Raw genomic sequence first — 96667 nt, 5'->3', positions numbered from 1 at the left:
CCGAAAGATCCCACGGTCGGGACGAAGAGCTGGCCTGCAATCGAACAAAGAGCTGATCATAAATCTTGACACACCAAACCCCCATGTGAGCAATCCAGAATCGTTCCGCGGAGGCAGACTGGATTTGCTTCGCTGCGCTCGCAATGACGAGGTTATGGGACGGGCTCGCCACTTTCTCGCTGTGATCGCCCGGCTTGACCAGGCGATCCAGTACGCCGAGCGGTCGTGATGAATGGCGACGACGCGGCGTACTGGATGCCCCGCTTTCGCGGAGCGTGACACCCGTGATGGGGGAACGCTTTGCGCAAACGCGAAACAGCATAATGATCGCGCGTCCCGTATTGATACATGTGCGCAAGAGTTCCTTCACCATTCGCGTTGACCGGTTGTTTACCGCTCGATGTGACGACGCATTTACCACCGTGCGCGATCGCCCCCTGAAAACACCCGTGTTTGCTTGAGTGTGCCGGGCGCGCAACGTCGATTAACGCCCCGGCAACCTAAATTGGATACTTACAATCAAGATCGAATTGCACGGATGTACTGACGTTCGATCGAACTGGCGTAAGCGTAGCGTGAGCGTATCGATGTCAGTGTTGCGTAACCATCCGAAGGGCGCGCGGTTCGCGTCCTTCGGCATCGGTCTCTGCATCTTCGCATTGATGCCGAGAGAGACCGGCTATCAGGACATTGCCTCGCTGCTGGCGCGCCAACCCGGCGTCGCCGAGCGTTGGCAGAAGCAGGTGTATTCCGCGGCGTCCTCGATCCAGCTCGCCACCTACAGTTTTTCCCGACCGATCGGCACTTCGGTTCCGCAGAGCGCGATGGTTCGCCTCGCCAGCATCGATGGCCGCGACGTCACGGGTGCGATCAGCCGCAATCCGGCGGCGCAGACGCCGCCGCGCTACCAGGCCGCCGATTTTCCAAAGGTCGATCGCTCGATGAAGGGTGATCGCCTCGCGATCATGACCCCGACGACACCTCCCGAGGCGGCTGCGCCGCCGGCAGCGCCCGCGCAGGAAAATCCCGCGACCTCGAACAGCTCGGTGTTCGGTGCCAAGACCGCCGCCTTACCGCCGCCGATGTCGCCGGAGTCCGCGGCCGCGCTCGATCCCGAGCTCCAGGAAGCGCTCCGTGCGCCGCCGCTGCCGCAATATACCAATGCGCCGCAGGCCAGCGATGCCGCGCGCGCGTTGGCGGTGCAGCCGCTGGAAGCGCTGAAGCGGGCCACGACGCCGGCCGCCCCGGCGCGCGATCCCTTCAGCGTCAAGACGTCGAACCTGTTCTTCGGCAGCTCCTCGCTCGGCGGTAGTCTCGAGAGCATCGAGAGCTGGCAGCCCGGGGCCGAGCCGCTGATCGTGATGCCTGATCCCGATATGAAGGTGACGGCCTCGCTGTCGCCGCCGGCAGCCGAGATCGCCAAGGACATCGAGAGCGGCGAGAGCGTCGCGCCGAAGGGCGAGGTCAACGCCGACAACCAGCGCGCCAGATCGCCCGCGGAGCGGCTCGCGCTCGACGACAAGTCGCGCGCCAAGTCCGAGAAGTGTCTCGCCGAAGCGGTCTATTTCGAATCGCGCGGCGAGGCCGTGCGCGGCCAGATGGCGGTCGCGCAGGTCGTGATGAACCGCGTGTTCTCGGGAAAATATCCCGACACCGTGTGCGGCGTGGTCTATCAGAACAAATACCGCCACCTGGCCTGCCAGTTCACCTTCGCCTGCGACAACAACGCCGACGTGATCCGCGAGCCCGAGATGTGGGAGCGCGCCAAGAAGATTTCGAAGGCGATGCTCGATGGCCAGATCTGGCTGCCCGAGGTCGGCAAGTCCACGCACTACCATGCCTATTGGGTGCGCCCGTCCTGGGTCGCCGAGATGAAGAAGATGTACAAGACCGGCGTGCACACCTTCTACCGTCCGCGCGCCTGGGGCGATGGCAGCGAGGAGCCAAGCTGGGGCACGCCGGCGCAGACCGCAGCGCTTTCCGCCGCGCTCGCGCAGGAAGCCAAGAGTTCCGCGGAGATGGGCGAGCGGCGGTAGTTTTCTTCCCTCGCCCCGCTTGCAGGGAGAAGCAAGGACCATCACGCCTCGATATCCAGCGCACAGTCGAAATTCGGCGCCGAATGCGTCAGCGCGCCGGCCGAGGCGTAGTCGACGCCGGTGGCGGCGATCGCCGCGATCGAGTCCAGTGCGACGCCGCCGGACGCTTCCAGCTTGAGGCGGCCCTCGTTGATCCGCGCCGCCTCGCGCAACGTCGCGATATCCATGTTGTCGAGCAGCACCGCGTCGGCCATTCCGGTGGCCAGCACCTCGCGCAGTTGCGCAAGCGTGTCCACCTCGATCTCGATCTTGACGAGATGGCCGGCATGAGCGCGGGCGCGCTCCAGCACGGGGCGGATGCCGCCGGCGACCGCGATGTGATTGTCCTTGATCAGGATCGCATCGTCGAGGCCGAAGCGGTGATTGAAACCGCCGCCGCAGCGCACGGCATACTTTTCCAGCGCCCGCAATCCCGGCGTGGTCTTTCGCGTGCAGCAGATGCGCATCCGCGTGCCTTCGGTGCGCGCGACGTAGGCGGCCGTCAGCGTCGCGATACCCGACAGGCGGCCGACGAAGTTCAGTGCGGTCCGCTCCGACGTGAGAATGGCGCGCGCGGGCCCTGAGATCGTCAACACCTGCTGCCCGCGGGCAACCCGTGCGGCGTCGCGGACATGCGCACGCACGTCGATGTCGGGCGAGAGCTTTTGCAGCGTCGCCAGCGCCAGCGGCAATCCGGCGATCACGCCGGACTGGCGCGCGACCAGAATCGCCTGCGCCGTCGTTGCTTCCGGAATCGTTGCCAGCGAGGTGACGTCGCCGGCGCGACCGAGATCTTCGTCGAGTGCACGCTGCACGGCCTCGTCAATTGCGAGGGGCGAGAGAAAGGCGTCGGGATAGAGCAGCGAGGTTGCGGTGATCATGAGAGCTCCGTCAGGCCATGATGGGTTGCGCGGTGGGTGGCATTGGGCGATCGGCGAGGCCGTCGGCCACTTCGCGCACAGCGTCGAGCGTGGTCATCGTTCGTTGCGCCAGGGCAGGGACATCCGCCGGGTGGTCGGCGCGGAAATGCGCGCCGCGGCTCTCGCGCCGGCTCCAGGCAGCAGCGGCTACCAGCAGCGCGGAGGTCGCCATGTTGCGCAGCGTGATGTTGCCGGCCTCGCGTTCAAGCGCGGCGAAGCTGCGGACGGCCTCCGCCAATCCGTCGGCGTCGCGGATGACGCCGACGCGTGTGTTCATCATCGCTCGCAGCCGCTTCACGGCCGTAGCCTCCGGCGCGCCGCCGCGCGGCGTCACCAATGCGTCCGGAAGCCGGGCAGGCGCGGGGAGGGCGCAGCCGGCGATGTCCTCAGCGATGCGCGCGGCGTAGACCACGGCCTCCAGCAACGAATTGGAAGCGAGCCGGTTGGCGCCATGGGCGCCAGTGGAGGCCACTTCGCCGCCGGCCCAGAGCCCGTCGATCGAGCTGCGGCCGCGCGCGTCCACCGCGATGCCGCCCATGTGATAGTGCGCGGCCGGCGCGATCGGGATGGCCTCTGCCGCGGGGTCGATTCCGGCGGCGAGGCAGCTTGCATGCACGGTCGGAAATTTGTCGGCGAAGCGCGCACCCAGCGCCTGGCGCGCATCGAGGAAGGCACCGCGTCCGGCCGCGATTTCGGCAAAGACGCCGCGGGCGACGATGTCGCGCGGTGCGAGCTCGGCGAGCGGATGGCGCGCCGCCATAAAACGCTCGCCATTGCCGTTGATGAGCGTCGCGCCTTCGCCGCGCAGCGCCTCGGTCGCAAGCGGTGCCGGATCGCGCCCGACCCTGATGGCGGTCGGATGGAATTGCACGAATTCCGGATCGGCGATTACCGCACCGGCGCGTGCGGCGATCGCAAGGCCCGAGCCGCTGGCCTCGAGCGGATTGGTGGTGACGGCATAGAGATGCCCAAGGCCGCCGGTGGCCAGCACGATCGCGCGCGAGGCGAGGGTGATCGGCCGTGCAGAGGGACGGCCGGCCTCGCGCAGTTGAATGCCCGTGACGGCACCGTGCTCGGTCAACAATGCTTCGGCGACCAGACCTTCGATGACACGGATCGACGGCGTGTGGCGCACCGCTTCGCTCAAGGCCGCGATGATCGCGGCACCGGCTCCGTCGCCGCGCACATGTACGATGCGCCGGGCCGAGTGCGCGGCTTCGCGTCCGACAGCGAGCTTTCCTTCTAGGTCGCGATCGAATGGGACGCCAAAGGCGAGAAGATCATGGATTCGCGGCGCCGCTTCCCGCGCCATCCCCAGTGCAACGGCTTCATCGACGAGACCGCCCCCGACGGCAATCGTATCCTCGGTATGCGCTTCCGGAGTATCGCCTTCGGCCACCGCCGCCGCGATGCCGCCTTGTGCCCATGCGGAGGACGCGCCCTGTCCGAGCGGTGCAGCCGAGATCAGCGTCACGGGCCGCGGCGCGAGCTTCAGCGCGCAGAATAATCCGGCAAGGCCGCCGCCGACGATGACCACGTCGTCGGTGGTGCGGGTGAGATTTTCGATTTTGTCTTGCATGGTTTCTCCATTGTCGTCCTGGCGAGAGCCAGAACGATTGCCCCGACTGTTTGTTGTTGCAGCAGGCCGGGACCACCAGCGTGCCAATACTCGCGTCCTTTCGGTCCCGGATCTGCGCGCGCTTGAAGGCGCGCTTGTCTGAGACGACGGGTGTGTTGCTGCTTCTCGCTCTCAATTCTTCAAATTGATCATCCGCTCGACCGAGCGCCGTGCGCGCTCCGCGAGCGCGGGATCGATCGTCACTTCCTCGCGGAGCGTCAGCAGACTCTCCAGGATATTGGCAAGCGTGATGCGCTTCATGTGCGGGCAGAGATTGCAGGGGCGCAGCATCTCCACGTCGGGCAGCTCGGCCCGCACATTGTCGGCCATCGAGCATTCCGTGATCATCACCAGCCGCCGCGGCCGCTTGTTGCGCACCCAGCTGATCATGTGCGCGGTCGAGCCGGTGAAGTCGGCCTCCGCCAACACGTCCGGCGGGCATTCGGGATGCGCGATGATCTGCACCGAGGGATCGTCATCGCGAAGGCTGCGCAGCTCTTCACCCGTGAAGCGCTCGTGCACTTCGCAGGCGCCCTTCCAGGCAATAATCTTCACGTCGGTCTTCGAGGCCACGTAGGTGGCGAGATAGCGGTCGGGCAGGAAGATCACGCTAGGCGCATTCAAGCTCTCGACCACCTGCACCGCGTTCGACGAGGTGCAGCAGATGTCGACCTCAGCCTTCACCTCGGCCGAGGTGTTGACGTAGGCAACGACCGGCACGCCAGGGAATTTCTCGCGCAGCAGGCGAACGTCTGCGCCGGTGATGCTGGCGGCCAGTGAGCAGCCTGCGCGGGAGTCCGGAATCAGCACCGTCTTATCCGGGTTGAGCAGCTTTGACGTCTCCGCCATGAAGTGCACGCCGCACTGGACGATGATGCCGGCCTTCACCTTGGTGGCTTCGACCGCGAGCTGGAGCGAGTCGCCGCCGATGTCGGCGACGCAGTGAAAGATTTCCGGGGCCTGGTAGTTGTGCGCGAGGATCACCGCGCCCCGCGCGGCCTTCAGCTCGTTGATCGCCTTGATCGTCGGCGCCATCAGCGGCCATTCGATCGGCGGGATCACCTGCTTCACGCGCTCATACAGGGATGCCGTGGCGCGCTCGACCTCCGGCGTCCAGTCCAGCGAGGGCATCGGCAACGCAAGCCCCGGCCGGCTCGGCGCGGCGGGAGGGGAGCTGACGACGTGGTCATTGACTTGATGGCCATTGATTTCGCCGGACGGCCGGTTGGCAAAATCATCGGGGCCGTAAATTCCAGTGATCGGCATCGAAGCCTCCCTCGCATCGTTTATACTCAGTTTGAGTATATAAAGGTCCTGAATAGTCCGGCCGAGAAGGCCGGAGCGGGATGTCAGGCAGGTTTAATATGCTCAATCTGAGTAAATCAAGGATAGCATGCTTTTGCAGGGACGGCTAGGCGCTGCCGCACACATTCCCGTCAAGTGCCCGTCAGGCGAGGCCGCGTGAAATGCAATGCTCCGGTGGCAGCTCCCCGTGGAATGCAATCGTTTTTGACTTGGGATTTTCATGCAGGTGCATTAAACCGGGCTCATTCGCGGCTGCCGATTTGCAGAACCGCCAACGACAGACGAGGACCACCATGTCGACACAGATCGGCGAGCTCGCTCCGGCCTCACGTTCCTCGAACTGGCGCACCCCGGCTGTGATCATTCTCTGCGGCTGCGCCATCGGCATGCTCGGCTTCGGTCCGCGCTCGGCGCTCGGCTTCTTCGTGCAGCCGATGAGCCATGAGTTCACCTGGGGCCGCGACGTGTTCGGCCTCGCGATCGCCGTGCAGAACCTGCTGTGGGGCTTGGGTCAGCCTCTCGCCGGGGCGGTGGCGGATCGCTTTGGCCTGTTCCGGGTGATGTGTGTCGGCTCTCTGCTCTATGCCGGCGGCCTGCTCCTGATGCGCTACTCCTCGACGCCGCTGTCGCTCAACATCGGCGCCGGCGTGATGGTCGGCTTCGGTCTTGCCGGCTGCTCGTTCAACCTGGTGCTGTCGGCCTTCAGCAAGCTGCTGCCGGCCGAGAAGCGCGGCCTTGCGCTCGGCGCCGGCACCGCGGCGGGATCGTTCGGGCAATTCCTGTTCGCGCCGATCGGCGTCGCGCTGATCGACAATTTCGGCTGGCAGCAGGCGCTCTCCGTGTTCGGCTTCCTGATGCTGCTGATCATCCCGCTGTCGCTGGCGCTCTCGACGCCGCCGGTCGCAAGCACGGCAACCGCGGCGCCTGCGGATGAGCAGAGCTTCACCAAGGCGCTGGCGGAAGCCTTCGGTCACCGCTCCTACGTGCTCTTGGTGCTCGGCTTCTTCACCTGCGGTTTCCAGCTCGCCTTCATCACCGTGCATCTGCCGGCCTTCCTGGTCGATCGTGGCATCTCGGCGCAAACCGGCGGCTGGGTCATCGCGGCGATCGGCCTGTTCAACATCGTGGGCTCGCTCAGCGTCGGCTACCTCCAGAACTATCTGCCCAAACGCTACATCCTCTCGACCATCTACTTCACTCGCGCGCTCGCGACCCTTGCCTTCATCTCGTTCCCGATCACGCCGTTCTCGGCGATCGCGTTCGGTGCGATCTCCGGCCTGACCTGGCTGTCGACGGTGCCGCCGACCTCGGCGCTGGTGGCGCTGATGTTCGGCACGCGCTGGCTCGCAACGCTCTATGGCTTTGCCTTCGTCAGCCATCAGGTCGGCGGCTTCCTCGGCGTCTGGCTCGGCGGCATTGTATTCGAGCGCTTCGGTTCCTATACGCCGATCTGGTGGCTCTCGATCGTATTCGGCGTGCTTTCTGCACTGATCAATCTTCCGATCGTGGAGAAACCGGTGACACGGGCGGTTGCGCAGCCGGCCTGATCGGCTAAACATCCCCGACAAACAAGTCAGGGAGTTTAGTCGTGGCCACGTTCAAGGCGATCCGGATCGACAAGGCGGACAAGGGCACCACCGCACAGCTGACGCAGTTCGATGAAGCCGAGCTGATGGACGGCGACGTCACCGTGCGTGTGGAATGGTCGACGCTGAACTACAAGGACGGCCTCGCACTCACCGGCAAGGCGCCGGTGGTGCGCCGCTTCCCAATGATCGCCGGCATCGATTTCGCCGGCACGGTCGAAGCGTCCTCGCATCCGCAGTGGAAGGCGGGCGACAAGGTGGTCTGCACCGGCTGGGGCATGGGCGAAACCCATCTCGGCGCCTATGCCGAGAAGGCGCGGGTGAAGGGCGACTGGCTGGTGGCGCTGCCGCAGGGCCTGTCGGCGCGCGACGCCATGGCGATCGGCACCGCCGGCTTCACCGCGATGCTCGCGGTCATGGCGCTGGAGAAACACGGCCTCTCGCCGAAGAGTGGCCCGGTGGTGGTGACGGGCGCCGCCGGCGGCGTCGGCTCGGTTGCGACCGCCGTCCTGTCGAAGCTCGGCTACCACGTCATCGCCTCGACCGGTCGCGCCGCGGAGGCAGATTATCTGAAGCATCTGGGCGCAGCCGAGGTGATCGACCGCAACGAATTGTCGGCGCCGGCGAAGCCTCTGGCCAAGGAGCGCTGGGCGGGTGGCGTCGACAGCGTCGGCTCGACCACGCTCGCCAACCTGCTGTCGATGACGAAATACGGTGGAGCGATCGCGGCGTGCGGCCTGGCGGCCGGCATGGACCTGCCATCTTCTGTCGCGCCGTTCATTTTGCGCGGAGTGTGCCTTCTCGGCATCGATTCGGTGATGTGCCCGATCGAGCCGCGGAAAGCCGCCTGGCAGCGCCTGGCATCCGATCTGGACCGGACAAAACTGTCTGAAATCACTCAGGAAATTCCTCTCGCCGAGGTGCCCGACTGGGGCGCGAAAATTCTGGCGGGCGCGGTCCGCGGCCGCATCGTGGTAAAAATTGTCTGACGGCGTTCAGACTTTACCAACCAAGCTGCTCCAATGTTGCCATGGTTGGTATGGTAAGCAGCGGGTAAAGAGAGATAAGGCATCGCCCGCTGCGGGGGTTGGTTCGGAGTTGAGCATGCTTGCGCGTATTGTGTTGGGGGCTGTCACGGCGGCAGCGACGTTTGCGCCGGCCATTGCCGGGAGCATGAATGCTGACGAGGCGCGCCGTTTCGTCGCCGGCAAGGTGTTCGCCTTCACCTGTTTCGACGGCACCCGCGGTGCGGGCCGCATCCTCGACGACCTCGGTGCCGCCGGGGCGGTGCAGTTCTCGGGCGCGGGCCCGGTGAAGCATCTTCGCCTGCCCGGCAATACGCTCCAGATCCGCGGTCAGAACGTCTGCGCCTCGATCAAGGGGATTCCGTTCGAGCCCTGCTTCAACCTGGAAAAGACCGATGATCGCAGCTTCCGCGGCTCGGTGTCGGGCATGGGCTTCGCCTATTGCGACTTCCACCATCAGGGCGGCAATCAGATGCTGATGGCGCGCGCCGCCGCGCGTCCGCGCTCGTTGCGCGGCTCGGACCGCACCGGTTCGGTCGCTGCACCCAACACCGAAGTCGCCGCACGCGTCGAGACGCCGCGTGTCGAGAGCGGTCGCCTCGAGCCGGTGAAGGCGGAAGCCAAGCCGGAACCCGCGAAGGCCGAGGCTCCGCTGGAGCTGCGCCGCTCGACGCAGTGAGTTGGCTGCATAGGACAGCCGCACCGTTTTTCGTTGAAAGAGTCGATCGAGCACGAAGCCGCCGCGCCGTAGTCATACGGACGGCGGCTTTCATGCCTTGGTAGCTGTTCGCGTCCCAGTTTGCGTACGGCCGGGGGACGCGGCCCGAGGCAAGAGTTCAACGATGTCGCTGTACTTCTTCCGCATCAGCACCGGTCGCTATTCCGGCGCCGCCGATCAGCCGTACGAGTTCGAGGACCGCGCAGCGGCCTGGACCGAGATGACTGAGGTTTGTGCCAATCTGCTCGGCGGCATCGCCCGCGGCCTGAAGCCGAATGCCGAGTGGCGCATGGAGCTGCTCGACGAGAACAAGCAGCCGGTCTTTCGCGTCAGCCTTGTTGGAGAGACCGTCGGATGCAAAGCTTCCTAGGTCCGACTTGAGGCTGCAATTTACAACTATGACGAGACCTTCTTCTTTCAATTTCAATTATTTAGCGCGTAAAGTCAGTACTTCTGCGAGGGCGCTCGTTAACCAAAGGTGGAACTCTGACCGATAGCTTTCACAGCTAAGGGCGATCAACGTCCAGGCGGCCAGCAATGACTTGGCAGCTCGTTTGCTGGGAACGTACCATGTTGAGCCTGTTTCGGGACATGCAGATCGGAACCAAGCTGGCGATCGCTTCGGCTCTCGGAGCGCTCCTGGTTGGAGCAATGATTGCGAGCCAGATGCTCGGCAATGCGAGCATCCGCGACACCAGCCAAAGCGCACTTGCACAGCAGGAGATCGCGCGCGACGCAGTCAGGGCCGAGGTCGCAGTTCGCGATATGCAACTCGCCGTGCGAGATCTTCGCCTGGCCAATAGTGCGGCCGATCTTCAGAAGGCCACCCAGACTCTGAGCGATCAACAGAAATCGACGGGCGCGCTGGTCGAGGCGATGCTGAGGCTTTCTCACGCGGCCGAGAACCGTGTCCATATAGAGAAACTGGGATCGCTCGCGGCGGACTATGGCAAAGCTGCACAGCAGATTGCGAGCGTGCGCGGCGAAGCCGTCGCACTTGCCGCGTCTGGCTCGGACGGCGCGACGCGCGCCGCGAAGCTCAATGAAGAAGGCATTCGCATCGCGCGGGAGGTTACGCTGCCGATCGCAGCCCAACTCGACGCACTGATCAGAGAGATCGCCGACCATGCGAAACACAAATCCGACGAGGACAACGCCGCGGCTGCCGCTCAGATGAGATCGAGCGAGCAGATCGGAACGGCGGTCGGCGCCTTCGCGGCGCTCGTTCTGATCGGCTCCTGGCTCATCTCGTTCCTCACCATCGCGCGGCCGATCCGCGCGCTCACTGTCGCCATGGACAAGCTCGCCGGCGGCGACTTCTCCGTGGTGCTGCCCGGTCTCGGCCGCAAGGACGAGGTGGGCGGTGTTGCCGCTGCAGTCGAAAAGTTCAAGATCGTGTCCGAGCAGAAGGCGCGCGAGGAGGCCGAAACAAAGATCAGGCAGGACCAGATCGGGGCCGCGCGACGCAAGGCCGAGATGCACAAACTGGCCGACCGTTTCGAATCCGCCATCGGCGAGATCGTCGAGACTGTCTCTTCGGCCTCCACCGAGCTCGAGGCATCGGCTTCGACGCTCACTTCGACTGCCGAGCGCGCGCAGGGCTTGAGCACGGTGGTCGCTGCTGCCTCCGAAGAGGCCTCGACCAACGTGCAGTCGGTGGCATCTGCGACCGAGGAACTGTCCTCGTCGATCAACGAGATCAGTCGCCAGGTTCAGCAGTCCGCGCGGGTGGCCAACGAGGCGGTCGGCCAGGCCCGTGCCACGACCGAGCGGGTCAGCGTGTTGTCCAAGGCCGCGACGCGCATCGGCGACGTGGTCGAGCTGATCAATACGATTGCGGGCCAGACCAATCTGCTCGCACTCAACGCCACGATCGAGGCGGCCCGCGCTGGCGAAGCCGGCAAGGGGTTTGCGGTGGTTGCCTCCGAGGTCAAGGCGCTTGCCGAGCAGACTGCGAAGGCGACTGGCGAGATCGGGCAGCAGATAGCCAGCATCCAGTCCGCGACCGAACATTCGGTCGGTGCCATCAAGGCCATCAGCGATACCATCGAGAAGCTGTCGGAAATCTCCTCGACGATTGCGGCCGCCGTGGAAGAGCAGGGCGCCGCAACGCAGGAAATTTCCCGCAACGTGCAGCAGGCGGCGGCGGGCACTCATCAGGTATCGTCCAACATCACCGACGTGCAGCGCGCCGCAAGCGAGACCGGCTCGGCGTCTTCTCAGATCCTGTCTGCTGCGCAAGTGCTGTCCGGCGACAGCAACCGTCTCAAGCTCGAGGTCGGCAAGTTTCTCGGCTCTGTGCGCGCCGGCTGACGACGTTCAACAAGCGTCGCTTGCAGCCGCCGCGCGCGAACCTGCGGCGGTCGCGCGCGTTCGTATTTCGCCCCGCGAGCGTTAGCATTGGAGATGTTGCTCCATCGAGCGCGGCGCAGCGCGAGATCCGTGCAGGTGCAGCGGATGATTGCAGACAACAACGAATGTCGGCCCGCCCGGTAGTTTTACGTAGGACGATGTTAACGCCTGCTTGCGAGGATAGAGCGCAATCTTACGGGATAAGAACCAGCCAGCATTGTTGAACTGACCTCCGCCCGGTCGTCCGTCGTGACGCTTGTGGCGCAGGTGATGTGCGCGTTGCCAGGCATCGTTGGGATTTGTTGTGATGTCGAAATTGTCGATCGTCTTCAAGCTGCTGACCGTGTTGTCAGTCCTCGTGCTCTCGCTCGCCGGTGTCGGCGTGACGGCGATCGGCACGATGCAGAACATCAACGCCCACACCGTCGAGATTGCGCAGAGCTGGCTGCCGAGCGTGCGTGCGCTCGGCTCGATGCGCGCCGACATCAACGAGCTGCGCGTCGCACTTCGTTTGCACCTGATGCAGGATAGTGCTGAAGGCAAGGATGCCGCCGAGAAGCGCCTCGCCTCGCTCCGCGAACGCATCGAGAAGACCCGCAAGGTCTACGAGCCGCTGATCACTGCCGCCGAGGAGCGCGCGCTCTACGAACAATGGGCGAAGGCGTGGGCCGAGTATCTGAGTGGCGTTCAGGAGGTGATGGCGCTGTCGCGCAAGAGCGTCGGCCGCTTCCCGACCGATGCCAACGAGCTGTTGCAGACCAAGGTCGCGAAAATGGCCCAGGCCGCCGATCCGCTGCTCCAGAAGGGCATCGAGTTGAACAATCAGGGCGCCGAGCTGGAGACCAAGCAGGCGTCCGACAGTTACGCCACGATCTTCCGCGTCCTGGTCGGCATCATCGTGTTTTCGGTCGTGATCGCGATCGGCGCCGCGTATTATCTCGTGCGCGACGTCTCTCGTGGCATTGCTTCGATCATCCGTCCGATGCAGTCGCTCGGCCAGGGCGACCTCTCGGCCGACGTGCCGCATCGCGGCGACAAGACCGAGATCGGCGCCATGGCCGATGCGCTCCAGATCTTCAAGGAGGCGCTGATCGCCAAGAAAGCCGCCGACGAGGCAGCGGCGCGCGATGCCGAAGCCAAGATCGAGCGCGGCCGCCGCGTCGATGCCATCACGCGCAATTTCGAGGCCATGATCGGCGAGGTGGTCGAGACCGTGTCATCAGCCTCGACCGAGCTCGAAGCATCGGCAGCGACGCTGACCGGCACCGCCCAGCGCGGCCAGGAGCTCGCGACCGTCGTCGCCGCCGCCTCGGAGGAAGCCTCCACCAACGTCCAGGCGGTGGCTTCCGCCTCGGAGGAGCTGTCCTCCTCCATCACCGAGATCAGCCGCCGCGTGCAGGACTCGGCGCGGATGGCCGCAGAAGCCGTCGAGCAGGCGGCGCGGACCAACGAGCGCGTCAACGCGCTGTCGCAGGCAGCCTCGCGCATCGGCGACGTCGTCGAGCTCATCAATACCATCGCGGGCCAGACCAACCTGTTGGCGCTGAACGCCACCATAGAGGCCGCACGCGCCGGCGAGGCCGGCCGCGGCTTCGCCGTCGTTGCCTCGGAAGTGAAGGCGCTCGCCGAGCAGACCGCGAAAGCCACCGGCGAGATCGGTGCGCAGGTCGCAGGGATTCAGGCCGCCACGCAGGAATCCGTCAGCGCCATCCAGGAGATCGGCGGCACCATCGAGCGCCTGTCCGAAGTCTCCGCTGCGATCGCCGCTGCGGTCGAAGAACAGGGCGCGGCCACGCAGGAGATATCGCGCAACGTCCAGCAGGCCTCGCTCGGCACCCAGGAAGTATCGTCGAACATCACCAACGTGCAGCGCGGGGCGATCGAAACCGGCTCGGCCTCGACCGAAGTGCTGTCGGCGGCGAAATCACTGGCGACCGACAGCACCCGTCTGAGGGTCGAAGTCGCGCAGTTCCTGGAGTCGGTCCGCGCGGCCTAACAGCGGCGCAGGCTCTTGGCTTACCTCTCCCGAACGGAGAGGTCGGATCGCATCGAAGATGCGATCCAGGTGAGGAGAGCTCCACCGATCCCTACGCGCTCGTCTGCGGAGCCGACGGGGTTTGCCGCCGGAACAGGATGCGCTGGTAGAGCCAGCCGATCGCGACCAGCACGACGCCGAGGCACATGAACGACAGCGCGCGGTAGACGCCTGTCAGCGTCGACATGTCGATGACGAAGGCCTTCAGGATCGTCAGCGCGATGACGGCGGCAGAGGCGAGTCGCGCCCGCTCCGAATTGACCAGGATGCCGATGCCGAGCAGCACCACGCCGAAGGCAAGCCAGCCGGTCGAATAGGTGTATTGCTCCGCGCCCGTGGTGCCGCCGTAGAGCAGGACCGGGCCGTGATAGAAGCGGCGGATCTCCAGCGTCACGTAGGTGAGCGCGAACACAAGTGCCCCGCCCGCAATCGTATTGGCATAGGCGACGGGGCGATGGCCCGCCATTGCATAGGACAACAGCAGCATCAGCACCGCGGGGAGCGCATAGCCGAGCAGCAGCAGGTTGAACACAAGGCCGCCGACATTGACGCTGGAGAGCAGCAGCGGGTTCTCCAGGATCAGCAGGCCGAACACGCTGATGAGCCCGGCGATCGCGGTGAGCGCGACCGCGCCGACATTGTGCACGATGCTGTGGCTACGCAGCCGCAGGCGCTCCAGCCCGATCGCCATCGCCAGCGTGACGCAGACTTGCAGCGCGAATTCCAGCAGCGAAGGCGGCGAGGTCATGCGGCCGCCGGTCGCAAGGTGCCGGATTTCCATGAAGGCGAGCAGCGCGGTGAACAGGACGGCCGCAGTCTCGACCATGCGCAGCGGCGCATCGTCGGCGCGGCGGCGCAGGAACATGCTCGCGCCCCAGAACGACAGCGCCGGCAGGCCATAGCCCCACAACAGCCAGTTCAGAATCGGCGTGGTGCCGACGGCATCGCCGACGATGCAGGGATCATAGACGATGCGTGCCGTGACGATGCCGGCGAAGATGGCGGCGAGCCAGCGCAGGAACGGGATCGGCCGCTGCATCGAGATCCAGGCGGTGCCGAGCGACATCAGCGCGAGCGCGATGGTGAGCCAGCCCTTCTCCAGCGCGAAGGTCAGCGCCAGCGCCAGCGCGCCGAGCGTGCCGGTCGCGAACAGCGCCGTCGAGATCATGGCGCCCGGCCGGGTCTCGCGCCGTGTCAGCGATTCGGTCGCAGCGCCAAAGGCGGCGGCGAGCAGCACGGCGAGAATCGCAAACGGGATCGAGCGATCGAGATGGGCGATGCGGGCGTGGAGCGCAACCAGGATCGCGATCGGCGTCGCGACCGCACTTGCCGACCACACCACCGGGATGATCGCCGAATTGGACCGGCCCTGCGCGAGGAAGCCTGCCGTGCCGAAGCCCGCGGCGAAGATCGCGGCCGTGACCAGATGCAGTGTCACCGAACTATCGGTGGGGACAGGACCGATGCCGGCCATGGGGCCGCCCGGCAGCACCAGCATGTCGGGATTGGCCCGCACCGCCCATTCGGCGAACACGATGAAGACGGTCGCCGCAGCCGCGCCCAGTGCACCCGTTGCCGCCGGCGCGCGCCAGGCGACAAACAGCGTCCCTGCGACCAGTAGGGTGAAGGCAGTGAGCGCCAGATCGGCATGCGCGCTCGACAGCACGATGATCATTGCCGCGAACAGATAGGCGCCGAGCGAGCTCGACGACACCGGCTCGATCTCGCCGTCCTCGATGGTCGGGCCGAACATGAAACCGCAGACGACGAGAAGCGCAGCGAGCGTGAAGCCCGCAATGACGTGGAAGGCGTGCGGGGCCACCTGCAGCTCGAGCTCGAGCCCCATGAACGTCCAGAGCACCGCGAAGACGATCGTAGTCACCGCGAGCCAGCGCCATAGCCGGATGCGGGCAAGGCCGAAGCTCGCTGCGGTGACGATGGCAAGATAGATGTAGAGCGCCCAATAGTCCGGCTTGCCGCTGGAGACGAGGACCGGCGTCACGAACGCGCCGACGACGCCGAGGCCGGCGAGCGCGGGCCCGTGCAGCAGCGCGGCGGCCAGCGTGCCGAGCGCGACGAGGCCGAGCAGCACGAAGGCGGTGGCGGGCAACAGGAAACTGTAGAGCGCGTAGGCTGCATAGATGGTCGCGAACGCCACCGCCGTGCCGGCCGCGGTGAGGATCGCGGGGATGTTGGCGATCGGCAGCGCCGCGATGCTGGAGATGCTCTCCTTGCGCCGTGTCCATTCGCCGGCACCGAGCAGCGCCAGCGCGAACAGGCCGCCGAGGAACACGCGCACGCCGGGCCCGACGAGGCCGGCCTCGATCGAATAGCGCACCATGAAGAAGCCGCCGAGCGCGAGCGCAAGCCCGCCGATCCACACCACCCAGCGCGTGCCGAGTCGCTCCTCGAAGCCGGGTGCGGGTGCAGGCAGGGGTGGCGGTGCATCGGCCTCGGTGCTCGTTTCGAGCGGCGGCGGCGAAACGGGTTCGGTGAGGGCCGGGGGCGCCTGCTCGGCTTCCGGCGCAAGCGGCGGCGGCTCCGCGGCGGCCGTCGCGGTTGCGGGCGCCTGCTCCCAAGTCGGCGTAAGTGGCGGCGGCTTAACTTGCCGCTGCGCGTCAAACATCTCTTCGAGCGAGCTCAGCCGGCGGCGCAACTCAGCCGCCTGACTGGAGGCCTTGATCGCGATCAGGAAGGCGGCGATCGCAAGGATCAACGCAAAGACGTCAAACGGGCCGTCGAACATGAAGCCTCCAGGCAACCGGCGGGCAGGGCCGATCGCAAATTCTTAATCTAGCGCCGGGAGCGTACGCGCAAGCCCGGCGCGGGCCGCTCCTGGAGTACTTCGCGGCGGAAGCGATAGAGTGCCGCCGGGCGTCCGCCGGTCTGTGTCGACATCGCCCCGGTCGGTTCGACCAGGGCTTCCATTTCGACGAGGCGGCGGAAATTCTGTTTGTGCAGGTGCCGGCCGGAGATGGCCTCCACCGTATGCTGCAATTCCGTGAGTGTGAATTCGGCCGGCAAAAGTTCAAAAACAACAGGACGATACTTCAGTTTTGCGCGCAGCCGTGCGATGGCTGTGGCGAGGATGCGCCGATGATCGAACCGCATCGAGGTCCCGAGCGCAGGAAGCGTCTTGCGCGCTAATGCCGCAGGCCTGCCGTCGCGCCGCGCCTCCTCGATCATCCCGGCCTCGTACAGGAGCTCATAGCGATCGAGCACGCGCTCCTCGTCCCAGGGCGCACCGTCGAGACCGAAATAGAACCGCACGCGATCCTTTCGTGGCAGCGCCCGCGTCGTCTGCGGCGTCTCCTCCTCGGCCCATTTCGTCAGGGCCGGTATGATGTCGCGGGCGATGATCTCTGGCGGCTGCTCGCGCCAGTCTTCCCAGGGGAAGAAGCGATACCATGGCTCGAAGCTCGCACCGGTCGCGGCGAGCTCGCCGCTGGCGGCGCGCGTCAGCGCGAGATAGCCGATCGACACCATATGCGGGCCGGTGTCGCCGGCATCGGCATGACGGCCGCGGTCGCCGAAGGTGTAGAGCTGCTCGACATAGCCGAGCCGCAGGCCCGTCTGTTGCTCGACCCAGGCGCGCAGGCCGATCTCGAAGGTGCGATGGGCGAGCGCATCGAACGGCCCGAACGGCAGGCCGGCAAGCCCGTCACCGCCGCGCGCAGTGAGGATCAGCGGCTCGTGGTCCTCGATCGCGACGATGGCCGCGGTCAGGCCAATCTCGATCGGCGTCAGGAGCGTCTCGCTCATGCGGCAAATGTCGCGGGAGTCGTGAGAAAGATATGTCGGCTCATTGAACAAATCTCGCCGCGAGCTCGCTGCACCTCTCCCGCTCGCGAGAGAGGTCGCGCCAAAGACGCAGGTGAGGGCTTTCTCCACGCCGGGAGAACCCCGATGCGGAAGCACCCTCTCCGCAACCCTCTCCCGCAAGCAGGAGAGGGGGCGCAGTCCCATAGCCGCTGCTATTCGGCTCTCGCCTCATTCGAGCTCGATCACGAACGGACGGCCCTCGACCATCATCGCGCCCGGGCCCATCTCGTCGAGCGCGCGCAGCATGCGGCCGTCGCGTCCCAATGCACGGTCGGCGAGGCCGACGATGCGCCGGTTGGGCGAGGCGATCGGCGAGGCTGCGCGGATCTTCCTGGCGATCTCTATCTCGTCGCGGTTCGGATTGAGTGCGCATACCGCGGCAAACGCGCTCGCCGTGGAGCGGCTGATGCCGGCGTAGCAATGCACCACCAGCGGCGCGCTGCGGTCCCAGCCGCGCACGAAGGTCAACACCTGCTCGATATGCGTCTCTGACGGTGCGACGAAGCCGTCCATCTGCTCGGTGATGTCGTCCATCGACACCTTGAGATGATTGGCCGGCAGCACGGACACGGGCCGCGCCACCTGCTCGACATTGGCCATCACCGTCAGCACGTGGCTGGCGCCGGTCAGGCGGACGGTTTCGGGAAGCGCGGCGAGGGAACAGACGTGGATCATGGCGGACCTTTTTGGCGTCGATTATAGCGAGCGGCCGTAGGGTGGGCAAAGGCGCATCGCGCCATGCCCACCGTTGTTTCGCGCTGCGTACAATCTCGCCTTGTTGGTCGGCACGCTCCCGCCTTCGCTCTGCGGGTTACGGCGGACAAGTCGCTTTGCCTACCCCACGAAGGGATGATGTTACGCAAAGACCGCGTTGAACCGCTCCAAAAACTGCTTCTCGGCCCGCGCCGCGGTCCAGGGCGTGAGATAGTCGCGCCGGACGTTGTCGGGCAGGCCCGGATCGCGGCCGAACAGGCGCCTTGCCTCGCTTTCGCTGAAGCCGGCGAGCTCGGTTGCCTCCAGATAGGCCGCACCGCGATCGGCGGCCTTGATGGCTTGCGTGATTTCCTCTGGCAGCACCGGCGGCAAGCCGAAGCGGATGTGGATGGCGCCGAGCAGGCGCTTTTCGACCGCCTTGTAATGGCCGTCGAGCACGGCCTTGAACGGCGAGATCATGTCGCCGATCACATATTCGGGCGCGTCATGCAGCAGGGCCGCCAGCCGTATGCGTGGATCCACGCGCGGCATCTCGTGCCGCATCACCGTCTCCACCAGCAGCGTGTGCTGCGCGACCGAGAAGATATGCGCGCCAACGGTCTGCCCGTTCCAGCGCGCCACCCGCGCCAGTCCATGCGCGATGTCGGCGATCTCGACATCGAGCGGGGAGGGATCGAGCAGGTCGAGCCGCCGTCCCGACAGCATGCGCTGCCAGGCGCGGGACTGCGCATCGCGCGCGGTCTTCTTCGCCGTCATTTGACCTTGAGGCGCGGCTTGCGCTGCGTCTTGCCGCAGGTTGCATGACAATGGCAGTCGACCAGATGGTCGTTGACCATGCCGGTCGCCTGCATGAAGGCATAGACGATGGTCGGGCCGACGAACTTGAAGCCGCGCGCGGACAGCTCCTTGGAGATCTGCACCGACAGCGGCGTCGAGGCCGGTACGCTCGCCGTGGTCTTGAAATGGTTGACCTTAGGCTCTCCGTCCATGAAGTCCCAGAGGAGCTTCGAGAAGCCCGGCCCCTTCTCCATGATATCGAGATAGGACTTTGCGCTCAGGATCGCGCCGTCGATCTTGGCCTTGTTGCGCACGATTCCGGCGTCGTTCATCAGCGCGTGCACCTTCTTGGGCGTGTAGCGCGCGATCTTCTCCGGCTGGAAATCATCGAAGGCTTTGCGGAAATTGTCGCGCTTGCGCAGGATCGTGATCCAGGAAAGGCCGGCCTGGAAGCCGTCGAGCATCAGCTTTTCGTACAGTGCGCGGTCGTCATATTCCGGCACGCCCCATTCGGTGTCGTGATAGGCGACATAGAGCGGATCTTCGCCGGGCCAGGGGCAGCGTGTCAGGCCGTCGGGATGCAGGCGAGGGGCGCGGCTCATGCGATGGGTTGCTTCGTTGGAGTGCGCACGATGTCGGGTTCGGCGAGTGTCAGCGCGAGGCCGCCCGCGGTGAGGGGCTGGCCCGCATCGAGCGCATCGGCGACGCGGTCGACGCGCACCAGCGCGATGCCTTTGCCGCCGGCGGTCGAGCCGATGGTGCCGACCGGCTTGTCGCCGGCGAGAATGGTGGCGCCAATCTCGGGCGAGGGGCCATCGAGCAACACCTTGACGCTGCGGGTTCGCGCGGTGCCGCGATGCTGCATGCGCGAGACGACCTCCTGGCCGACATAGCAGCCCTTGTCGAAATCAACGCCGGCAAGCCGGTCCATGTTGGTCTCGTGTGGGAACGCGTCGCTGTACATGAAATCCAGCCCGCCGCGCGGCACGCCGAGCGCGATACGGTGGGCGTCGTATTCGCTGGCATCGACGAGCTCGGCGCCGATGAGATCGGACAGCTTCTGCCTGAGATCCTCGGGGATTAGGATGCGGTAGCCGAGCTCGCTATGGCGCGGATCGGCGAAGCCGAGATCGGGCTGAGCGGCAGGCTGGCCGTCCCAGGCCGCGAGCACGCCCAGCGCATCGGAGAGGTTTTCCACCGTGACCTTGGCGCGCAGCTTGTAGAATTTCAGCTTGGTGGCGAGGCCTTCGGCCAGCGCTTTAGGGCAATCGATCAGGAACCCGCCGCCATGGCCGGCGGGCACCTCCGTGATCAGGAAATCGACGATGATCTTGCCCTGCGGCGTCAGCAGCGCACCGAATCGCCCCAGGCCCGGCTTGAGCCTGTCGAGATCGGTGGTGACGAGGCCGTTGAGGAAGTTGCGCGCATCCTCGCCCGCGACCTTGACCACGCCCCGGTCGGGAAGAAACGCTGATTTCATACGAAAATCTCTTGCGACATGTTGCTGCGGAACGTAAGCCCGCAAGCCATAAACGACAAGACCTCGAGCCCTGCGCTTGGGGATGAGAGAGGCCCTTAGCCATGACCCAGCGTTTCGACGTGATCCTCAAAGGCGGCACCGTCGTCAACCAGGACGGCGAGGGCTTGCGCGACATCGGCATCACGGGCGGCCGCATCGCCGAGATCGGCGCGCTGTCGCAATCCAGCGCAGCGGAGGTGATCGACTGCCAGGGCTTGCACATCCTGCCCGGCGTGATGGACACGCAGGTGCATTTCCGCGAGCCCGGGCTGACCCACAAGGAAGACCTCGAGACGGGTTCGCGCAGTGCCGTGATGGGCGGCATCACCGCCGTGTTCGAGATGCCGAACACCTCTCCGTTAACGGTAACGGAAGCCGAATTCACCGACAAGGTGAAGCGGGCCCATCACCGCATGCATTGCGATTTCGCCTTCTTCATCGGCGGCACCCGCGAGAACGTACAGGACCTGCCGGTGCTGGAGCGCGCGCCCGGTTGCGCGGGCGTCAAGGTGTTCATCGGCTCCTCAACCGGCGCGCTGCTGGTGGAGGACGACGAGAGCCTCCGCCGCATCTTTCAGGTCATCCGTCGCCGCGCCGCGTTCCACGCCGAGGACGAGTATCGCCTCAACGACCGCAAGTCGCTGCGCATCGAGGGCGACGCGCGCTCGCATCCGATCTGGCGCGACGAGACCGCGGCGCTGATGGCGACGCAGCGCCTCGTCAAGCTCGCGCACGAGACCGGCAAGCGCATCCACGTGCTGCACATCTCGACCAAGGAAGAGATTGAGTTCCTGCGCGATCACAAGGACGTCGCCTCCTGCGAGGCGACGCCGCATCATCTCACGCTGGTCGCGCCGGAATGCTACGAGCGGCTCGGCACGCTGGCGCAGATGAATCCTCCGGTGCGCGGGGCAGATCACCGCGCCGGCATCTGGCGCGGCATCGAGCAGGGCATCATCGATGTGCTCGGCTCCGACCACGCCCCGCATACGCTGGAAGAGAAGCAGAAGACTTATCCGGCTTCGCCCTCCGGCATGACCGGCGTGCAGACGCTGGTGCCGATTATGCTCGATCACGTCAATGCCGGCCGGCTGTCGCTGGCGAGGTTCGTCGATCTCACCAGCGCCGGTCCCGCGCGGCTCTACAACATAGCCTGCAAGGGCCGCATCGCGGCCGGCTACGATGCCGACTTCACCATCGTCGACTTAAAGCGCAGCGAGACCATCACCAACAAATGGGTGGCTTCCAAAGCCGGGTGGACCCCCTACGACGGGTTGCGCGTCACCGGCTGGCCCGTCGGCACCTTCATCCGCGGCCGCCGCGTGATGTGGCAAGGCGAGCTGGTGACGGCCTCGCAAGGCGAGCCGGTGCGGTTTCTGGAGACCTTGAGGGCGTAGAGAGTTCGGTCAAACCTTTCCTTCCGTTGTCATGCCACGCGAAGGCGTGGCATCCAGTAATCCGCCGCGATAATTGGCTGATACGATTGCCGCCTCTGGAATACTGGATTGCCCGCTTCGCAGGCGACGACAGCGTGCCCGGAAGCGCAAGTTCAATTGGGAGAGAGTAATGTCCCCACGGACACCCCTCATCACCACCGAGCAACTCGCAGCCATCCTCGACAATCCCAACCTTCGCCTCTACGACTGTACGACCTACAACGAGCCGGTGCCGCCGGGCAGCGACCTGCCTTATCGCGCGGTGCCAGGCGACAAGACGTTTGCGGCCGGCCACATTCCGGGCGCCGATTTCCTCGATCTGCAAGGCGAGTTCTCCGACGCCTCGGCGCAGCAGTTTTTCATGATGCCGGATCTGGCCCAGCTGGAGGCCGCCTTCGGCCGCCACGGCCTCGACGCGAACAAAACCATCGTGCTCTACAGTATCGGCACGATGATGTGGTCGACGCGGTTCTGGTGGATGCTGCGCTCGCTCGGCGTCGATGCGCTTGTGCTCGACGGCGGTTTCGACAAATGGAAGGACGAGGGGCGGCCGGTCGTATCAGGCGTACCGAAGGGCTATCCGACCACCACGTTCCAGGCTGCACCTCGCCCAGGCTACTTCGTCGACAAGAACATCGTGAAGGCGCGGATCGGCGATCCCGCGACGGTGATCGTCAACGCGCTCGGTCCGCAGTTTCACCGCGGTCTCGAGCCGAGCCGCTACGGCCGGCCAGGCCGCGTTCCCGGCAGCGTCAACGTTCCCGCCGCGACGCTCACCAATGCCGACAAAACGCTGACGACACTGGCCGATGCCGAGCACAAATTCACCGCCCAAGGCGTTACGCGCGATAAGAATGTGATCCTGTATTGCGGCGGCGGCATCTCGGCGACGATCGACCTGTTCCTGCTGACCCAGCTCGGCTATGACAAGCTCACGCTCTATGACGCCTCGATGGGCGAATGGGCGAGGGATCCCGCCTTGCCGATCGAGACGGATTAAGAAAGGCGCTTCTTATCTTCTCGGCTCCAGTGGAGCCTAAGAAACTCGGGAACCTTTCCTCAGAGCCTGCATCCAATAGCCAGATCGAACGGAGATGGGTAACCGCAATGCAACCGACCGCAGCCGGCCTGTCCGCCGGCGTTAGAACCGCGGAAGCAGAGCTGATCGACCGAGCGCGGGGCCGTGACGAGGCCGCCTTGCGCGAGATCATGCAGGCCAACAACCGCAGGCTCTACCGCCTCGCGCGCGGCATCCTGCGCAGTGACAGCGAGGCCGAGGATGTGGTGCAGGAGACGTATGTCCGGGCCTTCACCCACCTCGACGGTTTTCGGGGCGAGGCCGGGTTGTCGACCTGGCTGTCGCGCATCGCCATCAACGAGGCGCTCGGCCGGATGCGCAGCCGAAAGCCCGATGTCGAGCTCGGCGCGATACCTAATGCCGCGCTCGATGCGCAGATCATCAAGTTTCCCGTTTCTCCCGCAGGCGATCCGGAAAGGACCATGGCCCAACGTGAAATCCAGCGCGTGGTCGAACGCGCAATTGACGAGTTGCCGGATGTCTTCCGCATGGTCTTCGTTGCCCGGGTCATGGAGGGGATGACCATCGAGGAGACCGCCGATTTGCTCGGCGTAAAGCCCGAGACCGTGAAGACGCGGCTGCACCGCGCCCGCACCATGCTGCGCGAGAATGTCGAGAAGGAGATCGGGCCGGTGGTGATGAATGCGTTCCCGTTCGCCGGATGGCGATGTGAGCGCTTGACCGTATCAGTGCTGAAGCGGCTCGGCTTCAGCGGCTAAAGTTTTCGGGAACGTTTGCGCGAAATACCCATCCAATTCCTGTGAAGCAACGCGCCGGCCAAACGTCCGGCACCACAGGAGTATCAAACCATGTTCATTCGATGGAGCGCGGCCGCCGCAGCCCTTTTGTTGTCGAGTTTTGGGCTGCTGCAAGGCGCGAGTGCAGCCGACAAGCCCACCGATCCGCAGATCGCCCATATTGCCTACACCGCGGGCGTGATCGACATCAACGCAGCGAAGCAGGCGATGAAGAAGGCCAAGAACAAGGACGTCAAGGCCTTCGCCGAGGACATGGTGCGCGACCATGAGGCCGTCAACAAGCAGGCGCTCGCGCTGGTCAAGAAGCTGAACGTCACGCCTGAAGACAACGACACCAGCCGCGCGCTGTCCAAGCAGGCAACCGACAAGCTGGCTGAGCTCGACAAGCTGAGCGGCGCCGCCTTCGACAAGGCCTATGTCCAGAACGAGGTCGCCTACCACAAGGCGGTCAACGCCGCGCTGGAGACCCAGCTCATTCCGTCCGCGAGCAATAACGAGCTGAAGAGCCTGTTGCAGACCGGCCTGAAGATCTTCCAGGGTCATCAGCAGCACGCCGAGCACGTCGCGGCCGAGCTAAAATAGGAGAGTGCGATGAAGCCGGGACGCCTCGCTTCGATCGCGCTTGCGGTCATGTTGCTGGTCGTCCCGGCGCGTGCGGCGACCATTCAAATCACGATGGACAATCTCGTGATCTCACCGGCCGAAATGTCGGCAAAAGTCGGTGACACCGTTGAGTGGATCAACAAGGACATCTTCGCTCACACAGCCACCGCGACCAACGGCGATTTTGACGTCCCTCTGCCGCCGAAGAAGTCCGCGACGTTCGTGGTGAAGAAAGCGGGAACGGTCGATTACTATTGTCGCTACCATCCCAATATGAAGGCGACTCTGAATGTCGAGCCCTGACGCCGGGGGCGCATTCCCGATCGCATCGGGAATGTCTCCCGGTCATCGCCAGACTAAGCTTGTCCGCGCTCAATCGCTTCCGTGCGATAAAACGCGGCAGACTTCGCGAGCACGTCGCAGAGTCATTCATCCGTCAACCGGCCCCGTGCCGTGGCGGGGTTATTTTTCGAACAGGTTATTGTCTGGAGATTCCGACCGAGAACTCGCCATTGCGAATGCGGCCAGGAAAGCTCTCGACGAACTTCGCCACCGCGTCCTCGCCATAGGTGCCGACGAGCTCGGCAAAGGCCGCGAACAGGCTCGCCTGCGCCAGGCAATCGCCGTCGACGCCGTCGTGGCGCGCCTCGGCCCAGGCCTCATTGAGATAGCTCAGCGCAGCCTGCTTCTGCTCGTGATCGGGCAGCGGCGCGCGGGCGGGGGCGTAGGAAATCGGCTGGCTCATGAAACTCGGTCAGGGCTGGGGCGCGATCCACGGCGATGCGCTGTGCGAGAGGTGTAGCACGGGCGTTAACGACCGCTAGGCCACATCTTTAAGAACGGTTAACGCCTGTGAACAAAGTCGATGACGGAGTTCCATCCGCGTCATTTCCGGGCCGCGCGCAGTGCGAACCGGACGGAGAGCTCAGTTCGCGTAACGCGCCGTGAGATCGCGCGAGATCTTGGAGCCTTCCTCGATATAGCGGCGGATCGCCACCGTCGCTGCCGGCGTGCAGCTCCGGTAGGTCTGCTGAAAGCCGTTATAGCCGCGGTTGAAGGCGGCGATCATGCGGGTGCGGCGATCGCCGGAGGGGGTTTCGGCATCGATCAGCGCCTGCATCTCGCTGCGCCATTTGTTGCCCTCGTTGGACCCGCAGATGCCGCGCAGATAATGCAGCCCGCCGAGGATCTCCGCCAGCCGCTGCAAATCGCCGTCAAACGGCGCCGCCACGTCCTGAGCCCGGCCGGGCGCAGAGGCGCAAGCGAGAATCAGGGCGAAAATGGCCAGAAGTCGCATGGACATTGGCGGGGTGTATGCCTCCTCGGGGCGTTGCACGCAAGGCGGAGCGTCAGTCTCCGATCAGGCGTGCGGCGGATTGGATGACCTCCTCCAGTCCGCCGGTCAGCTTGAGCTCGCCCAGGCCTGCGATGGCATCCGGGGCGATCCAGCGGTAGTCGTCGAGCTCGTCGTTCAGAACCGGTTCTTTGGCCACCCAGCGGGCGGCAAAGGACATGATCAGGTAATGACCGGCTCCGGCTGCGGCCGGCAGCACCTCGCGCCAGCCGGCGAGGCCAATGATGTCGATGGCAAGCCCGGTCTCCTCGTCGACTTCGCGCAGCAGGGCCTGGTGCAGCGATTCGCCGAACTCGACCCGACCCCCGGGCAGCGAATAGAACCCCTTTGCGGGCGAACGGGCGCGGCGGGTCAGAAGCACCTTGCCGTCGCGAAAAATCGCGGCACTGACCGCGATCTGGGGATGGGACGGCTGGACCGCGGAAGCCACGGCTCAGTTCGCCATGATGGTGTCGATGTCGGCTTCCGCGCCGCCATTGATGATGCCGCCGCAGGCCGCGATCAGCGGCTTGACCCATGCCGTGGCCTGCTCGGCGAGCCGAACGCGCGTCGTGTCCTTGTCGACCTCGCGCATGGCCGAGCCGACCGCGGTCAGGATCGAGGTCATGGTGTCCGTGATGTGGTCGAACTGGGCCCGCACCTTGGGATCGGCCTTCTCATAAGCCTCGATGGCGAGGTCGCGCGCCTTAAAATTCGACGCCGTGAAATGCTCGGCATAGGATAGCGGCGTCCAGGTCAGAAAATCTTCCGCGCATTCCGGCATGTCAGGGACCATTTCCAGCAGCATCACCGCTTCATTGAAATGGTTGAGATAGTCGGTGGCAAGCCCCGTCCGCGGGTTGATGTTGGCGACGCGCAGCCGCTCGGCCCAGGCGGCGGCCTCGGGGCCCGTCTGTACATGCGTCCGCGCGGGCTGGGAGGCCGTTGAGCTCATTCGCCGCAGTGTTAACGTTCGGGGTTAAAAGGACCTGAACGGACCCTATATAGACCCCCTGGGATGTGTGGACGCTTTGTCATAACTTCGGCCCCCGCGGCTTTGCGGCAATTGTTCGGCTATATCGAGCAGCCGAATTTTCCGCCCCGATACAACGTGGCTCCGACGCAGCCGATTCCGGTCGTATGGATCGAGAACGGCGCGCGCCATTTCCGCCTGATGCGTTGGGGGTTTTTGCCGGGCTGGGTCAAGGATCCTCGCGGGTTTACGCTCCTGATCAACGCCCGCTGCGAGACGGTGCTGGAGAAGCCCGCCTTCAGACACGCGATTCGCCGCCGGCGCGGCCTCATCCCGGCGGACGGCTATTTCGAGTGGAAGGTGGAGGGCGGCCGCAAGCAGCCCTTCTTCATCCATCGCGCCGATGGCGCGCCGCTCGGCTTTGCCGCTTTGTTCGAAACCTGGATTGGGCCGAACGGCGAGGAGCTCGACACGGTCGCCATCGTCACGGCAGCGGCCGGCGAAGATCTCGCGGCGCTGCATGACCGCGTGCCCGTCACCATCAGCCCGCGCGATTTCGAGCGCTGGCTCGATTGCCGCAGCGACGAGATCGACGCGATCCTGCCGCTGATGACCGCTCCGCGCATTGGCGAATTCGCCTGGCACCCGGTCTCCACCCGCGTCAACCGCGTCGCCAATGACGACGAGCAGTTGCTGTTGCCGATCAGCGCCGAGGAGATGGAGGCGGACGTCGTGAAGCCGAAGAAGGGAGTGCGGAAGGCGGCGGTTGGGTCGGTGGATGACGGGCAGGGGTCGTTATTCTGATCGCCGATGCCGTAGGGTGGGCGAAGCGAAGCATGCCCACCGTCGTGCGCCAAGAAATCGACAGGTGGTGGGCACGGCGCGTTGCGCCTTTGCCCACTCCCTACGGCAGCGGCATATGTCGCGGCTTACACGATCTCCTTCGCCCTCAGCGCCGCGATCTCCGCCGCATCGAACCCCAACTCGCCCAGCACCGCATCCGTATCCGCCCCAAGCTCCGGCGCCATGCGGTCCAGCTTGCCGCCGCCATGGGCGAGCTTGAATCCGCTGCCGGCAAAGCGCAGGCGGCCATAAGGCGTGTCCAGCTCCTGGATCGCGCCGCGCGCCTTGATTTGCGGGTGGTCGATCACCTCCTCGACCTTCCAGATGCTGGCGCAGGGTGCGCCGGCATCTTCCAGGATCGTCTCCCATTCGCGCGCCGGCCGTGCCGCCAGCGCTGCCTCGATGATGGCGCGAAGCGCGCCCTCGTTCTCGTTGCGGGAGAACCAGTCGGCGAAGCGCGGATCGCTCAGCGCGTCCTCGCGGCCGAGCGCAACCATGAGCGCGCGGTACTGCTTCTCGTTGTTGACGGCGAGCAGGATGTGACCATCGCCGCATTTGAACAGGTTGGCCGTGGTCCTGCGGCTCACCGCCTGGTTGCCCGAGAGTGTTTGACGATGGCCTGCAACGGACCAATCCGCGATCTGGCCCGAGAGGAAGGCCAGCGTCGCCTCCAGCATGGAGACGTCGATGAGCTGGCCCTTGCCGGTGCGGTCGCGCTGATACAGTGCGCTCGACACGCCGAACGCCGCGGTCGCGCCCGACAGCACGTCGCACACCGCAAAGCCCGCGCGCGTCGGTCCGGTCTCGGGATGGCCGGTGATCGCCATGATGCCCGACAACGCCTGCATCTTGCCGTCATAGCCGGGCCGCAGGCGGTCCGGCCCGGTCTGGCCGAAGCCTGACACCGCGCAATAGATCAGCTTCGGATTGATGGCGGATAGCGCCTCGTAGCCGATGCCGAGCTTGTCCATCACGCCGGGACGGAAATTTTCCATGACGACGTCGACCTGGCTCGCGAGCTTCTTCACGATCGCGATCGCCTCGGGCTTTTGCAGGTCCAGCGTCAGGCTGCGTTTGTTGCCGTTGATGGCCTGGAACGCCGGCGCCAGCCCGCGCTCGGCCCATTCGCGGCTGAGCGGCGTGCGGCGCATGTCCTCGCCCTCGCGCCGCTCGACCTTGATGACGTCGGCGCCCAGCAGCGCGAGCTGATAGCTCGCATAGGGGCCGGCCAGCACTTGCGTGAAGTCCAGGATCTTCACGCCCTCGAACGGTCGCGTCACGTCGCTCTCCCTTTTTTCTTTCTTTGGTGGAGGACGTCAGGCGGCGCGGTTGCCGCGCGCGATCTCCTTCTGCTTGTCGAATTCGGCGCGCCGGCGCGCCAGCTCTTCCGGCGAAAGCTGCGCCACGTTGTTGTAGTCGAGCTTCCAGGAGGCATCCTCGCTCCAGCGCAGCGGCGATTGCATCGTCGTCTGCGGGCCGCTTGCGGTCTCCAGCAGCCGCAGTGCCAGCTCCAGCGTCTGCGCCTGCGAGGCGATGTCATGCGGCTTGCCGGCGGAATTGCCGAGTGGGAAATCCGAGAAGAGGAAGCGCGGCACGGCGGCGTGCTCGATGATGTCCTTGGCGCAGCCCATGATCACGGTGGCAATGCCGTTCCGCTCCAGGTGCCGCGCCACCAGCGCCGTGGTCTGGTGGCAGACCGGGCAGTTCGGCACTAGCACCGCGACATCAACCGCATCCGCGAGGCAGCGCGCCAGGATTTCGGGCGCGTCGGTGTCGAGCGTGACGCGATGGCTGCGGTTGGTCGGCGCGCCGAAGAAGCGCGGGGCGACCTCGCCGATGCGGCCTGCGGCGCTGGCCTTCAGCAGCTGCGGCAGCGGAAACCAGGTGCCGCTGTCGGTCGCGCTGGTGTGCTTGCGGTCGTAGCCGATGTGCGAGATGCGCAGATCGTGCTGCTTCGACGTATCACCGTCATAGACCTGGTAAAACTTCGCGCCGCCATTATACGCCGCGCCCGGCCCCTGGTCGCCCTTGCTCGGGTCGAACGGTGCGGCCGTGGTGATGATCGTGACGCGCGACTGCGCCACTTTCTTCTTCAGCGGCTGGAACGGTGCCTCCGTGTAATGCGCCCAGCGATACGGCGTGGTGTAGCCGATCGCCGCGTAATAGTCGCGCGTGCGCTGCATGTAAGGGACGGGAGAATCGTAGTCGGGCGCAAAGCCGAATTCGTCGTCGCGCGGAGCGGACATGGGCGCGTCTCCTGGTTCTTGGTTAGGGGCCAGACTAGAGATAGATTTGGGGGCGCTCAATGGGGGCGAGGAGGACGCGGGACAGGATTGCAGGCTTGATAGAGCGAGCCGCGCTCTTCCCCTCTCTCCTTGTGGGAGTGGGTGGCTCGCCGCGTCGCGGCGAGACGGGTGAGGGGTATCTCTCCGCGAGCCCAACTCCCTCAGGAGTTCGGGGAAGCATACCCCTCATCCGGCGCTTCGCGCCACCTTCTCCCAAGGGGAGAAGGGAAGAAGCCAGCCGCAAGCTCACCTGAACACGTGCAACGCCACATATTGCAGCAGCATGATCGCCTTGGCGTCGATGATGCGGCCGTCGCCGATCATCGCCAGCGCTTCGTCGATGGCAAGCTCGAGCACCTCGATGTCCTCGCCCTCGTGCGCGAGGCCGCCACCGTCGCTGACCCGCATCTCCGGCTCGTATTCGGCGATGAAGAAATGCAGCTTCTCGGTGATGGCGCCCGGGCTCATGAAGGCCTCGAACACCTTGTGGACGTCGTGCAGGCGATAGCCGGTTTCCTCCTCGGCCTCGGCGCGGATGCGGACCTCGGGGGCGGCGTCATCCAGCACGCCGGCGGCGGCTTCGATCAGCAGATCGTCATAGCCGCGAATGAACGCCGGCAAGCGGAACTGGCGCACCAGGATCACCGTGCGCCGCACGCGATTATACGGCAGCACGGCTGCGGCGTTGTCGCGCTCATAGGTTTCCCGGTGCTGCGTCTGCCACTCGCCATTGGCGCGCCGGTACTCGAACGTGGTGTTCTTCAGCGGCGCCCAGTTGTCCGAGAGCACGCGGACGTCCTTGATGCGGACACGGTCGGAAATGGTCATGGCTCGATCTCAGTTGCTTGGAGTCGTCTCGCGGCCGTCGAGCCACTTCTGGAACATCACCGAGGTGGATTCCGTAAAGCCCAGTGACTGGTAGAAGGCATTGGCCTGCGCGTTCTCGCGCCGGATCAGGAGCTGGAGCTTGAGAATTCCGGCCGCGCGCAGCCAGTCCTCGGCTGCTGCCATGATGATGCGGCCGTAGCCGTGCTTGCGGCGATCAGGATCGACGGCGACGTAATAGACCCAGCCGCGATGGCCGTCATGGCCGACCATGATTGTGGCGACGATCGCGCCGCCCTCGCGGCCGACCAGCACCGTGGAATTGTCACGGCGGCGCGCCAGTGCGATGTCGGCACGCGGGTCGTTCCACGGCCGGGTCAGGCCGCAGCGCTGCCACAGCGCCACCACCGGCTCGACATCGGCGTCCTCGATGGCGTCGATCGCAAGAGCGCTCACAGCACCTTCCCCGGATTCATGATTCCCAGCGGATCGAGCATCGCCTTGATCGATCGCATCAGCTCGATCGCGGTCTTGTCCTTCACCTCGGGCAGTTCGTCGCGCTTGAGCACGCCGATGCCGTGCTCGGCCGAGATCGAGCCGCCCATGCGCAGCACGATCTCGAACACCACCGCGTTCATCTCGTGCCAGCGGGCCAGAAAGTCCGCACTGTTGGCGCCGACCGGCTGGCTGACGTTGTAGTGCAGATTGCCGTCGCCGAGGTGACCGAACGGCACCGGCCGCGCGCCGGGGATCAGCTTCACCACCGCGGCATCCGCCTCGGCGATGAAGGCGGGCACGGCCGCGACGGGGACGGAGATGTCGTGCTTGATCGAGCCGCCTTCCGGCTTCTGCGCCGCCGACATCTCGTCGCGCAGCTTCCAGAAGCCGGCACGCTGGGTGAGATTGGCCGCGATCACGGCGTCGTCGACGATCTCCTCTTCCATGGCGCGGGTCAGGATCGTCTCCAGCGGCGTGCGGGCATCCTCGCCCGGCGAAGACAATTCCATCAGCACGTACCAGGGATGCTTTTCTGCGAGCGGATCGCGCACGTCGACGCCGTGGCGGATGGAGAAGTCGACCGCCATCTGCGACAGCAGCTCGAAGCTGGTCAGCGCATTCGCGGCCTCACCTTGCGCGATCGTCAGCAGTTTGAGCGCCGCGGCCGGCGACTTCAGCCCGACGAAGGCGGTCTCGACCGCCCGCGGCTTCGGAAACAGTTTTAAAGTCGCCGCCGTGATGATGCCGAGCGTGCCTTCCGCGCCGATGAAGAGGTTGTGCAGATTGTAGCCGGTGTTGTCCTTTTTCAGCTTCGACAGCACGTTCAGCACGCGTCCGTCGGCCAGCACCACTTCGAGCCCCAGCGCCATCTCGCGCGCGACGCCATAGGCGAGCGCGGCGGTGCCGCCGGCATTGGTCGAGAGATTGCCGCCAATAGTGCAGCTGCCTTCGGCACCTAACGAGAGCGGAAACAGCCGGTTGACCTCCGCCGCCTTCTGCTGCGCGATTTGCAGCACGACGCCGGCCTCGCAGGTCATGGTGTTGGAGGCGGTGTCGACCTCGCGGATCTTGTCGAGCCGCCGCAGCGACACCACCACTTCGCCATTGTGCGGCGTCTGCCCGCCGACGAGGCCGGTATTGCCGCCCTGCGGCACCAGCGCGATCCTGTGCGCGGAGGCGAGCTTGCAGATCTCCGAGACTTCCGCCGTCGAGCCCGGACGCAGCACCAGTGGCGAGCGGCCGTGAAACAAATTGCGTTCCTCGGTGACGTAAGCCTCGATGTCGGCGGCATCGGTGATCGCGTGGCGCTCGCCGACGATCTTGCGGAATTGTTCGATCAAATCAGGCGCAAGCGGCGGGGTGGCGGATGTGTTGATGTTCATGTGGTCGTCTTTCATTCCGCTACTTATACCTTGCGCATGATCTGATCGGAAAACCGCCGCACACTTTTCGCTAACGCGTCCCTTAGAGTCCGGATCATCCGCTATCGGGCAACCGCCGCCCGGCGCAGCCGGTCGTTGATCGCTTCGCCAAGTCCTTCTTCGGGGATCGCCATCACGGCGATCGCGCGTGGCCCCCTGGCATCGAGGCTGCGAAGATAGCCGAACAGATTGGCGGCGGCTTCATCGAGATCGCCGGCGGGCGACAAGTTCATGACAGCGGCGGCGGCTTCAAAGCCGGGCAGGCGCCCCGGGCCGAATGCCAGCAGCGCTTCGTCCGGCTTCACCTCGTGCGCATTGAGCCGTACATGGGCGCGCGGCGCGTAATGCGAAGCCAGCATGCCCGGCGCCAGCGGCTGGCTGTCCCCGCTCTCGGTCTCCGCGGGTGGCCGCGCCAGGGATGCGCCGAGCACGGCCTCGATACGCTCGCGCGACAGCCCGCCCGGGCGGAGCAGCATCAAGGTCTCGAAGCAGCCGACGATCGTCGATTCGACGCCGACCTCGACCGGCCCGCCGTCGACGATCAGGTCGATCCGTCCGGCAAGGTCGCTTTCGACATGGTCGGCCAGCGTCGGCGAGACATGGCCGGAGATGTTTGCGGACGGCGCCACCACCGCCCCGCCAAAGGCGTGCAGGATCGCCTGCGCCACCGGATGGGCGGGGATGCGGATCGCGACCGTATCGAGACCGGCGGTCGCGAGCTCTGCTACCGGGCAGTTCTCCGTCTTCGGCACCACCAGCGTCAGCGGCCCCGGCCAGAACGCCTCTGCAAGCTTAAGGGCGCGCGCATCGAGCCGCCCGATCCGCCGCGCGGCGGCAACGTCCGCGACATGGGCGATCAGCGGATTGAAGGCAGGACGGCCCTTGGCGGCGTAGAGATGGGCGATTGCAGCGGCATTGGCGGCATCGGCCCCGAGCCCATAGACCGTCTCGGTCGGAAACGCGACCAGCCCGCCGGCCGCGAGCGCTCGGGCCGCGGCCGCGGCCGCAGCCTCTCCGGCCGGCAAAATCAGCGTTTCGAGACCCATTTTCACAGGGATAAAATTCCTCAACTCGGCCGCTTGCGGTGCGCCAAACCCGACGCTATAAGCCGCCTTCTTGTCGGAGTGTGGCTCAGCCCGGTAGAGCACTGCGTTCGGGACGCAGGGGTCGCAGGTTCGAATCCTGCCACTCCGACCATTCTTCCAAAAGTCGACGTATTCCTAAAGGCTTGGCAGACCGGCCGCCGGCGCTTCGGGAGCGCCTTTTTGCAACGATTTTCGGGGCGGGTCCACGGTCGATTTGGCCTAGCAGGGACGTCTGTCGGGGTGGCATGGCTCACGCCGATCAACGCGCCTTTCGGTCGCGCCGGTTGCGGTCGACCCTGTACAGGCCAGAAGTTGTGCAGGTCGGCGTATTAGACCGGCCTGCAGCCTTGGCATTCCGTTTGCTCAGTCAGGACCATCGGCAGTCCCCAGCGGAGGGACTGTTTCAGGGTGAGGCAAACAATGAAAGAAGTGTCCCGTTTTGGCTCCACTGGAGAGCTTCGGCTCAGCGCGCTGATTGCGGATTTGTGGTGGCGCGTTCAGCTCATGAATTCCGACATCCTCGAAGAAGAGGCCAAGGCCGGAGCGTTTGACGTGAAGGACCCGTCCTATCCGCTGCTCGCGACAAACCTTCGCGCGCGACGTGAGAATCTCGTGTTGACGATCAATGCGCTGGAGCAACGCGCGAAATCGGTCCGCGCCGCCGCGTGAGGATCAACGCCGCGCCACAAGCACGCCGACCAAGAACGCCACCATCAGCGAGGGCAGCGGCGCCTCGCGCACCATGCCGCGGACGATGTCCTGCCAGTGCTGCTCCGGGACGAGTCTTGGAGACCTGACGTCGGCGAGCGGCGCCATGCCCAATTCCGATGCGAGGTCGGTGATCTCGCGCCTGGCAAGGCGCGAGCCGTCGCGGATGCGGAAGATGGCAGCGTCGGATCGCTCGCGCGGCGCCAGCGCCATCAGCGTCGCGATCGCGGTGCGCAACGTCATCTCGCCATAGCCTTGCAGCCTCACCGACTCTTCGGGATCGGACGTCATGCGAAATCCCTCACGGTGCGAGGCGCGCGATGCCGTCATGGTCTTGCTCCATGCTCAGCATGGAAATGGTGGTGCGCGAGGTTGGTTCCTTGGCCGGCGAGCGAATTGCGATAGGCCTGATTACTTGCGCAGCAACTCGCTCAGCGCGGCCGTCGCCTCGGCGCAGCGGATATCGTCGATTTCGCGCGACAGCCTGAGCGCGCTCGATCTCAGCTCTTCGATCTTCCAGCTCTCGGGATGCTGGCCTTCGAGCTGGCCAAGCCGCTTGTTCAGGTCATCCAGTCTCGATTGGAGCTGCCCGATGCTGGCGGCCCCATTCACTTTCCAAACGCGCTGTGCACGCATCGTAGTTCCCCTGCTAGTCTCACGACGTTGTGAGAGCGGTTCGTGGCCGTAATGGGAGTTTCTTTTGACCGGCTTCAGACCGTGGGGAACCGTTGCATATTCGCAACGATCGCAGCGGCGAGGTCGCCCGCACTCACTTGCACGTAGCTCCTCTCGTAACCCGATGGAACGCAGTGTAACCCGGGCCTCTGGTTGCGCGCACGGCGCTGAATTGCGCTTCCACTCCAGCCGGGCGACGCTGCCGCGCCTGTGTCGCGGCTCTGTCAATCCCGTCGCGCAAAAATATTCCGCTTTACCGAAATTCGGAAATGGCGCATGTGTCGCCCATCCCGGCTCATCCGAGAGGGGCGATCATGTGTCGTGATGATCGCGGAGCCGGGCTTGCAGTGGACGCGGCAGCGTCGGGCGCGATAAGTCAGGGGCAGGGCGGATTGCTCTCCGTGAGCCCTCGAGGCTTCGCGCAGACGGACGGCGCTGTCAGGTTCGTCGCGCCAGCATGTCGATGGCAAGGTGCACAACGCCGTGGAACCCTGCGGCGCAGGCGAGCCGCGCGTACGGCAAAACCGTGTGGTCCTGGCCGTCGTTGCTACGGTCAAGCTCTTGCGGATGCGGGCATTGGCGTCAACCGGCGCGGTGTCCGTGACTTCCACGAGGGCGAGGGAGGCCAGAACGAACTCGGCTCCCGGGAGAGCGCGGCATAAGCCGTCAAACCACTGCGCAGGGAAGGCCGTGTGTTGGGCTTCACCTGTATGCCGCTGTGCAGTTCTTCTGCGTGTGCCTTTCGCACAGCGGACCGTGGGTGCCAGCCGGCACCCGGCCTTCCCTGCGCCCTCTTGGCTTGAGAGGGTGGAGCGACGAAGCAAAGCTCGGGCGAAATCCGCCACGAGAATGCGAAGGCGTGTCTGCGTAAAGTGCGCGTTTGAAAATGAGTCCGTGCACCTTGCTCCGTCATTGCGAGCGCAGCGAAGCAAATCCAGAGTCTTTCCGCGGCGGGATTCTGGATTGCTTCGCTGCGCTCGCAATGACGTGTGGAGAGATCATGCCTCACTCTCCTCTCGTGCCCCGGACGCAGCGCAGCGCCCTTTAGCGATGCGCTGCAGAGCCGCGGCCCATCTCTCCGCATTTTGCCGTGTCGCTTTCTGGCCCCCGGCTCTGCGCCGCAACGCTTGGGCGTTGCAGCTTATCTGGGACGCGATCTCCGAGGTTTCCGCTCTCCATCAGCCAGCCTTTATCCACTCCCATTCACAACCAAGTGTCTTTATTCGGAAACAATCATTCCCTATTATCCCGCCATGCAAAAGGCCGCCCGCCGATCTCAGCCCGCCCGTTCTCCCGGCCGTCCCCGGGAGTTCGACATGAACACCGCGCTCGACAGGGCCGTGCGCGTGTTTCGCGAGCGCGGTTATCATGCCACCTCGATCGGCGATCTCACCGCGGCGATGCGGCTGGCTACGGGGAGCGTCTACAAGGCGTTTCGCGACAAGCATGCCGTGTTTCTCGCCGCCTTCGAACGCTACACCACGCTGCGCCAGGAGCAGACGCGCAGCGCAGCGGCGCGCGGTGTAAACGGCCGCGAGCAAATCCGCAACGTGCTCTTGTCCTATGTCGAGCATTCCCAGGGCACCGAGGGGCGGCGCGGCTGCCTGGTCGTCGGCAGTGCGGTCGAACTGTCCGCGCTCGATCCCGTGGTCGGCGCCCGCGTGAATGCGCAGCTCAAAACGAACGAGAGCTTCATCGCCGGCCTCATTCGCCAGGGGCAGGCCGATGGGTCGATTCCCCGTCACGTCGATGCCGACGACACCGCGCGGCTGATGATCTGCATCACGCAAGGCATGCGCGTCGCCGGCAAGGCACGCCTGCCGCTCGACGGGACGCGCCTCGTCGCCGTCGCTATGAAGCTGCTCGCCTGAATTTTTGTCATAATAGGGAATGGTCATTCCCTATTCCTGGAGTCTAAGCGAATGACGATGAATGCCACGATCGAGACCGCGCCCGGACCGGATGCGGTGTCGCAGCGCCTGACCTTCGTGCTTGCCGCGGCCTGTGGCATGGTCGCCGCCAACATCTATTACGCCCAGCCGCTGATCGCGCCGATCAGCGCTGCGCTCGGCCTGTCGCATGCAGCTAGCGGGCTGATCGTCACCATGACGCAGATCGGCTACGGTGTCGGGCTTCTCTTCATCGTACCGCTCGGCGACCTCGTCGAAAACCGCACGCTGATCTGCTCGGTCATTGCGCTTGGGGCGGCGGCCCTGCTCGCCGCGGCGTTCGCCACTCACGCGCTGCCGTTCCTGATCGCCGCGCTGTTCATCGGGCTCGGCTCGGTCGCGGTGCAGATCATCATTCCCTATGCCGCGCATTTGGCGCCCGAGGCCATCCGCGGCCGCGTCGTCGGCAATGTCTCGACCGGCCTGATGCTCGGCATCATGCTGGCGCGCCCGGTGTCGAGCTTCGTCACGGCGGCGCTGTCGTGGCACGCGGTGTTCTTCGGCTCGGCCGGGCTGATGATCGTGCTCGCAGCCGTGCTCTGGATGACGCTGCCGCAGCGCAATCCGGTCGCGCGCATGCATTATGGCGCGTTGCTGCTGTCGATGCCGCAGCTGGTGCGCACCACGCCGCTGCTGCGCCGCCGCGCGCTCTACCAGGCGAGCCTGTTCGGCTGCTTTACGCTGTTCTGGACGGTGGCGCCGCTCCAGCTCGCGAGCGCGTTCGGCTTCTCCCAGCGCGGCATCGCGCTGTTCGCGCTCGCCGGCGTTGCCGGCGTGTTCGCGGCCCCGATCGCAGGACGGCTCGCCGATCGCGGCCATAGTCGCCTCGCGACGCTGGTGGCGATGCTGCTCGCAGCCGCCGGATTCCTGATCACGCAGATCGGCGCGGCCGGATCGGTGCTGAACCTCGCCTGCCTGGTGGTGGCCGCGATTGCCATCGATATCGGGGTGCAGGGCAATGTCGTGCTCGGCTTCCGTGCCATTTTCGCGCTCGGGCACGAGCACCGCAGCCGCCTCAACGGGCTCTACATGGCGACGTTCTTCGCCGCAGGTGCTGCCGGCTCCGCGCTCGGCGCCTTCGCCTTCGCACAGGGCGGCTGGACCCTGGCATCGGCCATTGGCCTTGCCCTGCCCGTCGCTGGCCTGCTCTATGCGGCGAGCGAGTAGCCGCCGGCATGGCCGCAATTATGCGGTGCGGCCCATTTACCAACCGCGCGAGGACGCAATTTCCGCCTCGCGGTCCGCTCGCCGCTGTAGTACTTTGGTCGCAAGCGGACCTGGTTAACAGGCGGCAGGGGGAGGCTGATGAGGCGTACGGGACTGTTTGGCGTACCGCGGGTACGGCCATGGTCGTGGCAGGCGTTTCTGCTGGGGCTTGTCATCGTGGCGATGTCGGCGGTGCTTCAGGGAATTTGTGTCGCGCTCGGCGCAAAACTGTATTTCGCCGCATTCCTGCCCGGCGTCTTCCTGCTCGGGCTTGTCGCGGGCGTGCCGGCGGCGGCGCTCGCCGCACTGCTGACCATTCCGCTGGTATGGTGGGCGTTCATGCCGCCCTTTTTCGAGTTCAATTCGCTGACCAGCGCGAATGCCGATTCCATCAACCTGTTCTGCCTGCTGGCCGTGCTGGTGATCGGCCTCGCCGATCTCTGCCGCGAGACGATGGCGATCGTCAGCCGCGGCGGGCTGAAGCGCCCGGGCGAGAGCACGGCAACGAACCCGCAATAGATCGACTGTGCACGCGCATGCGCGTTGCGCGCGCGCAACAGTTCGGCAACCATCCGCGAGCTTGCCGTGCGCCGCTAACTTTTCGAAAAAGATTTGGCCGCAATTTCTCCCGCGGGAATGACGAGGGAGTTTTCGGACATGAATGGCCAAATAACCGGTCACGCCATCTTGGAGAACGTGCGCCGCTACCGCGGCATCGCATCGCTCTACCGCCAGACCGCTGCATTCCGCCCGGGCCAGAGCTGGTCGTTGTTGGAGCAGGCGAGGGATTGGGAAGCGCGGGCGCTACTGGAGCTGGAAGCCTATTTCGCGGCGCGCGCAGACTACGCCGCCCCGCTCGCGGCCTGATCGTCAACCATCGGCACGGCCTCGGTCCAGCTTGCCGAAGGTGCGATCGTCGGATCGTGCACGGGACATCACGGTGCAATTACGGAGTTGCCTCGGCAAGCGCCTGTGCTAGCAACGGCTCAACGAGATTCTTCACGTCGGCCGGGGCACGCGATGACCACCTTCAACCGCATCTTCACGACGGAGCGTCTACTCCAGATCATCGTGATCCTGGCCGCGACGATCGCGATGAAGCTGATGGGCTGAACTTCGGCGACTTATCGCCCGCCGAGCTCGGGCACGTCGGGCAGATAGTTCGATCCCTCCGAACCCAGAAAATCGAACATCGCCTGCGCCGGCGGCAGCAGCACCTTGTCGCTGCGGCGGATCACGTACCATTGCCGCACGATCGGCAGGCCGGCGACATCGAGCACGATCAGCCGGCCCTCGGCGAGCTCATGCGCCACGGTGTGCGCCGAGATGAAGGTGATGCCGAGCCCGGCGATCACCGCCTGTTTGATGGTCTCGTTGCTGCTCATCTCCATGCCGATGATCGGCTCGAGATCCGACTTCTGGAACATGCCTTCCATCAGCGTCCGCGTGCCCGAGCCCCGTTCGCGGGTGAGGAAGGTCTCGTGCACGAGATCGGTCAGGTTAAGGCCCGAATCCTTCTCCAGCCAGTGCCCCTTGCGCGCCACGATGATGTGCGGATTGCGCCCGAGCTGACGGACGTCGACAGTGACGTCCGCGGGTGGCCGACCCATCACGGCGAAATCGAGGTCGTAGCCGTGCATGGCCTCGCGGATCTCCTCGCGATTGCCGATGGTGAGCTTGATCTCGATCTTGGGATAGCGCTTGGAGAACGCCGCGATCGCGTGCGGCACGAAGTACTTTGCGGTCGAGACCGCACCGAGCTGCACCGTGCCGCCGGTCCGCCCCGCCAGCAGGTCGAGCGCGCCCTGGCAGTCCATGATCGCGGCCTCGACCCGTTCGGCCAGCGCCAGCACCTCCTTGCCGGCCTCCGTCAGCAGCATGCCGTCACCGGTCCGCTGCACCAGCGGCAGGCCGGCGAGGTCCTGAAGCTGCCGAAGCTGCTGGGTCACGGCGGGCTGCGTCAGCCCGAGATGGCCGGACGCCGCCGTCACGCTGCCCTTGGCCGAAAGCGCCGCAAGCGAGCGCAGCTGCCGGATCGTCAGATGCCGGAGCTGGGTCGCCCCGTGGCCGGGGCCATTATAAGAAAATTCTTTGGAGCTCATTATGAATAGAAATTTTCCTTATTAAGCCGTCCCTGTCAATCTCATCGTGCTGGGACTGACCGCACCGACCTCCACGGGGAGGGAAATAGATGCGGCGCCAGCAATGGGATGGACGCAGATGACCGGGCAACTCAGGTTGGACGACCACCTTCAGCGGTACTCTGAGACCGCGCCGCATGCGCTCGCCGTGGCGGCCGCAGTCGACGCCATCGCGGCAGCGGCGATCCAGATCGCCGATGTCATCGCCTCCGGCGATCTCGCCGACGCCTCGGGCCTGACCACGGGCCGCAACAGCGACGGCGACCTCCAGCGCGATCTCGACGTTCAGGCCGATGCGATCCTGCGCCGCTGCCTTAGCAGGCTGCCGCTTGCTGCCCTGGCGTCGGAGGAGATGCGCGAGGCCCAGATTGTCGACCGTGACGGCCGCATCTGCGTCGCGATCGATCCGCTCGACGGCTCCTCCAACATCGACATCAACATGACCGTCGGCACGATCTTCTCGATCCTGCCGGCACCCGTTGATCTCTCACTCGCCTTCCATCAGCGCGGCTCGGCCCAGCTTGCGGCGGGCTTCGTCACCTACGGTCCACAGACCTCGCTGGTGCTGACGCTCGGCGACGGCGTCGACATCTTCACCCTCGACCGCAAGTCCGGCTGCTTCCGCCTCGCGCGCAGCGGCGTGCAGATCTCCGAGGCTTGCGACGAGTTCGCGATCAACGCGTCCAATCGCCGGCACTGGGATCCGCCAGTGCGCGCTTTCATTGACGAATGCCTCGCCGGTGTCGAAGGCCCCGCCAACCACGATTTCAACATGCGCTGGATCGGCTCGCTGGTCGCGGAAGCCTATCGCATCCTCACCCGCGGCGGTGTGTTCCTCTATCCCTCGGACGCCCGCCCCGGCTATGGCGACGGCCGCCTGCGCCTGACCTACGAAGCGCATCCGATGGCCATGATCATCGAGCAGGCCGGCGGCTCGGCCTCGACCGGGCGCGAGCGCATCCTCGAGCTGTCTGCGCAAAGCCTGCACCAGCGCGTGCCGCTGATGATGGGCTCGAGCAACGAGGTGCGGCGGGTCGAGGAATTGCATTGCGATCCGCTGCTGGTCGCCAGCGTCTCCGCGCCGCTGTTCGCGCGGCGCGGATTCTTCCGGCTCTGAGCGAGGCGTCCCATGTCCAGGAAGCATCCCATTATCTCCATCACCGGCTCCTCCGGCGCCGGCACCACCTCGGTCAAGAAGACCTTCGAGCAGATATTCTTCCGCGAGAAGGTCAACGCCGTCTACATCGAGGGCGACGCGTTCCATCGTTACGACCGCGCCGAGATGCGCGCGCAGATGGCGAACGAGGCCGAGCGCGGCAACAAGCATTTCAGCCATTTCAGCCCCGAGACCAACCTGTTCGAGGAGCTGGAGCGCGCGTTCCGCGACTATGGCGAGACCGGCACGGCGGTGACGCGTCACTATGTCCACGATGCCGAGGAATCCGCGTTGCACGGCGCGCCTCCCGGCACCTTCACCGATTGGGAGCGGCTACCCGAGAATTCGGACCTGCTGTTCTACGAGGGCCTGCACGGCGCCGTCGTTACTGACAAGGTGAATGTCGCGCGCTATGCCGACCTCAAGATCGGCGTCGTGCCCGTGATCAATCTCGAATGGATCCAGAAGCTGCACCGCGATCGCAGCGCGCGCGGCTATTCGACCGAGGCCGTCACCGACACCATCCTGCGGCGGATGCCCGATTACATCCATTACATCTGCCCGCAATTCACCGAGACCGACATCAACTTCCAGCGCGTGCCGACGGTGGACACCTCTAATCCGTTCATCGCGCGCTGGATCCCGACGCCAGACGAATCGATGGTCGTGATCCGCTTCAAGAATCCGCGGGGCATCGACTTCCCCTACCTGCTGTCGATGTTGCCGCAAAGCTGGATGTCGCGCGCGAATTCGATCGTCTGCCCCGGCGCGAAGCTCGATCTCGCGATGCAGCTGATCCTGACGCCGCTGATCATGCAGCTGATCGAACGCAAGCGAAACCTGAAGTGAAGCAACGACGATAACGGGAGGGCCCGATGAACGTCTCGGTTCATGCCGAAGCCGACCTTACGGCAGTCACGCACAACGATCTCGCCAACGCCGTCCGCTTCCTCGCGGTCGACGCCATCGAGACCGCGCAGTCCGGCCATCCCGGCCTGCCCATGGGTATGGCCGACGTCGCGACCGTGCTGTTCTCACGCTTTCTCAAATTCGACTCGGCGCACCCGAACTGGCCCGACCGCGACCGCTTCGTGCTGTCGGCCGGGCACGGCTCGATGCTGCTCTACGCGCTGCTGCATTTGACCGGCGGTGATGTCAGCCTCGATGACATCAAGGCGTTCCGGCAATGGGGCTCGAAGACACCGGGTCACCCCGAATACGGCCACACGCCGGGGGTCGAGACCACGACTGGACCGCTCGGGCAGGGGATCGCGACGGCTGTCGGCATGGCGCTCGCCGAGCGCATGGCCAATGCGCGGCATGGCGATGGCCTCGTCGATCACTTCACCTATGTGATCGCCGGCGACGGCTGCCTGATGGAGGGTATCAGCCAGGAGGCGATTTCGCTGGCCGGCCATCTCCAGCTCGGCCGCCTGATCGTGCTGTTTGACGACAATGGAATCTCCATCGACGGGCCGACCTCGCTGGCAATCTCCGACGACCAGCTTGCGCGCTTCGCCGCCTCCGGCTGGTCGGTGCGCCGCGTTGACGGCCACGATCCCGAGGCCGTTGCGCAGGCGATTGCGCAAGAGCGTGAGACGACAAAACCATCGCTGATCGCCTGCCGCACCATCATCGGCTATGGCGCGCCGGACCGCCAGGGCACTGAGAAGGCGCATGGTGCGCCGCTCGGAGCCGAGCAGACGGCCGCTGCGCGCCGGATGCTGGGCTGGGATTATCAGCCCTTCGTGGTGCCACTTCCGATCCTGAAGGCGTGGCGGATGATCGGACAGCGCGGGCAGGTGGATCGTCTCGCCTGGCTCGATCGTTATGAACGTGCGACGCCAGAGCAGCGCGACCTGTTCATCGAGGGCAAGGCCGTCGCCTTGCCGGGCGCCTATGCGCTGGCGGCGGCGAAGTTGCGCGAGCGCTTCGCCAGCGAGCGCCCGAAGATCGCGACGCGACAGGCCTCGCAACAGGTGCTCGACGGTGTCGCCGGGACGATTCCCGGTTTCGTCGGCGGCTCGGCCGACCTGACGCATTCGAACCTGACGCACGCCAAGGTGCAGGCTCCCGTCACGCGTGGGACGTTCGCCGGCGATTACATCCATTACGGCATTCGCGAGCACGGCATGGCCGCCGCGATGAATGGCCTCGCGCTGCATGGCCGCTTCATCCCCTATGGCGGTACCTTCCTCGCCTTCTCCGACTACAGCCGGCCGGCGATTCGTCTTGCGGCCATGATGCGGCTGCGCGTCATCCATGTGATGACCCACGACTCCATCGGCCTCGGCGAGGACGGCCCGACGCACCAGCCGGTCGAGCATCTCGCCGCGCTGCGGGTGATTCCGAACCTTCTGGTGTTCCGTCCCGCCGACGCGGTGGAGACGCTGGAGGCCTGGGACTGCGCACTCAATTCCGAGAGCCGTCCGTCCGTGTTGTGCCTGTCGCGTCAGGCCTTGCCGACCTTCCGCAGCGATGCTCGCGGCAGAAACCGCGTCGCGCGCGGCGCCTATCTCGTCGTCTCGCCTGACGGCGGCCGCGATGTGACGTTGATCGCAACCGGCTCGGAAGTGTCGATCGCGCTGGAGGCGGCGCGCCTGCTCGCGACCGAGCACATCCGTGCCGCCGTCGTGTCCGCACCCTGCTTCGCGCTGTTCGAGCAACAACCGGACGATTACCGAGCCACCGTGCTCGGCACTGCGCCGCGCGTCGGGATCGAGGCGGCCGTAGCGGGCGACTGGCCGCGCTGGATCGGCACCGAGGGCGAGTTCGTCGGCATGCGCGGCTTCGGCGCCTCGGCGCCGGCGCCCGTACTGTACAGCGAGTTCGGCATCACACCGCAAAGCATTGCGGAAGCCGCCCGACGGGCGATCGCTCGCAAGCGACAATAAGGAGGATTAATCGTGGCTCGTATCACCCTTCGACAACTGCTCGATCACGCCGCCAGCCACGGCTACGCGGTGCCGGCGTTCAACATCAACAACATGGAGCAGGGCATCGCGATCATGCAGGCGGCGGCAGAGGTCGACGCACCGGTCATCATCCAGGCCTCGCGCGGTGCGCGCAGCTATGCCGGCGATTTCATGCTCTCGCACATGATCGACGCGCTGGAGCGGACCTATCCGGACATCCCGCTCTGCATGCACCAGGACCACGGCAATGACGAAGCGACCTGCGCCTCCGCGATCGCCCACGGCTTCACTTCGGTGATGATGGACGGCTCGCTGAAAGCCGACGCAAAGACTGCGGCCGAGTACGAATACAACGTCGCGATCACCCGCCGCGTCGTCGATCTCGCCCACTGGGTCGGCGCCTCCGTCGAAGGTGAGCTCGGCGTGCTCGGCTCGCTCGAGCATGGCGGCGGCGAGCAGGAGGACGGCCACGGCGTCGAGGGCAAGGTCGGCCACGACCAGTTGCTGACCGATCCGGACCAAGCCGTCGACTTTGTCCGCGCGACGAAGGTCGATGCCCTGGCGATCGCGATGGGCACCTCGCACGGCGCCTACAAGTTCAGCCGCAAGCCAGATGGTGACATCCTGGCGATGCGGGTAGTCGAGGAGATCCATCGCCGGTTGCCGAACACGCATCTCGTCATGCACGGCTCATCGTCGGTGCCGCAGCCGCTGCAGGACATGTTCAATCAGTTCGGCGGCGAGATGCCGCAGACCTGGGGCGTGCCGGTCGAGGAGATCGTACGCGGCATCGGAAGCGGCGTGCGCAAGGTCAATATCGATACCGACTGCCGTCTCGCAATGACCGCGGTGTTCCGCAAGGTCGCCGCGCAGGCGCGCTCCGAATTCGACCCACGAAAGTTTCTCAAGCCGGCGATGGATGCGATGCGCGAGCTTTGCCGCGAGCGCTTCGAGCAGTTCGGCACGGCTGGCCACGCGAGCAAGATCAAGGTGGTTCCGATGAGCGAGATGGCGCGGCGCTATCGCGCCGGCGAACTTGATCCGCGCATCGACGCCCGCGAACCGGTCGCAGCCTAGTCGTTCAGAGAGAGAAGAGCAGGAGAGAGTCATGAATGCACACGCAGGAACCGTCCGCGGCAAGGAAAGATATCGCTCGGGCGTGATGGAATATAAGCGCATGGGCTATTGGGAGCCCGACTACACGCCAAAGGACACCGACGTCATCGCGCTGTTTCGCGTGACGCCGCAGGAGGGCGTCGACCCGATCGAGGCGTCGGCTGCGGTCGCCGGTGAATCCTCGACCGCGACCTGGACCGTGGTGTGGACCGATCGGTTGACAGCCGCGGAGAAATATCGCGCGAAATGCTATCGCGTCGATCCGGTCCCGGGCTCGCCCGGCTCCTACTTCGCCTACATCGCCTATGACCTCGATCTGTTCGAGCCGGGCTCGATCGCCAACCTCTCGGCCTCGATCATCGGCAACGTGTTCGGCTTCAAGCCGCTGAAGGCGCTGCGGCTGGAGGACATGCGCTTCCCGGTCGCTTATGTGAAGACGTTCCAGGGACCGGCGACCGGCATCGTGGTCGAGCGCGAGCGGCTCGACAAGTTCGGCCGGCCGCTGCTGGGCGCGACCGTGAAGCCGAAGCTCGGGCTTTCGGGCCGCAATTACGGCCGCGTGGTCTACGAGGCGCTGAAGGGCGGGCTCGACTTCACCAAGGACGACGAGAACATCAACTCGCAGCCTTTCATGCACTGGCGCGACCGTTTCCTCTACTGCATGGAGGCGGTGAACCGTGCGCAGGCGGCCTCCGGCGAGGTCAAGGGCACCTACCTGAACGTCACCGCAGGCACGATGGAGGACATGTACGAGCGCGCCGAGTTCGCCAAAGAGCTCGGGTCGTGCATCGTCATGATCGACCTCGTGATCGGCTACACCGCGATTCAGTCGATGGCCAAGTGGGCGCGGCGCAACGACATGATCCTGCATCTGCATCGCGCCGGCCACTCGACCTATACGCGGCAGAAGAGCCACGGCGTGTCGTTCCGCGTCATCGCCAAATGGATGCGGCTTGCCGGCGTCGACCACATTCATGCCGGTACGGTGGTTGGCAAGCTCGAAGGCGACCCCCACACAACGCGCGGCTACTACGACGTCTGCCGCGAGGACTTCAATCCAACCAAGCTCGAGCACGGGCTGTTCTTCGACCAATCCTGGGCGAGCCTGAACAAGATGATGCCGGTGGCCTCCGGCGGCATCCATGCCGGGCAGATGCACCAGTTGCTCGACCTCTTGGGCGAGGACGTCGTGCTGCAATTCGGCGGCGGCACCATCGGCCATCCCATGGGCATTGCAGCCGGCGCGACCGCCAATCGCGTGGCGCTGGAAGCGATGATCCTCGCCCGCAACGAGGGCCGCGACTATATCCACGAAGGGCCGGAGATCCTCGCCAAGGCGGCCGAGACCTGCACGCCACTGAAGGCCGCGCTCGAAGTCTGGAAGGACGTCACCTTCAACTATCAATCCACCGACACGCCGGACTTCGTGCCGACGGCGCTGGAAACCGTTTGAGGAGATTCACATGAAACTGACCCAGGGCTGCTTCTCATACCTGCCCGATCTGACCGACGACCAGATCTACAGCCAGGTGCAGTACTGCCTCGCCAATGGCTGGGCGGTGAACATCGAGTTCACCGACGATCCGCATCCCCGCAACACCTATTGGGAGATGTGGGGCCTGCCGATGTTCGATCTCCAGGACGCCGCGGGCGTGATGATGGAGCTCGCCGAGTGCCGCAGGGTGTACGGCGACCGCTACATCCGCATCAGCGGTTTCGATTCCAGCCATGGCTGGGAATCGGTACGCATCTCCTTCCTCGTCAACCGGCCACCGCAGGAGGCGGAGTTCGAGCTGGTGCGGCACGAGGTCGGCGGCCGCGCGATCCGCTACACCACGGTACGAAAGCCGGCCGCTCAGGCGTCCGTGTAAGCAATTCCTCTCCGCGCGGAGCACTCCCTGCTCCGTTTCCTTGGCGGACCACTGCTTCGCCGCTTCCTTGCGGCGAAGCTCTTTTCTTCGAGGTGCCGATGCTGGATATTCCCCACGCAACAACCGGACAGAGCGAGACCAACTTCGATCTCCGGAAGGAAGCTGAAGCGGCCGGGATCACCGACACGCTGCAACAGCTCGAGCAGGAGCTGGTCGGATTGAAGCCTGTGAAGAACCGCGTGCGCCAGATCGCCTCGCTGCTGTTGATCGAACGTATCAGGCAGCGGGCGGGATTGGCCTCCGCGCCGCCGACGCTGCACATGTCGTTTACAGGCAATCCCGGCACCGGCAAGACCACGGTAGCGCTGCGCATGGCCAAGATCCTGCATGGCCTCGGCTTCGTGCGGCGCGGGCAGGTGATCTCGGTCACGCGCGACGATCTCGTCGGCCAGTATATCGGCCACACCGCTCCGAAGACCAAGGAAATATTGAAGAAGGCGATGGGCGGCGTGCTGTTCATCGACGAGGCCTATTATCTGCACCGGCCCGACAACGAGCGCGACTACGGCCAGGAGGCGATCGAGATCCTGCTCCAGGTGATGGAGAACCAGCGCGAAGACCTGGTCGTGATCCTCGCCGGCTATGGCGAGCGGATGACGAGCTTCTTCGCCTCCAATCCCGGCTTCCGCTCGCGCATCGCGCACCATATCGAATTTCCAGACTATGCTGAAGCCGAGCTGCTCGTCATCGCCGAGCTGATGCTGAAGGAACGCGGTTATCGCTTCTCGGCGGCCGCGCGCGAGGCGTTCGAAAAATACATCGCGCTGCGCCGGACCCAGCCGTTCTTCTCCAACGCGCGGTCGATCCGCAACGCCGTTGACCGTATCCGCCTGCGGCAGGCCGATCGTCTGGTGTCCGATCTCGACCGCATGCTCGACATCGCCGACCTCGAAACCATCGATCCCATCGACGTCCTGGCGAGCCGCGTCTTCAGCGGCGGCGCCGACGCGCGGAGTGCAAGGTCATGACGAGAGAGGTGATCATTGCTCCTTCAATTCTGGCGGCGGATTTCGCGCGTCTCGGCGAGGAGATCGCGGCGATCGATGCGGCCGGGGCCGACTGGATCCATTGCGACGTTATGGACGGACACTTCGTGCCCAACATCAGCTTTGGCCCCGACGTCATCAAGGCGATCCGGCCGCTGACGAAGAAGGTCTTCGACGTGCATCTCATGATCGCGCCTGTTGATCCTTATCTCGAGGCGTTCGCGAAGGCCGGTGCGGACGTCATTACGGTGCACGCAGAAGCCGGCCCGCATCTGGATCGTTCGCTTCAGGCGATCCGCGCGCTCGGCAGGAAAGCCGGCGTGAGTCTGTGTCCGGCGACGGCGGAGAGTGTCATCGAATATGTGCTCGATCATCTCGACCTCGTGCTGGTGATGACGGTCAATCCCGGCTTCGGCGGCCAGTCCTTCCTCGACTCCCAGTTGGCGAAGATCGCACGGATCAAGACCATGATTGGCAACCGGCCGATCCGGCTCGAGGTCGACGGCGGTATCACGCGCGACAATGCTGCTGCCGTGGCTGCCGCGGGCGCCGATACGCTCGTGGCGGGTTCCGCGGTGTTTCGCGGCAAAGGCGCCGCGGAATACGCGGCCAATATTGCGGCCATTCGCGCCGCCGCCGACGCCAGCTTGCTTCCAAAGCCGCAAGACAGGTCTGCGCAGCGGATGCGCGTAAGCGATGGAGGCCCTGTCCGGTAGACTACGTCATCGATCGCCGCCTCTACGCCTGCCTTGGCGGGCGGCGAGAATTCAGCGTGCGAATCCGCGCCGACTGGAACTTTGGCTCCCCTCCGCATTTGCTAGAACTAACCGAGGCTGGCGCGCGGCGGGCGCAGCAAAACTTTTGCATGACCGCCATCGGCCTGACGCAAATCGGGGCAATAAGCCCTGGGAATGCGAGGGAGGGTCTCATGGAGAACGTACGTCGCTACCGGGCGCTCGCGTCCCTCTGTCGTCAGCAGGCAGCCTATAGGCCGCTCCAGAACTGGGAGCTTCTCGGCCAAGCCGAACATTTCGAATATCTCGCGGAAGTCGAGCTCAAGGCGCATTTCGACGCGTGCAATGCACAAGGCGGCGAGGACGCCCCGGAAGCCGTGGCCTGGAAGTCACCTGCCGCGGCGTGACGGTGGCGGGCCGGCTCGGCTCAATGTCGGCGCGGGCGACCGACAGGCCGACCGTGCGGATCGAGAGCCCGGCCGACATGTCTTGCCAGATCGGGCGCTGAAGCTTCGCGCAGACCGCATCGTCTTCGTTGATCGTCTCGCCGCGCTGGCCGGTCCCCAAATCTTTGCCAAGATTTAATCGCGTGGACGGGACGCCGTAAGGTGGCAACGACCATGTTGGGCGCAAGGCGACAGCTGCTCAACATGGACATCTCGACATGAACGATCGCGTCAATTCCGACATCACCACCTCCCGCAAGATCCTGAGAACGCGCAGGCTCGCGCTGCTCGGCACCGTGGCCGCGCTTGGCGCGGCCGTGCTGGCGGCTGCTCCCGGCGCTTTGCCGTTCGGGATAACCTCCTTCGCCGCGCCGGCGCAGGCCGCCGAAACGGCTGCGACCCCGCCGGGCTTCGGCGATCTCGTGGCCAAGGTCAAACCCGCCGTCATCTCGGTGCGGGTCAGAATTGACCAGAGCAACGACAAGAGCGCGATGCTGCAACAAAACCGGATGGATTCGGACGAAGACTCGCCGCTCGACCAGTTCTCGCGGCAGTTCGGTTTCCGCTTTCCGGGTGGCATGAACGGCATGCCGCGTCAGCGCCGCCAAATGATCACGGGCGAAGGCTCCGGCTTCTTCATCTCCGCCGACGGTTATGCCGTAACTAACAACCATGTCGTCGATCACGCCGAGTCCGTGCAGGTGACCATGGACGACGGCACGACCTATACCGCGAAGGTCGTCGGCACAGATCCGAAGACCGATCTCGCGCTGATCAAGGTCGAGGGCAAGAAAGATTTTCCGTTCGTCAAATTCTCCGACCAGAAGCCGCGCATCGGCGATTGGGTCGTTGCGGTCGGCAATCCATTCGGCCTCGGCGGCACCGTCACCGCGGGTATCGTCTCGGCCAGCGGCCGCGACATCGGCAATGGTCCCTATGACGACTTCATCCAGATCGACGCGCCGATCAACAAGGGCAATTCGGGTGGTCCGGCTTTCGATATGAGCGGCAACGTGATCGGCGTGAACACCGCGATCTTCTCGCCCTCAGGCGGCTCGGTCGGTATCGGCTTCGATATTCCGGCCACGACCGCAAAGCTCGTGGTGGCGCAATTGAAGGACAAGGGCGCAGTCACCCGCGGCTGGCTCGGCGTGCAGGTGCAGCCGGTGACGCCGGATATTGCCGACAGCCTTGGCCTCAAGGAGGCGCGCGGGGCGATCGTCGACAATCCGCAACCCGCCAGCCCGGCGGCGAAGGCCGGCATTGAGGCGGGCGACGTTATCACCGCGGTCAACGGCACGGCGGTCAAGGATTCCCGCGATCTCGCCCGCACCATCGCCACCCTGGCGCCCGGCAGCTCAGTCAAGCTCGACGTCTTCCACAAGGGCGAAAGCAAGACTGTGACGCTGGCGCTCGGCGAGCTGCCGAACGAACGGCAGGCGCAGGGCAAGGCCTATGACGGCAAGGTGCCGCCGGGCGCCGGCACGCCGCGCCTTGGGCTTGGTCTGGCTCCCGCCGGCGATGTGCAGGGCGCCGGCCGGGAGGGTGTCGTCGTCACGGAGGTTGATCCGGAAGGACCGGCGGCGCAGCGCGGCATCCAGACCGGAGACGTCATCCTCAATGTCGGTGGCAAGGCTGTCAGCAATGTCGCCGAAGTCCGTTCGGAGCTGGCGCAGGCCAAATCGTCCGGCAAGCGCAGCGTGCTGTTGCAGGTCAGAAGCGCGGATGCCACCCGATTCGTCGCGGTGCCACTGGCGTAAGGCGAGCTTGGATCGCTTCAATCCAAAAAGGCGGCCTTCCGGCCGCCTTTCGCATTCGTATCCAAGACCCCCCACGGGCCACCGATAACATTCTCGTTAACGGCAGGGTGGGTGACCCGGTTCGTCCGAAAAAGCCGTGTTCGGCCATCAGACTTTCTGGCCGCGCATCTGCTCGGCGGCAATGAAGCCGTGAATCGGGTTTGCGAGCGTGGAACTTCGAACCCCCCGACCGCTTTGTGGAACTGGCCGGTGGTTCGCATTTGATCGGTGCCGACATGGATCGATTGAAGCTCTCGCTGATAAGTACGCTGCTCGTCGCGTGGTTCATCCTGCCGGCAGGAAACGCGCTCGGGCGCGACGATGGCCGCTATGCGAACTCGCCCCTGAAGCCATGGTTCGACAGCCTGCGCAGCCACCTCGGTCCGTGCTGCTCGGATGCGGACGGCTTTGCCGTCTCCGATCCCGATTGGGAATCGCACAACGGGCATTACCGTGTTCGGCTGGACGGGCAATGGGTCGAGGTGCCGGATGAAGCCGTCATCACCGAGCCGAACCGCGCCGGCCGCACCATGGTGTGGCCGGTGAAGACTGCGTTCGGGATTTCGATCCGCTGCTTCATGCCGGGCAGCATGATCTGACCGAGGTCAGCGCGACCGCTTGGTGGATTTGCGCTTTGACGATGCCCGGGAAGATTTCTTGGAAGATTTCTTGGAAGATTTCTTGGCAGATTTCTTGGACGTCTTCTTCTTGGACGTCTTCCGCTTGGAGGCCTTCTTCGGGACTTTCTTGCCCTTCTTGCGTGCCTTCGACAGTCCGATCGCAATCGCTTGCTTGCGGCTCTTCACGCGTCCGCCGCGACCGCCACGTCCGCTCTTCGCGGTACCTTTCTTGTAACGCCGCATCTCGCTTTCGACATCGCTGCCGGAGCTGCGCGAGTAGCGGCGCTTCTTTGCCTTACGTGCCATGCCTTTTCTCCCTTGGCCGAGGAAGAACCGTCGGACACCGGCATGGTTCCGAACAGCACGCCTGCAATGTTCCCGGCGGTGAAGCCAGCCTTAGAACGAATTCGCCAGTTCGATCTCCGCCTCCAGCACCTGGATGCGCCGCGCAGCCTCGGCGAAGGAGAGATCCCGCGCATATTGTGTCGGCTGATACGCTTCTTCGCTCAGCCGCTTCAATCTCAGTCCCTGCGCCCGTGTCATCTGCTCACTAAGAAAAACCCTGGCGTCGTATTTGGCCTGAACCTGCATGTAGCTCCTCCGGTTTGAAAACATGATTTGACTATATGTTCTTATTTTGTTCTAACAAGCCATGGACAACAGAATTAACGAAATTCGGCGTAAAATCAGCGCCTTGAGGTTGGAAATGGCCGAGGTCGAGGCGTCTGTGCGCGATCTCGTCAACGGCGATTGCGACTGCACCGAACGAACTCTGGCGCAGATCGATCTGCGCCGGAAAATCAACCTGCTGATCGATGAATGGAAGGCGGCTGGGGGCGGTGACGTCCTGCCTGACGTCCGCGGCCAGATGCGTCTTCGCTCCGTGAAGAATGTCGACAAGGCGGCGCGCGTGTTGGCCGGTCACTAAGCGTGCGCGCAAGCGACATGCTGCCGATTGTCGATGCCCTCGGACACCTAACGGGCCGCGCTGTGCGGGCCGTGCCGGACGAAATCTGCGGCAACGTTCCTTCGTCCGACGTGATGACGCGCCGGCGCGTGACCGCGATGTTGCGCGAGGCTTTATGCGGCGATCGCTATGCCTGGAAGAGGTGAAGCGGGCCGGCGGCGATACGCTGGTCAGCGCGCCGACCTGTGGCGCTAAAGTAGTAGCGGTTTTCCGAGAAGATGATGCTCAAACAACAATCTGAAGCGCAATGACGGTTCATCCAATCTCATTGCGCTTTATGGCGCGAGGGACTGGATGAATCGTCATCGTGCTTTGGTGAAGGCCCCGCGCTGAACGCGGGACTCTCACGTTACCGCGCAGAGCTCACTTGGTGTTGCTCATGCCACCCTTGTTCGTCATCGTGCCGCCCTGGTCGGAGCCGGGGCCAGAGCCGCCTTGACCGGAGGGATCGGCACCCTTGGAGGACTTGGTGTTCGCGCCCGTGGTCTGCGACGATGACATTGAGGATCCATGTTTGGCCTTGTGCGACTTCGCCTGCGCGGCGAACGGCGCGGCAGCGAGGCCGGTTGCCAACATTGCGGCGAAGGCGAGCTTGACTGTTTTCATATGGAGGAACTCCCTGAGTTAAATTGACGCAGGCGGCCAACTGCCGTTCCTCGCAGGAGTTCCCGACAAAGCTTCCCCTAGGGTCACGCGCGCTTCAAGATTGCTTGTTCTCTTCCAGGATGAACACGATGCCCGTGAGCGTCGCGCCGATCGCGAAGGTCGTCCCCAGTGTGAGAGCGAACCCAAGAGCGGCTTGGCTTCCGCCATGACTCAGCAGATTGGCGACGGCTGGATTGGACAGAATGAGTGTGAGGCTGAAGGCGAGGCCGAGGGCTGCACCCATCATCGCATGTGTCATCAGCTTGATGAGGCCGGTGGGAGAGACCAGGCCCGACGACTTCTTCGCGCGCATGGAACTATGTCCCGATTTGGCCCGCAAACGCGCGCAATAGTCATTGGTTCCATCTGGATGAAGGAATTTTCATCGCCAGCTTCATCCGACGTTCATGCCCGGCTTGCGAACATGAGCGCCATCAACACGGGACATTGGATATGGGCAAGGTAGTCTTTCTGTACCGCTCGCTGGCCTATCGCAACGCGGCCGCAGACATCTTGCGCAAGGCGCGCAAGCTCCCGCGCGGCGCGGAGCGAAGCGCGGCCCGGCGCTACGCGAAGGCGTTGCGTGATCTCGCTCGAACGGAAGCTTGGCTCGAAGGACGCATCGCGCGCGACCCAAGGACGGAGCAGCGCATGACGAACACGGCGTCCGGCTAAAGCTCTCCGTTCCGATTGAGGGAAGCTCTCGATTCTTGGCTTGACGCGTTTTCTTGACGCGAACCGGTCACCACTTCGCTGGAAAACGCTCTAACCGGATGCGCGCTGCAACTCGGCCGCCGCGGCGGCATCAAATTTGCTCGGTGCCGTCGCCGCCGGCTTGCGTGTCAAGGGTACCTCGAGGCGGCACAACAGTCCCTCAGCGCGCCAATCGAATTTCGCCTGTCCGCCGAGCTGGGACTCGACGCTCGCGAGCAGGCTCCGCGTTCCGAAGCCTCGGGATTTCGGCGTCCTGACGAGCGGGCCGCCAGTTTCCTCCCAGGTCAGCGTGAGGAGCTCGTCATCGACCTGCCACCCGATCATGAGCCGCCCGGATCGCGTCGAAAGCGCGCCATATTTTGCCGAGTTGGTGAAAAGCTCGTGCAGAGCGAGCGCGAGTGTCTGGGCAGTCGTCGGCAGCAATTGAACCTCGGGGCCCGCCAACCTGATCTGGCCACTCGGCGAGTAGGGTGCCAGCTCCTCGTCGATCAGCTTGGAGAGCTCGGCTCCCTGCCAGCTCGACAGCGACAGGATGGTGTGCACGCGCGCGAGCGCATTGATGCGTCCCTCGACGGCATTGACATAGGCCTTGACCTCGTCGGCACGGGTGAGGCGCACGATCGATTGCGCCAATGCCAGCGCGTTCTTGGCGCGATGATCGACTTCCCGCGCGAGAAGGTTCTGCTGCTCTTCGGCGCGCTTGCGTTCGGTAATGTCCACCGTAACGCCGCTCACCCGCACCACGCGGCTGCTATGGTCGACCGTTGCGGCCGCTGTGCCGACGCACCAGCGTACCTCACCATCGGGCCGCACAATGCGGAACTCCGTTTCATAGGAGCGCGTGCCGCTGTTGAACTCGGCGATCGCCTTGCGCAACTGATCGACGTCATCGGGATGCAACAGCGCCTGAACGTTGGCCGGGTTGACCTCGAAGCTCTCCGGGCTAACCCCAAAGATGCGATATTGTCCCTCGTCCCACATCCAGTCGCCGGTGATCCAGTCCCAATCCCAAGACCCCATCTTGCCGGCGGCGATTGCCATGCTGCGCCGCTGCTCGCTCTCGCGAAGCTTGGCGGTGGAATTCTCCAGCTCGGCGGTGCGTGCGCGGACGCGGTCCTCGAGCTCCTGATTCAGTCGTTCGAGCTCGCGGGTCTTACGATAGAGTTCGGCGAACACCTTGATCTTGGCGCGCAGCACCTCCGGCACGACAGGCACCGGAACGTAGTCGACGGCGCCCATCTCGTAGCCCCGCAACCGGTCGATGTCGCTCACCTGAATGGCAGAGATGAAGATCATTGCGGTCTTCTGGAAGCGCGGATGCTCGCGGATCATCGCGGCGAGCTCGAAGCCGTCGAGTTCGGGCATGCAGACGTCGACCAGGATGACCGCGATCTCGGTCTTGAGCAGAACCTCCAGCGCCTCGCGGCCGGACGAGGCGATCACGAGATTCTCGCCGAGATCTTTCAGGATCACCTCATAGGCGAGCAGCTTGGCCGGCTGGTCGTCGACGAGCAGGATGTTGACCTTTTCGTGGTCCATTCGCGGATCCAACTCAGCGGTGCAGCCACATGCGGATCGCAAGCAGCAATTGATCGGTGTTGACGGGTTTGGCGAGATAGTCGGACGCGCCGGCCTCCAGGCATTTCTCCCGATCACCCTTCATCGCCTTGGCGGTCAGCGCGATGATCGGCAATCGCGCGAAGGCCGGGTTCTCGCGGATCACACCCATGGTCTGATAGCCATCCATCTGCGGCATCATGATGTCCATCAGCACGATGGCGATTTCCGGATTGGATTCGACCAGCGCGACCGCCTCGCTGCCGGTCGTGGCCGTCAACACCTTCATGCCGCGCCGTTCCAACACGCTCGACAGCGCGAAGATGTTACGGGCGTCGTCGTCGACGAGCAGGGCCGTCTTGCCGATCAGGTCCTCGTCGGAACTGTTCAGCTTCTCCAGCATGCGCTGCTTCTCGACCGGCAGTTCCGTGATGACACGGTGCAGGAACAGTGCGGTCTCGTCGAGCAGGCGCTCCGGCGATTCCACGCCCTTGACCACGATGCTGCGCGCCATGGTGTGGAGTTCTGCATCCTCCTCCGCCGAGAGCTCGCGGCCGGTGAACACCACGACCGGGATGTTCGACAGCGCCTCGTCATTGCGGATCTCGTCGAGCACCTCGAAGCCGCTCATGTCGGGCAGCCGCAGGTCGAGCACCACGCAATCGCAAGGCTGCTCGCGCAGCGTCGAGAGAGCGCCGGCGCCGGTGTCGGTAACCACGATCTCGATGTCGTCGTGGTGCAGCAGCTCGCGGATCGAGAGTTGTTCGGCCTCGTTGTCCTCGACTATCAGGAGTCGTTTGCGCCGCGGCCGCGCATATTCCTTGATCTGCGTCAGCGCGGCGGAGACGCCTTCCGTCGTCGTCGGCTTGTTGACGAAGGAGAAGGCCCCCCGCGCCAGCGCGTGCTGGCGGTCCTCGTCGAGCGTGATGATCTGGACGGGAATGTGGCGGGTGAGCGGATTGTGCTTGAGCTGGCTCAGCACCGTCCAGCCCAGCATGTCGGGCAGGAACACGTCCAGGGAGACCGCCGTCGGCTGGTACTGTTTGGCGAGCTCCAGCGCTTCGGCGCCGCGGGCCGCAACCAGGACCTTGAAGCCCTTGTCGCGGGCGAGATCGACCAGCACGCGCGCATAGTGCGGATCGTCCTCCACAATCAGGAGGATGGTGTCGCCCGGCTCGATGTTGAGTCGGTCGTCGGGAAGCTGCTCGATGACGCGCTGCTGGTCAGGTGCGGCCGGCTGTAGCGCTGGCGGCTGGGCGTGTTGCTGTGGCGCGGGCGCAGCACGCGGTGCGAGCGTCGGGCCGGAATATTTCAGCGGCAGATAAATCGTGAAGGACGAGCCCTTGCCCGGCGAGCTGCGCAGGTGGATTTCGCCGCCGAGCAGGCTTGCAAGCTCGCGGCTGATCGCAAGCCCGAGGCCCGTACCGCCATATTTGCGGCTGGTGCCGGCGTCAGCTTGTTGGAACGCTTCGAAGATCAGCTTCTGCTTCTCCAGGGGAATGCCGATCCCGGTATCGGACACCTCGAAGGCGATCACGGCTGGTGCCGAGTTCAGTACCGGATGATCCGTCCCCCAGCCGCCGACCGCGCTGGCGACCTTCAGGCGCACCTCGCCTTCGGCGGTGAACTTGAAGGCATTGGAGAGCAGGTTCTTCAGCACCTGTTGCAGGCGCTTGGAATCGGTGACGATGCTGCGGGGCAGGTTCGGATCGATGTCGATCTTGAACGACAGATTGCGGTTTTCCGCCTCGTGCCGGAACGGCCGGCCCACGGTCTCGAGCAGATTCGCGGTCAGGATTTCCTCAGCGTCGACCGTCACCGTGCCGGACTCGATCTTGGACAGATCGAGAATGTCGCTGATGAGATTGAGCAGGTCGGTGCCGGCGCCGTGGATGGTGCGGGCGAATTCGACCTGCTTGGCCGAGAGGTTGCCGTCCGGATTGTCGGTGAGCTGCTGTCCGAGGATCAGGATCGAGTTCAGCGGCGTGCGCAGCTCGTGGCTCATATTGGCGAGGAATTCGGACTTGTACTTCGAAGTCAGTGCGAGCTCGGTCGCCTTTTCCTCCAGCGCGCGGCGGGCCTGCTCGATCTCCTGGTTCTTGCGCTCGACCTCGACGTTGCGCTCGGCGAGCTGCTGCGCCTTCTGTTCGAGCTGGTCGTTGGTCTGCTGCAATTCGCGCTGCTGCGTCTGCAGCTCGCCGGCGAGCTGCTGCGACTGCTTGAGCAGGCCTTCGGTCTGCATCGTCGCCTCGATCGAGTTGAGCACGATGCCGATGGAGTCGGTGAGCTGCTCCAGGAACGTCATCTGCGATGTCGTGAACGATGTCAGCGAAGCAAGTTCGATCACGGCCTTGACCTGGCTCTCGAACAGCACCGGCAGCACCACCAGGTTCTTCGGCGCGACACGAAGCAGCGCCGAGTTGATCGGCACCACGTCGGGCGGAATGTCGGCGATCACGCGCGGCCGCTTGTCGAGGGCGCACTGGCCGATCAGGCCTTCGCCGAACTGAAGCACGCGCTGATAGGGATAGACGCCGTCGCTGGCGTAAGAAGCGAGCAGCAGGAGCTGCGGATCGTTCTCGTTCTCGACCTGGTAGATCACGCCGGTATGGGCGTTCACCAGTGGCGACAATTCGGTGAGCAGCAGCCGGCCGACGGTGGTGAGGTCACGCTGGCCCTGGAGCATGTTGGTGAATTTCGCGAGGTTGGTCTTCAGCCAGTCCTGCTCGGTGTTCACGTCCGTCGTCAGACGGAGATTCGTGATCATCGTGTTGATGTTGTCTTTCAGCTCAGCGACTTCGCCGCGGGCGTCGACCTGGATCGAGCGCGTCAGGTCGCCTTTGGTCACGGCAGTCGCGACTTCCGCGATCGCGCGCACCTGTGAGGTCAGGTTGGCCGCGAGCAGGTTGACGTTGCCGGTCAGGTCCTTCCAAGTGCCGGCGGCGCCGGGCACGTTGGCCTGGCCGCCGAGGCGCCCCTCGACGCCGACCTCGCGCGCCACCGACGTCACCTGATCGGCGAAGGTTGCGAGCGTCTCGGTCATGTTGTTGATGGTGTCGGCGAGCGCCGCGACCTCGCCCTTCGATTTCACGGTGAGGTTCTGCTTCAGATCGCCGTTCGCGACGGCCGTGACGACCTTGACGATGCCGCGGACCTGCTCGGTCAGGTTTGCCGCCATGAAGTTTACGGTGTCGGTGAGATCCTTCCAGGTGCCGGCGACGCCGGGCACCTGCGCCTGTCCGCCGAGCTTGCCTTCGGTGCCGACCTCGCGCGCCACGCGCGTGACTTCGCCGGCGAAGGCGTTGAGCTGGTCCACCATGGTGTTGATGGTGTTCTTCAGCTCGAGGATTTCGCCCTTCACGTCGACCGTGATCTTGCGCGAGAGGTCGCCGCGCGCGACCGCCGTGGTGACTTCGGCGATGTTGCGGACTTGCGTGGTGAGGTTCGCGGCGAGCAGGTTGACGTTGTCGGTGAGGTCCTTCCAGGTGCCCCCGACGCCGGGCACGACGGCCTGACCGCCGAGCCGGCCCTCGGTGCCGACCTCGCGCGCCACGCGCGTGACTTCGGCGGCGAAGGAGCGGAGCTGCTCGACCATGGTATTCAGCGTGTCCTTCAAGAGAAGGATTTCGCCGCGCACATCCACCGTGATCTTCTTCGAGAGGTCGCCGCCGGCGATCGCGGTCGCGACCTCGGCGATGTTGCGGACCTGGGCCGTCAGGTTGGAGGCCATGAAGTTGACGTTGTCGGTCAGGTCCTTCCAGGTGCCGGCGACGCCGGGCACCTCGGCCTGACCGCCGAGCTTGCCTTCGGTGCCGACCTCGCGAGCCACGCGCGTGACTTCGCCCGCAAAGCCATTGAGCTGGTCCACCATGGTATTGATGGTATTCTTCAGCTCGAGGATCTCGCCCTTCACGTCCACCGTGATCTTGCGCGACAGGTCGCCTCGCGCCACGGCGGTGGTGACTTCGGCGATGTTGCGGACCTGGGCCGTGAGGTTGCCCGCCATCGAGTTCACGCTGTCGGTGAGGTCCTTCCAGGTGCCGGCGACGCCGGGCACGTTGGCCTGACCACCTAGGCGGCCTTCGGTGCCGACCTCGCGCGCCACGCGCGTCACCTCGCCCGCGAAGCGGTTGAGCTGGTCGACCATCGTGTTCAGGGTGTCCTTGAGCTGTAGGATCTCGCCACGCACGTCGACGGTGATCTTGCGCGAGAGGTCGCCGCCGGCGATCGCGGTCGCGACTTCGGCGATGTTGCGCACCTGGGCGGTCAAATTGCCCGCCATCGAGTTCACGGAATCGGTCAGATCCTTCCAGGTGCCGGCGACGCCGGGCACGCCGGCCTGGCCGCCGAGCTTGCCGTCGGTGCCGACCTCGCGGGCGACGCGCGTCACTTCGCCGGCGAAGGCGTTGAGCTGGTCGACCATGGTGTTGAGCGTTTCCTTCAGCTGAAGGATTTCGCCCGATACGTTCACGGTGATCTTCTTCGACAAATCCCCCTTCGCCACCGCGGTCGCGACTTCGGCGATGTTGCGGACCTGTCCGGTCAGGTTCGAGGCCATCGAATTGACGCTATCGGTGAGGTCTTTCCAGGTGCCGCCGACGCCGCGCACGACGGCCTGGCCGCCGAGCTTGCCTTCGGTTCCAACCTCGCGCGCCACGCGCGTCACCTCACCGGCGAAGGCGTTGAGCTGGTCCACCATGGTGTTGATGGTGTCCTTCAGCTCCAGGATCTCGCCGCGCACGTCCACGGTGATCTTCTTCGACAGGTCGCCGCCGGCGACCGCCGTCGTCACCTCCGCGATGTTGCGGACCTGCGCGGTCAGGTTCGAGGCCATCGAGTTGACGCTCTCGGTCAGGTCCTTCCAGGTGCCGGCGACGCCGAGCACGTTGGCCTGACCGCCGAGCCGCCCCTCGGTGCCGACCTCGCGGGCGACGCGCGTCACTTCGCCGGCGAAGGCGTTGAGCTGATCCACCATGGTGTTGAGCGTCTCCTTCAGCTGAAGGATCTCGCCCGAGACGTTGACGGTGATCTTCTTCGACAGGTCGCCGCTGGCGATCGCGGTGGCGACATCGGCGATGTTGCGGACCTGCGCGGTCAGGTTCGACGCCATGAAGTTGACGTTGTCGGTGAGGTCCTTCCAGGTGCCGGCGACGCCGGGCACCTGGGCCTGGCCGCCGAGCTTGCCTTCGGTGCCGACCTCGCGTGCGACGCGCGTCACTTCGGAGGCAAACGAATTGAGCTGGTCCACCATGGTGTTGATGGTGTCCTTTAGCTCCAGGATCTCGCCGCGCACATCCACGGTAATCTTGCGCGACAGGTCGCCGCGCGCCACGGCAGTCGTCACATTGGCGATGTTGCGCACCTGTGCGGTCAGATTACCGCACATCGCGTTGACGCTATCGGTGAGGTCCTTCCAGGTGCCGGCGACGCCGGGCACGATCGCCTGGCCGCCGAGCTTGCCGTCGGTGCCGACCTCGCGCGCCACGCGCGTCACTTCGGAGGCGAAGGAGCGGAGCTGATCCACCATCGTGTTGATGGCTTCCTTGAGCTGGAGGATCTCGCCGCGGACGTCGACGGTGATCTTCTTCGACAGGTCGCCATTGGCGACCGCGATCGTCACCTCGGCGATGTTGCGAACCTGGTTAGTCAGGTTGTTCGCCATCGAGTTGACGCTCTCGGTGAGGTCCTTCCAGACGCCGGTCACCTCAGGCACCTGGGCCTGGCCGCCGAGCTTGCCTTCGGTGCCGACCTCGCGCGCCACGCGCGTCACCTCGGAGGTGAACACGCCGAGCTGCTTGATCATGGTGTTGACGATGGTCGCCGACTGCAAGAACTCGCCGCGCAGGGGGCGGCCGTCGACGTCGAGCTTGACGGTCTGGAGCAGGTCACCTTGCGCCACCGCCGCGACTGCACGCGTCACCTCACGGGTGGGCCACAACAGGTCGTCGATCAGCGTGTTGACGGACCCTTCCATGTCGGCCCAAGAGCCAGATGCGAGGCCGAATTTCACGCGCTGGCGGGTCTTGCCCTCGCGGCCGACCACCTGGCCGACCAGCTCGAGCTGCTGCGCCATGCGCTGATTGGCGGCGATGATTTCGTTAAAAGTGTCGGCGATCTTGCCGTCGATGCCGAGATAATCGCCGCTCATCCGCACGGAGAAATCGCCACTGCGCATCGCCTGCAAAGCGAGCAGCAATTCCGCCCGGGAATCCGGATCCGACGTACCGTTGGTCTTTGGCTTTGGGACGCGACGACCGGAGCGTGATGCAGTTCCGGGATCGAGGTCGCTCATACTGATTCCCCCGCAGGCGCCGGCCGAATCTATGGCAAGAGGCGTTTGGTCAAAATAGAGCGTCAGCCAAATTCGAAATCAAGCGCCAAGGTTGCGGCGCACCGAAAATGGAACCTGCTTTGCTCAGCCCAACAGCATTAACTGCGAACAATCGGATCGGTTCCACGGAAAGTCGAGAATTCGGCCCTCGGCGGACACCCTGGATGAGCGCCCCCGCGCACCACGCCTTTCGGAACGGAGCGGCAGCCCTGCGGTTAGCCCGCAAAGACAGGGAGAGCGCAGATGAAAGCTGGATTGGCCGCGGTCGTCGTCATGTTGCTTGCCGGATCGGCCTTCGCCCAGGGCGGGGCGCCCAGCGGCCGAGGGGCCGTGACCGGCGATCCCGCCGCAAGCTCGGCCACGCCTCAGGCGGATACGTCGACCACGGGGACGGCGACCCGATCCAACCCGAGCGGGAGCGGCACCTCCACGTCGGGCGGCAGGGATGACAACGGCGATGCGGGCCGGGACAGGATGCCGGAGAGCAACCGCAACGTGCGGCCGGAGAGTCAGCAACATCATCTGAACGACAAATAAAGACGGCTACTTGTCCGCCATGGTGCGCTCGGCCGCCTTGACCTGCGCACGCAGCGTCGGGAGCTGCTCGCGCGCCAACGCTGCAAGCGCAATGTTGTCGGGCGCCTTCAGATAGCATTCGAGCAGGTTGATGGCCGCTTCATATTCGGGAATCTGCGAGGCATAAAAGCTTCTGACGTAAGTTGGTCCGTCCGAAGTTTCGGGTTCGACGAGACTCGCGCTTGCCGAGGCGGCTTTGCTGACGCGCGGCTCCGCACCAATAGTCTCCTGGATCTGTTTCAGCGCCTTGTCGCGCTTGGCCGCTTCTTCGGCGCGTAGCGCGGCAAGGTTCTTGACCTCCGTGTTGCCCTTCAGGTCGGTGCTCTCAAGCAGACCCTGCTGGAATCGGCTGAAGGCGTAGAGGCCGCTGATGACGTCGGTTGCGCTCGGCGTGCGGTCACCAAGCTGTCGCTCGCCAGTGCTATCGGCAGGCGCTGCGGTGCTGATGAACACCAGGACTATCGCGGCGAGAACTCGCATCGATTATCAATGACGGATGACATGCGAAGTTCCCCGGACGTTACGATCCGGTAAGGGCATTGCGACCCGAGAGTTCCGCCCCCACGTCTTCGGTATGAAACAGTCTGACATTTTCAGGGACAACGCCGACAATTGTCTTCAGCTCGCCGAGCGCGCGGAAGGGCAACCCGCTCACAAGCGCTATTCGCGCATGGCGGACGCCTGGATTGCGCTTGCGAGGGAGCAGGATTGGCTCGATGGAGAAATCCCGCCCGTGGCGGTCCATATCCCTCAAAAGCTGGATAGGTAGACGCTCTCGTCCCGGTGAAGCCGCGTGTGAGACCGCGCACGGAATGCAGGAGACCAATCCAGGATCATCCGTGAGCAGCCGATCGCGTTGCTTTTCGATTCCAGAAGGAGGTTTTCGCAATGGCTCCACGTCTGGTTCTTCTTTCACTGATTCTCGCTTTTGGCGTTTCGGTCGCCTTCGCGACGGTCACGACGGTGCGGCAGGTGCATCTGGAAAACGCATCGGCTGCGATCCACGCGGCACGCAGTTAGCGTCGGGGGCTCCCGCCCGGAACAATCGACGTGCCCGCGCGTAACCGCTGCGAAACATCAAGAGAGGCGAGAGCAGATCATGGCCCATTCCGACCACGGAATCGTCAAGGACAAGCGGGCGGAGGAGCAGCCGCGTGACAAGCAGCGTGCGCAATCCGTGCACAAGAGCGATCCCAAAGGCTCACCGTCGCGGGAAGCGACACGCGATCCCAAGCTGAACGACGATGGCAAAACACCGGGCGCCGGCGCGATTCCTGACGATTCAGGAGATGCAACAGGCTAGTTCTCGGGAGGAACGAATCTCCACGGGAAGAGTCGACGGATTGCTTCCGGTTGTCATGCCCCCGGTGCGCCGGAAGCAATCTCCAAGGACGGCCCTGGCACCCCCGTGCCGGGGTCGTTTGTTTTTGGACCGTCCTATGGGTTAGTCTCGCCGTCCGGCTCGCCCTGAACATGTCCGCCGGGTCCGCGGCCGAATACGCCGAAATTGCTCGACTTCACGCCGGCTGCCGCATCGACATCCGCTGCGGCCAGCCCGAACTTGAGGAGTTCGCGGACGGCTGCCGCTCGCGTCGGCATGCGATGTTTGAACCGGAAATCGTCAACAGCGGCCAACTCTTCCGGGGAGAGCATGACCTGAAGGCGTTCGGCGCGAAGGTCGTTCATGGTCGATCATGCAAATTGAGCAAGTTGAGTAGATTACTCAATGGACGAACGAAGTGGGAGTTCCACAAGAGTCAGAAAAAATCATTCATTCGGCAATATAAATCAGTAAAACAATAATTTGATGGAAGTCAGCTGCGCGCTGGATCAGCGCCTGACGAAGCTTTCTGTAGAAAGCACAGAAGCCGGTCGTCCGAGCCCCAGAGGTCATTAAGGACGTGAGTGCTCGGTTGCCTGCTGCTACGGCAGGAAACTCCAGCCTCTCGCTGATCGTGCCCCGCGCTCGGGCTGCGGGCGGCTTGAGGTGGTGCGCAGCTTCCGCCTCAACCACCATGCCGACACCGCCACCATGGCCCAGGCCAGGATGGCGGCGGCGAATGCCCCGGTGATGCTTGCCGACACCACGGCGTAGAAAGCCGCTGCGAACGCGGCGAGGCCGATACTTCCGAGGCCCGCGCCCGCAGCGTCCAACGCTGCGGCCTGCTGCCCGCGTCTTCGCCCGCTGAATCCGGCTTTTTCCTTGGCGCGGCGCTCATGACGTTCGATCAGCGTCGCGCTGGCACAGAAGATGGCGGGAAGCGCGAGAAATAGTCCGCCGATCGCGAGGCCAAAATGGCTGCCGATGAGGCCTGCCGCTACCGTCGCGAGGCCGCCCAGCACGAAGCGCACCACGTATTCGTACCAATGCGCCTGCTTCAGCGTGGAGGATGACAGCTTGACCAGCATCAGGCGGCGCCTCCGAAACCTGCGAGCAGACCGAAGGCGACCACGAGCCAAACCACAAATGCGAGGATGGTAGCCGGCAGCGCCGCGAGACGAAATCTCATCAGCAGGTGACAGACGACGAGGCTGTAGCAGCCGAGGGCAACAGCGCCGTAGATCATGGTCCAGCTCTCGGCCGCGGCATATTGAGCGCCGTGCTGAACGACCGCGATGCCAAGCGTGGCGAGTGCGACCGACGGCGCCGCGCCGAGAAGCCCGGCAAAGCTCTTCGGCTTGAGCATGTCTCCGAAGATCGCGAAGGCGGAGACGATGATGCCGCCCGCGACGAAGCGCAGGAGATATTCCGTCATGATCCTACTCGCGAGGCTTGATGCCGCTGCCGCTGCGATTTTCCGAACGTAAATGGCCTGAACAGTCGCTCGACGACGATCCCGAGGGTGAACCCCGCCACCACGTCGCTGGCCCAATGTGCAAGCACCGCGACGCGCGTCAACGACAGCGCCACGGCAAGGGAGCGCACCAGCCGGCGGGGAGCAGGGGCCAGCAGCCCAGCCGCCGAGGCGAGCGCGCCCATGTGCAGAGCATGGCCGGACGGAAACGCATCACGTGGTTTTCCGGAGATAGGGATACCGTGCAAATGGCCGCGCAGCGTCAGGCGATCGGGTCTTGTCTGATCGAACACGGACTTTAGCAGGTGCGGGAGCACTGCAGTGGCCACGGAAACTGCCAATACGTGATTTGCAGCAGGTCGCGCCTCGGGCCGTCGAAGCTGCGCGTAGAGCCATCCAGCCGCGGCGAGCGCAAGCATCACGTGCTCGTCCGCAGCCCACGTCAAAGTCTGCGCGGTTTGCTCGATCCCCGAATTGGTGTGGTCCGCAATCTCGTGTGCGAGCGCCTGATCGATCCGAGTGGGTTTTACTTCTACGAGGGCCATCGGTCTGGCGAGCTATCCTTCATGACTGTTTTGTAAATTCTGTATGACAATGAAGGTTCCAGCGGGCGTCGTTGCCAGGGTTGTCCAGAGCCCTTCGCGGCGCCGTAGACATGGCCTGTCGCATAGCTGCGTCTGCCGCGGCAAGCTGCACGTAGATCGAGGCTAGCTCGACAGGCTACCGGGACGACCGGGCGATGTCATGCCGCCGAACTTTTCCAGCTTCTCCATGGTGGCGCCGCCGGCAACCTGGAGCGGCATTCAGATCGCTCCGGGCGCGACCTGTGGCGGGCTGAGCCGGCCGGAGCCTTAGGAGCTGGTCTCGCCATGATCCGGCCGCATCCGGCCGCGGCTCCATCTCGCCGGCAGGGCCCGGCCAGGGCTGCGAGTGCTTCTTGAACGGCGGCTTCGGATACCGGCTGACGGGATGGATCGAGTCGTGCTCGGCTGTGGGGCATCTCCTTGCGCCGTTGGGGATGCCAGCGAAGCCGCCGCGAGCGTTGCGCTCGCGGCGTGGCATTGTGCCGGCAGGATATCGAGGTGTTGTCTTGCTGCGCTCCGCGATTCTGCGATCCAACGTGCGGAGAATGGCGTCGAGGCTCAGACGAGGAGGACGCCGGCGGAGCCGCCGTCCTCGGCCGCTGCCTACTTGGACTGACCGACGCTCGGCGCCTTACCGAGCTCCTTGGCCATGTCGAGATGGTGCTTGAGCGCCGGCAGCGTCTTGCCGGCCCAATCCTTCAACGCGGCATTATCGCCGCCCTTCGCATACCGCTCGAACAGGGAGACGGCGTCCTCATGGGCGCTGACCTGGTAGGAATTGTAGTCGGAACTGAAGTCCTTGCCGGTCGCGCTCTTGAGCTTGTCGAGCTTGCTTTGGTGCGAACTGTCGAGCGCCGTCGGCAGCGTCGCCTGGACCTTGCCGTTGCCGACCAGTCCCTTCAGTTCGCTGCTGGTCTTGGTGTGATCGGTCACCATCTGCTGGGCGAACGATTTCTCCTGCGCATTGCCCTTCTGCTCGGCGAGCTTGCCCGACTCGATCTCGAACATGTCGCTGATGGCGACCTCCTTGACGAAGTCGGCGGTTGCCGGCGCGACGCCGAGTGCCGAATTGACGCCGGTCTTCTCGCCCAGCGATTGGGCCAATGCGGGACCTGCGAGAAGCACGCAAGCAATGGCGACGATGGTTCGTTTCATGGTCCGTCTCTCCAATTGGTCGCGCGGCCACCTGCCGCGCCGTGTTGCGCCGATCAACACGCCGCGAGGGCCGAGGTTCCTAACGACTAGTCCGTGGGATTACGCCCAGTGCGCGGATTGATGGGGTCGGTCGGCTTGCGCCGAAGCCGCTCGGGCAGAAACGGCTCGGCCGGCGCGGCGGTGGCGTCGGCGCGCACGTCGGCATGCCGCTGCGCCCGCTCATGCGGTGTCCGGTTGTCGTTGAAATGCCACTTCACGTCGACGCCGTCGACCGGGTCATTGACGCCGTGCTGAACATCGCGGAAGTCACTCATGGTTCACCTCATTGCTTGCCGGGCAGAATCGATTCCAACACCTGCCGCGCAGCTCCCTTGATCATCCCGCTTTCGTTCGGATCGCCCTTCATCAGGGCGAGCGAAAAATTCTTCGCCTGCTGCAAGGTGATGTGCGGCGGCAGCGGCGGCACCTCGGGATCGGTTTTCACTTCCAGAACGACAGGCATATCGCTCGCCAGCGCCTGCTCCCAGGCCGAGCCGAGCAGCTGGGGACTGTCGACGAAGATGCCGCGCAGGCCGATCAGCTCAGCGAAGCGTGAATAGGAGACGTCAGGAATGCGCTGCGAGGCTTCGAACTTGGGATCGCCGTTGATGATGCGCTGCTCCCAAGTGACTTGGTTGAGGTCTTCGTTGTTGAAGACGCAGACGATGAAGTGCGGATCTCGCCAAGAGCGCCAGTATTTCGCGGCCGTGATCAACTCGGCCATGTTGTTCATTTGCATGGCGCCGTCGCCGACCAATGCGATCACCGGCCGGTCCGGATTGGCATATTTGGCGGCGAGCGCGTAAGGCACCGCAGCGCCCATCGAGGCGAGGCCGCCAGAAAGCGAGGCCGTCATGCCGCGGCGCATCTTCAGATCGCGCGCAAACCAGTTGGCACAGGAGCCGGAATCGCTGGTGATGATGGCGCGGTCGGGCAGGCGCGGAGACAATTCCCAGGCGACGAGCTGGGGATTGACGGGCGCGGCGGGCTGATGCGCGCGGTCGTCCAGCGTTTTCCACCAGGTCGCGACGTCCTGCTCGATGGCCTTGCGCCAGGCGCCGTCGCTCTTTGGCGCGAGCCGCGGCAGCAGCGCGCGCAATGTTTCGGCGGCGTCGCCGACGAGGCCGACCTCCATCGGAAAACGGATCGACATCATGCTGGCATCGATATCGATCTGCACGCCGCGCGCCGCACCTTCCTTGGGCAGGAATTCGGCGTAAGGAAAGGCGGAGCCTATCATCAGCAGCGTATCGCATTCCATCATCATGTTGTAGCTGGGCTCGGTGCCGAGCAGGCCGATCGAGCCGGTGACCCATGGCAGGTCGTCCGGGAGTGCGGCCTTGCCGAGCAGCGCCTTGGCGCAGCCGGCCGACAGCCGGTCGGCGACCGCGATGACTTCGTCGGTGGCGCCAAGCGCGCCGGCCCCGACGAGCATCGCAACCTTATTGCCGGCATTGAGGATGTCCGCCGCGCGGTCGAGATCGGCGTCACGCGGCGTGATGCTGGGCGCGCTGTAGCCGATGCCAGAATGCAACGTGCCGTGCGCACGGGGCGGGTCCTCGTAAGGCTCTTCCTGGATGTCGTTGGGCAGGATGATCGCTGTCGGGACTCGTCTCGCCAGGGCGATCCGCACGGCGCGATCGATCAAGTGCCGGACCTGCGCGGGCGAAGAGGCTTGTGCGACATAGGCGCCGGCGACGTCCTTGAACATCGACACCAGGTCAAGTTCCTGCTGGTAGCTCCCACCCAGCGCATTGCGCGCCTGCTGGCCGACGATGGCGAGCACCGGCTGGTGATCCAGCAGTGCATCGTAGAGACCGGTGACGAGGTGCGAAGCGCCGGGCCCCGAGGTCGCGATACAGACGCCGAGCTGGCCCGCGAATTTCGCGTAGGCGGTCGCCATGAATGCCGCCATCTCCTCGTGCCGCGCCTGCACGAAGCCGATCTGGCCTTCAGCCCGGTTCATGGCGCCGAACACGCCGTTAATGCCGTCTCCGGGGTAACCGAAGATGTGACGCACGCCCCATTGATGCAGGCGCTGAACGATGAAGTCTGAGACGGTCTGAGACATTACGGGCGGCTCTCTCGGTTCGGACCTGGTTAGACTCAGAGAACCTGTTGTTTCCGGCGATGTTCCTTGGCTCTTGCGGAACCGCGTCGGAACGATCGCTGACCTCGCGCCGTTGATTCACAAATGGCTGAGTGGAGAATGACGATGCTGGATCAGGGTGAACTGGACCAAAACGAGATGGGCCGGCTGATCGGAAGTGACAAGGTCGAAGGAACATCGGTCTATGGGGCCGATCGAAACCGGATCGGTTCAATCGAACGCGTCATGATCGACAAGATCAGCGGCAAGGTCTCTTACGCAGTGCTTGGCTTCGGCGGATTTCTCGGCCTCGGCAATGATCATTACCCGTTGCCCTGGCAGTCCCTGAAATACGACACCGAGCTCGGCGACTATGTTACCGCGATTACCGCGAAGGATCTGGAAGGCGCTCCGAAATATGGTGAGAAGGCTGAGTGGAACTGGGGTGATGATGCTGCCGTACGCGGTATCAATGCCTATTACGGCGTTCCCTTCGCGTAGCAAAGGACGATACGATGAGTAAGGAACGGCCTACCGATGATCCCCGGACTGAGAGCGACTGGGGTTCGCACAGGCAGACGGACAAGCCTTGGAAGGGCAATCCGGAAAAAGAGCAGGGATCGGACAAAGTAAAGCCCGACCTCGAGAAATGGCACGAGACCAAGACGCACTAACGTCCACTTTCCGTAAGAGCGATCGAGAAGCGCAGCGCGGCGGTGCCGCGCTTTCTGAGCACCGCATTCACGAATGACAGCGGTGCTCCAGCAAGTCGGAACCATGCTTCGGCGCTGCGGTTGGGCTGCCGGCGCGCAAGCTTGGCTCAATTGGCTTGCGACCGGTAGTCCCGATAAAAGGTGGTCAGCGTGGATGCTCAAACCCGGGAGCGTGGGCCGTCCGCGGAGCAGCCGCAGTGGACGAAGGAAGCTCCGAGAACGAATCCTGATCAATCCCGCGACGTCAAGGAGCAGTCGGGCGAACCGGCGCCGCCGTTGCGCGCGAGGCTTCGCCAGCATTGGCTGTTGGCAACTGTCGGCGCCATCGTGCTGATCGCGGCGCTCGTCGGCGGTCTGCTCTATTGGCTTGAGGTCCGCCATTACGAATCCACCGACGACGCTTTCGTCGCCGCGCGCAGTTTTTCGGTGGCTTCGAAGGTCGGTGGTTACGTGACCGACATCCCGGTCACGGACAACCAGCACGTCAATGCCGGCGACCTTCTCGCCAAGCTCGACGAGCGCGACTATCGCATCGCCATCGATCAAGCCGATGCGCAGGTCGCGGCGGCCAAAGCGAACATCGCCAATGTCGGGGCGCAAATCGACTCCCAGCAGGAGCAGATCAAGCAGGCCCAGGCGCAGCTCGAACAGGCTGAGGCCCAACTCCAGTTCTCGCAGGAAGAATTCGCGCGCGCCCAGGATCTGGTCGAAAAGGGAGCCGGAACCGTGCAGCGCCAGCAACAGACCCGTTCCGACCTTCAGGCGCAGCAGGCCAACACCGAGCGCGCCAAGACCGCGGTGACGGCCGCGCAACTGAGCATCAAATCGCTACAAGCGCAGCTCGAAGGCGCCAAGGCGCAGCTCGGGCAATCGCAGGCGCAGCTCGATCAGGCCAAGCTGAACCTGCAATATACCAGCGTCGTTGCGGCGCAGTCCGGTCGCGTCGTCAAGCTCTCCGCCGCCAAGGGCACATTCGTCACCGCCGGCCAGAGCCTGATGATGTTCGTGCCCGACGAGGTCTGGATCGTCGCCAACTATAAAGAAACACAGCTCAACGACATGCGGCCAGGCCAGCCGGTAGAGATGCGCATCGATGCCTATCCCGGCCGCAAGCTGACCGGCCACGTCGATTCGGTGCAGCCGGGCTCAGGCACCGCGTTCAGCCTGCTGCCGGCGGAGAATGCCACCGGCAACTACGTCAAGGTGGTGCAGCGTGTGCCGGTGAAGATCGTGGTCGACAACTGGCCGCCCGATCTGCCGGTCGGACCGGGCATGTCGGTCGTGCCCTGGACCAGGGTGCGATGACGGACGTCACGCAAGGCGGCGCGTCCGCCGGGGGTTGGTCGCCGGAGCGGTCGGCGGCGGGCGGGCACAATCCCTATCTGATCGCCTTCGTGGTCTCGATCGCGACCTTCATGGAGGTGCTCGACACCACCATCGCCAACGTCGCCTTGCGCCACATTGCCGGCGGGCTCGCGGTCGGCATCGACGAGAGCACCTACGTCATCACCAGCTATCTCGTCGCCAACGCCGTCGTGCTGTCGATCTCGGGCTGGCTGTCGACCGTGATCGGCCGCAAGCGCTTCTACATGATGTGCGTCGCGACGTTCTCGATCGCGTCGCTCCTGTGCGGCTTCGCCTGGAATTTGCAATCGCTGGTACTGTTCCGGATCTTGCAAGGCCTTGGTGGCGGCGGCATGGCGACCAGCGAGCAGGCGATCCTCGCCGATTCCTTCCCACCGCATAAGCGTGGCCAGGCCTTTGCCATCTACGGCGTCGCCGTCGTGGTCGCGCCAGTGATCGGGCCGACGCTCGGCGGCTGGATTACCGATACGTATACTTGGCACTGGGTGTTCCTGATCAACGTTCCCATGGGATTGCTGTCGTTGTTCCTGGTCGGCACGCTGGTCAAAGAGCCGTCGGGCGCAGAGGAGGAGAGGGAGAAGCTGCTCAGCAAGGGTCTGCGCGTCGACTATGTCGGTTTCGCCCTCGTTGCGATCGGGCTCGGCTCGCTCGAATTCGTGCTCGACGAAGGCCAGCGCAATGACTGGTTCGGATCGAACATGATCGTCGTCTTCGCGGTGCTCGCGGCCGTCTCGCTGCTCTCGCTCATTCCCTGGGAGCTGACGCGGGAGCAGCCCATCGTCGACCTTCGCCTGCTTGGCCGCCGTCAGTTCGCCGCCTGCTTCCTCGTCATGCTCGGCACCGGCGCGGTGCTGATCTCGACGACGCAGCTCCTGCCGCAACTGCTCCAGACCGAGCTGAACTACACCGCGATGCTGGCCGGTCTCGCGTTGTCGCCCGGCGGCGTCGCGACGCTGGTGCTGATGCCGGTGGTTGGCCGCCTCGTCGGCATCGTGCAGCCGAAATATCTCATCATGTGTGGTGCCGCCATCGTCGCGTTCTCGATGTGGCATCTCACCGGGCTGACCGGCGACATCACCTACGGCTACGCTGCGCTGTCGCGCATCTTCCTTGCGCTCGGTCTCCCCTTCCTGTTCCTGCCGGTGACGACCGCGTCCTATGACGGCATCCCGCCGGACAGGACCAACCAGGCCTCGGCGCTGATCAATGTCGCCCGCAATATCGGCGGCTCCATGGGTGTCGCGCTGGCGCAGACCATTCTGGCGCAGCGCCAGCAATTCCACCAGAGCCGCCTGATCGAGCACGCAGCGCCGTCCGATCTCGGCTACCAGCAGACCATCGACGCCATGACACGTTACTTCCAAGCGCAGGGCTCCAATGCAAGCGATGCCGCGTCGCAGGCGGTCGCATGGGTTGGCAAGACCTTGCAGCAGCAGGTCGACCTCCTCGCCTATATCGACGTGTTCTGGACGCTTGCGATTATCGCCCTGCTGATGATCCCCACCGCAGCCGTGCTCCGCAGGATCGATTTGAGCGCGCCGGCGCGGGGGCACTGACGGGCTCTCCCGTTCAGAGAGAAGGGGTGACCGCGGCACGAGACTGCGGCTAGACTGAACCTGACATCAAGCAAAGCCCTGGGAGGAAACTGACGTGAAGACCGCGATCACCGAACTGTTCGGCATCGAGCACCCGATCATCCAGGGCGGCATGCATTTCGTCGGCTTTGCCGAGCTGGCCGCCGCCGTCTCCAATGCCGGCGGGCTCGGCATCATCACCGGGCTTACGCAGAAGACGCCCGAGCTGCTGGCCAAGGAGATCGCGCGCTGCCGCGACATGACGGACAAGCCGTTCGGCGTGAATCTCACCTTCCTGCCGACCTTCTCGGCGCCGCCTTATCCGGAATACATCGCGGCCATCGTCGAAGGTGGCATCAAAGCGGTGGAGACAGCGGGCCGCAGCCCGGAAGCATACATGCCGGCGCTGAAGGCGGCCGGCATCAAGGTCATCCACAAATGCACCTCGGTGCGCCACTCCCTGAAGGCGGAGCGGATCGGCTGCGACGCCGTCAGCGTCGACGGCTTTGAATGCGGCGGCCATCCCGGCGAGGACGACGTTCCCAACATGATCCTGCTGCCGCGCGCGGCGGAAGAGTTGAAGATTCCCTTCGTCGCCTCCGGGGGCATGGCCGACGGGCGCAGCCTGGTCGCGGCGTTGTCACTCGGCGCAGCCGGCATGAACATGGGCACTCGCTTCATCGCCACCAAGGAAGCGCCGGTGCATCAGAACGTCAAGAACGCGCTGGTCGCCGCCACCGAACTCGACACCCGCCTGATCATGCGGGCGCTGCGCAATACCGAGCGCGTCCTGAAGAACGCCAATGTCGACCGCCTGCTCGAGATCGAGCGCGAGAAGGGCACCAAGCTCACCATCGACGACATTCACGACCAGGTCGCGGGTGTCTATCCCAGGATCATGCTGGACGGTCAGATGGACGCGGGCGCCTGGAGCTGCGGCATGGTCGCAGGCCTCATCCACGACATTCCCTCCTGCAAGGAGCTCGTCGACCGCATCATGAGTGAGGCGGAAACCATCATCCGCAGCCGCCTGATCGGGTTCCTGGATGGGACGGAGACGACGCGAAAAGTCGCCTGACTCCGCCAAACTTCTTAACCACGGCGGCAATTGGCCGCTGGAATTGCGCGTGGCGCCTCCTAAATAGGGGTAAATTACCCCTTCATCAATTTCAGGAGGTGCTCGTGGTCCTGAAAAGCGTTCCCTTTGCAATTGCGATGGCGCTCGTGCTCGCAGCGGCGGGCCTCGCGAGTGCTGACGACTACAAGCCTGACGAATATCTGGGTCTCGATCTGTCCAAGGCCGTGCTGTCGCCGAAGCGGCTTGGTCCTGAGACGCAGTTCGCGCCGGTCGCTTTGGAGGCACGCGGCGGCAACGAGGCGCAGGCGCGCGCCGAGCCGATCCACGTGCCGAAGAAGGTTGCCGCCGAACGCGTGCACGTGGCCGAGCCCAAGGTCGGGCATGGCCGGAGCGTTCAGCCGCGCGGTACGGCCCGCACCAAACTCTCGCATCGCCACGGCAATCCGCTCGACGCACAGGCGCTGGACACGCGTATCCAGACTTGGCCATGCCGCTCCGGCGGCATCTGCAATTGGAAGCGTTAGTCGCAGCGCTGCTGCCTCTTCACCTCGCCGCCGCAAGCGGGCGAGGAAGCGCACCTGCACCGTGGTTACGCTTGCCAGTCGAAACCGTCATCCGCGCGTCGTAAAATCGTAGGCGCGAAGTCAAGAAACCGTAAGGATAGAGTCAAGGAGCGCAGGCACCTTCCGTTGCGATTCGACGAAGGTTTCCTGAATGGCAACGCTCCGCGCCGCGCGGGCATGGACCCGGCGGCAATTTTTGGTCCATTCAACCTCCAGTCTCGCCGTCGCCTCGCTTGGGACGCTCGCAAAGCCGCATCTCAGTCGCGCTGCCGACCGTCCGCAGATCACGAGCGGCATCCAGTCCGGCGATGTCTCTGGAGCCTCCGCCGTGATCTGGGCGCGTGCCGACCGAGCGGCGCGGATGCGGGTGGAGTGCTCGACCCTCGAGAGCTTCAAGGCGATCGTCGCGTCGGCCTCCGGCGATGCGCTGCCCGAGGCCGATTTCACCTCAAAACTACTGCTGAACGATCTGCCTCCCGGGCAGGACATCTTCTACCGCGTCCGCTTAGACGACGCCGCGACCGGGATTGCCGGCGAAAGCCGCGTCGGCCATTTCCGCACCGCGCCGGCTGCGGGCCAGTCGATCTCGTTCCTGTGGTCCGGCGACACCGCGGGGCAGGGCTGGGGCATCGACGTCTCGCGCGGCGGATATCGCAGCTATCGCACCATGCTCGACAACCGCCCGGATTTCTTCATCCATTCCGGCGACCACATCTATGCAGACTGCACGATTCCTGCCGAACAAAACCTGCCGAACGGCGGAATTTGGCGCAACATCGTCACTGAGGAAAAATCCGAGGTCGCGCACACGCTGGCGCAGTTCCGCGGCAATTACAAATACAACCACCTCGACGAACACTTTCGCGCCTTCCATGCCGAGGTGCCGATGTTGGCGCAGTGGGATGATCACGAGGTCACCAACGACTGGTCGCCGACCGGCAGCTACGACGCCGCCGGTTACGAGGACGACGGCACGCCGCTCTTGGTCGCGCGCGCCCGCCGCGCCTTCTTCGATTTCGTGCCGATCCGCGACGTTGGCGCGCGGCAGGGTCGGGTCTATCGCAAGATCGCTTACGGCCCGCTGCTCGACGTTTTCATGATCGACATGCGTAGCTATCGCGATGGCACCTGGAACAAGGGATGCGACCATCGCGGCTGGATCCTCGGCACCGAGCAGCTCGCCTGGTTGAAGCGCGAGCTCGCTGCCTCACGCGCGACCTGGAAGGTGATTGCGGCCGATTTGCCGATCGGCCTGATCAGCCTGGACGCCGTTGCGCTCGGCAATGGGCCGCCCGACCGGCGTGAGCACGAGATCGCCGATCTGCTGGCGTTCATCAAGCGCGCCGGAATCCGCAACATCGTCTGGCTCACTGCCGACATGCACTACACCGCCGCGCACTATTACGATCCCAACAAGGCGCAATTCCAGGACTTCGATCCGTTCTGGGAGTTCGTCTCCGGCCCGCTGCATGCCGGCACCTGGAGCCCGGGCGAACTCGATGACACGTTTGGTCCGGTCGCAATGTACCAGCACGGCTGTAGCGCTGCGCAGGGCGAGAATCTGGCGCCGTGCTTCGGCTTGCAGTTCTTCGGCCGGGTCGACATCGACGGCCGCAGCGGTGTGATGAGAGTGACCTTGAAGGACGTCGATAACCGCGATCTCTGGTCAGTCGATATCCAGCCGCAGCAGCAGGCACGACCGGCCGTCGTGGCTCAGCATTCGTAGGCCATTAACTTGATCTTGATTGGCCGCCCGGCGTCTCCCGCGCTATGGTCGCTGCTCCTGCAACTTCCTTTCCATCACCGAAGAGTCTGTCACCGCGCGTCTGGCGCGATGAACTACGTCAGGAGCCTGTTTCATGCACCATCTGCAGACACAGGGCATTAGCATGCCCAAGCTCGGCCTCGGCACCTTCCGCATGCAGGGCGATGCCTGCCGGGCCGCGGTCGAGAGCGCCCTGTCGATTGGCTATCGCCACATCGACACCGCCGAGATGTACGCCAATGAGGAGTCGATCGGCTCGGCCATCGCCGCTTCCCGCCTGCCGCGCGGCGAACTGCACATCACCACAAAGGTCTGGCACGAGAATCTGGCGCCGGAGGCGATCCGTCGCGCTTTCGATGCCAGCCTAAAGAAGCTCAGGCTCGACCATGTCGACCTCTATCTCGTGCACTGGCCGTCGAAAATCGCCAATTGGGGCGCGGTGTTCGAGACCCTGATGAAGCTCAAGGAGGAGGGGCGGACGCGGGCGATCGGCGTTGCGAACTTTACCACCGCGCTGCTCAAGATTGCCGTCGAGGACATCAAGGCGCCAATCGCCTGCAACCAGGTCGAATATCACGCCATGCTCGATCAATCGAAGGTGTTGGCCTATCTCAGTGCCAGGAGGATTCCGCTGGTCGCCTATTGTCCGCTGGCGCAGGGGCGCTTCGCAACAGATCCGGTGCTGAGCGAGATCGGCGTTAAGCACAACGCGACCGCGGCTCAAGTGGCGCTGAAATGGTTGCTCGATCAAGACGGCGTCGTGGCGATCCCGAAGGCGTCGCGGCGCGAGAGCCAGCAGGCCAATCTCGATGCCCTGAAGATCACGCTCGACGATGCCGACCGCAACAAGATCGCCGCACTGCCGAAGGACAGGCGCTGCGTCAATCCCGGCTTTGCGCCGGCGTGGGATTAGCCCCGAGTGCTTTCGAACGCGCAGAAAATGGCCCCGCGAGGGGCCATCTCCATGCTGCGTTGCGCTTTAGTCCCAGTGATGGTGGCGATGACTGCGCTTGATTACGACGACCTTGTCGCCGCGATGGTGCCAGCCGCGATGCCAGCCGTGGTCACGATGCATGCCGTATTCGGCGCGGGCAGCGTACGGGCCGTGATGATGATGACCGCGCTTGATCACCACCGTCTCGGCGCTCGCCAGAGTCGGCCCTGCGATCACGAGCGCGCCGAGAGCTGCAACCACATAACCACGCTTCTTCATGATGTCCTCCTCCAATCGAATGCACATCTAAACCGTACATGCACGCGAACGTTCCGGAGGAACGGCGGGAGAATTCTGAACGGCTGTTAATCACAGCGTTGCTGCGCCGGTGTTGGCGCGCCGGTCGCGACGTATTTGCCGTCTCTGATCGTGTACTCGCCGCGCTCGCTGCGATTGTAGATCGCGCGCAGGCTGCCATCCTCCTGCAAGAGGAGTCCGAATTCGCGCGTCTGATGGAGCGAGGGGAAGAACACCATCACATTGAGCAGGCCTTCGGCATCGACCGTGGCGGAGACCACCTCGTTCTCGTCCCTGGCGTCGCCGAAATTGCGCCGGTACATCACCCGGCCGTCCTTCGTGATCTCGTAAGTCAACCGTGCGCCCTTGTCGCGGTCGGGCCGAGCCGCGCAGTCGACCGCCCAAGAGCCGAGCAGGCCCCATTGTTCGACCCTTACCGCAAGCGTCTCGGCATGCGCCGCGGACACGAGTGCGACCCACGGCAGCGCAGCCGCGATCCAGCGGCTCAAGCAACGCGTCATGTCCTGGCAAGCCCCGCCTCGAAGAATTTCAAAGTACAGCATCCCGCTCACGGCCGCCCACGCTGGCTGCCGATCGCGCGCGAATCGGATCCGCGTCAATGAGGCCGGCCGCTTCCGGGTAGGATGCACTTTCCGGAGGCGAACGTGGATAGACCACTGCTGAATCAAGTCGTCAATTTTGCGGGCGAAGGGATTTTTGAGCGTTACGTCGTCCAGATCGAGGCCGGTAAGAGCAACATCTCGGTGGTCCTCTTGCTGCGGCTAGCCTCCGCATCCGCGGCAGCCAGCCCCAGCTGGCTTGGTATCAGGCCCTCTTCTCGATATTGGCACTGCGGGCCGGCACGCCAAATTCCTTGCGGCAAACCTCGGCCAGTACGGCGACGCCCTCACGGATCTGCTGATGCGTAGGGCTCGCAAAGCAGAGCCTCAGTCGTGAGCTGGAATGGTTCTTGTTGGTCGACCATTCCGGCCCCGGATTGATCGAGACACCGGCGGCAAGCGCGGCTTGATACAGTTTGAGCGTATCGACCTGGTCGGGCAGTTTCACCCAGAGGAAGATGCCGCCCTTGGGCTCATCGAACTCGGCCGCCGTCCCGAACTGCTCGTTGAGGGCCTCCATCAACGTATCGAGCTTGGTGCGCAACGCTTTCGTCAGTGCCGGCACATGGCTCGCGAAGTGCGGCTTGCAATAGGTCGCGAGCACCATCTGCTCCAGCGCGCCCGAGCCGGCATCCGTCTTCAGCGCCAGCATCCGCGACATCACATCCCAGGGTGCTACGACGAAGCCGACGCGCAGCGCCGGCGCGATCGATTTCGAGAACGAGCCGATATGGATCACGCCGCCGTTTCGGCTCATCGCATGGATCGCCGGCGGCCGCTGCCCGGACCAGACGAGGTCCGCATAGCAATCGTCTTCGAAGATCGGCACGCCGTATTCGGATGACAGGCGCAGCAGCTCGGCGCGTCGGCTCTCTGGCATGATGCTGCCGGTCGGGTTCTGCACGGTCGGAATCGTGTAGATGTATTTCGGCCGGATGCCGCGGCTCTTCAGATCGGCGAGAGTGGAGGCCAGCACGTCCATGCGCATGCCGTCCTTGTCGAGGGGGATGCCCACCACGTTGACGCCGAGCCGCGCCAGGCGGGTCAGCGAGCCCTGATAGCTCTCCTGCTCGAAAATGACGGTGTCGCCGCGCGCTAGCAGCGTGGCGTTGACGAGATCGAGCGCCTGAAGCGAGCCGGAGACGATCAGGAGGTCGTCGACCGTGCAGGTGATGCCGGCATCGCGCTTGAGCTTGGTCACCAGGAATTCGCGCAAGGGCAAATACCCCTGAGGTCCATGCGCCAGCCCATAGGTGGCGAGCGAGCGGCCCTCGCGCTGTAGTGCCAGGTTTGTCGCCTCGATCAGGCCCTCGAGCGGCACCTGTTCGGAGTCGTTGTTGCCGCCGACGAAGCTGTATTTGGCAAGGCCCGTCCAGCGCGCGGAGGGGGCCGGCAGCCCCGCGGGAAACAGGGGTGCGAAATCGAAGCTGGACGTCATGGGCGTTCCTCGTCTTGTTCTTGTTGGGGCGGTCGGCGTGCACCGGCCTCTCTTACTTCTTGCCGGCCGTCCGGGTCGGACGTCCCTGGCTGATGAAAGCGTAATGCGCATTGGCGACGCCGCCAACCATCAAGGCTTCGACCACGGGCTCGGCGATCTCGCTTGGCGCGGCCCAGTCGACGAGAAAATTGGCTCCAGTCCCGCCCCGTACGTCGTCGGTCGGAATGAAGATCGAGACGGTGGCGAGCGGTCTCAAGGCGACCGGCGCCTTCAGATAGCTCTCGACCTGCTTGCCTGCGGTGTCGAAATAGGCGATGCGTTTGACCACCAGCGGCTGGGTCTCGGAGGCGTTGTGCACGCTCAGCGTCACCGAGAAGTCGACACGCAGCTTGCCCTGGCTCATCGCGACGCTGGAATAGGCGGGCACGTAGAACCCGCCGGATACGGCGAGTTCGTCCTTCGGCAGCGCGGTGAGCGAATCGGCAAAGCTTTGTTCGATACTGATTTTCGATTGCGCGGCGGTGGGCACGGCATAGGCGAGGGGGCATAGCAGCATTGCTGCGAAGAGCCCTTCGCGCATGTGACGAATTGCTCGCTTGCCGCACCGCGACCCATCTCTAGGGTGCGGCAAAACGGACCAATTTGGCATGCACGAGCTCATTCGCGACATCACTCTCTGTATTCTGTTTGCCTGGATGCTGGGCCTGCTCGCCCATTTCTCCCGGCAGCCCCTGATCCTGGCCTACCTTATCGCCGGTTTCTGCATAGGTCCATTCGGCGCCGGCTGGGTCAAATCGCAGGAATCGATCAGCGTCATCTCCGAGCTCGGCCTGATCTTCATGCTGTTCATGATCGGGCTGGAGATCGACCTGAAGAAGATCGTGCGGGCGGGAAAGGTGATCCTGTTCGCGGCAGCCGGCCAGCTGCTCGGGGGCTGCCTGCTCGGGGTCCTGTTCTTCGTCGGCATTGGCTTGTCCCTCGGCAGCGGGCATTTCGATGCTGTCTATCTCTGTGTCGCCTGCGCGTTGTCGAGCACCGTCATCATCGTCAAGGTGCTCTACGAGAAGCGCGAGCTCGACACGCTGCCAGGGCGTATCACCCTCGGCGTGCTGGTGCTCCAGGATATCTTCGCCATCCTGTTCCTGGCGGTGCAGCCGAGCCTGGCTAATCTGCAAGTCAGCGTCATCCTGCTCTCGATCGGCCGCGTCGCAGTGCTGGTCGCCGCCGCGCTGTTGGTCAGCCGCTACGTGCTGCCGCGCCTGTTTCACCAGATCGCCCGGCGGCCCGAGCTGATCCTGCTCGGCGCGCTGGCCTGGTGCTTTCTCGTCGCCGAGATGGCGGAGCGGCTGTCGCTGTCGCGCGAGATGGGCGCCCTGATCGCCGGCGTCTCGCTTTCGACCTTTCCCTATGCGCTCGATGTCACGGCCAAGGTCACCACGCTCCGCGACTTCTTCATCACCCTGTTCTTCGTCGCACTCGGCATGACCATCCCCGTGCCCGGCCTCTCCGTGATCGGGCTCGCTTTGATGATCGCGGCGTTTACCGTGGTGAGCCGGCTCGTGACCACCTTTACTCCGCTTTATCTGATGAAACAGGGGCTGCGCGCCAGCCTGTTGCCGGCCCTCAACCTCGCCCAGATCTCCGAGTTCTCGCTGGTGGTGATCCAGACCGGCATCGCCGACCATCACATCGCAGCCGAGACGGCGAACGCGGCCTCCTTTGCCTTCGTGGTTCTGGCCGTGCTCTCGACCTTCGTGATGACGCGCAGTGACGAGATCACCCGCTGGATGATTGGGCCCCTGAAGCGGATTGGCCTGCGCGACCTCGATCATGGCAGTGGCCATGCCGAGGAGGCCCATGAGGGCGGCCACGGCGAGGCCCGCCGCATCGTCATCCTCGGCTTTTTCCGTGCGGCGAGCGCGTTGCTAGCCGAGATCGAGCGGCAGGCTCCGGTGCTGCTGGAGCAGATCACGGTGGTCGATTTCAACCCGAATGTGTACCAGACCCTGCTCTCGCGGGGACTGCACGTGATCTATGGCGACATCAGCAATGTCGACACGCTACTCCATGCCGGCATCGGCAAGTCCGAGATCATCATCCTCAGTGTGCCGGATTCGCTGCTGAAAGGCGCCACCAACGAGAAGCTGGTCCGCCACGTCCGCGCGCTCAACCCCACCGCCCTGATCGTGGCCACGGCCGACCTCCTGGCCGACGTCGGCGAACTCTACGAGGCCGGCGCCAGCTATGTCACGGTGACCCGGCTCAGCGACGCCCACGAGCTGTTCACGGTGATCGAAGCCGCCCAGGCTGGCCTTCTGGCCGACAAGCGCGCCGAGCTCGATCAACGGCTCGGCGAGCGGCGCGAAGTGCTACCCTGACCGGCCGGCCTTCCTCTCCGGCGCGCGCCGCCTATATCCTTGATATCTTCGCTGCAAGCCTGAATGACCCTGGCAGGCCTGCCGCCTGGCATATGTGGTTGCGCTGGGGAGACTAGCGCCCCGGCCCAAGTCCGGCTAAGCCTCCCGGCTATAACCGATAGAGATTGGGAAATGCCCGATAGCGTCCAGGAAGTCTTGCAGGCCTTTGCCCGAGGCGAGCTCGTCGTCGTCACCGATGATGAGGATCGCGAGGGCGAGGGCGATCTGATCGTCGCCGCCTCGCTCTGCACCGCCGAGAAGATGGCGTTCATCATCCGCCATACCTCCGGCATCGTCTGCGCGCCCGTGACCACCGAGGACGCGCGCCGTCTGCGGCTCGATCCGATGGTCGCCCACAACGATTCGGCGCACACCACCGCGTTCACGGTCTCAATCGACTACAAGCCCGATGGCGGCACCGGCATCTCGGCCGAGGAACGTGCCTCGTGCTGTCGCGCGCTGGCCAATCCCAATGTCGGCGCTAACGACTTCGCCCGGCCTGGCCACATCTTCCCGCTGATTGCCAAGGACGGCGGCGTGCTGCTGCGCTCCGGCCACACTGAAGCCGCGGTTGACCTCTGCAAGCTCTCCGGCCTGCCGCCGGTGGGTGTCATCAGCGAGCTCATGAACGACGACGGCAGCGTGATGAAGGGTGAGCAAGTCGCCCGCTTCGCCGCCGAGCACAAGCTCAAGCACGTCACCATCGCGGATATGATCGCCTACCGCCAGGCGCGCGAGAAGCTGATCGAGCGGGTCTCGACCTTCATCACCGAGAGCCCGATCGGACCCTTGCAGGGCTATGCCTACCGCTCGCCGTTCGATTCCATCGCCCACGTCGCCTTCGTCTACAATGGCGTTGGCGACGGCAAGAACGTGCTGACGCGCTTCCACAAGCCGAACATCGTCAAGGACACTTTCACGGGCCATAAGCGCATGGCGGCGGTGCTCGAGCATTTCAAGAAATCCGGCCGTGGCGTGCTGGTTTACCTGCGCGACGGCGCAGCCGGTGTGCCCGTGGCGCCGCTGCCGGACGAGTCGTCCACGGAAGCTGACCGCAACCGCCAATGGCGTGAGGTCGGCGTCGGCGCGCAGATCCTGCGCGATCTCGGCGTCACTTCGATCCGGCACCTCACGTCCTCGGTGCACGACTACAAAGGCCTGTCGGGCTTCGGCATCGAGATCGTCGCCAACGAGCAGCTCGAAAGCTGACACGCAGTGTCATTCCGGGATTGCGCTGAAAGCGCCAGACGCCGAATCTCGATGTCGTAGAAGCGAGGAGATTCCGGGTTCGATGCTTCGCCTCGCATCGATCGAAACCAGGATGCAATTGCACTTGTTGCCGCGGCGCTCTAATTTGTCCGGCAATTTATGACGGAACCAGACGCGAAAGGACGTTTCATGAGCGTGCGCCCTCAGGCCAAGGACAAGCCGGCTGCGGCTTCATTCCAGTGGGACGATCCGTTCCTGCTCGACGAGCAACTCACCGAAGACGAGCGCATGGTGCGCGACACCGCTCGCGCCTATGCCCAGGACAAGCTGCTGCCACGCGTCTCCCAGGCCTATCTCGAAGAGAAGACGGACCGCGAGATCTTCAACGAAATGGGTGAACTCGGCCTGATCGGCATCACCTTGCCGGAGGAATATGGCTGCGCCAATGCGAGCTACGTCGCCTATGGCCTCGTCGCGCGCGAGATCGAGCGGGTCGATTCCGGCTATCGCTCGATGAACTCGGTGCAGTCCTCGCTGGTGATGTATCCGATCTACGCCTATGGCGACGAGAACCAGCGCAAGAAATACCTGCCGAAGCTCGCCAGCGGCGAGTGGGTCGGCTGCTTCGGCCTGACCGAGCCCGACGCCGGCTCCGACCCCGCCGGCATGAAGACCCGTGCCGAGAAGGTTTCGGACGGCTATCGCCTCACTGGCAGCAAGATGTGGATCTCGAACGCGCCGATCGCCGATGTGTTCGTGGTGTGGGCCAAGTCGGCGGCGCACGACAACCAGATCCGCGGCTTCGTGCTGGAGAAGGGCATGAAGGGTCTCTCCGCGCCGAAGATCGGGGGCAAGCTGTCGCTTCGCGCCTCAATTACCGGCGAGATCGTGATGGACGGCGTCGTGGTTCCCGAGGACGCCCTGCTGCCCAACGTCTCCGGCCTGAAGGGCCCGTTCGGCTGTCTCAACCGCGCCCGTTACGGTATCTCCTGGGGTGCGCTAGGGGCCGCTGAAGACTGCATGCACCGCGCCCGCCAGTACACGCTCGACCGCAAGCAGTTCGGCAAGCCGCTTGCCGCGACCCAGCTGGTGCAGAAGAAGCTCGCCGACATGGAGACCGAGATCGCGCTCGGCCTTCAGGGCTCGCTTCGCGTCGGCCGCCTGATGGACGAGGGCAAGTTCGCGCCCGAGATGATCTCGCTCATGAAGCGCAACAATTGCGGCAAGGCGCTCGACATCGCCCGCACCGCCCGCGACATGCACGGCGGCAACGGCATCTCGATCGAGTACCACGTGATGCGCCACGTCCAGAATCTCGAGACGGTCAACACCTACGAGGGCACCCACGACGTCCACGCCCTGATCCTGGGCCGCGCGATCACGGGCATTCAGGCTTTTTTCTAACCACGTCTTCGGTGGCCATTATCTTGCTCAGCTGTCATCGCCCGCCTTGTGCGCAGTTGCGCACTGGGGCGGGCGATCCAGTATTCCAGAGATCGCGCCTTTCGCCACAGACGCCGCGGCGTACTGGATACCCCCTTCGCGGGGTATGACGGCGAGGGTCGGCAGTGCACAGGAAGTCCCATGTCCGACAATGACGACGTCCCGTTCAACCGCAACTTTCCGCTAACGCCCGGAATCGTCGAGGAGGTCCGCCCCGGCGTGCGGCGCGTGCTCTGCAACAATCCGAGCCCGTTCACCTTCACCGGCACGGTCAGCTACATCGTGGGCAAGGGCAACGTCGCCATCATCGACCCCGGCCCGGACGACGAGGCGCATGCGGCGGCGCTGCTGGAGGCCGTGCGCGGCGAGACGGTGAGCCACATCTTCGTCACCCACACCCACCGCGATCACTCGCCGAACACCGCGCGGATCAAGCAGGTAACAAGCGCGCCCGTTTATGCCGAAGGCCCGCACCGTGCCTCGCGCCCACGCTTCGAGAGTGAGAAGCACAATCCGGAATCCGGCGCCGATCGCGATTTCACGCCCGATGTCAGGATCGCCCATGGCGACGTCATCGAAGGCGCCGGTTGGCGGCTCGAGGCGGTGGCGACGCCCGGCCACACCGCAAACCATCTCGCCTTTGCCTGGCCCGAGCGGAAATTCAACTTCGTCGGCGATCACGTCATGGGATGGTCGACATCGATCGTGGCGCCGCCCGACGGCTCGATGATCGACTATATGGACTCGCTGGACCGTCTCGCGTCCCGCGAGGAGGATCTCTACTTCTCCGGCCACGGCCCGGAGATTCCGGACGGCCCGCGCTTCGTGCGCTTCCTGATCCGTCATCGCAAGGCGCGCGAGGCCTCGATCCTGCATCGCCTCGCCAAGGGCGAGACTGACATCCCGACCATGGTGCGTGCGATCTATATCGGGATCGACCCCAGGCTGACGACCGCCGCCGGCTACTCCGTGCTGGCGCACCTGGAGGACCTGGTCGCGCGGGGCGTGGTTGCGACGGACGGCGATCCCGTGATCGGCGGCACGTACCGGATGGCCTGAGGGCGAATAGCGAATGGGGAATGGCGAATGGACGGCTCCATTCGCTATTCGCTATTCCCCATTCGCCAATTTCACTTCTTCACCGTCTTCGCCGGCGTCTTTGGCGGCGCGACCGGGGCCTTCTTCACCGGCTTGAGCGCATCGGCATCGGCGGCGGTGTTGAGATCATCAATGAATTTCTTGACGCGGGCAGCGTTACTGCCGAGGTCGCTCTCGAAATAACGCGAGGCAGAGCGGATATCGACACGCGAATCATCGCCATCAGGCACGATCCGTATCGAGACGTCCTCGCGGAACCCCATGATCGGCGTGCGCGCGACTGCCTCGATGCGGCCGATACGGCGCGGCGGCTGCGGCGCGCGCTCGTCGATGACGAGCCATTTGCGCTTATTGACGAGCTGACGCGCGATCGCATAGGCGCGGTCCACCGGGATCTCCAGCTCGATCGGCTCGATGTCGGGATAAAACTGGCGTTGCTGCTCAGCCGAATAGAGGCCGGCATAGACCGCGGTGTTGGTGCCATCGCCGGTGCGTACGGGCGCCAGCGCGTCGAAGCGCGGCGGGTCGATTGGGTTGGTGGTGATGTCGTGGATCGCCGGCAGCTTGCGGTATTGCAGGCCAAGATAGGCCGGATAGGCGAGGATCGCGCCGTCGATCAGGAAAGCGAGCAGGATGCGCCCCATGCCGCGCGAGCCGTTCTGCCAGATCGCGGCAAAGCCGGCGAGCCCGAACAGGATCGAGAGGACGGCGATCGCGAGCCCGCCGAAGAAGGCCATCAGCGCGGGCTTCATCTCCAGGAAGTCGAAGCGGACGATGATGATCGAGACCACCACCGCCACCACCGCGAACACGGCCAGATTACGCGCCCAGCTTGCGAGGCTGGACACGGGCTCCGACTGATAGGGAGCGGAAAACCTGCGGGCCATCGGGTGAGCTCTGCCGGGGTTCTGAAGGCGGTGCCGGCCAGATCTGGCGCGACGATGCGCCGTTGAGACCATGGCCCGGGGGCAAATTCAAGGGAGACCGGACTGTTACGGCCCGCCATTCCGGGGCGATGCGGAGCATCGAACCCGGAATCTCCAGATTCCGGATCGGCTCTTTGAGCCGCCCGGAATGACGCGCGTAATGTCCTACGCCGCCGCGTTCGGGAAGCGGTAATCCTTGAACTGGTCGCGCAACGCCGTCTTGAGGATCTTGCCCGTCGCGGTATGCGGGATGCCGTCGACGAAGGCGACGTCGTCGGGCATCCACCATTTGGCGATCTTGCCGTCCATGAACTTCAGGATGTCCTCGCGCGTGGCCTGCTGGCCCTGCTTGAGCTGCACGATCAGGAGCGGCCGCTCGTCCCATTTCGGGTGGAACACGCCGATCACTGCGGCTTCGGCCACGGCCGGATGGCCGACCGCGAGGTTTTCGAGCTCGATCGAGGAGATCCACTCGCCGCCGGACTTGATCACGTCCTTAGAGCGGTCGGTAATGCGCATGTAGCCGTCCTCGTCGATGGTCGAGACGTCGCCGGTGTCGAAGAAGCCGTCCTCGTCGAGGATGTTGGCGTCGACCCGGTAATAGGCCTTGGCAACGGCCGGGCCGGCGACCTTGAGGCGGCCGAAGGTCTTGCCGTCCCAGGGCAGTTCCTTGCCGGCATCGTCGGTGATCTTCATCTGCACCCCAAATGGCGCGTAGCCCTGCATCTGGAGCACGTCGAGCCGCGCCTCGCCGGTCGCGTTCTGGAACGGCGGCTTCAGCGCCGCGACGCTGCCGATCGGGCTCATCTCGGTCATGCCCCAGGCGTGGCGGACGTTCGAGCCCATGTCGAGGAAGGCCTTGATCATCGAGCGCGGCATCGCCGAGCCGCCGCAGATCACCATCTTCAGGTCCGGCAGCTTCAGGTTGTTGGCGCTCATGTGCTGGAGCAGCATCAGCCACACAGTAGGCACGCCGGCCGTGTGCGTCACCTTCTCGGTCGAGAGCAACTCGTAGACGGAGGCACCGTCGAGCTTGGCGCCGGGCATCACCAGCTTGGTGCCCTGCGAGGGCGCGGAGAAGGCGATGCCCCAGCTGTTGGCGTGGAACAGCGGCACGACCGGCAGCATCGTCTCGGAGGCGCTGGTGCCGAGCGCGTCGACATTGTTGGCCATCAGCGCGTGCAACACGTTGGAGCGATGCGAATACAGCACACCCTTTGGGTCGCCCGTCGTGCCCGACGTGTAGCACATCGCGGCTGCCGTGTTCTCGTCAAAGTCCTTCCATTTGAATTTGCCGTCGGCCTGCGCAATCCAGTCCTCGTAGGCGACCACATTCTTCAGCGTGGTTTCCGGCATATGCGCTTTGTCGGTGAGTACGACGTAGCGTTCCACGCTCGGAAGTTTGTCGGCGATCTTCTCCAGGATCGGAACGAAGGTGATGTCGGTCACCACGATGCGGTCCTGCGCATGGTTGATGATCCAGGCGATCTGCTCGGGGAAAAGGCGAGGATTGACGGTATGGCAGATGGCGCCGATTCCCATGATGCCGTACCACACCTCGAGATGGCGCCAGGTGTTCCAGGCGATCGTGGCGACGCGGGCACCGAGCTTGATGCCGTCGCGCTCCAGCATCTGCGAGACCTTGAGCGCGCGCTGATGGATTTGGGCGTAGTTGGTGCGATGGATCGGTCCTTCGACCGAGCGCGTCACCACCTCTTGCTTGCCATGAATCCTGGCAGCGTGTTCGATGATCCGGTGGCAGAGCAGGGGCCAATCTTGCATCAAACCGAGCATTCTGACGTTCCTCCGAGAAGTCGCTGGGCGCGTTATCGCTCTCAGCGTTGGGCCAAAGAATTGTCATGAGTTTTAGCCTGCCGGACTTTCGCCGCAAATGGTCTTGTCGCGGCTATATGTCCGCCGGCGCAGCAATGCTTACCGCTGCGATCGGGCTGTCGCTTGTGCTCGCCGAGGGGGCGGAGGCGCGGAAATCTCCTGCGCCGCTGGATATCTTCGGCCTTGGTACACCACGGCCGCGCGCAGCCGTTCGTCCCGCCAAGATTCCATTGCCGCGACCCCGCCCTGAGGAGGCCCCCAAGGCAGCGGACGAGGGGGCGTCGGACGCGGAAGACAAGGCCTCTGCCGACAAGCCAAGCGCTGACAAGCCCGCCGAAGCTGCGCCGTCGCCCGAGAAGCAGGTCTCGGCCTGCCGGCTAGCGCTGACCGAGGAGATCGCGATCGCGCCCTCCATTCCGGATATCCGCGGCCCCGGCGCCTGCCGCGGCGAGGATCTGGTGCGGTTGGAGGCCATCGTGCTGCCGGACAAGCGCAAGGTGGCGGTCAAACCGGCGGCGATCCTCCGTTGCACCATGGCATCGGCGGTCGCCGATTGGGTGCGCAAGGACATGGCGCCACTGGCCGCGAGCCTCGGCTCTGCCATCAGCGACCTCGACAATTTCGACAGCTTCGAGTGCCGCGGCCGTAACCGCGTCGTCGGCGCGATGCTGTCCGAGCACGGCAAGGCCAATGCGCTCGACGTCCGCGCGATCAAGCTCGCCAACGGGCAGTCGATCGGCCTCACCGACCGGACCATGTCGCGCGAGGTGCGCGAGCGCGTGCTGCAGTCCGTATGCGCGCGCTTTTCTACCGTGCTCGGTCCGGGCTCGGACTGGTACCACGAGGACCACATCCATCTCGATTTGGCGCAGCGGCGCAATGACTATCGGATCTGCCAGTGGAACGTCTGGGATCCCTTGCCGCAGGTCGCCCCGCTGCTGCCGGCGGAACGTCCCGAGGAGGCGCCGCCGCGCGAGGTCGCGGCCAAGCCCGAAGCGAACGAGGACGCGGGCGACGGGGCGGAGAAACCGCCCGCGGACAAACCGACCGCTACTGGCAGCAAAGCCCGGTCGCACAAGCCGGCAACAAAAAAACGCCGGTGAAACCGGCGCTTTTGAATGTCAGAGATCGAAGCCGATCAGTAGCTGCCAGCCTGGCCAGTTTGGCTGCTGCCGAGCGCCAGCCGCGAATTATACGGCGAGTCGCCATGCTTCGGCTCGAGGACCACGACGATGGTGCCGACCTTGACGCGGTTGTAGAGATCGATCGCGTCCTCATTGGTCAGGCGGATGCAGCCCGACGAGATCGAGGCGCCGATATATTCCGGCTGGTTGGTGCCGTGGATGCGGAACAGCGTGTCCTTGCCGCCCGAATAGAGATACATGGCGCGGGAGCCCATCGGATTGTCCGGTCCCGGCGCGACATAGGTCGGCACGCCCAGGCGCGAAATCTCGCCGGGGGTCGGATGCCAGGCCGGCCACTCGGTCATGCTGCCGACCTTGGCGATGCCCGACCAAGCCATGGCTTCTTCACCGACGGTGATGCCGTAGCGGATCGCCTTGCCGCCCTCCAGCACGTAGTAGAGGTAGTGATTGTCGGAATCGACCACGATCGAGCCCGGCGATTCCTTACGGTGATACTCGACGATGGCGCGGCGGAACGGCTCTGCGACCGGAGTGTTCTCGTATTTGACCTTGGCCAGGAGTTCCTTGTCCTTCGGCTTGAAGGCCTTGGTGTCCGTCGCCTCGAAATGCGTAGCCTGCATGCAGCCCGACAGCATCAGGCCAGCGGCCAAAATCCCAAATTTAACTTTCAGCGACGACATGGTTTGGTTCCAATCAAAACAATACCGTGCGGAAGGCCTGAGCTTGGCGCCCAAATTCCTCGATTCCGCTAATCCCATTATGGTTGAAATCTGCCACAATTCCAGCACAGAAGCCCTTATCCCGCGCTGCAAGAGCCAAGCTGTGGCTTTTCTGCCGCAAGTTTTACGGTGCTGTGTGAGTTTTGCGGCAAAGGCGCCCGGGACTGTCGATTCCGTGCCACAGTTGAGCCGCGGCCCCGCCCCACATACCAACGCTCCGTTAATCCGACTGTCATCGTGAACTTGTCAGAATCGCGCTAAGGGCGTGGCTGTCATTCCGTCGCAGGTTCTCTGGAGTTGTCATGTTTTCGGTGTTTATTCCCTCCGAGGCCTCCCTCAAGAAGGCCGTCATCGAGGATCTCACTGCGCTGCCTGAGAGCGCGGTCTGGATCGACCTCGTCAACCCGAGTGCGGCCGAGGACAAGGCGGTGGAGCGGCTGGCGGGAATCGCGATCCCGACCCGCGAAGACATGCAGGAGATCGAGATCTCCAGCCGGCTCTATATCGAGAACGGCGCGCGCTACATGACCGCGACGCTGATGTGCCACTCCGATACCGATATGCCCCGGACCACGGCAGTGACCTTCATCCTCGGCGACCACCGCCTGGTGACGGTGCGGTATGACTTGCCAAAGCCGTTCGCCCTGGTCGAGGCCAAGCTCGCCCGCTCCTGCACGCCGGCGATCACCGGCGAGATGGTGCTGATGGAACTCCTGGACGCGGTGATCGACCGCTGCGCCGACATTCTGGAGCGCTGCGGCGCCGAGATCGACCAGGTCTCGCACGACATCTTCGAGCCCGAGAGCGAGCGCCACGGACAGGCCAAGCGATATTCACAGATCCTGATCTCGATCGGCCGCAAGGGCGATCTGACCTCGAAGGTTCGCGAGAGCCTGGTGTCGATCGGCCGCGTCGTGACCTTCTTGTCCGCAGTGGTCGAAGGCGTGAAATGGTCGAAGGATATGCGCGAGCAGCTCAAGACCATGCAGCGCGACGTGGCCTCGCTGACCGATCACGCATCCTATCTCTCCAACAAGATCACTTTCGTGCTCGACGCCATGCTCGGCGTCGTCAATCTCGAGCAGAACAACATCATCAAGCTGTTCTCGGTCATGGCCGTCGTCCTGATGCCGCCGACGCTGATCGCCTCGATCTACGGCATGAATTTCAAGATCATGCCGGAACTCGAATGGGTCCACGGCTATCCGATGGCGCTGGTGATGATGTTGATCGCGGCGATCGTCCCGTACTGGATCTTCAAGTGGAAGAAGTGGCTGTAGGAGCATGATCCGACCCGGAGGGCCGCGTTAGCGCAAAATGTGCGGCGGTTTTCCCTCGCGACAAACGCGAACGCGTTTGCGCCGAGATCATGCTCAAGCAAAGATCCCTACCGAGACCTTACGCCAGTCGCACAGACATAGTCGATCGTGTCGCAGAATAGAGCGGGATTGAGGCGGTGCGGTGACCTGTGCTCTGTGCCCCAATTCCTCCGGTAAAATTTGAGCGGTGGGCTGAACGTTTGCGCGAAACTTGTCTGCGATAAGCAGCGTGTTAGCCGCGAGGAACAGCCATGGTTGAAAAACACATAACGACGCCCCGCAACGTTATCGATCTGGCGAACTATCGACAGGTCGTGACGAGCGGCAAGGCGCCGTCATTGTCGGCACGCATGTGCCGGCACTGTGGTGCTCCGCTGCTCGACGGCGAGAACGACGACGACTGCTCGACAGCATTCAACGCGGCCGCTCCACGGCCGCGCGAGAGGTCGCGTCGGATTCGACTCGATTGAGGAACGGAAGGAAGGGCGATCCAGGTCTTGCGGCGGCGTTGTCTGGATCGCCTTGCTTGCCTAAGCAGCTAACAGCCCAATCATCGGCAAAAGCAATCACACGTGCTGGCCGCCGTTGATGTGGATCTCGGCGCCGTTGACGTAGGAACTGGTGTCCGTGCACAGCACGTAGATGATCTTGGCAACCTCGTCAGGCGTGCCGAGCCGGTGCATCGGGATCTGCTGCTCGACGATCTTCTCGGTGCCGGGTGACAGGATCGAGGTGTCGATCTCGCCCGGCGCGATCGCGTTGACGCGCACGCCGATGCGGCCGAAGTCGGAAGCCATCTCGCGCGTCAGCGAGGCGAGCGCAGCCTTGGACGTCGCGTAGGCGGCGCCGGCGAAGGGATGGACGCGCGAGCCCGCGATCGAGGTGACGTTGACGACTGATCCTTTTGCCGCCTTCAGCTCTTCGATGAGTCCGCGCGCCATCCTGATCGGCGCGAAAAAGTTGACGTTGAAGACGTGCGTCCAGGTATCGAGGTCGGTGTCGACCGAACCGAGCCGCGCGCCGTCCGGGCCCTTCGGCGAGATCGCGGCGTTGTTCACCAGCGCATGCAGCGTGCCGCCCTCGAGCCGGCGCCGGATCTCGGTGATCGCGCGCGCGGTATCCTGGGGATCGCCGAGGTCGACCTGGATGTGGTCCTCGGGGCCTGCGTCCCACGGGCAGTCTTCCGGGAAAGGATGCCGTGAGCAGGTGATGACGCGCCAGCCGGCCGAGGAGAACCGGATCACGGTGGCGTGGCCGATGCCGCGGCTGGCTCCGGTCAGGAGCAGCGTACGACGCGGCACATTGGATGAATGCGGCATGGACATCTTTCAGGTCGGAAAGCTGGAGACAAGGCTCAAGGATACATCCGCGTCTTGGACCACGGTCGACCGGCCGCGTCACGGCGAAATTCGATGCGGTCGTGTAGGCGGAATGGGCGGTCGTGCCAAAACTCGATCCGCATCGGCGCGATGCGCCAGCCGCTCCAGCCCGGCGGCCGCGGCACCTCGCCGATGACGTATTTGGCCGCGACTTTTGCGATGGCCTGTTCGAACGCGAAGCGGCTCTCCAGCGGCTCGGACTGCTTGCTCGCCCAGGCGCCGATCTGCGCCTGCTTGGGGCGGGTGGCGAAATAGGCATCGGCCTCGGCGTCGGTCACCGGCGTCACGTTGCCGCGGATGCGGACCTGACGGCGCAGTGACTTCCAGTGGAAAAGTAATGCTGCCTTAGGATTTGCGGCGAGTTCGCGGCCCTTCTGGCTTGCGATGTGGCTGTAGAAGACGAAACCCTCGGTATCGAAGCCCTTCATCAGCACCATGCGCACGTCCGGAAGCCCGTCCGCGTCCACGGTCGCGAGCGCCATCGCGTTCGGATCGTTCGGCTCGCTCTTGATCGCCTCGTTCAGCCAGGCCTCGAACAGCCCAAATGGCTCGTCGGCGGTGGTGAAATCACCGGATGTTAAGGGTGTCTGGTGTTTCATCGAGGTCGTGTCGGTCATGTCTGGAGTCCGAATTGCGTCCCGCGGCCCAAAACGCGCTGTTGTCCGCTACCGCCCTATATAGGGCATGGCGACGCGTTGGCCTATCGACGATCCGACCGTCCGGCTTCGTCATGACGCTGATTCTGATCGGGCTTGGTGCCGGCGGCTGCAGCTTTTCGCGCAACGACAGCAGCGCCTATGCCAGGGCCGACGACAGCGACCTGACTGGATCGATCGCGCGGCCGGCGAAGGACGCCCCGCCGACCGAGACTGATCTCGCCTTCGCCCGCAACGCTGCCTCGGACGTCCTCAGCAAGGGCGACAAGGATTCGAGCCAGCACTGGGAGAACCCGGAGACCGGCGCGCGCGGCTCGGTCACCCCGATCGCGCAATCCTATGCCGCCGAAGACGGCCGCAAGTGCCGCGACTTTCTGGCAAGCTATGTCAACGGCAATACCGAAAGCTGGCTCCAGGGCGCCGGCTGCCAAAGCAGCCATGGCCGTTGGGAGATTCATACGCTAAAGCCGTGGCGGAGCTGAGCATGATCCGGACGCGAAGGGCCACCCTCGCGAATGTGGGAACCGGTCTTCCGCTAAGATCATGCTCGAACCATCTAGAGTCAGCACGCGCCCCTAGTTGCAAAAATGCCACTCTCTCCCCACATGACTGGCAGGTGGGGCAGGGAGCCCTTTGAACAATTCGATTTCTTGAAGGAGACGTGACGGATGCGCGACCCCTATGAGGTCTTGGGGGTGCCGCGGAGCGCCAGCGCTGCCGCCATCAAGAGCGCCTATCGCAAGCTTGCCAAGAGGCATCATCCCGACAACAACAAGGGTGACCCGAAGGCCGCCGAGCGCTTCGCCGAGATCAATTCGGCCAACGAGATTCTGGGCGACGAGGACAAGCGCAAGCAGTTCGACCGCGGCGAGATCGACGCCGAGGGCAAGCCGCGCTTCCAGGGCTTTCCGGGTGGCGGCGGGCCGCGCGGCCGCGCAGGGCCCGGCGGTTTCGAGAGCTATACATTCCGGAGCGGCGGTGCGGGTGGCGCCCCTGGCGGCGGTGCGTTCGAGGATATCCTCAACAGCATGTTCGGGGGTGGGATGCGTGGCGCGCGCCCTGGGGCTGGGGCGGCCCAGTTCGACTTCGACACCGGCGGGATCGGACTCGATCTCGACGTGAACGTTGCCATGTCCGTCTCGCTGGAAGAGGCGGTCAAGGGCGGCGAGAAGCGCGTCCGGCTGCCGACGGGCAAGGAGCTTAATGTCAAGATTCCGGCTGGCGTCACCGAAGGCCAGCAGATCCGGCTGCGGGGGCAGGGCGAAAGTGCGCAAGGCCATCCGCCCGGCGATCTCCTGATCACCATCAACATCGCGCCCCACCCCTACTTTAAGGTCGAAGGCGCCGACTTGCGCATCGATCTGCCGGTCACTCTGTACGAGGCCGTGCTCGGCGCCAAGGTCCGCGTGCCTACGCTCGGCAACGCCGTGGAGCTCTCGGTGCCGAAAAACACCTCCAGCGGTCGGACCTTCCGCCTCAAGGGCAAAGGGCTGCCGAAGGCGGGTGGAACCGGGGATCTCTTCGTGACAATCAGGATTATGCTACCGGACGGGAACGACGCTGAGCTTGAAGCATTGATGGAAAAGTGGCGGGACCAACACCGCTACAATCCACGGAGCGGACTCGGCTAACGCACGATCCGGAAAACGGCGCAGCGGTTTTTTGAAAAGGTTATGCGCGAACGACAGGGCGCTATCCGAGCCCGCCTCGACGATCGGAGCATTCTCTTCCCGAAAGGATGATGCTCAACCCACGCCTGAAGCGTAGTCGCGCTTCGACGCAGATGTTTGAGACTGTCAGCTGTCCGGCGGGGCAGCCGACAAAAAGGTGCGGCCTCGAGAGGGGGACCAGCGCGGTACCAAAAACCCCAATCGAGGCCGCCCGCGTCGATCGGCGGATCGAACGCTGCGCATTTTCGCGTGATCATCCGGTGCGATAATGAGACGCGCCGATGTCGTGATTCCAAATTTTCAATGACGGAATCGAGGCACGCGTTTGCTCGGGTTGTCTACCTCCCGTTCTTCTCGGCTTGGTCGTACACGGCCTGGGCCACCTTGGTCAGCCGGTCACGATCGGTACCGCCGCTGACGACGTAGCCAACTCCACGTTCGGCCCAGAACAGCGCACCGTCCTTATCCGTCTTGGCATAGCGCATCTGTGTCGCGCCGTTCTCGGTCTTGGCGGCGTAGATCGTGTACCGCTCGCCGGAGGCGCCTTCATACATCAGGAACGACGCCGGACCGTTCGGGCCCGGCAAGAGCCGGCCGCCGACGAGCTTCAGCCCGCTCGCCTCCAGGTTCGGAGCGAACACAGTCCAGCCGCAGCGCCGTGTCAGCCAAGCCTGCAGGTGGTCACGCTCGTTGCCGCCGACCTCGACAGGGTGGCGGACCTCGACGACGTAGAGGCGGTGGGCGTCGAGCGCGTCGGCCGTGAAGCTCTGGAAGGTCGAGGGCGCGTTGGCGGCGCCATGCGCCACCCACCCGGCTGTGCCGCCGGCAACGAAGGCAACCAGCACAGCCGCGGCGGCGCCATAGAGCCATTGCCGCGGGCGGCGCTCCAGCCGCTCAAGCTCCAGCCGTGCCGGCACCGGCTCGTGGGCGATGGAATCGTAGCGGGCGTGCAGCATCTCGGCCATGGCGCGCCACGACTGCACACGCTCGGCCTCGCCAGGGTTGGCGGCAAGCCAGGCCTCGACATCGGCGCGACGTTCGGCCGGCAGCTCGCCGTCGACATAGGCG

101 protein-coding genes, 1 tRNA gene and 1 pseudogene (1 of these 103 cut by a window edge) are annotated in these 96667 nt (G+C 64.5%); 54 read left to right on the top strand and 49 right to left on the bottom strand.

The annotated features are described in order from the left end of the window. Positions 1 to 373: hypothetical protein (locus IVB12_RS26190; RefSeq protein ID WP_247303390.1), on the bottom strand; the 373-nt coding region annotated here is incomplete at its 3' end. A 214-nt stretch (positions 374 to 587) separates the two neighbouring features. Here IVB12_RS26190 and IVB12_RS26185 point away from each other — a divergent pair. Beyond that, positions 588 to 2036: a cell wall hydrolase gene (locus tag IVB12_RS26185; RefSeq protein WP_247303388.1), complete on the top strand. Its 1449-nt coding sequence runs from the start codon at positions 588 to 590 to the stop codon at positions 2034 to 2036. A gap of 41 nt (positions 2037 to 2077) precedes the next feature. Here IVB12_RS26185 and nadC read toward each other — a convergent pair whose 3' ends face one another. From nadC to nadA, 3 genes are all read right to left on the bottom strand, one after another. Further along, a complete protein-coding gene (nadC, locus tag IVB12_RS26180) occupies positions 2078 to 2956 on the bottom strand; it encodes a carboxylating nicotinate-nucleotide diphosphorylase (RefSeq protein ID WP_247303386.1) in 879 nt (292 codons plus the stop codon). A gap of 10 nt (positions 2957 to 2966) precedes the next feature. Continuing rightward, positions 2967 to 4574 carry an L-aspartate oxidase gene (locus IVB12_RS26175; protein ID WP_247303384.1) on the bottom strand — a complete coding sequence of 536 codons (1608 nt, stop codon included), beginning with the start codon at positions 4572 to 4574 and terminating at the stop codon, positions 2967 to 2969. A gap of 171 nt (positions 4575 to 4745) precedes the next feature. Then, positions 4746 to 5879, bottom strand: coding sequence for a quinolinate synthase NadA (gene nadA, locus IVB12_RS26170; RefSeq protein WP_247303382.1), 1134 nt, complete (start codon positions 5877 to 5879; stop codon positions 4746 to 4748). A gap of 332 nt (positions 5880 to 6211) precedes the next feature. Between nadA and IVB12_RS26165 the strand changes: the two genes are divergently transcribed. The 5 genes from IVB12_RS26165 (at position 6212) to IVB12_RS26145 (ending at position 11560) form a co-directional block, all read left to right on the top strand. After that, positions 6212 to 7465, top strand: a complete 1254-nt coding sequence (locus IVB12_RS26165) for an MFS transporter (protein ID WP_247303380.1) — start codon at positions 6212 to 6214, stop codon at positions 7463 to 7465. A gap of 41 nt (positions 7466 to 7506) precedes the next feature. After that, positions 7507 to 8493 (top strand): MDR family oxidoreductase, encoded by a 987-nt coding sequence (locus IVB12_RS26160; protein WP_247303379.1) that lies wholly within the window; start codon positions 7507 to 7509, stop codon positions 8491 to 8493. A 115-nt stretch (positions 8494 to 8608) separates the two neighbouring features. Beyond that, positions 8609 to 9208 carry a hypothetical protein gene (locus tag IVB12_RS26155; RefSeq protein WP_247303377.1) on the top strand — a complete coding sequence of 200 codons (600 nt, stop codon included), beginning with the start codon at positions 8609 to 8611 and terminating at the stop codon, positions 9206 to 9208. 163 nt (positions 9209 to 9371) lie between these two features. Further along, positions 9372 to 9617 (top strand): hypothetical protein, encoded by a 246-nt coding sequence (locus tag IVB12_RS26150; protein ID WP_247280305.1) that lies wholly within the window; start codon positions 9372 to 9374, stop codon positions 9615 to 9617. A gap of 200 nt (positions 9618 to 9817) precedes the next feature. After that, complete coding sequence (locus IVB12_RS26145; protein ID WP_247303375.1) at positions 9818 to 11560, top strand: methyl-accepting chemotaxis protein; 1743 nt, start codon at positions 9818 to 9820, stop codon at positions 11558 to 11560. Positions 11561 to 11641: 81 nt separating this feature from the next. Here the strand turns inward: IVB12_RS26145 and IVB12_RS26140 are convergent, their stop codons facing one another. Continuing rightward, positions 11642 to 11932, bottom strand: coding sequence for a hypothetical protein (locus IVB12_RS26140; RefSeq protein WP_247303373.1), 291 nt, complete (start codon positions 11930 to 11932; stop codon positions 11642 to 11644). Here IVB12_RS26140 and IVB12_RS26135 point away from each other — a divergent pair. After that, the gene (locus IVB12_RS26135) at positions 11907 to 13595 is read left to right on the top strand and encodes a methyl-accepting chemotaxis protein (protein ID WP_247303371.1); all 1689 of its coding nucleotides are present in this window, start codon (positions 11907 to 11909) and stop codon (positions 13593 to 13595) included. The genes IVB12_RS26140 and IVB12_RS26135 overlap by 26 nt on opposite strands. Before the next feature lie 91 nt (positions 13596 to 13686). On the opposite strand, the gene IVB12_RS26130 is transcribed toward IVB12_RS26135, so the two are convergent. From IVB12_RS26130 to IVB12_RS26105, 6 genes are all read right to left on the bottom strand, one after another. Then, the gene (locus IVB12_RS26130) at positions 13687 to 16380 is read right to left on the bottom strand and encodes a DUF2339 domain-containing protein (RefSeq protein ID WP_247303368.1); all 2694 of its coding nucleotides are present in this window, start codon (positions 16378 to 16380) and stop codon (positions 13687 to 13689) included. Between the two features lie 47 nt (positions 16381 to 16427). Beyond that, the gene (locus IVB12_RS26125; protein WP_247303366.1) at positions 16428 to 17396 is read right to left on the bottom strand and encodes an NAD regulator; all 969 of its coding nucleotides are present in this window, start codon (positions 17394 to 17396) and stop codon (positions 16428 to 16430) included. A 228-nt stretch (positions 17397 to 17624) separates the two neighbouring features. After that, positions 17625 to 18131, bottom strand: a complete 507-nt coding sequence (locus tag IVB12_RS26120) for a protein-tyrosine phosphatase family protein (RefSeq protein WP_247303364.1) — start codon at positions 18129 to 18131, stop codon at positions 17625 to 17627. 180 nt (positions 18132 to 18311) lie between these two features. After that, complete coding sequence (locus tag IVB12_RS26115) at positions 18312 to 18926, bottom strand: HD family hydrolase (protein ID WP_247303362.1); 615 nt, start codon at positions 18924 to 18926, stop codon at positions 18312 to 18314. Continuing rightward, positions 18923 to 19549: a DNA-3-methyladenine glycosylase I gene (locus tag IVB12_RS26110; RefSeq protein WP_247303361.1), complete on the bottom strand. Its 627-nt coding sequence runs from the start codon at positions 19547 to 19549 to the stop codon at positions 18923 to 18925. The genes IVB12_RS26115 and IVB12_RS26110 overlap by 4 nt, the downstream gene beginning before the upstream one ends. Then, entirely contained in the window at positions 19546 to 20427 is an 882-nt protein-coding gene (locus tag IVB12_RS26105) for a folate-binding protein (protein ID WP_247303360.1), read from the bottom strand. Before IVB12_RS26105 ends, IVB12_RS26110 begins: the two co-directional genes overlap by 4 nt. Before the next feature lie 101 nt (positions 20428 to 20528). On the opposite strand from IVB12_RS26105, the gene IVB12_RS26100 reads away from it, so the two are divergent. The 5 genes from IVB12_RS26100 to IVB12_RS26080 all read left to right on the top strand — a co-directional run bounded on the left by IVB12_RS26100 (position 20529) and on the right by IVB12_RS26080 (position 24644). Further along, a complete protein-coding gene (locus IVB12_RS26100; RefSeq protein WP_247303359.1) occupies positions 20529 to 21863 on the top strand; it encodes a dihydroorotase in 1335 nt (444 codons plus the stop codon). A gap of 169 nt (positions 21864 to 22032) precedes the next feature. After that, entirely contained in the window at positions 22033 to 22902 is an 870-nt protein-coding gene (locus IVB12_RS26095; protein WP_247303358.1) for a sulfurtransferase, read from the top strand. 107 nt (positions 22903 to 23009) lie between these two features. Further along, positions 23010 to 23699, top strand: coding sequence for an RNA polymerase sigma factor (locus tag IVB12_RS26090; RefSeq protein ID WP_247303357.1), 690 nt, complete (start codon positions 23010 to 23012; stop codon positions 23697 to 23699). Positions 23700 to 23789: 90 nt separating this feature from the next. Next, positions 23790 to 24320 (top strand): DUF4142 domain-containing protein, encoded by a 531-nt coding sequence (locus IVB12_RS26085; RefSeq protein ID WP_247303356.1) that lies wholly within the window; start codon positions 23790 to 23792, stop codon positions 24318 to 24320. 9 nt (positions 24321 to 24329) lie between these two features. Further along, the gene (locus IVB12_RS26080) at positions 24330 to 24644 is read left to right on the top strand and encodes a cupredoxin family copper-binding protein (RefSeq protein WP_247303355.1); all 315 of its coding nucleotides are present in this window, start codon (positions 24330 to 24332) and stop codon (positions 24642 to 24644) included. Positions 24645 to 24819: 175 nt separating this feature from the next. On the opposite strand, the gene IVB12_RS26075 is transcribed toward IVB12_RS26080, so the two are convergent. The 4 genes from IVB12_RS26075 to IVB12_RS26060 form a co-directional block, all read right to left on the bottom strand. Further along, the gene (locus tag IVB12_RS26075) at positions 24820 to 25086 is read right to left on the bottom strand and encodes a hypothetical protein (protein WP_247303353.1); all 267 of its coding nucleotides are present in this window, start codon (positions 25084 to 25086) and stop codon (positions 24820 to 24822) included. A gap of 180 nt (positions 25087 to 25266) precedes the next feature. Then, entirely contained in the window at positions 25267 to 25644 is a 378-nt protein-coding gene (locus IVB12_RS26070; RefSeq protein WP_247303351.1) for a TIGR02301 family protein, read from the bottom strand. Between the two features lie 46 nt (positions 25645 to 25690). Beyond that, positions 25691 to 26125 (bottom strand): NUDIX hydrolase, encoded by a 435-nt coding sequence (locus IVB12_RS26065; protein ID WP_247303348.1) that lies wholly within the window; start codon positions 26123 to 26125, stop codon positions 25691 to 25693. Positions 26126 to 26128: 3 nt separating this feature from the next. Further along, a complete protein-coding gene (locus tag IVB12_RS26060; protein WP_247303346.1) occupies positions 26129 to 26629 on the bottom strand; it encodes a hypothetical protein in 501 nt (166 codons plus the stop codon). A 63-nt stretch (positions 26630 to 26692) separates the two neighbouring features. Here IVB12_RS26060 and IVB12_RS26055 point away from each other — a divergent pair, with 63 nt between their 5' ends. Beyond that, positions 26693 to 27451, top strand: a complete 759-nt coding sequence (locus IVB12_RS26055; RefSeq protein ID WP_247303344.1) for an SOS response-associated peptidase — start codon at positions 26693 to 26695, stop codon at positions 27449 to 27451. 125 nt (positions 27452 to 27576) lie between these two features. Here the strand turns inward: IVB12_RS26055 and IVB12_RS26050 are convergent, their stop codons facing one another. The 6 genes from IVB12_RS26050 to IVB12_RS26025 form a co-directional block, all read right to left on the bottom strand. Continuing rightward, entirely contained in the window at positions 27577 to 28770 is a 1194-nt protein-coding gene (locus IVB12_RS26050; protein ID WP_247303342.1) for a CoA transferase, read from the bottom strand. Between the two features lie 36 nt (positions 28771 to 28806). Further along, positions 28807 to 29736, bottom strand: a complete 930-nt coding sequence (locus IVB12_RS26045) for a glycine reductase (protein ID WP_247303340.1) — start codon at positions 29734 to 29736, stop codon at positions 28807 to 28809. Positions 29737 to 30021: 285 nt separating this feature from the next. After that, on the bottom strand, positions 30022 to 30603 hold the full coding sequence (locus IVB12_RS26040; RefSeq protein WP_247303338.1) for a GDP-mannose pyrophosphatase: 582 nt from the start codon (positions 30601 to 30603) through the stop codon (positions 30022 to 30024). Between the two features lie 9 nt (positions 30604 to 30612). Next, positions 30613 to 31056, bottom strand: a complete 444-nt coding sequence (locus IVB12_RS26035; protein ID WP_247303336.1) for a GNAT family acetyltransferase — start codon at positions 31054 to 31056, stop codon at positions 30613 to 30615. Further along, complete coding sequence (locus tag IVB12_RS26030) at positions 31053 to 32480, bottom strand: FAD-binding oxidoreductase (protein WP_247303334.1); 1428 nt, start codon at positions 32478 to 32480, stop codon at positions 31053 to 31055. The genes IVB12_RS26035 and IVB12_RS26030 overlap by 4 nt, the downstream gene beginning before the upstream one ends. Before the next feature lie 101 nt (positions 32481 to 32581). After that, positions 32582 to 33565 carry an L-threonylcarbamoyladenylate synthase gene (locus IVB12_RS26025; RefSeq protein ID WP_247303398.1) on the bottom strand — a complete coding sequence of 328 codons (984 nt, stop codon included), beginning with the start codon at positions 33563 to 33565 and terminating at the stop codon, positions 32582 to 32584. 74 nt (positions 33566 to 33639) lie between these two features. On the opposite strand from IVB12_RS26025, the gene IVB12_RS26020 reads away from it, so the two are divergent. Both IVB12_RS26020 and IVB12_RS26015 read left to right on the top strand, forming a co-directional pair. Next, positions 33640 to 33716 (top strand) — tRNA-Pro (locus IVB12_RS26020). A 308-nt stretch (positions 33717 to 34024) separates the two neighbouring features. After that, positions 34025 to 34273 carry a hypothetical protein gene (locus IVB12_RS26015; protein WP_247303332.1) on the top strand — a complete coding sequence of 83 codons (249 nt, stop codon included), beginning with the start codon at positions 34025 to 34027 and terminating at the stop codon, positions 34271 to 34273. Positions 34274 to 34276: 3 nt separating this feature from the next. Here the strand turns inward: IVB12_RS26015 and IVB12_RS26010 are convergent, their stop codons facing one another. Together IVB12_RS26010 and IVB12_RS26005 are read right to left on the bottom strand one after the other, a co-directional pair. Next, positions 34277 to 34642 carry a hypothetical protein gene (locus tag IVB12_RS26010; RefSeq protein ID WP_247303331.1) on the bottom strand — a complete coding sequence of 122 codons (366 nt, stop codon included), beginning with the start codon at positions 34640 to 34642 and terminating at the stop codon, positions 34277 to 34279. Positions 34643 to 34723: 81 nt separating this feature from the next. Beyond that, the gene (locus IVB12_RS26005) at positions 34724 to 34948 is read right to left on the bottom strand and encodes a hypothetical protein (RefSeq protein ID WP_247303329.1); all 225 of its coding nucleotides are present in this window, start codon (positions 34946 to 34948) and stop codon (positions 34724 to 34726) included. A 1292-nt stretch (positions 34949 to 36240) separates the two neighbouring features. Here IVB12_RS26005 and IVB12_RS26000 point away from each other — a divergent pair. The 4 genes from IVB12_RS26000 to IVB12_RS25985 all read left to right on the top strand — a co-directional run bounded on the left by IVB12_RS26000 (position 36241) and on the right by IVB12_RS25985 (position 39009). Then, complete coding sequence (locus IVB12_RS26000) at positions 36241 to 36858, top strand: TetR/AcrR family transcriptional regulator (RefSeq protein ID WP_346657738.1); 618 nt, start codon at positions 36241 to 36243, stop codon at positions 36856 to 36858. Between the two features lie 51 nt (positions 36859 to 36909). Next, positions 36910 to 38103 carry an MFS transporter gene (locus IVB12_RS25995; RefSeq protein WP_247303325.1) on the top strand — a complete coding sequence of 398 codons (1194 nt, stop codon included), beginning with the start codon at positions 36910 to 36912 and terminating at the stop codon, positions 38101 to 38103. Positions 38104 to 38241: 138 nt separating this feature from the next. Further along, positions 38242 to 38661, top strand: a complete 420-nt coding sequence (locus IVB12_RS25990; protein ID WP_247303323.1) for a DUF4118 domain-containing protein — start codon at positions 38242 to 38244, stop codon at positions 38659 to 38661. Between the two features lie 138 nt (positions 38662 to 38799). Further along, positions 38800 to 39009: a hypothetical protein gene (locus tag IVB12_RS25985; protein WP_247303322.1), complete on the top strand. Its 210-nt coding sequence runs from the start codon at positions 38800 to 38802 to the stop codon at positions 39007 to 39009. Positions 39010 to 39266: 257 nt separating this feature from the next. Here the strand turns inward: IVB12_RS25985 and IVB12_RS25980 are convergent, their stop codons facing one another. Beyond that, entirely contained in the window at positions 39267 to 40244 is a 978-nt protein-coding gene (locus IVB12_RS25980; RefSeq protein WP_247303320.1) for a LysR family transcriptional regulator, read from the bottom strand. A 118-nt stretch (positions 40245 to 40362) separates the two neighbouring features. Between IVB12_RS25980 and IVB12_RS25975 the strand changes: the two genes are divergently transcribed. The 11 genes from IVB12_RS25975 (at position 40363) to IVB12_RS25925 (ending at position 51965) form a co-directional block, all read left to right on the top strand. Next, entirely contained in the window at positions 40363 to 41400 is a 1038-nt protein-coding gene (locus IVB12_RS25975) for a class 1 fructose-bisphosphatase (RefSeq protein WP_247303318.1), read from the top strand. Between the two features lie 12 nt (positions 41401 to 41412). Beyond that, on the top strand, positions 41413 to 42288 hold the full coding sequence (locus tag IVB12_RS25970) for a phosphoribulokinase (protein ID WP_247303316.1): 876 nt from the start codon (positions 41413 to 41415) through the stop codon (positions 42286 to 42288). 26 nt (positions 42289 to 42314) lie between these two features. Next, positions 42315 to 44333, top strand: a complete 2019-nt coding sequence (tkt, locus tag IVB12_RS25965) for a transketolase (protein WP_247303314.1) — start codon at positions 42315 to 42317, stop codon at positions 44331 to 44333. Positions 44334 to 44345: 12 nt separating this feature from the next. Next, positions 44346 to 45431 carry a class II fructose-bisphosphate aldolase gene (gene fba, locus IVB12_RS25960; protein ID WP_247303312.1) on the top strand — a complete coding sequence of 362 codons (1086 nt, stop codon included), beginning with the start codon at positions 44346 to 44348 and terminating at the stop codon, positions 45429 to 45431. 31 nt (positions 45432 to 45462) lie between these two features. Then, positions 45463 to 46923: a form I ribulose bisphosphate carboxylase large subunit gene (locus IVB12_RS25955; protein WP_247303309.1), complete on the top strand. Its 1461-nt coding sequence runs from the start codon at positions 45463 to 45465 to the stop codon at positions 46921 to 46923. A 10-nt stretch (positions 46924 to 46933) separates the two neighbouring features. Next, complete coding sequence (locus IVB12_RS25950) at positions 46934 to 47341, top strand: ribulose bisphosphate carboxylase small subunit (protein WP_247303307.1); 408 nt, start codon at positions 46934 to 46936, stop codon at positions 47339 to 47341. Between the two features lie 98 nt (positions 47342 to 47439). Beyond that, the gene (gene cbbX, locus IVB12_RS25945; protein WP_247303305.1) at positions 47440 to 48369 is read left to right on the top strand and encodes a CbbX protein; all 930 of its coding nucleotides are present in this window, start codon (positions 47440 to 47442) and stop codon (positions 48367 to 48369) included. Continuing rightward, the gene (gene rpe, locus IVB12_RS25940; RefSeq protein WP_247303303.1) at positions 48366 to 49103 is read left to right on the top strand and encodes a ribulose-phosphate 3-epimerase; all 738 of its coding nucleotides are present in this window, start codon (positions 48366 to 48368) and stop codon (positions 49101 to 49103) included. The genes cbbX and rpe overlap by 4 nt, the downstream gene beginning before the upstream one ends. 212 nt (positions 49104 to 49315) lie before the next feature. Continuing rightward, the gene (locus tag IVB12_RS25935; RefSeq protein WP_247303301.1) at positions 49316 to 49528 is read left to right on the top strand and encodes a hypothetical protein; all 213 of its coding nucleotides are present in this window, start codon (positions 49316 to 49318) and stop codon (positions 49526 to 49528) included. A gap of 257 nt (positions 49529 to 49785) precedes the next feature. Then, the gene (locus tag IVB12_RS25930) at positions 49786 to 51327 is read left to right on the top strand and encodes a Do family serine endopeptidase (protein ID WP_247303299.1); all 1542 of its coding nucleotides are present in this window, start codon (positions 49786 to 49788) and stop codon (positions 51325 to 51327) included. A 275-nt stretch (positions 51328 to 51602) separates the two neighbouring features. Further along, positions 51603 to 51965, top strand: a complete 363-nt coding sequence (locus tag IVB12_RS25925; RefSeq protein WP_247303298.1) for a hypothetical protein — start codon at positions 51603 to 51605, stop codon at positions 51963 to 51965. 6 nt (positions 51966 to 51971) lie between these two features. On the opposite strand, the gene IVB12_RS25920 is transcribed toward IVB12_RS25925, so the two are convergent. Both IVB12_RS25920 and IVB12_RS25915 read right to left on the bottom strand, forming a co-directional pair. Continuing rightward, the gene (locus IVB12_RS25920; protein WP_247303296.1) at positions 51972 to 52292 is read right to left on the bottom strand and encodes a DUF6496 domain-containing protein; all 321 of its coding nucleotides are present in this window, start codon (positions 52290 to 52292) and stop codon (positions 51972 to 51974) included. A 90-nt stretch (positions 52293 to 52382) separates the two neighbouring features. Then, a complete protein-coding gene (locus IVB12_RS25915) occupies positions 52383 to 52577 on the bottom strand; it encodes a DUF3072 domain-containing protein (RefSeq protein WP_247303294.1) in 195 nt (64 codons plus the stop codon). A 115-nt stretch (positions 52578 to 52692) separates the two neighbouring features. Here IVB12_RS25915 and IVB12_RS25910 point away from each other — a divergent pair, with 115 nt between their 5' ends. After that, positions 52693 to 52914, top strand: coding sequence for a hypothetical protein (locus IVB12_RS25910; RefSeq protein ID WP_247303292.1), 222 nt, complete (start codon positions 52693 to 52695; stop codon positions 52912 to 52914). A 17-nt stretch (positions 52915 to 52931) separates the two neighbouring features. Further along, positions 52932 to 53099 carry a hypothetical protein gene (locus tag IVB12_RS25905; RefSeq protein WP_247303290.1) on the top strand — a complete coding sequence of 56 codons (168 nt, stop codon included), beginning with the start codon at positions 52932 to 52934 and terminating at the stop codon, positions 53097 to 53099. 217 nt (positions 53100 to 53316) lie between these two features. Here the strand turns inward: IVB12_RS25905 and IVB12_RS25900 are convergent, their stop codons facing one another. Together IVB12_RS25900 and IVB12_RS25895 are read right to left on the bottom strand one after the other, a co-directional pair. Then, on the bottom strand, positions 53317 to 53559 hold the full coding sequence (locus IVB12_RS25900) for a hypothetical protein (protein WP_247303288.1): 243 nt from the start codon (positions 53557 to 53559) through the stop codon (positions 53317 to 53319). 94 nt (positions 53560 to 53653) lie between these two features. Continuing rightward, positions 53654 to 53911 carry a hypothetical protein gene (locus IVB12_RS25895; RefSeq protein WP_247303286.1) on the bottom strand — a complete coding sequence of 86 codons (258 nt, stop codon included), beginning with the start codon at positions 53909 to 53911 and terminating at the stop codon, positions 53654 to 53656. Between the two features lie 140 nt (positions 53912 to 54051). Here IVB12_RS25895 and IVB12_RS25890 point away from each other — a divergent pair, with 140 nt between their 5' ends. Continuing rightward, positions 54052 to 54273, top strand: a complete 222-nt coding sequence (locus IVB12_RS25890; RefSeq protein ID WP_247279142.1) for a hypothetical protein — start codon at positions 54052 to 54054, stop codon at positions 54271 to 54273. Between the two features lie 90 nt (positions 54274 to 54363). Here the strand turns inward: IVB12_RS25890 and IVB12_RS25885 are convergent, their stop codons facing one another. Beyond that, a complete protein-coding gene (locus IVB12_RS25885; RefSeq protein ID WP_247303284.1) occupies positions 54364 to 55851 on the bottom strand; it encodes an HWE histidine kinase domain-containing protein in 1488 nt (495 codons plus the stop codon). 13 nt (positions 55852 to 55864) lie between these two features. Beyond that, entirely contained in the window at positions 55865 to 62161 is a 6297-nt protein-coding gene (locus IVB12_RS25880; protein WP_247303283.1) for a HAMP domain-containing protein, read from the bottom strand. Positions 62162 to 62443: 282 nt separating this feature from the next. Between IVB12_RS25880 and IVB12_RS25875 the strand changes: the two genes are divergently transcribed. Continuing rightward, the gene (locus tag IVB12_RS25875; RefSeq protein ID WP_247303281.1) at positions 62444 to 62737 is read left to right on the top strand and encodes a hypothetical protein; all 294 of its coding nucleotides are present in this window, start codon (positions 62444 to 62446) and stop codon (positions 62735 to 62737) included. Between the two features lie 6 nt (positions 62738 to 62743). On the opposite strand, the gene IVB12_RS25870 is transcribed toward IVB12_RS25875, so the two are convergent. Next, positions 62744 to 63256, bottom strand: coding sequence for a DUF4142 domain-containing protein (locus IVB12_RS25870; protein ID WP_247303279.1), 513 nt, complete (start codon positions 63254 to 63256; stop codon positions 62744 to 62746). Positions 63257 to 63350: 94 nt separating this feature from the next. Here IVB12_RS25870 and IVB12_RS25865 point away from each other — a divergent pair, with 94 nt between their 5' ends. The 3 genes from IVB12_RS25865 to IVB12_RS25860 all read left to right on the top strand — a co-directional run bounded on the left by IVB12_RS25865 (position 63351) and on the right by IVB12_RS25860 (position 64079). Then, on the top strand, positions 63351 to 63545 hold the full coding sequence (locus IVB12_RS25865) for a hypothetical protein (protein WP_247303277.1): 195 nt from the start codon (positions 63351 to 63353) through the stop codon (positions 63543 to 63545). 119 nt (positions 63546 to 63664) lie between these two features. Further along, positions 63665 to 63796, top strand: a complete 132-nt coding sequence (locus IVB12_RS38205; protein WP_256466455.1) for a hypothetical protein — start codon at positions 63665 to 63667, stop codon at positions 63794 to 63796. A 79-nt stretch (positions 63797 to 63875) separates the two neighbouring features. Then, positions 63876 to 64079: a hypothetical protein gene (locus IVB12_RS25860; RefSeq protein WP_247303275.1), complete on the top strand. Its 204-nt coding sequence runs from the start codon at positions 63876 to 63878 to the stop codon at positions 64077 to 64079. A gap of 134 nt (positions 64080 to 64213) precedes the next feature. Here the strand turns inward: IVB12_RS25860 and IVB12_RS25855 are convergent, their stop codons facing one another. From IVB12_RS25855 to IVB12_RS25820, 8 genes and pseudogenes are all read right to left on the bottom strand, one after another. Then, positions 64214 to 64462, bottom strand: coding sequence for a hypothetical protein (locus tag IVB12_RS25855; protein ID WP_247303273.1), 249 nt, complete (start codon positions 64460 to 64462; stop codon positions 64214 to 64216). A 237-nt stretch (positions 64463 to 64699) separates the two neighbouring features. Further along, positions 64700 to 65185 (bottom strand): DUF3147 family protein, encoded by a 486-nt coding sequence (locus tag IVB12_RS25850; RefSeq protein ID WP_247303271.1) that lies wholly within the window; start codon positions 65183 to 65185, stop codon positions 64700 to 64702. After that, positions 65185 to 65532, bottom strand: a complete 348-nt coding sequence (locus IVB12_RS25845; RefSeq protein WP_247303268.1) for a DUF3147 family protein — start codon at positions 65530 to 65532, stop codon at positions 65185 to 65187. Before IVB12_RS25845 ends, IVB12_RS25850 begins: the two co-directional genes overlap by 1 nt. Beyond that, positions 65529 to 66116: a phosphatase PAP2 family protein gene (locus tag IVB12_RS25840; RefSeq protein WP_247303267.1), complete on the bottom strand. Its 588-nt coding sequence runs from the start codon at positions 66114 to 66116 to the stop codon at positions 65529 to 65531. The genes IVB12_RS25845 and IVB12_RS25840 overlap by 4 nt, the downstream gene beginning before the upstream one ends. A 77-nt stretch (positions 66117 to 66193) precedes the next feature. Continuing rightward, a pseudogene (locus IVB12_RS25835) lies at positions 66194 to 66395 on the bottom strand (NAD(P)-dependent oxidoreductase); the annotation flags it as partial. A gap of 363 nt (positions 66396 to 66758) precedes the next feature. Next, positions 66759 to 67310: a DUF4142 domain-containing protein gene (locus tag IVB12_RS25830; RefSeq protein WP_247279153.1), complete on the bottom strand. Its 552-nt coding sequence runs from the start codon at positions 67308 to 67310 to the stop codon at positions 66759 to 66761. Between the two features lie 86 nt (positions 67311 to 67396). Further along, on the bottom strand, positions 67397 to 67624 hold the full coding sequence (locus tag IVB12_RS25825) for a hypothetical protein (RefSeq protein ID WP_247303266.1): 228 nt from the start codon (positions 67622 to 67624) through the stop codon (positions 67397 to 67399). Positions 67625 to 67632: 8 nt separating this feature from the next. After that, entirely contained in the window at positions 67633 to 69420 is a 1788-nt protein-coding gene (locus tag IVB12_RS25820) for a thiamine pyrophosphate-requiring protein (RefSeq protein WP_247303265.1), read from the bottom strand. 144 nt (positions 69421 to 69564) lie between these two features. On the opposite strand from IVB12_RS25820, the gene IVB12_RS25815 reads away from it, so the two are divergent. From IVB12_RS25815 to IVB12_RS25780, 8 genes are all read left to right on the top strand, one after another. Continuing rightward, on the top strand, positions 69565 to 69939 hold the full coding sequence (locus IVB12_RS25815; RefSeq protein ID WP_247303264.1) for a PRC-barrel domain-containing protein: 375 nt from the start codon (positions 69565 to 69567) through the stop codon (positions 69937 to 69939). Positions 69940 to 69953: 14 nt separating this feature from the next. Then, on the top strand, positions 69954 to 70112 hold the full coding sequence (locus IVB12_RS25810; RefSeq protein WP_247303263.1) for a hypothetical protein: 159 nt from the start codon (positions 69954 to 69956) through the stop codon (positions 70110 to 70112). Between the two features lie 189 nt (positions 70113 to 70301). Next, positions 70302 to 71456: an HlyD family secretion protein gene (locus tag IVB12_RS25805; protein ID WP_247303262.1), complete on the top strand. Its 1155-nt coding sequence runs from the start codon at positions 70302 to 70304 to the stop codon at positions 71454 to 71456. After that, positions 71453 to 73072 (top strand): DHA2 family efflux MFS transporter permease subunit, encoded by a 1620-nt coding sequence (locus IVB12_RS25800; RefSeq protein WP_247303261.1) that lies wholly within the window; start codon positions 71453 to 71455, stop codon positions 73070 to 73072. The genes IVB12_RS25805 and IVB12_RS25800 overlap by 4 nt, the downstream gene beginning before the upstream one ends. Before the next feature lie 94 nt (positions 73073 to 73166). Then, positions 73167 to 74168 (top strand): nitronate monooxygenase family protein, encoded by a 1002-nt coding sequence (locus IVB12_RS25795; protein WP_247303260.1) that lies wholly within the window; start codon positions 73167 to 73169, stop codon positions 74166 to 74168. 104 nt (positions 74169 to 74272) lie between these two features. Next, positions 74273 to 74692 (top strand): hypothetical protein, encoded by a 420-nt coding sequence (locus tag IVB12_RS25790; protein ID WP_247303258.1) that lies wholly within the window; start codon positions 74273 to 74275, stop codon positions 74690 to 74692. Between the two features lie 190 nt (positions 74693 to 74882). Then, positions 74883 to 76457: an alkaline phosphatase D family protein gene (locus IVB12_RS25785; RefSeq protein WP_247303256.1), complete on the top strand. Its 1575-nt coding sequence runs from the start codon at positions 74883 to 74885 to the stop codon at positions 76455 to 76457. A gap of 133 nt (positions 76458 to 76590) precedes the next feature. Beyond that, positions 76591 to 77409 (top strand): aldo/keto reductase, encoded by an 819-nt coding sequence (locus tag IVB12_RS25780; protein ID WP_247303254.1) that lies wholly within the window; start codon positions 76591 to 76593, stop codon positions 77407 to 77409. 66 nt (positions 77410 to 77475) lie between these two features. On the opposite strand, the gene IVB12_RS25775 is transcribed toward IVB12_RS25780, so the two are convergent. From IVB12_RS25775 to IVB12_RS25760, 4 genes are all read right to left on the bottom strand, one after another. Then, positions 77476 to 77709, bottom strand: coding sequence for a hypothetical protein (locus tag IVB12_RS25775; RefSeq protein ID WP_247303252.1), 234 nt, complete (start codon positions 77707 to 77709; stop codon positions 77476 to 77478). A gap of 86 nt (positions 77710 to 77795) precedes the next feature. Beyond that, positions 77796 to 78248 (bottom strand): hypothetical protein, encoded by a 453-nt coding sequence (locus IVB12_RS25770; RefSeq protein WP_247303250.1) that lies wholly within the window; start codon positions 78246 to 78248, stop codon positions 77796 to 77798. 304 nt (positions 78249 to 78552) lie between these two features. Beyond that, entirely contained in the window at positions 78553 to 79785 is a 1233-nt protein-coding gene (locus IVB12_RS25765) for a PLP-dependent aminotransferase family protein (protein WP_247303248.1), read from the bottom strand. Positions 79786 to 79837: 52 nt separating this feature from the next. Continuing rightward, complete coding sequence (locus IVB12_RS25760) at positions 79838 to 80365, bottom strand: DUF3124 domain-containing protein (protein ID WP_247303246.1); 528 nt, start codon at positions 80363 to 80365, stop codon at positions 79838 to 79840. A gap of 67 nt (positions 80366 to 80432) precedes the next feature. Here IVB12_RS25760 and IVB12_RS25755 point away from each other — a divergent pair, with 67 nt between their 5' ends. The 4 genes from IVB12_RS25755 to IVB12_RS25740 all read left to right on the top strand — a co-directional run bounded on the left by IVB12_RS25755 (position 80433) and on the right by IVB12_RS25740 (position 85913). Beyond that, positions 80433 to 82163 (top strand): cation:proton antiporter, encoded by a 1731-nt coding sequence (locus tag IVB12_RS25755; protein ID WP_247303244.1) that lies wholly within the window; start codon positions 80433 to 80435, stop codon positions 82161 to 82163. A 171-nt stretch (positions 82164 to 82334) separates the two neighbouring features. Continuing rightward, positions 82335 to 83411, top strand: a complete 1077-nt coding sequence (gene ribB, locus IVB12_RS25750; RefSeq protein ID WP_247303242.1) for a 3,4-dihydroxy-2-butanone-4-phosphate synthase — start codon at positions 82335 to 82337, stop codon at positions 83409 to 83411. A 189-nt stretch (positions 83412 to 83600) separates the two neighbouring features. Further along, on the top strand, positions 83601 to 84815 hold the full coding sequence (locus IVB12_RS25745; RefSeq protein WP_247303240.1) for an acyl-CoA dehydrogenase: 1215 nt from the start codon (positions 83601 to 83603) through the stop codon (positions 84813 to 84815). 180 nt (positions 84816 to 84995) lie between these two features. Then, positions 84996 to 85913, top strand: coding sequence for an MBL fold metallo-hydrolase (locus tag IVB12_RS25740; protein WP_247303238.1), 918 nt, complete (start codon positions 84996 to 84998; stop codon positions 85911 to 85913). 71 nt (positions 85914 to 85984) lie between these two features. On the opposite strand, the gene IVB12_RS25735 is transcribed toward IVB12_RS25740, so the two are convergent. Both IVB12_RS25735 and IVB12_RS25730 read right to left on the bottom strand, forming a co-directional pair. Then, positions 85985 to 86839, bottom strand: a complete 855-nt coding sequence (locus tag IVB12_RS25735) for a DUF1499 domain-containing protein (protein ID WP_247303236.1) — start codon at positions 86837 to 86839, stop codon at positions 85985 to 85987. A 204-nt stretch (positions 86840 to 87043) separates the two neighbouring features. After that, positions 87044 to 88672: a fatty-acid--CoA ligase gene (locus tag IVB12_RS25730; protein ID WP_247303235.1), complete on the bottom strand. Its 1629-nt coding sequence runs from the start codon at positions 88670 to 88672 to the stop codon at positions 87044 to 87046. Between the two features lie 65 nt (positions 88673 to 88737). Here IVB12_RS25730 and IVB12_RS25725 point away from each other — a divergent pair, with 65 nt between their 5' ends. Then, positions 88738 to 89814 carry an extensin family protein gene (locus tag IVB12_RS25725; RefSeq protein ID WP_247303233.1) on the top strand — a complete coding sequence of 359 codons (1077 nt, stop codon included), beginning with the start codon at positions 88738 to 88740 and terminating at the stop codon, positions 89812 to 89814. Positions 89815 to 89849: 35 nt separating this feature from the next. Here the strand turns inward: IVB12_RS25725 and IVB12_RS25720 are convergent, their stop codons facing one another. Further along, the gene (locus tag IVB12_RS25720; protein ID WP_247303231.1) at positions 89850 to 90536 is read right to left on the bottom strand and encodes a L,D-transpeptidase; all 687 of its coding nucleotides are present in this window, start codon (positions 90534 to 90536) and stop codon (positions 89850 to 89852) included. Positions 90537 to 90877: 341 nt separating this feature from the next. On the opposite strand from IVB12_RS25720, the gene IVB12_RS25715 reads away from it, so the two are divergent. Both IVB12_RS25715 and IVB12_RS25710 read left to right on the top strand, forming a co-directional pair. Continuing rightward, positions 90878 to 91855: a magnesium transporter CorA family protein gene (locus IVB12_RS25715; protein ID WP_247303229.1), complete on the top strand. Its 978-nt coding sequence runs from the start codon at positions 90878 to 90880 to the stop codon at positions 91853 to 91855. A 290-nt stretch (positions 91856 to 92145) separates the two neighbouring features. Further along, entirely contained in the window at positions 92146 to 92364 is a 219-nt protein-coding gene (locus tag IVB12_RS25710; protein WP_247279174.1) for a hypothetical protein, read from the top strand. A 96-nt stretch (positions 92365 to 92460) separates the two neighbouring features. Here the strand turns inward: IVB12_RS25710 and IVB12_RS25705 are convergent, their stop codons facing one another. Together IVB12_RS25705 and pdxH are read right to left on the bottom strand one after the other, a co-directional pair. Beyond that, positions 92461 to 93213 (bottom strand): SDR family oxidoreductase, encoded by a 753-nt coding sequence (locus IVB12_RS25705; protein ID WP_247303227.1) that lies wholly within the window; start codon positions 93211 to 93213, stop codon positions 92461 to 92463. Positions 93214 to 93248: 35 nt separating this feature from the next. Then, on the bottom strand, positions 93249 to 93890 hold the full coding sequence (gene pdxH / locus IVB12_RS25700) for a pyridoxamine 5'-phosphate oxidase (RefSeq protein ID WP_247303225.1): 642 nt from the start codon (positions 93888 to 93890) through the stop codon (positions 93249 to 93251). A 113-nt stretch (positions 93891 to 94003) separates the two neighbouring features. Here pdxH and IVB12_RS25695 point away from each other — a divergent pair, with 113 nt between their 5' ends. Together IVB12_RS25695 and IVB12_RS25690 are read left to right on the top strand one after the other, a co-directional pair. Next, positions 94004 to 94411 carry an RT0821/Lpp0805 family surface protein gene (locus IVB12_RS25695; RefSeq protein ID WP_247303223.1) on the top strand — a complete coding sequence of 136 codons (408 nt, stop codon included), beginning with the start codon at positions 94004 to 94006 and terminating at the stop codon, positions 94409 to 94411. A gap of 186 nt (positions 94412 to 94597) precedes the next feature. Continuing rightward, positions 94598 to 95560, top strand: a complete 963-nt coding sequence (locus IVB12_RS25690) for a J domain-containing protein (protein WP_247303222.1) — start codon at positions 94598 to 94600, stop codon at positions 95558 to 95560. Between the two features lie 377 nt (positions 95561 to 95937). Here the strand turns inward: IVB12_RS25690 and IVB12_RS25685 are convergent, their stop codons facing one another. Further along, positions 95938 to 96667 carry the 3' portion of an anti-sigma factor gene (locus IVB12_RS25685; RefSeq protein WP_247303221.1) on the bottom strand. It continues 41 nt past the right edge of the window, so 730 of the gene's 771 nt are visible here — the last part of the coding sequence; its start codon lies beyond the right edge, outside the window; the stop codon is at positions 95938 to 95940.

The organism is Bradyrhizobium sp. 179 (assembly GCF_023073535.1).
Lineage (GTDB): Bacteria > Pseudomonadota > Alphaproteobacteria > Rhizobiales > Xanthobacteraceae > Bradyrhizobium.
This window is presented reverse-complemented; position numbering and strand designations above follow the sequence as displayed.

Excerpts from the sequence above, each read along its gene's own strand:
- IVB12_RS26185 (WP_247303388.1), top strand. The coding sequence starts at position 588 with ATGTCAGTGTTGCGTAACCATCCGAAGGGCGCGCGGTTCGCGTCCTTC.
- nadC (WP_247303386.1), bottom strand. The coding sequence starts at position 2,956 with ATGATCACCGCAACCTCGCTGCTCTATCCCGACGCCTTTCTCTCGCCC.
- IVB12_RS26175 (WP_247303384.1), bottom strand. The coding sequence starts at position 4,574 with ATGCAAGACAAAATCGAAAATCTCACCCGCACCACCGACGACGTGGTC.
- nadA (WP_247303382.1), bottom strand. The coding sequence starts at position 5,879 with ATGCCGATCACTGGAATTTACGGCCCCGATGATTTTGCCAACCGGCCG.
- IVB12_RS26165 (WP_247303380.1), top strand. The coding sequence starts at position 6,212 with ATGTCGACACAGATCGGCGAGCTCGCTCCGGCCTCACGTTCCTCGAAC.
- IVB12_RS26155 (WP_247303377.1), top strand. The coding sequence starts at position 8,609 with ATGCTTGCGCGTATTGTGTTGGGGGCTGTCACGGCGGCAGCGACGTTT.
- IVB12_RS26150 (WP_247280305.1), top strand. The coding sequence starts at position 9,372 with ATGTCGCTGTACTTCTTCCGCATCAGCACCGGTCGCTATTCCGGCGCC.
- IVB12_RS26145 (WP_247303375.1), top strand. The coding sequence starts at position 9,818 with ATGTTGAGCCTGTTTCGGGACATGCAGATCGGAACCAAGCTGGCGATC.
- IVB12_RS26135 (WP_247303371.1), top strand. The coding sequence starts at position 11,907 with ATGTCGAAATTGTCGATCGTCTTCAAGCTGCTGACCGTGTTGTCAGTC.
- IVB12_RS26130 (WP_247303368.1), bottom strand. The coding sequence starts at position 16,380 with ATGTTCGACGGCCCGTTTGACGTCTTTGCGTTGATCCTTGCGATCGCC.
- IVB12_RS26125 (WP_247303366.1), bottom strand. The coding sequence starts at position 17,396 with ATGAGCGAGACGCTCCTGACGCCGATCGAGATTGGCCTGACCGCGGCC.
- IVB12_RS26120 (WP_247303364.1), bottom strand. The coding sequence starts at position 18,131 with ATGATCCACGTCTGTTCCCTCGCCGCGCTTCCCGAAACCGTCCGCCTG.
- IVB12_RS26115 (WP_247303362.1), bottom strand. The coding sequence starts at position 18,926 with ATGACGGCGAAGAAGACCGCGCGCGATGCGCAGTCCCGCGCCTGGCAG.
- IVB12_RS26110 (WP_247303361.1), bottom strand. The coding sequence starts at position 19,549 with ATGAGCCGCGCCCCTCGCCTGCATCCCGACGGCCTGACACGCTGCCCC.
- IVB12_RS26105 (WP_247303360.1), bottom strand. The coding sequence starts at position 20,427 with ATGAAATCAGCGTTTCTTCCCGACCGGGGCGTGGTCAAGGTCGCGGGC.
- IVB12_RS26100 (WP_247303359.1), top strand. The coding sequence starts at position 20,529 with ATGACCCAGCGTTTCGACGTGATCCTCAAAGGCGGCACCGTCGTCAAC.
- IVB12_RS26095 (WP_247303358.1), top strand. The coding sequence starts at position 22,033 with ATGTCCCCACGGACACCCCTCATCACCACCGAGCAACTCGCAGCCATC.
- IVB12_RS26090 (WP_247303357.1), top strand. The coding sequence starts at position 23,010 with ATGCAACCGACCGCAGCCGGCCTGTCCGCCGGCGTTAGAACCGCGGAA.
- IVB12_RS26085 (WP_247303356.1), top strand. The coding sequence starts at position 23,790 with ATGTTCATTCGATGGAGCGCGGCCGCCGCAGCCCTTTTGTTGTCGAGT.
- IVB12_RS26080 (WP_247303355.1), top strand. The coding sequence starts at position 24,330 with ATGAAGCCGGGACGCCTCGCTTCGATCGCGCTTGCGGTCATGTTGCTG.
- IVB12_RS26075 (WP_247303353.1), bottom strand. The coding sequence starts at position 25,086 with ATGAGCCAGCCGATTTCCTACGCCCCCGCCCGCGCGCCGCTGCCCGAT.
- IVB12_RS26070 (WP_247303351.1), bottom strand. The coding sequence starts at position 25,644 with ATGTCCATGCGACTTCTGGCCATTTTCGCCCTGATTCTCGCTTGCGCC.
- IVB12_RS26060 (WP_247303346.1), bottom strand. The coding sequence starts at position 26,629 with ATGAGCTCAACGGCCTCCCAGCCCGCGCGGACGCATGTACAGACGGGC.
- IVB12_RS26055 (WP_247303344.1), top strand. The coding sequence starts at position 26,693 with ATGTGTGGACGCTTTGTCATAACTTCGGCCCCCGCGGCTTTGCGGCAA.
- IVB12_RS26045 (WP_247303340.1), bottom strand. The coding sequence starts at position 29,736 with ATGTCCGCTCCGCGCGACGACGAATTCGGCTTTGCGCCCGACTACGAT.
- IVB12_RS26040 (WP_247303338.1), bottom strand. The coding sequence starts at position 30,603 with ATGACCATTTCCGACCGTGTCCGCATCAAGGACGTCCGCGTGCTCTCG.
- IVB12_RS26030 (WP_247303334.1), bottom strand. The coding sequence starts at position 32,480 with ATGAACATCAACACATCCGCCACCCCGCCGCTTGCGCCTGATTTGATC.
- IVB12_RS26025 (WP_247303398.1), bottom strand. The coding sequence starts at position 33,565 with ATGGGTCTCGAAACGCTGATTTTGCCGGCCGGAGAGGCTGCGGCCGCG.
- IVB12_RS26015 (WP_247303332.1), top strand. The coding sequence starts at position 34,025 with ATGAAAGAAGTGTCCCGTTTTGGCTCCACTGGAGAGCTTCGGCTCAGC.
- IVB12_RS26010 (WP_247303331.1), bottom strand. The coding sequence starts at position 34,642 with ATGACGGCATCGCGCGCCTCGCACCGTGAGGGATTTCGCATGACGTCC.
- IVB12_RS26005 (WP_247303329.1), bottom strand. The coding sequence starts at position 34,948 with ATGCGTGCACAGCGCGTTTGGAAAGTGAATGGGGCCGCCAGCATCGGG.
- IVB12_RS26000 (WP_346657738.1), top strand. The coding sequence starts at position 36,241 with ATGCAAAAGGCCGCCCGCCGATCTCAGCCCGCCCGTTCTCCCGGCCGT.
- IVB12_RS25995 (WP_247303325.1), top strand. The coding sequence starts at position 36,910 with ATGACGATGAATGCCACGATCGAGACCGCGCCCGGACCGGATGCGGTG.
- IVB12_RS25990 (WP_247303323.1), top strand. The coding sequence starts at position 38,242 with ATGAGGCGTACGGGACTGTTTGGCGTACCGCGGGTACGGCCATGGTCG.
- IVB12_RS25985 (WP_247303322.1), top strand. The coding sequence starts at position 38,800 with ATGAATGGCCAAATAACCGGTCACGCCATCTTGGAGAACGTGCGCCGC.
- IVB12_RS25980 (WP_247303320.1), bottom strand. The coding sequence starts at position 40,244 with ATGAGCTCCAAAGAATTTTCTTATAATGGCCCCGGCCACGGGGCGACC.
- IVB12_RS25975 (WP_247303318.1), top strand. The coding sequence starts at position 40,363 with ATGACCGGGCAACTCAGGTTGGACGACCACCTTCAGCGGTACTCTGAG.
- IVB12_RS25970 (WP_247303316.1), top strand. The coding sequence starts at position 41,413 with ATGTCCAGGAAGCATCCCATTATCTCCATCACCGGCTCCTCCGGCGCC.
- tkt (WP_247303314.1), top strand. The coding sequence starts at position 42,315 with ATGAACGTCTCGGTTCATGCCGAAGCCGACCTTACGGCAGTCACGCAC.
- IVB12_RS25955 (WP_247303309.1), top strand. The coding sequence starts at position 45,463 with ATGAATGCACACGCAGGAACCGTCCGCGGCAAGGAAAGATATCGCTCG.
- IVB12_RS25950 (WP_247303307.1), top strand. The coding sequence starts at position 46,934 with ATGAAACTGACCCAGGGCTGCTTCTCATACCTGCCCGATCTGACCGAC.
- cbbX (WP_247303305.1), top strand. The coding sequence starts at position 47,440 with ATGCTGGATATTCCCCACGCAACAACCGGACAGAGCGAGACCAACTTC.
- rpe (WP_247303303.1), top strand. The coding sequence starts at position 48,366 with ATGACGAGAGAGGTGATCATTGCTCCTTCAATTCTGGCGGCGGATTTC.
- IVB12_RS25935 (WP_247303301.1), top strand. The coding sequence starts at position 49,316 with ATGGAGAACGTACGTCGCTACCGGGCGCTCGCGTCCCTCTGTCGTCAG.
- IVB12_RS25930 (WP_247303299.1), top strand. The coding sequence starts at position 49,786 with ATGAACGATCGCGTCAATTCCGACATCACCACCTCCCGCAAGATCCTG.
- IVB12_RS25925 (WP_247303298.1), top strand. The coding sequence starts at position 51,603 with ATGGATCGATTGAAGCTCTCGCTGATAAGTACGCTGCTCGTCGCGTGG.
- IVB12_RS25920 (WP_247303296.1), bottom strand. The coding sequence starts at position 52,292 with ATGGCACGTAAGGCAAAGAAGCGCCGCTACTCGCGCAGCTCCGGCAGC.
- IVB12_RS25915 (WP_247303294.1), bottom strand. The coding sequence starts at position 52,577 with ATGCAGGTTCAGGCCAAATACGACGCCAGGGTTTTTCTTAGTGAGCAG.
- IVB12_RS25910 (WP_247303292.1), top strand. The coding sequence starts at position 52,693 with ATGGCCGAGGTCGAGGCGTCTGTGCGCGATCTCGTCAACGGCGATTGC.
- IVB12_RS25905 (WP_247303290.1), top strand. The coding sequence starts at position 52,932 with ATGCTGCCGATTGTCGATGCCCTCGGACACCTAACGGGCCGCGCTGTG.
- IVB12_RS25900 (WP_247303288.1), bottom strand. The coding sequence starts at position 53,559 with ATGAAAACAGTCAAGCTCGCCTTCGCCGCAATGTTGGCAACCGGCCTC.
- IVB12_RS25895 (WP_247303286.1), bottom strand. The coding sequence starts at position 53,911 with ATGCGCGCGAAGAAGTCGTCGGGCCTGGTCTCTCCCACCGGCCTCATC.
- IVB12_RS25890 (WP_247279142.1), top strand. The coding sequence starts at position 54,052 with ATGGGCAAGGTAGTCTTTCTGTACCGCTCGCTGGCCTATCGCAACGCG.
- IVB12_RS25885 (WP_247303284.1), bottom strand. The coding sequence starts at position 55,851 with ATGGACCACGAAAAGGTCAACATCCTGCTCGTCGACGACCAGCCGGCC.
- IVB12_RS25880 (WP_247303283.1), bottom strand. The coding sequence starts at position 62,161 with ATGAGCGACCTCGATCCCGGAACTGCATCACGCTCCGGTCGTCGCGTC.
- IVB12_RS25875 (WP_247303281.1), top strand. The coding sequence starts at position 62,444 with ATGAAAGCTGGATTGGCCGCGGTCGTCGTCATGTTGCTTGCCGGATCG.
- IVB12_RS25870 (WP_247303279.1), bottom strand. The coding sequence starts at position 63,256 with ATGCGAGTTCTCGCCGCGATAGTCCTGGTGTTCATCAGCACCGCAGCG.
- IVB12_RS25865 (WP_247303277.1), top strand. The coding sequence starts at position 63,351 with ATGAAACAGTCTGACATTTTCAGGGACAACGCCGACAATTGTCTTCAG.
- IVB12_RS38205 (WP_256466455.1), top strand. The coding sequence starts at position 63,665 with ATGGCTCCACGTCTGGTTCTTCTTTCACTGATTCTCGCTTTTGGCGTT.
- IVB12_RS25860 (WP_247303275.1), top strand. The coding sequence starts at position 63,876 with ATGGCCCATTCCGACCACGGAATCGTCAAGGACAAGCGGGCGGAGGAG.
- IVB12_RS25855 (WP_247303273.1), bottom strand. The coding sequence starts at position 64,462 with ATGAACGACCTTCGCGCCGAACGCCTTCAGGTCATGCTCTCCCCGGAA.
- IVB12_RS25850 (WP_247303271.1), bottom strand. The coding sequence starts at position 65,185 with ATGCTGGTCAAGCTGTCATCCTCCACGCTGAAGCAGGCGCATTGGTAC.
- IVB12_RS25845 (WP_247303268.1), bottom strand. The coding sequence starts at position 65,532 with ATGACGGAATATCTCCTGCGCTTCGTCGCGGGCGGCATCATCGTCTCC.
- IVB12_RS25840 (WP_247303267.1), bottom strand. The coding sequence starts at position 66,116 with ATGGCCCTCGTAGAAGTAAAACCCACTCGGATCGATCAGGCGCTCGCA.
- IVB12_RS25830 (WP_247279153.1), bottom strand. The coding sequence starts at position 67,310 with ATGAAACGAACCATCGTCGCCATTGCTTGCGTGCTTCTCGCAGGTCCC.
- IVB12_RS25825 (WP_247303266.1), bottom strand. The coding sequence starts at position 67,624 with ATGAGTGACTTCCGCGATGTTCAGCACGGCGTCAATGACCCGGTCGAC.
- IVB12_RS25820 (WP_247303265.1), bottom strand. The coding sequence starts at position 69,420 with ATGTCTCAGACCGTCTCAGACTTCATCGTTCAGCGCCTGCATCAATGG.
- IVB12_RS25815 (WP_247303264.1), top strand. The coding sequence starts at position 69,565 with ATGCTGGATCAGGGTGAACTGGACCAAAACGAGATGGGCCGGCTGATC.
- IVB12_RS25810 (WP_247303263.1), top strand. The coding sequence starts at position 69,954 with ATGAGTAAGGAACGGCCTACCGATGATCCCCGGACTGAGAGCGACTGG.
- IVB12_RS25800 (WP_247303261.1), top strand. The coding sequence starts at position 71,453 with ATGACGGACGTCACGCAAGGCGGCGCGTCCGCCGGGGGTTGGTCGCCG.
- IVB12_RS25785 (WP_247303256.1), top strand. The coding sequence starts at position 74,883 with ATGGCAACGCTCCGCGCCGCGCGGGCATGGACCCGGCGGCAATTTTTG.
- IVB12_RS25780 (WP_247303254.1), top strand. The coding sequence starts at position 76,591 with ATGCACCATCTGCAGACACAGGGCATTAGCATGCCCAAGCTCGGCCTC.
- IVB12_RS25775 (WP_247303252.1), bottom strand. The coding sequence starts at position 77,709 with ATGAAGAAGCGTGGTTATGTGGTTGCAGCTCTCGGCGCGCTCGTGATC.
- IVB12_RS25770 (WP_247303250.1), bottom strand. The coding sequence starts at position 78,248 with ATGACGCGTTGCTTGAGCCGCTGGATCGCGGCTGCGCTGCCGTGGGTC.
- IVB12_RS25765 (WP_247303248.1), bottom strand. The coding sequence starts at position 79,785 with ATGACGTCCAGCTTCGATTTCGCACCCCTGTTTCCCGCGGGGCTGCCG.
- IVB12_RS25760 (WP_247303246.1), bottom strand. The coding sequence starts at position 80,365 with ATGCGCGAAGGGCTCTTCGCAGCAATGCTGCTATGCCCCCTCGCCTAT.
- IVB12_RS25755 (WP_247303244.1), top strand. The coding sequence starts at position 80,433 with ATGCACGAGCTCATTCGCGACATCACTCTCTGTATTCTGTTTGCCTGG.
- ribB (WP_247303242.1), top strand. The coding sequence starts at position 82,335 with ATGCCCGATAGCGTCCAGGAAGTCTTGCAGGCCTTTGCCCGAGGCGAG.
- IVB12_RS25745 (WP_247303240.1), top strand. The coding sequence starts at position 83,601 with ATGAGCGTGCGCCCTCAGGCCAAGGACAAGCCGGCTGCGGCTTCATTC.
- IVB12_RS25740 (WP_247303238.1), top strand. The coding sequence starts at position 84,996 with ATGTCCGACAATGACGACGTCCCGTTCAACCGCAACTTTCCGCTAACG.
- IVB12_RS25735 (WP_247303236.1), bottom strand. The coding sequence starts at position 86,839 with ATGGCCCGCAGGTTTTCCGCTCCCTATCAGTCGGAGCCCGTGTCCAGC.
- IVB12_RS25730 (WP_247303235.1), bottom strand. The coding sequence starts at position 88,672 with ATGCTCGGTTTGATGCAAGATTGGCCCCTGCTCTGCCACCGGATCATC.
- IVB12_RS25725 (WP_247303233.1), top strand. The coding sequence starts at position 88,738 with ATGAGTTTTAGCCTGCCGGACTTTCGCCGCAAATGGTCTTGTCGCGGC.
- IVB12_RS25720 (WP_247303231.1), bottom strand. The coding sequence starts at position 90,536 with ATGTCGTCGCTGAAAGTTAAATTTGGGATTTTGGCCGCTGGCCTGATG.
- IVB12_RS25715 (WP_247303229.1), top strand. The coding sequence starts at position 90,878 with ATGTTTTCGGTGTTTATTCCCTCCGAGGCCTCCCTCAAGAAGGCCGTC.
- IVB12_RS25710 (WP_247279174.1), top strand. The coding sequence starts at position 92,146 with ATGGTTGAAAAACACATAACGACGCCCCGCAACGTTATCGATCTGGCG.
- IVB12_RS25705 (WP_247303227.1), bottom strand. The coding sequence starts at position 93,213 with ATGCCGCATTCATCCAATGTGCCGCGTCGTACGCTGCTCCTGACCGGA.
- pdxH (WP_247303225.1), bottom strand. The coding sequence starts at position 93,890 with ATGACCGACACGACCTCGATGAAACACCAGACACCCTTAACATCCGGT.
- IVB12_RS25695 (WP_247303223.1), top strand. The coding sequence starts at position 94,004 with ATGACGCTGATTCTGATCGGGCTTGGTGCCGGCGGCTGCAGCTTTTCG.
- IVB12_RS25690 (WP_247303222.1), top strand. The coding sequence starts at position 94,598 with ATGCGCGACCCCTATGAGGTCTTGGGGGTGCCGCGGAGCGCCAGCGCT.